The organism is Sphingomonas trueperi, assembly GCF_040545665.1.
In the GTDB taxonomy this organism is placed as follows: domain Bacteria; phylum Pseudomonadota; class Alphaproteobacteria; order Sphingomonadales; family Sphingomonadaceae; genus Sphingomonas; species Sphingomonas trueperi_B.
The window spans coordinates 1-110,216 of sequence record NZ_JBEPMH010000004.1; the positions used below are offsets into that span (position 1 = coordinate 1).

The following is a 110,216-nucleotide window of genomic DNA, read 5'->3' on the forward strand; positions in this document are numbered from 1 at the left end:
GTCGTGCGGGATCGGTAGTCCCAAGCAACTGTTCAGGGTTGTGACCAACGCGGAAGGGACCCTTGCTCCCTATCGGGCTCCAGACCCTCGGGGGGACGGGCTCCCTTCCGCAACCTCTTCATACCACCATCCCATCAGACAAGGGGGGGTAAAGGGAGGGCTTCCTAACCCCTCAATATTCGTCGCTGGGCCGCTGTCGATCCTGCGGCGCGGGCTGGCGCTGCGGTTGGCGGCCGGGCTGCTGCTGCGCCGGCGGGCGGCCGGTCATCCGGTTGATCCAGTCGCGGTCGAGCCGCTCGCCCTGCGGCTGGACGGGCGCCGGGCGCCCCCCCTGCTGCGCCGGCGCGGGTGCGGCGTCCATCTCCTCGCCATCCTGCGGCTCGGTCGGCACCTGCGGCGGCGGGGCGATGGGATTGCCGTCCGGATCGACCATCATGCCGTTGTCGGGGGCGCCATAGGCGTCCTGGTCGGGCTCGAGCATGTTGTCCGGCGGCGTCAGCTGCGTCTCGAACTGCTCGACCGGGCGGTTGGCCACCGCCTGGATCATGAAGTCGTGGAAGGCGCGCGCGGGCGCGCGCCCGCCCTGCAGGCCCGGGATCACCTTGGCGTCGTCGCGGCCCATCCACACGCCGGTGGTGAGGCCGCTGGAGAAGCCGATGAACCAGCCGTCCTTGTTCGACGTCGTCGTACCCGTCTTGCCCGCGACAGGACGGCCGATCTGCGCGGCGCGGCCGGTGCCGGTGGCCACCGCGGTCTGCATCAGGTCGATCATCTGCGCGGCGACATAGTTGGCGACCAGCACGTGACTCGTGTCCACCTCGTGCTGGTAGATCACCCGGTTGTTCGCGGTGACGCGGGTGATGCCATAGGGAGTCACCGCCACGCCGTTGTTGCCCACCGAGGCGAAGGCGCGCGTCATGTCGATCAGGCGGACGTTGGAGGTGCCGAGCACCATCGCCGGCTGGGTGTTGATCGGCGTGGTGATGCCAAAGCGCTTGGCCATGTCCGCCACGGTGGTGAAGCCGACTTCCTGGCCGAGCTTCGCCGCGATCGTGTTGACTGAATAGGCGAAGGCCGTGCGGATCGTGATCGGGCCGCTGTTGCGGCGCGAATCGTTGCGCGGGGTCCAGCCGTCGATCGTCACCGGCTCGTCGACCACCACGTCGTCGGGCTTGTGCCCGGCTTCGAGCGCGGCGAGATAGACGAACAGTTTGAACGACGAGCCCGGCTGGCGCTGCGCCTGGGTGGCGCGGTTGTAGATCGAGGACACATAGTCCTTGCCGCCCACCATCGCCCGCACCGCGCCGTCGCGGTCGATCGAGACGAGAGCGCCCTGCGCGCCGTCGGGCGCGTTGACGCGGATCGCTTGGTCGGCGCTGCGCTGCATGTTGAGGTCGAGCGTCGTCCACACGTCGAGCGGCGCGTCGGTTTCGTCGATCAGCGTTTCCAGCTGGGGCAGCGCCCAGTCGGTGAAGTAGCGGACGCTGTTCTGCTTGGGCTCGGGCGCCAGCTGCACGGCGTGCGGATCGGTGCTGTTGGCCTGGGCTTCGCTGATCTTGCCGGCATCGGCCATCAGCTTGAGCACCACCGTCGCGCGATCGACCGCCGCTTCGGCGTCGGCGGTCGGCGAATAATGCGAGGGTGCCTTCACCAGGCCGGCGATGATCGCGGACTCACCCAAGGAGAGATTTGTCGCGGGATGGCCGAAGAACTTCCGGCTCGCCGCGTCGATGCCGTACGCGCCGCCGCCGAAATAGACCTTGTTCAGGTAGAGCTCGAGAATCTCCTGCTTGCTGAACTTGCGCTCCAGCGCCAGCGCCAGCACCGCCTCGCGGACCTTGCGGCCGACGCTGTACTTGTTCGACAGGAAGATGGTGCGCGCCACCTGCTGGGTGATGGTCGAGCCGCCCTGCAGACGCCGGCCTTCGTCATGCAGCCGCTTGGCCACCCAGAAGATGCGGGCGACGCCGATCGGATCGACGCCCCAGTGCGATTCGAAGCGGCGATCCTCGGTCGCGATGATCGCGTCCTTCATCGCCTGCGGGATCTGGTCGTACTTGATCCACTCGCCATAGCTCGGCCCGAGCGAGACCAGCACGGTGCCGTCGACCGCGTGGACGCGGATCATCTGGCCATTGGGCGAGGACTTCATCTGGTCGAAGCTCGGCAGCGTCGAGCGCGCCGAATAGACCGCGATCGCCAGCGCGATGCAGGCGATCAGCGCCAGCGCCACGCCGCTGATCAGCGACCAGAGGAAGAACTTCTTCCAGAAGGAGCCCCGGCGCCACCAGGGCGCAGCTGCGGTTTTCGATTTCACGGCCATGTACGGCGTGGTCGATTACAGGCTCGCGGGGCTTCCTACAAGGATCAGGCGGCGGACGCCCCTGCGGCGCGGGGCCGAAACTCGAGGCTGACCGAGTTCATGCAGTAGCGAAGCCCCGTGGGCGGCGGGCCGTCGGGGAAGACATGGCCGAGATGGCCGTCGCAGCGTGCGCAGCGCGCCTCGATCCGGCGCATGCCGTGGCTGGTATCGGCATGCTCGCTCACATGGTCCGGCGCCACCGGCTGGGTGAAGCTGGGCCAGCCCGAGCCGGAATCATATTTGTCAATGCTGTCGAACAGTTCGAGCTGGCAGGCAGCGCAGCGATAGATGCCGTCGGCCTTGTTGTCGTTGTAGCGGCCGGAAAAGGCGCGCTCGGTGCCCGCTTCGCGCAGCACGTGGAACTGCTCGGGGGTGAGGCGCTTGCGCCATTCGGATTCGGGGAGATTCAGCTGTTCCATAGGCCCGAGATGTGGGTTCGGCGGGCCGTGCCGTCAATCCGCCGAACGGCTCAATCCGGGATGGTGATCCGCTGCACCACCGCCCCGCTCTCGCGCAACTGCGCCTTCAGCACCTCGGGCTTGGGGGCGTAGAGGAAGCCGAAGCTCACCGTGCCCTTGCGCGTGCGCACGGCGTGGTGGAGCCGGTGGGCCTGGACGATCCGCTTCATATAGCTGGAGCGCGGGATATAGCGGTGGCGGATGCGCTTGTGCACGATGAGGTCGTGGAAGCCGAAATAGATCGCACCATAGGCAGCGATCCCCGCGCCGATCCAGGTGAAGCCCGGCCACCAGCCGAGCTGCACGCCGCCAAGCAGCAGCACGAACGACGGCACCGCGAAGATCGCGGCATACAGGTCGTTGAGCTCCCAGTTGCCGGTGCGCGGGCGATGGTGGCTCTTGTGGAGGAACCAGCCCGGCCCGTGCATGATCCAGCGGTGCGCGGCATAGGCGAACAGCTCCATGCCGAGCACGGTGGCGAGGAAGATCAGGACGGCGTTGAGCGGCGACATGGCCCCCATGTAGGCGATCCCGCCGCGCCATTCCATTGACTTTGCCCAAAGAGGCAGGGTCAGTCCTGGGGCATGTCCAGCAGGTCCGCGCCCATCGCCGAGATCAGCCAGTCATGGAAGATCTGCACCGGCCGCAAGGTGAGGGCGCGAGGGCGGCAGACGAACCAGTAGCTGTAATGGCTCTCCACGGTCAGGTCGAACAGCTGGACCAGCCGCTCGTCGCGGGCGGACTGGTAGTGCGATTCGAGCATGAAGGCGACGCCGAGCCCCTGGGCGGCGGCCTCCAGCATCAGATTGCCCGAATCGAACAGGTCGATCGCCGCGGGCTCCAGATCGGGATAGCCCGCCGCCATCCGCCAGGCGGTGAAGGTCTCGGGCATTTCGCGGTGGACCAGCGCGGTGAGCCGGGCGAGGTCCATCGGATCGCGCACCGGATTGGGCCCCTCCACCAGGCTGCGGGCGCCGATCACGTGCACCCGGTTGCGGTCCAGACGGCGCGAATAATAGCCGGGGTCGATATCGCGGGCGATGACGATCGCCGCGTCGAGCCCGTCGCCCAGCCGCGCCATGCCGTGGCTGCCGGTGTCGACGTCGAGATGGAGTTCGGGATGCCGCTTCTTCAGCTCGGGCAGGCGCGGCAGCAACTGCTGCGTCGCATAGAGCGGCAGCACGCCGAGCCGGAGCCGCAGCAGCTCGCTGCCGCTGGTCATCGTCTCGATCGCGTCGGTCATCGTGTCGAGCGCCGGTGCGATCAGGCTCAGCAGCCGGTCGCCATCGTCGTTGAGCCGCAGCGACTGGTGCCGCCGCTCGAACAAGGGCTTGCCGATAAAGCGCTCGAGCGCCTGCACGCGCCGGCTGAGCGCGGGCGAGGACAGGGCCAGTTCCTCGGCGGCGGCCTTGATCGAACCCAGGCGGGCGACCTGGACGAAAGCTTCGATCGCGGTGAGCGGCGGAAGGCGTCGCATCGATCCGTCTCTCTTCTGTGGTGCGGTGCAGCAAGGGGTTCGCAAAGGCTGAGCGCCCCCACGCAATCCATTCCCGCTGGGGGGAATATCGCCCCGGACAATCGCGATTGCAAGCCATGCATCTACGCGGTGTAAATTTCGCACTTGCACAAAAACGTGCCGCACCGCACATAGGGGGTGCCTTTCAGGCATCCTCTCCTAAAACTTTCCAAGGCCGCCCTTTTTGAGGCGGCCCTTTTTTTTGCCTTCGCCGTTCTTAGCTTTCGGGCCTACCGCCACGAAGGAATCCAGAATGGCCGATGACGAATCCCGCACGAGGCGGCTGCAGGTCGCCAATGCGCGCCCCGAAGACAGCGGCCGCGGACTGGCCCATATCCCGCGCAGCCTGATGGCCGCGCTCGGCATCACCGAGGGTGATGTGATCGAGATCGTCGGCAAGCGCAGCACCCCTGCGCGCGCCGTCCTCCCCTATTCCGAAGACGAAGGGCTGGAGCTGCTCCGCATCGACGGGCTCCAGCGTGCCAATGCCGGGGTCGGCTCGGGCGACTTTGTCGAGGTGCGCCGCGCCGATTCGAAGCCCGCGACGCGCGTCGTGTTCGGCCCGGCCCAGGCAAATCTCCGCCTGCGCGGCACCGGCGAGGCGCTGAAGCGCACCTTCTTCACCCGCCCGCTCACCGCCGGCGACACGATCGCCACGGTCGGCCACCAGCGCGCCGATGTGCCGCCCAACGTCCAGCAGTTCGTGCGGGCGCCCGCCTATGCGTTGCAGGAGATCCGCCTGACGGTGCTCTCCACCGTGCCCCGCGGCGTGGTGCATATCGACGAGAATACCGAGGTCGAGCTCCGCACCGAGTATGAGGAGGCGAAGGAAAGCCGCCGCGCCGATGTGACCTATGACGATATCGGCGGCATGGCCGGCACGATCGACCAGCTGCGCGAAATGGTCGAGCTGCCGTTGCGCTATCCCGAGCTGTTCCAGCGGCTGGGCGTCGATCCGCCCAAGGGCGTGATCCTGCACGGCCCCCCCGGCACCGGCAAGACGCGGCTCGCCCGCGCGGTGGCCAACGAAAGCGACGCCAGCTTCCACCTGATCAACGGGCCGGAGATCATGGGCTCGGCCTATGGCGAATCCGAACAGCGCTTGCGCCAGGTGTTCGAGGAAGCTTCGAAAAACGCGCCGTCGATCGTGTTCATCGACGAGATCGATTCGATCGCGCCGAAGCGCGGCCAGGTGACCGGCGAGGCCGAGAAGCGCCTCGTCGCCCAGTTGCTGACGCTGATGGACGGGCTGGAAGCGCGCGCCAACATCGTCGTGATCGCCGCGACCAATCGTCCCGAGGCGATCGACGAGGCGCTGCGCCGTCCGGGCCGGTTCGATCGCGAGATCGTCGTCGGCGTGCCGGACGATCGCGGGCGGCGCGAGATCCTGGGCATCCACACCCGCGGCATGCCGCTGGCAGAGGATGTCGACCTGCCCGAGCTGGCACGCACCACCTATGGTTTCGTCGGTGCCGATCTCGCCGCGCTGACGCGGGAGGCGGCGATCGAGGCCGTGCGCCGGATCATGCCACGCCTCAACCTTGAGGAAGGCACGATTCCGCCCGAGGTGCTCGACACGCTGTCGGTCACCCGCGACGATTTCCTGGAGGCGCTCAAGCGCGTTCAGCCCTCGGCGATGCGCGAAGTAATGGTGCAGGCGCCGACGGTTCGCTGGGAAGATGTCGGCGGGCTCGACGATGCGCAAATGCGGCTGAAGGAAGGCGTCGAGCTGCCGCTCAAGGATCCGGACGCGTTCCGGCGCCTGGGCATCCGGCCGGCCAAGGGCTTCCTGCTCTACGGGCCGCCGGGCACTGGCAAGACGTTGCTCGCCAAGGCCGTGGCGCGCGAGGCGGAGGCGAACTTCATCGCCACCAAGTCGAGCGACCTGCTCTCCAAATGGTATGGCGAGAGCGAGCAGCAGATCGCGCGCCTGTTCGCGCGTGCCCGCCAAGTCGCGCCCTGCGTGATCTTCATCGACGAGCTCGACTCGCTGGTGCCGGCGCGCGGTGGTTCGATGGGCGAGCCGCAGGTGACCGAGCGCGTGGTCAACACCATCCTCGCCGAGATGGACGGGCTGGAGGAGCTCCAGTCGGTGGTGGTGATCGGCGCGACCAACCGGCCGAACCTGATCGACCCTGCCCTGCTCCGTCCGGGCCGGTTCGACGAGCTGGTCTATGTCGGCGTGCCCGACAAGGCCGGGCGTGAACGCATCCTGCGCATCCAGACCGACAAGATGCCGCTGGCGGCCGATGTCGACCTGGGTTCGATCGCCGAGCAGACCCAGCGCTACACCGGCGCCGACCTGGAAGACGTGGTCCGCCGCGCCGGCCTCGTCGCGCTCCGCCAGTCGCTGGAGACGCGCGAAGTGACAATGGCGCATTTTGAGGAGGCGCTGAAGGACTCGCGGGCGACGGTCACGCCGGAGATGGAGAGCGATTACGAGGCGATGCAGGGCAAGCTGAAGCAGCAGGCCTCGGCAATCCAACCGATCGGCTTCATCGCGCCCGGCATGCTGGAAGGTCGCGGCCCGAAGGGCTAAGCTGCCGCATCCAAGGCCGCCGACGACCATGGCGTTGTCGGCGGCCTTTCCTTTTTTCAGCGAGCAGCATGACCGATCCGAACCCGCTTCAGCAATCCAATCGTCAATGGCTCTGGCCCGCGCTCGCCCTGCTGAGTCTTTCGCTCGCCGGACTTGCCGCGTTCCTCTGCCTGCGCTTCGCCAGCGGGTTCGCGTTCGACCCTGCCCTGCTGCTGGCGTTTCGTACCCCCGGCGACCTCGCCACGCCGATCGGCCCGCCGTGGCTGCTCCAGTCGGCGATCGATATCAGCGCGCTGGGCGGGTACACGGTGCTGTGGCTGGCGGGCGCCGCGACTCTGATCTTCCTGTTCGCGTTCGGCAAGCGCGCCGAAGCGCTGCTGCTCGGCGGATCGCTGGTCGGCGCTTCGACGATCAACGCGCTGCTCAAGCTATTCCTCCATCGTCCACGTCCGGAGGTGGTGCCCCACCTTGCTCATGTCTCCAGCGCCAGCTTTCCTAGCGGCCATGCGATGATCTCGGCGGCTGTCTATCTCACCCTCGGCATCATGGTCGCCCAGACCCAGACCAGCCGCTGGGCGCGCGCGTATCTGCTCGGCTTTGCGGTGCTGCTGGTGCTGCTGATCGGCTGCAGCAGGGTGTTTCTCGGCGTCCACTGGCCGTCGGACGTGCTGGCCGGCTGGTGCTTCGGCGCGATTTGGGCGCTGTGCATGTTCGCGCTCAACGCGCGGCTGCACCGGCGCTAGCGGTCAGCCGTCCGAGGCCTGCGTCGTCCAGCCGAGCCTGGGAATCGTGATCGAACGCTTGCCCGACAGGTCGACGCGGGTGACGAACAGCCCCTTGCTCTCGATATACTGCATCAGCCGCCGCGCGCGTCCGAGCGAGCTGGTGCCGTAGCTGGTCGCGATATCGGTATCGCTCGGGCATGGCAGCCCATCGCGCGCGGCCTTGGCGACGAGCAGGAACGGGGCGAGCATGTCGTCGGGCAGCGCCCGCGCCGCTTCCAGTGCCTGCGCCCACTCGTCGTCGGGATCGCCATGGATGCCCGCGCGTGCCGCCGACAGGCGCCGTACGAATCCCGAAATATCGAGCGGCGGACGGGTCAGCCCCACCATCCGGCAGCGCACCTGGAAATCCTGGTAGAGCACCGCGGGCGAGCGCAGCGTCGACTGCTCGTCCTCGACGATCGCGCGCAGCACGTCGGCGACCAGCCCGGCGACTTCCGCGGGATCGTGATCGGGCTCGACTTCCATCGGCGAGGGCGCCGAACGGGCAAGCTGCTCGAGCACCGTTTCCGGCTGGGAATAGGCATGCGCGGGAGGCGGGGCCGGCGGCACCCATTCGGGCTCGGCCGGGGCGAGCAGCAAATCCTTGATGTCTTCGGTCGGCGCCTGGGGCAGCGGGGTCAGCTTCGGGGACGAGCTGCGCGCGCTGGTTTCCACCGCGCCGATGCGGATCGCCACCGGCCGCCGGGTGATCGCCGGGCCGAGCCCAAGGAAATGCCCGCGCTGCAGATCGCGGATCGCCTCGGCCTGGCGGCGCTCCATGCCGAGCAGGTCGGCCGCGCGCTGCATGTCGATGTCGAGAAAGGTGCGGCCCATCAGGAAGTTCGACGCTTCCGCCGCGACATTCTTGGCGAGCTTCGCCAGCCGCTGCGTCGCGATCACGCCTGCCAGCCCGCGCTTGCGGCCGCGGCACATCAGGTTGGTCATCGCCGACAACGAAGCGCGGCGAACTTCCTCCGCCACTTCGCCGCCACCGGCGGGCGCGAACAGCTGGGCTTCGTCGACCACGACGAGGGCGGGATACCAATGATCGCGCGGCGCATCGAACAGGCCGTTGAGGAAGGTGGCGGCGCAGCGCATCTGCCCTTCCGCCTCCAGCCCTTCGAGGCTCAGCACCACAGAGGCGCGATGTTCGCGGATGCGCGCGGCGAAGCGGGCGACGTCGCGCTCGCTATGGTCGACCGCCTCGATCGCGAGATGGCCGTAGCGATCGGAGAGGGTGACGAAATCGCCCTCGGGATCGATCACCACTTGCTGGACGTGCCCCGCGGACTGTTCGAGCAGGCGGCGGAGCAGGTGCGACTTGCCCGACCCCGAATTGCCCTGGACGAGCAATCGGGTTGCAAGCAACTCCTCCAGATCGACCGGCACGGGTCCGCCCGTGCCGTCGACGCCCATGTCCACGCTGACGGTCATCGCCGCCGCTTTGCCGGATCAGGGGGGGCAGCGGCAAGGGCTGCCGCCACGAAAACTGTGGGTGTTTGTTTCGCCTCAGGCCGCGTCGGCGGCATTGCGGCGCTGGCGACGGCGTTCGAGCGCCTGCATCGTCTTTTCGGCGAGCAGCGTGAGGCGGGCGGTATCCTGCTCGGTGAGCTGCGGGCGCGCGGTGCTGTCGATCACGCACAAGGTCCCGATCCGCTTGCCGCTGGCGGTACGCAAGGGTGCCCCGGCGTAGAAGCGGATGTTGGGATCGCCGGTGACCAGCGGGTTCTCCGCGAAGCGCGGATCGGCCTTGGCGTCGTTGACCACGAAGACGTCGGGCCCGCGGATCGCGTGGGTGCAGAAGGAGATCGAGCGCGGCGTCTCCTGCGGCTCCAGCCCGACGCGCGCCTTGAACCATTGCCGGTTCTCGTCGATCAGCGAAATCAGCGCGATCGGCACGCCCAGTGCCGCCGCAGCCTCGCGCACGATCGCATCGAATTCGGCTTCGTTGGGGGTGTCGAGCACGCCATAGCCCTTGAGCTCGGCGAGGCGGGCGGGTTCATCCGAGGGGTCCAGCGGCATCGTTCGTCGTCCTGCGTTTGCGCCCCCCAGCACATTCGGTCTAATACCGAGCCACAAGTTAACATTTGCTCGACAGCGCAAGCAGGTGCCGGGCAGTCTGATGGCAGCCATGCGTCCCGATCCCATTGAACATCTCCGCCGTGTTTTCGGCTATGACGCCTTTCGCGGCGTGCAGGGCTCGGTGGTCGACCGGGTCATGGCGGGGCAGCGCACGCTGGCGGTGATGCCCACCGGTGCGGGCAAGTCGCTGACCTACCAGCTGCCCTCGGTGATGCTGGAGGGGACCTGCGTCGTCGTCAGCCCGCTGATCGCGCTCATGCACGACCAGCTGCGTGCGGCCGAGGCCGTGGGCATCCGCGCCGCCACGCTGACCAGCGTCGACGACAATCGTGCCGAGACGATCGAGCGCTTCCGCGCCGGCCAGCTCGACCTGCTCTACATCGCGCCCGAACGCGCGTCGGGCGAAGGCTTCCGCAACCTGCTGACCCAGGCGCCGCTCAGCCTGTTCGCGATCGACGAGGCACATTGCGTGTCCGAATGGGGGCATGATTTCCGCCCCGATTACCGGCTGCTGCGCCCGCTGCTCGATCGCTTTCCGGAGGTCCCGCGCCTCGCGCTGACCGCGACCGCCGACGCGCATACCCGTGCCGACATCCTCGAGCAGCTGGGCATTCCGGAAGACGGGCTGATCGTCGCCGGCTTCGACCGGCCGAACATCCGCTACCATATCGCCCCACGCGAGAACACGACGCGGCAGATCATCGACATCGTCGCCGAAAACCCGGGCCCCGGCATCGTCTATGCCCAGACGCGCAAGGGCGTGGAGCAGCTCGCCGAGAAGCTGGCGGCCGAAACCGGACGGCCGGTGCTCCCCTATCATGCCGGGCTCGATCCCGACGTGCGCCGCCGCAACCAGGCGCAGTTCGTCGCGAGCGAGGATATGGTGGTGGTCGCCACCGTCGCGTTCGGCATGGGGATCGACAAGCCCGACGTGCGCTTCGTCGCCCATGCCGGGCTCCCCAAGTCGATCGAGGCCTATTACCAGGAAACCGGCCGCGCCGGCCGCGACGGCGATCCCTCGGTCGCGCATCTCTTCTGGGGTGCGGACGATTTCGCCCGGGCGCGCCAGCGGATCGGCGAGGTCGAGCCCTCGCGCCAGCTCGGCGAGCGCACCCGGCTGACCGCGCTCGGCGCGCTGGTAGAGACGGCGGGGTGTCGCCGCCGCATCCTGCTCAAGCATTTCGGCGAGGATGCGCCCGAGACCTGCGGCAATTGCGACAATTGCCTCAATCCCCCGGCGGCGATCGACGTCAGCGTGACCGCGCAGAAATTTCTCTCGGCGGTGTTTCGCACCGGCATGCTCTACGGCATCGGCTATATCGAGGGCATCCTGACCGGCGTCTCGACCGAGCGGAGCCTGATGAACGGGCACGAGAAGCTCTCCGTCTTCGGCATCGTCGACGGGGAGGAAGTGGCGATGCTGAAACCCGTATCGCGCGCGCTGCTGCTCCGCGATGCGCTGCGCACCAACGAGCATGGCGGGCTAGAGTTCGGCCCCGAGGCGCGCGCGATCCTCAAGGGCGAGGCGAAGCTGGAGCTGGTCCTGCCGCCCAAGCGCGAGCGGCGCCGCCGCGGGGCTAAGGGGTCGGTGCCGAACCCGGTCGGCAACCCGCTGTTCGAGGCGCTGCGCGCCAAGCGGCGCGAGATCGCGCAGGAGACCGGGCTGCCGCCGTACGTCATCTTTCATGACTCGGTGCTGCGCGACATGGCGATGGTACGCCCGTCGTCGCTGGCGGAGATGGGGCAGCTCTCGGGCGTCGGCGCGCGCAAGCTGGATGCCTATGGGCAGGACTTCCTGAACGTCCTCCGCCAGTTCTGATCGGCTTCCTTGGGGCGGGCCCTCGCGCTACAGCCTCGCGCTGGAATCAGAAGGAGGACCTGCCATGCCCAACAAGATCGACGACCGCATCTCGGTGGCGCCGCAGATCCGGCCCGAGGACGTGCCCGCGCTCGCCGCGGCGGGGTTCGTGCACATCATCAACAATCGCCCCGAGGGCGAGGAATATGGCCAGCCCACCGGCGCGCAGATCGCGGAGGCGGCCGAGGCGGCGGGGCTGGGCTACACCGAAATCCCGGTGACGCCGGGCGGCTTCTCGATGGCGCAGGTCGAGGCGATGGCCGAGGCGCTGGGCTCGGTGGACGGGCCGGTGCTGGCGTACTGCCGCTCGGGCACGCGTTCCTGCAACCTCTGGGCGCTGGCCACCGCATACAAGGGCGGCGCGCCCGACGAACTGGTCGAGAAGGGCGCGGGCGCTGGCTACGACCTGTCCGGGATCCGCCCGGCGCTCGAGCAGCTGGCGGGGAAGTAAGCGTTCTTTGATCCTCCCCTGCAAGGGGAGGTGGCGCGCGTAGCGCGACGGAGGGGTGTCGCCGCAAGAAACGGGAGCCCTGCTCCCCAGCGGGGATACCCCTCCACCACCGCCTTCGGCGGCGGTCCCCAGCATTGGGTCGATCATGCCCCCGGCATGATCTTGGATTGCCGGGAGCAATCCAACCCGATGCTCCTCCGGGTGAGGATTTCAAAGCCACCCCACGCACAAAAAATGGGCTGGTGGTTGCCCACCAGCCCAGTCGTCCGCAGGAGGAACCTCGGTGGGGCGCCGCGGCAGGAGAGGATCCCGCGGCGCCCGAACTTGTCAGTAATTGTAGGCGCGCTCGCCGTGCTCGTTGATGTCGAGCCCTTCGACTTCGACTTCCTTCGAGGGGCGGATGCCCATGGTGAGCTTCAGGCCGTAGAAGAGGATCGCCGAGACCGCGCCCGACCAGAGCAGGGTGATGCCCACCGCTTCGGCCTGGATGATCAGCTGCGCGGCCGTGTCGTAGCTCGGAGCCGCGACCGCCGGGAACTTGGTGTAATCGATGATGCCCTGGCCGCCGAGCGCCGGGTTGGCGACGATCGCGGTGCCGAGCGCACCGACGATGCCGCCGACGCAGTGGACGCCGAACACGTCGAGTGAGTCGTCATACTTCAGCTTGTTCTTCACCGTGGTGACGAAGAAGAAGCAGATCGGCGACACGACCAGACCGAGCACGATCGAGGTCATCGGCGCGGCATAGCCCGAGGCGGGGGTGATCGCGACCAGGCCGGCGACCGCACCGGTCACGCCACCCAGCAGCGACGGCTTCTTGTGCACGACCTGCTCGATCACGGCCCAGCTCACTGCCGCAGCAGCCGTGGCGACGAAGGTGTTGATGAAGGCAACCGCGGTCACGCCGTTCGATTCGAGGTTGGAACCGGCGTTGAAGCCGAACCAGCCCACCCACAGCAGCGAGGCGCCGATCATGGTCATGGTCAGCGAGTGCGGCGGCATCGGCTCGCTCTTGAAGCCCACGCGCTTGCCGATCACGAGGCAGCCGACCAGGCCGGCGATGCCCGCATTGATGTGGACGACGGTGCCACCGGCGAAATCGAGCGCGCCCTTGCCCCACAGGAAGCCGTAATCGGTCGGCGCATCGACGAGGAAGTCCGGGCCCGCCCAGTACCAGACCATGTGCGCGATCGGGAAATAGGCCAGCGTCATCCACAGCACGGTGAAGATGATCAGGGGCGTGAACTTCACGCGCTCCGCAAAGGCACCGACGATCAGCGCCGGCGTGATGCAGGCGAAGGTCATCTGGAAGCAGACGAACGCGAATTCGGGGATGTAGACGTTGTTCGAGAAGGTCGCGCCATAGGTGCTGGCGCTCACCCCGACCAGGAACGCCTTGGAAAGGCCGCCGAAGAAGTGGTTGTCGCCGCCGCTAGTGAAGGCGATCGAATAGCCCCAGCTGACCCACACCAGCGAGGCGACCGAGACGATCATGAACACCTGCATCAGCACCGAGAGCATGTTCTTGGTGCGGACCAGACCGCCATAGAACAGCGCCAGCGCCGGCACCGACATCATCAGCACCAGCGCCGAGGAGATCAGCATCCAGGCGGTGTCGCCCTTGTTCACCATCGTCGCCTGCTGGGCGACGGTGGGGGCCTTGATCAGTGCCGGGGTCTGTGCCCAGGCGGGCATCGCCGCGACGACCGCGGCTGCGCCGAGCGCTAGCCCGGCGGTCTTCCATCCTTGCTTCATTGCTACCCCCTTGCTCACAGCGCCGTCTCGTCGGTCTCGCCGGTGCGGATGCGCACGGCCTGGCCCATGTCGAGGACGAAGATCTTGCCGTCACCGATCGCGCCGGTGCTCGCCGCCGCCTGGATCGCCTCCACGGCACGGTCGGCAAGATCGCTGCCCACGGCGACCTCGATCTTGATCTTCGGCACCATGTTCGTGCTGTACTCGGCGCCGCGATAGATCTCGGTCTGGCCCTTCTGGCGGCCGAACCCCTTCACTTCGGTAACGGTCATGCCCGTCACCCCGACGGTGGTGAGCGCCTCGCGCACCTCGTCGAGCTTGAAGGGTTTGATGATGGCGATGATGAGCTTCATGTCGCCCCCTCTGGCGGTTGTCCCGGGGAGCAACGTCGCAAGGGGCGTGCCAAATGGAACGCACAGGGGAGATGTGCGTTTCGTGCCGCCAAATATTACGAACTGGTGAATTTTGTGACGCGTGTCTGCCCGAAAAACGGGCAGATCATTGCAGCGTCGCGCTGTCCTCGCCGTGCCGGCCGAAGAATTGCATTAGCTGGACGATGAGCTCGGCGCGGTCTTCCAACCGGGGCGCTTCGAGCAGCGCCTGTTTCGACGCGGCGTCGAACGGCGCGATCTGGGCAATGCCGTTGACCAGCGATTCGTCGTCGAGCCGGGTCACCGCCTCCCAGTCGACCATATAGCCTAGGCCATCGGCGAAGCGGCGCGATTCCATCTCGATCGACGCGCGGCCCGCCAGCGACAGCGATTCGGATTCGCCCGCTACCTCCAGTGCCGCCTCGACCTGGCGGAAGGGCGTGCTCACCTCCAGTTCGCGGACGATGGTGAAGCGGCTCAGGCCCTCCAGCACGATGTTGAAGCGCCCGTCGTCAAGCGCCTCGACATCCGCGATTCGGCCGACACAGCCGACATCGAACAGCGTCGGCGGATCGCGTTCGTCGCGCGGCTGGACCATGCCGATGCGCCGGTCGCGTGCGAGCGCCTCGGAGACCATCGCGCGGTAGCGCGGCTCGAAGATGTGGAGCGGCAGGTGCATGCGCGGGAACAGCAGCGCACCTGCCAGCGGAAACACCGAGAGCCGCGTCGTCTTCATCCGAACAGGATCTGCGACAGCTTGCGACGCTGGGCGGCAACCCAGGGATCTTCGAGCCCGACGACCTCGAACAGCTTGAGCAGCCGCTGGCGCGCGGCGCCCTCGTTCCAGGCGCGATCGTCGCGGACCATGGCGAGCAGCGTCTCGGCCGCCCCCTCGCGGTCGCCCGCCGCCATCTGGCCGCCTGCGAGCTCATAGCGCGCATCCATGTCCTCCGGGTTCGCAGCCGCACGTGCGGCGAGCCCGCTGAGGTCGTCGACCGGCTGTGCCTCGCGGGCGAGGCTCAGCGCGGCACGGGCGCGCTCGACTTCGGGCGCCTTGGCATCGCCCTGGATCGCGTCCAGCGCGGCCTGCGCCTCGTCATGGCGGCCCAGCGCGGTCAGCGCGCGGACGCGTCCGGCGGCAACCACCCCATGGTCCGGTGCCATTTCGGCGATCTGATCGAAGATCGCGAGCGCGCGCTCGGCATCGCCGTCGGCCAACACTTGCTCGCCCATCGCGATCAGCGGCTCGAGCTCGGCTTCGGCGTCCGCGGCTTCGCCCGAGATCGGCAGCTGGCGGAGGATCTGGTCGAGCATCGTGCGCAGCTGCGATTCGGTACGCGCGCTGGTCAGGTCGGCGACCAGCTGGCCCTGGAACATCGCATAGACGGTCGGGATCGAGCGGACCTGGAATTGGCTGGCGATGAAGTTGTTCGCATCGACGTCGATCTTGGCCAGCATCACGCCCTTCGGCGCATATTCGTCGGTGACCTTCTCGATCACCGGGCCCAGCGCCTTGCACGGCCCGCACCATTCCGCCCAGAAATCAATGATGACGAGCTTCGACATCGACGGCTCGACGACGTCCTTGCGAAAGGCGTCGACGGCCTGTTTGTCGGCGGGGCTCATACCAAGCGTGGCCAAAATGCGCTCCTTCAGCGGTCTGCGGGTGCCGGCGCCTCTGTGGGCACGCGGGCGGGTCGGCTTCTATTTGGGCGTTCGGGGGCAAACCGCCAAGCCTTTTCCAAAAAGTGCAAAAGGGGGGTTGCGCGGTTTGAAACCCGCTGTTAGTTGGCCCGCCTCACCCGCCGAGAGCGCTTCGAAACGCTCCCGGCCACGACGCCAGAGCGGGCGTAGCTCAGGGGTAGAGCACAACCTTGCCAAGGTTGGGGTCGAGGGTTCGAATCCCTTCGCCCGCTCCAGTCGCCTTTCGCGACTGTTCCGTCGATGTCACGGCATCAGCCGTTTCCTCCCTTCCGACAGATGCCAGCGCATCGCGAGCGCCGCGCCATCCGCATCCTGCGCGCGGATCGCCTCGACGATCGTCGCATGCTCGCGCACCATTGCGGCGATCGGCTCGGCTTCACGCAGCCGGGCGATGTCGACCCCGGCGCGCATGATTCGCATCGTTTCCTCGTGGAGATGCTCGAACGCCTTTTCGAAGGCGGGATTCGAGGTGGCGCGGAAGATCGCGCGGTGCAGCCGCCAATCCTCGTCATGGGCGGGGTCGCTGGAGAGCAACGCCTTGCGCAGATCGGCCATTGCCGACTCGATCTCTGCCAGCTGCTCGGGCGAGCGCCGACGCGCCGCCAGCCGCGCGGCTTCCGATTCGAGCGCGAATCGCACCTCATAGGTGCCGAGCGTCGCGGAAAGCTCGTCGAACGCCATGTGGGCGCCCAGGCGCAGCGAGGGGCGACGCATCACATAGGAGCCCGCCCCGCGCCGCGATTCGGTGATGCCGTCGGCCGCCAGCCGCACCAGCGCCTCGCGCACCACGGTGCGCGACATGCCGAAGCTTTCGGCCAGTCGCGATTCGGAGGGCAGGCGATCGCCGACGTTCAATCCGCCCAGGATGATCTCGACGATTCGCGAATAGGCCTGGTCGGCAAGGCGCTGGTCGGCGGGAGCGTGGTTTCGCAGCATGATGCGCCACGATACTAAGCCGTTTGAAAATGGCGAGTCGTGCCATGGTCTTAGGAGAAGCCGATGTCCGCCACCCCTGCCCCCATCCGCGTCGGCATCGGCGGCTGGACGTTCGAGCCGTGGCGCGGGACCTTCTATCCGGACAAGCTGCCGCAGAAGCGCGAGCTCGAATATGCCGCGGCCGCGCTCACCGCGATCGAGATCAACGGTACCTATTATTCCACCTTCAAGCCCGCGAGCTTCGCCGGCTGGGCAGCGGCGGCGCCCGAGGGCTTCGTCTATACGGTGAAGGGATCGCGCTTCGTCACCAACCGCAAGGTGCTGGCCGAGGCGGACGAATCGATCGCGCGCTTCTGCGGCCAGGGGCTGACCGAGCTGGGCGACAAGCTCGGCCCGATCTTCTGGCAGTTCATGGCGACCAAGAAGTTCGACGCGGAGGATTTCGGTGCTTTCCTCAAGCTTCTCCCCGCCGAACAGGACGGCGTGAAGCTGCGCCATGCCGTGCAGGTGCGGCACGACAGCTTCCACACGCCCGAATTCGTCGCGCTGTGCCGCGCGGCCGGCGTGGCAATCGTCTTTGCCGACTCGCCGCAATATCCGGCGATCGCTGATGTCAGCGGCGACTTCGTCTATGCTCGGCTCGAGGCGGGCGAGGACGACAATCCCTTCTGCTATCCCGAATCCGCTCTGCCGCGCTGGGTCGAGGCGGCCAGGACCTGGGCGGCGGGCGGCCAGCCCAAGGGACTGCCGACCTTCGCGCCGGAGCCCGCGCCGGTGCAGCCGCGCGAGACCTTCGTCTTCTTCATCCATGGCGGCAAGGTCCGCGCACCCGCGGCTGCCCAGGAGTTCATCCGCCGGCTCGACTGAGCGGCGAACCCTTTGGCGCGGCGCTTCGTTGATCGGGGACCACCCCGAGGAGATCCCGCATGATCCACGATCCCGAACAGCAGAAGCCGCAGGACGACGAAGCCGAAGCGATGGAAGAGGCGCAGAAGGACGCCGCCGAGGAGCGCGAGGAAGAAGGCGGCTATCAATGAGGTCCGGGGCGCGGCGGCGGGACACCGTGCGCCGCGCCCTGCCCCCGATGTCGGGCCTTTCCCGAGTTCGTTCAAGGCCTAGCCAAACGGCCGGGTAATTGATAATCACTCGCAGCATGAACGCCCCCGCTGCGATTCCCGTGCCCGTACGCCTCGCCCAGCTGCATCGCCATGCCCCCGGCACCGTGGCCGGAGTCGACTGGGACCGACTTGCCGAACCCGAGGCGCGCCGCCTGCGCGAACTGGGCCTGGATGAGGGCGTGGAAGTCGAACTGCTGCACCGCTCCGGCCTGTTCGGTGGCCCGCTCGCCTGCCGCATCGGCCGGATGACCGTGGCGCTCCGCCGCCATGTCGCCGCCGCGATTCATGTGACGCCGCTGGCCAAGCACGCATGAACACCACGCCATTGGTTGCGCTGGTCGGCAATCCCAATGCCGGCAAGAGCGCGCTGTTCAATGCGCTGACCGGCGCGCGGCAGAAGGTAGGCAATTATCCCGGCGTCACCGTCGAGCGCCATTCCGGCCGCATGGCGCTGCCCGACGGCCGCCCGATCGAACTGGTCGACCTGCCCGGCGCCTACAGCCTCGATCCCGGCAGCCCCGACGAGCAGGTGACGCGTGACGTGCTGCTCGGCCGCCAGCATGGCGAGCGGCTGCCAGACGCGATCCTCACCGTGGTCGACGCCTCCAATCTCGACAACCATCTCCGCTTCACGCTCCAGCTAATCGCGCTGGGGCTGCCGATCGTGGTGGCGCTCAACATGGTCGATCTCGCCGAGCGCGACGGGCTGAAGCTCGATGCGGAAGCGCTGGAGCGCGAGCTCGGCGTTCCTGTCGTCGCCACCGTCGCGGTGCGCCGCCGCGGGCTCGATGCGCTCAAGGAGCGGATGGGCGAGATGGTCAAGGGCGCGACCAGGATCCGCCCCTCGGCAGGCGTGCAGCACGACATCGTCCTGCTCCAGCGGCGCGCGCGCCAGATCGCCACTGCCGTCACCGTGTCGGAAACCGCCGCGCGTCGCTGGACGCACCGGCTCGACGCGTTGTTCCTCCATCCGGTCGCCGGGCCGATCATCCTGCTCGGCACGATGTTCCTGATGTTCCAGGCGGTGTTCGCCTGGTCGCAGGTGCCGATCGGCTGGATCGAGGATGGCATGAAGTGGCTCGGCGCCGAAGTCGGCAGCGCGCTGCCCGACGGCGTGTTCCGTTCGCTGATCGTCGATGGGGTGATCGCGGGCGTCGGCGCGGTGATTGTCTTCCTGCCGCAGATCCTGATCCTGTTCGCCTTCATCCTGGTGCTGGAGGCGACCGGCTATATGGTCCGCGCCGCCTTTCTGATGGACCGGGTGATGGCGAGCGTCGGGCTTTCGGGCCGCGCCTTCATCCCGCTGCTCTCCAGCTTCGCCTGCGCGGTGCCGGGGATCATGGCGACGCGGACGATCTCCGACGAGAAAGACCGGCTGACCACGATCCTGATCGCGCCGCTGATGACCTGTTCGGCGCGGCTGCCGGTCTACACCATCATCATCGGCGCGCTGATCCCCGATCGCGCGGTGCTCCCCGGCGTCGGCCTGCAGGGACTGGTGCTGTTCGCGCTCTACATTCTCGGCATCCTCGGCGCCTTCGTTGTCGCGCTGGTGCTCCGGCGGACGGTGACCAAGGGCGCGACCTCGGGCTTCATGATGGAGATGCCCAAATATCAGTGGCCGAGCGCGCGCGACGTGCTGCTCGGGCTGTGGCAGCGCGCGCTGATCTTCCTCAAGCGCGCGGGCACGATCATTCTCTACACCACGGTGATCCTGTGGGCACTCCTGAGCTTCCCCAAGCCGCCTGAAGGCAGCGGTATCTCCAAGGTCGATTATTCGATCGCCGGGCGGATCGGCAGCGGGCTGGAGAAGATCGTCGCCCCGATCGGCTTCAACCGCGACATGGCGCTGGCGGTGATCCCGGCGATGGCGGCGCGCGAAGTGGCGGTGGCGGCGATCGGCACCGTCTATGCCGTCGACAATCCCGACGACGAGGCCGGCGAGGCCTCGATCCGCGAACAGCTCCAGAAGCATTGGAGCCTGCCGAGCGCGCTCGCCTTCCTGATGTGGTTCGTGTTCGCGCCGCAGTGCATCTCGACCATCGCAGTGACGCGGCGGGAGACCAACGGGTGGAAATGGCCGGCTTTCATGATCGGCTATCTGTTCGCGCTCGCCTATGTCGCGGCGGGGATCACCTATTGGAGCGCGATCGGCCTCGGCCTGTAGCAATTGCATCCCCCGCCCGAAAGCGGCAGAGGCAGGGGACTATGAGCACCGTATCCCCCGAACTCCGCGCAGCCGCGCTCGTCTCCAAGGCCTGGCCCTATGAAGAGGCGCGCAAGCTGCTCAAACGCTATCCCCAGATTGCTGAGGGTGGCGCGCCGGAGAAAGGCCATGTGCTGTTCGAGACCGGCTATGGCCCCTCGGGGCTCCCGCATATCGGGACGTTCAACGAAGTGCTGCGCACCACCATGGTCCGCCGCGCCTTCGAGAGCCTGTGCGACGTACCGACCCGCCTGATCGCGTTCAGCGACGACATGGACGGCCTGCGCAAGGTGCCGGACAATGTGCCCAACCAGGACATGCTGCGCGAACATCTCGGCAAGCCGCTGACCCAGGTGCCCGATCCGTTCGAAAAGTACGAAAGCTTCGCGCATCACAACAATGCGCGGCTGCGCGAATTCCTCGACCAGTTCGGCTTCGACTATGAGTTCGCCTCTTCGACCGACTATTATACCGGCGGCCGCTTCGACGACGCGCTGCGGAAGGTGCTGCGCCACTATTCCGGCATCATGGACGTGATGCTGCCGACGCTCCGCGCCGAGCGTCAGGCGACCTATTCGCCGGTCCTGCCGATCAGCCCCAAGTCGGGCATCGTGCTGCAGGTGCCGGTCGAAGTCGTCGATGCCGAGGCGGGCCTGATCGCGTTTGAGGATGAGGGCAAGCGGATCGTCCAGTCGGTGCTCGGCGGCAAGGCCAAGCTCCAGTGGAAGGTCGACTGGGCAATGCGCTGGGTCGCGCTCGACGTCGATTACGAGATGGCCGGCAAGGACCTGATCGATTCGGTCACCCAGTCGGGCAAGATCGCCCGCGTGCTCGGCGGCCGCCCGCCCGAGGGGTTCAACTACGAGATGTTCCTCGACGAGAAGGGCGAGAAGATCTCCAAGTCCAAGGGCAACGGCCTCAGCCTCGAACAGTGGCTGACCTATGGCCCGGAGGAGAGCATCGCTTTCTACGCCTATCGCGAGCCCAAAAAGGCCAAGCAGCTGCACCTCGGCGTGATCCCGCGCGCGATCGACGAATATTGGCAGTTCCGCGGCAATTATGCGGGGCAAGCGGTGGAGCAGCGGCTGGGCAATCCGGTCCACCATATCCACAATGGCGAGCCGCCGGCGGAGACGCTGCCGGTCACCTTCGGGCTGCTGCTCAACCTGGTCGGCGTGATGGGCGAGGCGACCAAGGAGCAGGTCTGGGGCTATCTTACGAACTATGTCCCGGACGCGAATCCGGAAACCTATCCGGCGCTCGACCGTCTGATCGGCTATGCGCTTGCCTATGCCCGCGATTTCGTCGCCCCGACGCTCAAGAAGCGTGCGCCGGTGGGGGTCGAGATCGACGCCTTGAAGCGACTCGACGCCGAACTCGCTGCCCTGCCCGCCGACGCGACCGCGGAAGCGATCCAGGACCAGGTGTACGAGATCGGCAAGACCGGCGGCTTCGAGAACCTGCGCGACTGGTTCAAGGCGCTGTACGAGACGCTGCTCGGCTCCGAACAGGGCCCGCGCATGGGCAGCTTCATCGCGCTGTACGGCATCGCGAACAGCCGCAAGCTGATCGCGGAAGCACTGGCGAAGGTGGCGTAAGGGGCGGGCGGGGAAACCTCTCCCCCGTCATCCCGGCGAAAGCCGGGATCCATTCGCTTCTCCGTTCAAGCAAGAGCCGAGCCGTAGAGGGCAATGGATCCCGGCTTTCGCCGGGATGACGTAGATGGAGAACGTGGGTTCGCGTTCTAGATGCCAATGAGGGAGAAGACCGATGCGACGCCGAATCCGCCATATCCGATCGGCGACGCGTGCCTTCCTCCATGGTGAGGCTGCGGGGGGTATCGCCCTCATCGCCGCCGCGGCGCTGGCGATGCTGGCTGCGAATCTGTCCGGCGTCTCCGAGATCTATTTCCACACGCTGCACCTGCAGACCGGCCCGGTGATCGCGCCGCTTTACGGTCCGATGACAGTCCATCTGTGGATCAACGACGGCCTGATGGCGGTGTTCTTCCTGCTCGTCGGGCTGGAGATAAAGCGCGAGTTCGTCGACGGGCGGCTGGCAAGCTGGGACCGTCGCCGCCTGCCGGTGATTGCCGCCGCCGCGGGCATGGCGGTGCCGGCGCTGGTCTATCTGCTGATCGCCGGCCGCACGCCGGGCGTGACCAGCGGCTGGGCGATTCCGGCTGCGACCGACATCGCCTTCGCGATCGGCGTGCTGGCGATTCTCGGCAGCCGCGCACCCGCCGCGCTCAAGCTGTTCCTGACGACGGTGGCGATCGTCGACGACATGGGCGCCGTCGCGATCATCGCAGTGGCCTACACCGCGCATATTGACCTGCTCGCGCTCGCCGGCGCAGCCTTGGTCCTCGGCGTGATGATCGCCTGCAACCGCTTCGGCGTGCGCCACCTTGCCGTGTATCTGGCGCTGGCAGTGGTGCTGTGGGTGCTCGTGTTCCAGTCGGGCGTGCATGCGACCATCGCCGGCGTCGCCGCGGCGATGACCATCCCGCTCGTCAAGTCGCCCGCCGCGCCCGATGCGGTGGACTCGCCGCTCCACAAGCTGGAGCATGCCCTGCATCCCTGGTCGGCGTTCCTGATCGTGCCGCTGTTCGGCTTCGCCAATGCCGGCGTCTCGTTCGAGGGGCTCTCGCCGGCGATCCTGCTCGAGCCGCTGCCGCTGGGCATCGCCGCGGGGCTGTTCCTCGGCAAGCAGCTCGGCATCTTCGGCAGCATCTGGCTGGCGGTGAAGACGGGCATCGCCAAGCGCCCCGGCAATGCCGGCTGGCGGCAGATCTACGGCGTGTCGCTGCTCGCCGGCATCGGCTTCACGATGAGCCTGTTCATCGGCGGCCTCGCCTTTCCGGGCAACGAACTGCTCGTCGACGAGGTGAAGATCGGCGTGCTGCTCGGCTCGATCCTGTCGGCGGTGGCGGGTTACGCGGTCCTGCGGTCGACCAGCACCGCGACGCCGAGGATCGCCAACCCGCCCAGCGCCAGCAGCGCGCCGACCCAGCCGGTCGACGTCCAGCCGTAACCGGCGGCGATCGCGAGCCCGCCCAGCCAGGGGCCGAGCGCGTTGGCGGTGTTGAAAGCGGAGTGGTTGAGCGCGGCCGCCAGCGCCTGCGCCTCGCCGGCGACGTCCATCAGCCGGGTCTGGAGCACCGGGCCCAGCGCCCCGGCAAAGCCGATCGCGAACACGTCGATCGACATCCACAGCAGCGAATGCGCCGCTAGCGGATAGAGCGACAGCGCGACCGCGCTGGCGAGCAGCAGCGCCGCGCCGGTAGGCATCAGCGCGCGATCGGCGAAGCGCGGCACGACGATATTGCCGGCGATCATTCCCATGCCGAAGATCGCCAGCACCAGCGGCACGCCCCAGGCCGGGGTGCCGGTGACGTGCATCAGCGTCGAGGCGACATAGGTGTAGACGCAGAACAGCCCACCAAAGCCGATCGCGCTCACCCCCAGCGTCAGCCAGACCTGGCCGTTCGCCAGCGCGCTGAGCTCCCGCAGCGGGCTCGCGCCCTGCTCGGGGCGGTCCTGCGGCGCCAGCCACAGCACCAGCAGCACCGTGATCAGCGCGAGCACCGCGACGATCGCGAAGCCCCAGCGCCATCCCACCGCCTGGCCCAGCCAGTTCGCCGCCGGCACGCCGAGGACGGTCGCTACCGAGAGTCCGAGCATGATCCGCCCCACCGCCTGCGAGCGCTGGTCGTTGGGCACCAGCGATGCGGCGACCAGCGAGGCGATCCCGAAATAGGCGCCGTGGGGCAGCCCGCTGAGGAAGCGGAACAGCAGCATCCAGTGATAGGTCGGCGCCAGCGCGCTCAGCGCATTGAACAGCGCGAAGCTGGCCATCAGCGCGATCAGCAACGTCCGCCGCGACCATTTCGCGGCCGCGACCGCCAGCAATGGGGCGCCGACCACCACGCCCAGCGCATAGGCGCTGATCACATGGCCCGCGGTGGGCTCGTCGATGCCAAGACCCTTGGAGAAATAGGGCACGAGGCTCATCGTCGCGAATTCGGTGGTGCCGATCGCGAACCCGCCCATGGCGAGCGCGAAATGGACCAGGCCCGGCGAGCGGGCGGCGGAGCGTTGAACGGGGGCGTGCACGACGCCCACATGGGTTTGCTGCGGTGCAGCGTCAAATAAGAATTCGTATGTGGCCAAATGCTTTGCGCGCAATCAAGGCGCCGGCTGCACCTGCGCCGTCCAGCCCCGCCGCCGCAGCACCAGGGCATAATAGAGCGCCGACAGCAGCAACTGCGCAAGGGTCGCAAACAATGCCGGGCGGCCCTCCTCAGGATCGAGCGCATTGAGCCAGGCAACGGTCCCCAGCACCAGCAGCGTCGCAGTGGCGGGGATCGGATGCAGCGGCATGCGATAGGGCGCATGGCGGGTGCGGTGGGTTCTCCGCCCAGCGATGGTCGCCAGCGCGAGCCCCGCATAGATCGCGATCAGACCGGTGCCGCTCAGCAGCAGGAGCAGCCGGAGCGGCAGGAAGCAGGCGGCGATGCCGATCGCTCCCGATGCCAGCGTCGCGCGTGCCGGCGAGCCGAAGCGCGGGTGGATCGCCGCAAGCCAGGCATCCAGCGGTCTGCCCCAGCTGCGATCGCGGGCGGTGGCATAGAAGAATCGCCCATTGGCGAGGATGCAGGCGATCACCGCGTTGACGATCGCGACGACAATGCCGATCGCAACCCACAGGTTGAGCGAAGCCCCGCCGCGCAGTCGGACGAAGGTGCCGAAGGGATCCTCGGCGGACAGGAAGGCGTCGAGGTCGGGCGCGGAGGCCAGCGCGGCGACGATCGGCACCGCTTCCAGCAGCAGGGCGCCGACGAGCGCCAGCAGGATCGCGCGGGCGATGCGCTGCGGCGCGCCGAGCATCTCCTCCCCGAAATAGACGGCCGCGCCATAGCCGTTGAGCGCGAAGATCGCGACCGAGGTGGCGAGCCCGATATTCGCCGCGCTCGCGGGTATCAGGCCTCCGCTCGCTGGTGCTACCGGATGCAACACCAGCGGCAGGACGTCGCGGACCGGTGCTGCCATGCCCAGCGCCAGGATCACCAGCACCGCTGCCACCTCGGCGGCGAGGAAGGCGCCGGTCACCAGCGCGTTGAATCGGATATTGAGAATGCCGACGAGCATCGAGGCGAGAAGCACCGCCACGGCCACCGGCACCGGCGGCAGCCCCGGCAGCACCGTCGAGGCGACGGATGCAATGCCCAGCGCCGCCACCGGCGGAAAGAGCAGGTTGTTGCAGGCGTTGACGCCCAGCATCATGAATCCCGCCGCCGGCCCCAGCGTCTGCCCCACCATCACATATTCGCCGCCCGCCACTGGGAAGGCGGAGGAGAGTTCCGCATAGATCAGCGCAGTGGCGAGGCAGACGACACCGGCGATCGCCAGCGCGAGCAGGGCGCCGGTGCCCGCGATCTGCAGGCTGCCCGGCACGATTACGAACAGCGAGGATGCCGGGGTGGTGATAGACAAGGTGAGGAACAGCACGCCCGCGGTGCCCAGGCTCCGGTCCAGCTGTTTGTTCGCGTGCGGCATCGTTCCCCCGAAGTGGGATGCAGCGTGGGGGAGGGCCGCCTGCGCGTCAATCGGAGCGGCTTGCCCTGCCTGCGCGATTCGCTAGGTTGCGCGCGTGGCTTCTCCCACCCCTTCGGCCGGCGACGGCGCGCGAGCCCGGCTCGCTCACGCGCTTGGCGAGGTCGCGGGCGGTGACCGCAAGGCGCTAAAAACCGTCTATGATCTGACAGCGGCGAAGCTGATGGGCGTCTGTCTCCGTATCTGCCAGGACCGCGAGGCCGCAGAGGATGTGATGCAGGAGGTGTATCTGAAGGTTTGGGACAGGGCAGGGCGCTTCGATGCGTCGCGCGCCAGCCCGATCACCTGGCTGTGCACGATTGCCCGCAACACCGCGATCGACTGGCGCCGGTCGCGCGGGCTGCGCGATACCGCCCCGGTCGAGGCGGCGCTGGAGCTGCCCGATGGTCGCCCTTCCGCCGACGCGCTGCTCGAGGCGGGGGAGACGCAAGCGCGCATCTTCGACTGCCTCGAAGCGCTGGAGGAAAAGCCGCGCGCAGCGATCCGCGCCGCCTTCTTCCACGGCCGCAGCTATCCCGACCTCGCCGCCGCCGCCGCGGTGCCGCTCGGCACGATGAAGAGCTGGATCCGGCGCGGACTGCTGCAATTGCGGGGGTGCCTCGGCGATGGCTGAGCCGCTGCGCCCCGAAGAGGAAGAGATCGCGCTCGCTGCGGAGCTTGCTCTAGGTCTGCTGGAGGGCGAGGACCTCGCAGCTGCGCGCCGCCGGCAGTTGGCGGATCCCGCCTTTGCCGTAGCGGTGGAGCGCTGGGTGCTCGATTTCGCGCCGCTGGCGCTCGGTGGGGCCGACGTGGCCGCCCCGGCCGGGCTGTGGGAGCGGATCGAGGCGCGACTGCCCGGCGAGGCGCACGGCGCCGTCGTCGCGCTGCGGCGCTGGCGGGCGACGGCGATCGCCACGAGCGCGGCCGCGGCGGTGCTGCTTGCGATCCTGCTGCTCCGCCCGGTGCCGCAGCCGGTGGTGCTGCCGCCGCCGCCGGTCGTCGTCGCACAGATCACCGGCACGGCGGGCGCGGCCTTTGCGGCGCGCTATGATGCCGAGCAGGGCACGCTCCACGTCCGTACCGAGGCGATGCCGTCCAGCCGCCGCGCGCCCGAGCTGTGGGTTATCCCGGCGGGGGGCAAACCGGTGTCGCTGGGCCTGGTCGCCTCGCAGGGCAATCGTGACATGACGGTGGCGCCGGCGCATCGCCAGCTGCTTGCCGAAGGTGCGACGCTGGCGGTGACGATGGAAGATGCCGCCACCGCGCCGCATGCCGGTCCCAGCGGCCCGCCGGTCGCGGCAGGAAAAATCACGATTCTTTAAGATTCGCTGCATCCGGGGCGTGCCGCCCCCCGTAGCTCCCACGCATCTCCGCAAAGAGGGGTGCGTAGCAAGAGGAAGCTAGAAGATGCGCAAGACCCGTCTCGCCTCGGTCACCGGAATCGTCGGTGCCGCGCTGCTCGCCACCGGCGCGGTTGCCGCCGTGCAGAAATTCCCGATGGTCGGGGGTGCCGCGATGTATCCGACCAAGAACATCGTCCAGAATGCGGTGAACTCGAAGGACCACACCACGCTGGTCGCCGCCGTGAAGGCCGCCGGGCTGGTCGATACGCTGTCGGGCCCGGGCCCCTTCACCGTCTTCGCGCCGACCAACGCGGCGTTCGGCAAGCTGCCCGCCGGCACCGTCGACACGCTGGTGAAGCCCGAGAACAAGGCGACGCTCACCAAGATCCTCACCTACCATGTCGTCGCGGGCAAACTGAACGCCGCCGACATCGCGGCCAACGCCAAGGCGCATGGCGGAAAGGCGACGCTCACCACGGTCGAGGGTGAGCCGATCACGATCATGAAGGGCCCGAGCGGCGGCTGGTGGATCCAGGATGCCAAGGGCGGCAAGGCCAAGATCACCATTGCCGACGTCAACCAGTCGAACGGCGTGATCCACGTGATCGACAGCGTCCTCATGCCCTGAGGCTGTCGAGGGCCTCGCGCGCTCCCCCCTTTGGGCGAGGCCCGGCCCGCCGGCGACCCTCCTTGCCGGCGGGCCATTTCATTTGGACTGTGAGCCTTCGCAGTATCGAATAAATCGTGTAAGCATAGACGCACAAAAACCCCTCCCCTCGGATGTCGCAACTGAGAAGGAGAGGCAATATGAGCATGATTTCATTCGATGCCGGTCTGGTAGAATCGGGCGACGTCTCGGTTGCCGAGCAGCGCTTTCGCAACTTTGTTGCAGTTCAGGACGTGCCTCCGCAGAAAACCTTGTTCATCGAGGTTCTTGGCGAGGTCTTGGTCGGCAATCCCGGCATTGATGTCGAGCTGTCCTATGCGATCCCCCAAGGGATCAACCCGCAAATTTTGGTGCTGCGCGCAAACCTCATCCAGAAGGCCGGGCTGTGGCCTCAGCTCATGACCTGGAAGCCGGCGCGGTACTTCTCGCTTCTGCAAAAGTACGATCAGTATTCCGAAGTGCAGGTCGAAGCCATTTTTGGGTCGGAAACGATCAAGGTGACGGATCGCATTCGGCTTCTGGAACCGGCTGATCGGTGAACGGCAGGGGACCGGCCGATCCATGGGGTCCGACGGGAACGTTTCGGACCTTTGAGGTCGGTTGAGGTGGGGGGGCGGCTGCACATGCGAGGTGCGCCGCCCTCCATTTTTTCGACCGCTCAGAGCTTTTCGGTCAGCTCCGGCACCAGCGTGAACAGGTCGCCGACCAGGCCGATATCCGCCACCTGGAAGATGGGGGCGTCCTCGTCCTTGTTGATTGCGACGATCGTCTTCGAATCCTTCATGCCGGCGAGGTGCTGGATCGCCCCCGAGATGCCGACCGCGACATAGACCTGCGGCGCCACGATCTTGCCGGTCTGGCCGACCTGATAGTCGTTGGGCGCGTAGCCTGCGTCGACCGCCGCACGGCTGGCGCCGACCGCGGCACCGAGCTTGTCGGCCAGCGGATCGATCAGCGCGTGGAACTGCTCCGACGAGCCGAGTGCGCGACCGCCCGAGACGATGATCTTGGCGCTGGTCAGCTCCGGACGCTCCGACGCGGCGATCTCGGCGCCGACGAAGGTCGAGAGACCCTTGTCGCCCGCCGCGGCCACCGCTTCCACCGTGCCGCTGCCGCCGGTCGTCGCCGCCTTGTCGAACGCGGTGCCGCGCACGGTGATCACCAGCTTCTTGTCGCTGGTCTGCACGGTAGCGATCGCGTTGCCGGCATAGATCGGCCGGGTGAAGGTATCCGCACCCTCGACCGAGAGGATGTCCGAGATCTGCATCACGTCCAGCGCGGCGGCGACGCGGGGCGCCACATTCTTGCCCGTGGTGGTCGCCGGGAACAGCACCGCGTCATGGCTGTCCATCAGCTGGACGATCAGCGGTGCGACATTCTCGGCGAGGAAATGCTCATAGGCCGCATCGTCGGCGACATGGACCTTGCCCACGCCGGCGATCTGCGCGGCCGCCTCTGCCACGCCCGAAACGCCCTTGCCGGCGACGAGCAGATGGACTTCCCCCAGCTTGGCAGCCGCGGTGACGGTGGAGAGCGTCGCGTCCTTGACGCTCTGATTGTCGTGCTCGACCCAAACCAGTGTCTTCATCACGCGACTCCCATGCCCTTGAGCTTCTCGACCAGCTCGTCGACCGAGCCCACCTTGATGCCCGCCTGGCGCTTGGCCGGCTCGACGACCTTCAGCGTCGTGAGGCGCGGCGTAATGTCGACGCCGTAGTCGGCGACGGTCTTCTTCGCGACCGGCTTGGTCTTCGCCTTCATGATGTTCGGCAGCGTCGCATAGCGCGGCTCGTTGAGGCGAAGGTCGGTGGTGACGATCGCCGGCAGCTTCAGGTCCACGGTTTCCAGGCCGCCATCGATCTCGCGGGTCACGTGCACGCGATCCCCGGCGATCTCGACCTTGGAGGCGAAGGTGCCCTGCGCCCAGCCGAGCAGCGCGGCGAGCATCTGGCCGGTCTGGTTCGAATCGTCGTCGATCGCCTGCTTGCCGAGGATGATCAGCCCGGGCTGCTCCTCTTCCGCGACCTTGGCGAGCAGCTTGGCCACCGCCAGCGGCTCCACCGTCTCGTCGGTCTGGACCAGGATGCCACGATCGGCACCCATCGCGCGCGCGGTGAGCAGCACATCGGTTTCCGCCTTGGCGACGCCGATCGTGACGACGACGATCTCGGTCGCCGCGCCCTTCTCCTTCAGCCGCACCGCTTCCTCGATCGCGATCTCGTCGAAGGGGTTCATGCTCATCTTGACGTTCGCCAGATCGACGCCCGTCCCGTCCGCTTTCACGCGGGGCTTCACGTTATAGTCAAGCACACGCTTGACCGGCACCAAGACCTTCATCGCATCCTTCCTGTCTGCCGGGGCTCTCCCCCTGACAATTGGGTTACGTTTACGCGAACGTCAACCGCTCGCAAGCGATTCGGCGTACGCCTGCATCAGCGTGCCGAAGGATTCCGGGGGTGGAAATTTTTGGAAGCTGTACGAAGCGCCAGTCGCGGCCCAGGGCAGCGCTTCCTCGGTATAGGTCTCGAGGAAGGGCGGGGCGAACATCGGCACGTCGAGCATCGTCGTGCGGATGTTCACAAAGGCATCGAGACCCTCGGGCCGGGTGAACAGCCAGCTCTTGCAATGGTCGCAGTGGAAATGCCGGGTGGGGCCGTGCAGGCCGCCGATCACCGGTTCGCCTTGCGTCACCGCGAACGCTTCCGCCGGGTAGAGGCCGCTCAGCGAATAGGCGCTGGCGGTCATGCGCTGGCAGCCGGTACAGTGGCAGGCCATGGTGACGAGCGCATCGCCCGTCACCCGGAACCGCACGCGGCCGCAGCGGCAGCCGCCCTCGACCGACTTGCCAGTCGGGGCGGCCGTGTCGCTCACGCGACCTTCTTCACCTCCGCCACGATCTTCTGGGCAGCGTCGCCCAGGTCGTTGGCGGGAACGATGGCGAGGCCCGAATTGGCCAGGATGTCCTTGCCCTGCTGCACGTTGGTGCCTTCGAGGCGGACGACCAGCGGCACCGCGAGGTTCACTTCCTTGGCGGCCGCGACGATGCCCTCTGCGATGATGTCGCAGCGCATGATGCCGCCGAAGATGTTGACCAGGATGCCCTTCACCGCGGGATCGCTCAGGATGATCTTGAACGCCGCGGTGACCTTCTCCTTGTTGGCGCCGCCGCCGACGTCGAGGAAGTTGGCCGGGAACATGCCGTTCAGCTTGATGATGTCCATCGTGGCCATCGCCAGGCCGGCGCCGTTGACCATGCAGCCGATGTCGCCGTCGAGCTTGATGTAGGCGAGGTCGTACTTCGACGCCTCGAGCTCCATCGGATCCTCTTCGGTCTCGTCGCGCAGTTCCATCAGGTCCTTGTGACGGAACATCGAATTCGAATCGAAGCCGACCTTGGCGTCGAGCACCATCAGCTTGCCGTCGTCGGTGACGGCGAGCGGGTTGATCTCGATCTGCGAGGCGTCGGTGCCGAGGAAGGCGTTGTACACCTTGCCGGCCAGGCTCTGCGCCTGCTTGGCGAGATCGCCTTCGAGGCCGAGCGCCTTGGCGACGGCGCGGCCGTGGTGCGGCATGAAGCCGGTCGCGGGATCGACGTCGAAGGTGTGGATCTTCTCCGGCGTGTCATGCGCGACGGTTTCGATGTCCATGCCGCCTTCGGTCGAGACGACGAAGGCGACGCGGCCGGTGGCGCGATCGACCAGCAGCGCGAGGTAGAATTCCTTGGCGATGTCGACACCGTCGGTGACGTACAGGCGGTTGACCTGCTTGCCGGCAGCGCCCGTCTGGATCGTCACCAGGGTGTTGCCGAGCATCTCGGTCGCGGCGTGACGGACTTCGTCCTCGGTCTTGGCGAGGCGGACGCCGCCCTTGGCTTCGGCCGGCAGTTCCTTGAACTTGCCCTTGCCGCGGCCGCCGGCATGGATCTGCGCCTTCACGACATAGAGCGGCCCAGGCAGCTTCTTCGAGGCTTCGACGGCCTCTTCGACGCTCATCGCGGCAAAGCCGGCCGGCACGGGCACGCCGTACTTCGCGAGCAGTTCCTTGGCCTGATATTCGTGGATGTTCATGGGAGCAGTCCGCCTTTTCAAGGGAACGGGGAAAGGATCGCGCCCGCCTAAGCACAGCGCGCGCGCGAAATCCACCCTTTTAGGGATTAATGCGATTGCGAATGGTTTGCAACATGGCGCGTCATCCGGATGGAGCGCGAAGCCATAGGCGCGGCGGGCTTACCATCTCGTGAAGGGGGGAGGGGGCATTCGCCCTCCTCACACCAACGTCATTCCCGCGAAGGCGGGAATCCATTCGCCAGGACGCCGGGGGCTGGAGCCGCTGATTCAGCGCCAATGGGTCCCCGCCTTCGCGGGGATGACGTTGGATGGTGGGGGCGGCCATGCAATCCCCACCCGGGCATCTTGCGCCTCGTACCCAAACAGCCCCTCCCGCCTCGTCGAAGCGGGAGGGGGCACATGCCTCAAGCCTCGGTGCGGGCCTTGACGATCTTGCCCGGGTTCGCGGGCGGCTCGCCCTTGGGGAGCGCGTCGACATGGTCCATGCCCTCGATGACTTCGCCCCAGACGGTGTACTGGCCGTCGAGGAAGGTCGCGTCGTCGAGGCAGATGAAGAACTGCGAGTTGGCGCTGTTCGGGTTGTTGGTGCGCGCCATCGAGCAGACGCCGCGGACATGCGGCTCCTTCGAGAATTCCTGCGCCAGATCCGGCTTGTCCGAACCGCCCATGCCGGTGCCCGAGGGATCGCCGCCCTGCGCCATGAAGCCGTTGATCACCCGGTGGAAGATCACGCCGTCGTAAAAGCCTTCGTCGGCCAGGCCGGCGATGCGTTCGACATGGTTCGGCGCAAGATCGGGACGCAGGCGGATGCGGACGTCGCCGGTGTCGAGCGTGAGTACGAGCGTAGTGGGTTCGGCCATGGGGCACCTCTTCTCTAAAACTGGAACGAAGCCCTAAGCGGTGCGCTGCCGACTTGCAAATCCCCGCCGGGGATGGCAGCGCCCCTCGCACGGGGCCGCAGCACGGGAGGTCGGACGGTGAGCGAGACCGAACTGCACGAAGAGGCCGCCGCGCCCGAGAGCCAGCTCGACGAGGACGATCGGCTCAAGCCCGAATTCGTCAGCGCGGTGCTCGACGCGGTGGACGAGGGCGATGACGAGACCGCGCACATGCTGGTCGCGCCGCTCCACCCCGCCGACATCGCCGACCTGATCGAGCTCGTGCCGTCCGAGCGGCGCGCCGACGTGGTCACCGCCATTTCCGACCTGATCGACGGCGACGTGCTCGCCGAGATGAACGACTGGGTGCGCGAGGCGCTGGTCGACGCGCTCGAGCCGCACCAGGTGGCGGACCTCGCCGCCGAACTCGATACCGACGACGCCGTCGCGATCATCGAGGACATGGACGTCGAGGACCAGCGCGAGGTGCTCCGCGCGCTCGACCCCGACGACCGCGCCGCGATCGAGGAGGCGCTGTCCTACCCCGAGGAGTCCGCCGGCCGCCTGATGCAGCGCGAGCTGATCGCGGTGCCCGAGCATTGGACCGTCGGCGACGTGCTCGACTATCTGCGCGGCAATGACGAACTGACCACCGATTTCTGGGAAATCTTCGTCGTCGATCCCTCGCACAAGCCGATCGGCACCTGCGAGCTCTCCTGGATCCTGCGCACCCCGCGCGGGATCACGATCAGCGATGTGATGAAACGCGAGCAGACCCTGATCCCGATCGACATGGATCAGGAAGAGGTGGCGCTGCGCTTCCAGAAATACGCGCTGATCTCGGCCGCGGTGGTCGATCTCAGCGGGCGGCTGGTCGGCATGATCACGGTGGACGACATCGTCCACATCATCTCGCAGGAAGCGGGCGAGGACATCCTCCGCCTGTCGGGCGCGGGCGAAGGCGACATCAACGAGCCGGTACTGCTCACGGTGCGGACCCGCCTGACCTGGCTGTTCGTCAACCTGGGCACCGCGATGCTCGCGGCCTCGGTGGTTGGGCTGTTCCAGGGCGAGATCGCCAAGTTCGCGCTGCTCGCGGTGCTGATGCCGATCGTCTCGGGCATGGGCGGCAATGCCGGCACGCAGACACTGGCGGTGGTGGTCCGCGCGATCGCGACCAACCAGCTGACCGAATCGAACACCTTGCGGATGATCTGGCGCGAGCTGCGCATCGCCGCCGCCAATGGCGCAACGCTGGGGCTGGCGATCGGGGCGGGGACGATGCTGGTCTATGGCATTCCCTGGCTGGCGGCGGTGATCGCGGCGGCGATGGTGATCAACAACGTGATCGCGGGGCTCTCGGGGGTGCTGATCCCGGTGACGCTGGATCGGCTGCGCGTCGATCCCGCCGTGTCATCGGCGGTGTTCGTCACGATGATGACCGACGTGATGGGCTTCTTCTCGTTCCTCGGCCTGGCGACGCTGGTGGGGCTGGGCAGCTGACTTGATCGCGGCGCGGGGACTGCCCAAATCGGCGGCGTGCCACTCCATCTCACCAAGGTCGCCTTTGCCTGCGACAGCGTCGATTTCCTGCGGTCCCGGCTCGAGGCGCGCGCTGCCGCGGGTGGCGTCGCGCTGACCACGCGCTATCTGCCCAAGCGGCACGCGGAGATCGACGGCGGCTCGCTGTTCTGGATCCTCAAGCACCAGCTGGTCGGCCGCTCGCCGATCCTCGGCTTCGGCGAGGCCGAGGGCGGGCGCACCGCGATCCTGCTCGCGCCCGAGCTGGTGCTCGTCCAGGCGCGGCCCAAGCGGGCGCACCAGGGGTGGCGGTATCTGGAAGATGCCGATGCGCCGCGGGACCTGGGCGATCTGGAGGGCGGCGCGGACGAACTGCCGCCGTCGCTGATGGGCGAGCTGGCGGGGCTGGGGTTGCTTTGATCTCTAAGCCCCTCCCCTTCAGGGGAGGGGTTGGGGTGGGGCGGTGTCTCACCGAGGCCCGCAGACGTTCTGGAATCCCTCCATCCCCAACCCCTCCTCCGAGGAGGAGGGGCTAGAATGGTGTCAAACCGCCTCCGCCCGCAGCGGGCGGCTGAGCAGCGCGTCGATCACCTCGGCCACCGGCGCGCCTTCGAGCAGCGCGTTGACCGCCAGCGTCACCGGCATCTCCACGCCAGCTTCCGCCGCCGCCTCGCGCAGCACCGGTGCGGTGAAGGCACCCTCGGCCACCGTCTTGCGGTCCGACAGCAGTTCGGCAGCGCCGCGCCCTTGGCCGAGGCCCACGCCCAGCGAGAAGTTGCGCGAATTGGTCGACGAGCAGGTGAGGACAAGGTCGCCCAGCCCAGAAAGTCCGGTCAGCGTCTCCGCCTGCGCGCCGCGGGCAAGGCCGAAGCGCGTCATCTCGGCAAAGCCGCGCGCGATCAGCGCCGCGCGCGCGTTGAGTCCGAGCCCGGCGCCCTCCACCACGCCGCAGGCGATGGCGAGCACATTCTTCACCGCCCCGCCGATCTCCGCGCCGATCACATCGGCCGAGGCATAGGGCCGGAAGGCAGGCGCGCCGAGCCGGTCGCTCAGTCGCGTGCGCAACTCCGCATTCTCGCACGCCAGCGTCACCGCCGTCGGCTTCCCCGCCGCGACTTCATGCGCGAAGGTGGGGCCGGACAGCACCGCGATCGGCGCATCGGGCGCAACGCTGCGCGCGACTTCGCCGACGAGCAGCCGGGTGCCCGCCTCGATCCCCTTGGCGCACAGCACCAGCGGCGTCGTGCCCACCGCCGTCTCGGCCAGGACCGCGCGGACATGCTGCGCCGGCGCCACCACCAGCAGCGCGTCGCAGCCGGCGAGATCGCCCAGGCTACCGGTCGCCCTGATGCTCGGCGAGAGCGGCACGCCGGCGAGGAAGGCGCGGTTCTCGTGCCCGGCGTTGATGCTCTCCACCACCTCGGGCTCGCGCGCCCAGAGCAGCACCGGCGCGTCGCCACGCGCCGCCACCTGCGCGAGCGCAGTGCCCCAGGCGCCGCCGCCGATCACCCCGATCTTCATAGACTGTCCTTCCCCCGGCAAAGCTTATTCTCAGGGATGAAGCGCCGCAAATGGGGGCCGCGGTCCGTCCATTCGTACAACGTCGCGCCGGCCAGCTTCGGATTCTCGTTCCGCGTGCCGAGCGCGACCAGCAAGCGGCTGTCGCTACGATAGACTAGCCGGGTGTCGGCGATGCCGATTGCTTTTTCGACTTCATAGGCCCGCGCATAATCCACTTCGATGCTAGCGAGAGACGACACCTGCTGCACGCGCCCGGTTTGCAGGTCGACGAACATCGGGCAGGCCAAGCCGGCGCCGCAGCCATGGGTGACCACCTTGTAGTGGCCGGCAAAGTCCGGCGGGCCCTTTGCCTCCGCGTGCAGCACGGTGCGGAACCGGTGCGCCTCGCCAAAACGGGTGTCCGGTGCTTTGGGCGTGCCGTTCCATACCGGACCGGCGGGGTAGGCGCGGAACGACTCGGGTGAAAACAGGCTGGTCGCGACGATGCAGCGTACCGGCACAGGGCCAGACAGTGCGGCGCCGGAAAGTACAGGCGCGAGGGCTAAGACAAGCAAGTGCCTCATGCCTTCACGCCCGCACCGCGCACCTTCTCCGCATCCGGGTCGAGCGGCCAGCGGGGCCGCGCCGGGAAATCGAGCGGATCGGTAAGCCCCTGGGCGAAGCGCTCGGCGCCGGCCCAGGCGATCATCGCGGCATTGTCGGTGCACAGCCACAAGGGCGGCGCGACGAAGGGGAGGTCGTGCGCACTTGCCAGTGCCTCCAGCGCGGTCCGAACCGCGGTGTTCGCCGCGACGCCGCCCGCCACGACCAGCGCCGTCGGCCGGGTGACCGCGAGCGCCAGCCGGGTGCGATCGACCAGGCAATCGACCACCGCCTGCTGGAACGACGCTGCGAGGTCTTCGGCGCTATAGTCGTTTACGGCGCGGGCGACCGCGCTCTTCAGGCCCGCGAAGGAGAAATGCGGCTCGCCCGACCCGACCAGCGGGCGCGGCAGCGGCACCGCCTTGGGGTTGCCGCGCGCGGCAGCCTTCTCCACCGCCGGGCCGCCGGGGAAGCCGAGGCCGAGCAGCTTGGCAGTCTTGTCGAACGCCTCGCCCGCGGCATCGTCGATCGTGGTGGCGAGCCGGCGGTATCGGTTGACGCCCTCGACCAGCAGCAGCTGGCAATGCCCGCCCGAGACGAGCAGCAGCAGGTACGGAAACTCCAGGCTCCGGTCGCCGAGCCGCGGCGAGAGCGCATGGCCCTCCAGATGGTTCACCGCTACCAGCGGCTTGCCGGCGGCGAGCGCCAGCGCCTTGCCGGTGACGAGGCCCACCATCACCCCGCCGATAAGCCCGGGCCCCGCCGTGGCCGCGATCGCGTCGACATCGGCCAGCGTCACGCCCGCCTCCGCCAGCGCCGCCTCGACCAGCGGCCCCAGCATCTCGACATGGGCGCGCGCGGCGATCTCGGGCACCACCCCGCCATAGGGCCGGTGCGCCTCTTCCTGGCGCGCGAGCTTGTGCGCGAGGATCGTGCCGTCGCTTGTCACCAGGGCCGCCGCAGTTTCGTCGCAGCTCGATTCAAGTCCGAGGATGAGTGCCATGCTCCCCATCTAAGCCGCTTGGCGTCAGGGTCCAGAGGCCGAGGGCGTTTGGATCCGCGAAGACCCCCATTGCTCTCGCTTTCGCGCGACCCTAGCACCTGCCCCATGACTGCACTTCGCATCGGCACGCGCGGCTCGCCGCTCGCCCTTACCCAGGCCCACATGGTGCGCGACGCGCTCAAGGCCGCGCACGGCATTGAGGGCGAGATCGTTATCGTCCGCACCACCGGCGACAAGGTGCAGGACCGCCCGCTCGCCGAGATCGGCGGCAAGGCGCTGTGGACCAAGGAGCTCGATCGCGCGCTCCTCGAAGGCGAGATCGACTGCGCTGTGCATTCGATGAAGGACGTGGAGACCGTCCGCCCCGAAGCGATCGCGATCGCCGCGATGCTGCCCCGCGCCGACGTGCGCGATCGGCTGGTCGGCGCCGAATCGCTCGCCGCGCTCAAGCCGGGCGCGGTGATCGGCACAGCCTCGCCGCGCCGGGCCGCGCAGGTGAAGCGGCATCGTCCGGACGTGACCACCGTGCTGTTCCGCGGCAATGTCGATACGCGGCTCGCCAAGCTGGCGGCGGGCGAGGCGGATGCGACCTTGCTCGCCTCGGCGGGGCTGGAGCGGCTGGGGCGGGTAGATGTCGGCCATGTGCTGCCCACCAATGTGATGCTGCCCGCCCCGGCGCAGGGGGCGGTGGGGATCGAGGCGCGCGCCGACGATTCGCGGATGCTCGGCTTGCTCGCCGCGATCGATCACCCGAAGACGCGCGCCTGCGTGCTCGCCGAGCGCGCGCTGCTCGCCGCGCTGATGGCGGACTGCCATTCGCCCGTCGCCGCGCTGGCGACGATCGAAGGCGCGATCCTCACCATCGAGGCCGAGCTCTACGCCGCCGACGGCAGCGCGCATGTCCATGGCATGATCGAAGGCGCGCCGGAGGACGCGATGCTGCCCGCGACGCTCGCCCGCGACCTGCTCGACCGCGCGCCCGAGGCGGTGCGCGCGCTGTTCGCCGGATGAGCCGGCCGATCGCGGTGCTGCGGCCCGAGCCCGGCAACCGCATCACCGCCGCCGCCATCGAGGGGCGCGGACGCACTGCGATCCGCCTGCCGCTGTTCGAGACGCGGCCGCTGGCATGGGACGTGCCCGATCCCGCCGCCTATGACGCGCTGATCCTCACCAGCGCCAATGCGGTGCGCTGGGCAGGCGAGGGGCTGGGGTCGCTGCGGGGCCTGCCCGTCTGGGCCGTGGGCGAGGCCACCGCCTCGGCCGCCCGGCGCGCCCATCTCGATGTCGTCGCCGTCGGCGATGCCGGCGCCGCGGCGCTGGTCATGCAGGCCGAGGCGGCGGGCGTTCGGCATGCCCTGCATCTGGCGGGGCGCGAGCGGACGCTCGAGGCGGGCGGCATCGTCGCCGCGGTGCTGCCGGTCTATGCCAGCGAGGTGCTGCCGGTCGCCGTCGAGCAGGTTGCGGCACTCGATGGCTGTGTCGCGCTGATCCAGTCGGCCCGCGCGGGCGCACGGCTGGCGGAGATCGTTTCCGATCGCGGCGCCGTCGTCCTCGCGGCGATCAGCGAGGCCGCCGCCGCCGGGGCTGGACGCGGCTGGCGGGCGACCGCGATCGCCCCGCGACCCGAGACCGAGGCGCTGATCGACCTCGCCATCGCGCTCGCCGATTGACCCGCGGGGCCCACGCGGCGAAAAGGGCGCCCATGAGCGACGAGCCCCTGGCGCCCGAGCCGGTCCGAACCCTGAGTCCGCGCCGTAATCGAATGATCCCCGTTGGGCTGGGTTTCCTTGCCGGCGTCGCGCTCACCGCGGGCGCGATTGAGCTGGCGGGTCCCCATCTGAAGACCACGACGCAAGACGAGACCAAGCCGGCTTCCACCGCGTCGCCTACCGTCCAGCCGCTGAAGGTGCCGCCGCCGGTGCTGGCCCCGGCGACCGACGTGGCGACGCTCGACGCGCGCGAAAGCCAGCTCGCCGCCCGGCTCGATGCACTTGAGCTGGAACTGCGCCAGGCCGACGAGAGCGCGCGCAATGCTGCGCAATATTCGACCCAGGCCGAACGGCTGATGGTCGCCGCCGCGGTACGCCGCGCGATCGAACGCGGCCAGCCGCTGGGTAGCCTGGAGCAGCAGCTCCGCGCCCGTTTCGGCGAACGGCATCCACAGGCGGTGGCGGCGATCGTCACGGCGGCGGGCGATCCGCTGACCATCGAAGACCTGCGCATCGCGCTGGATACCATCGCACCACGGCTCGGCACCGGGCCAGACGACAGTATCTGGGTACGAATCCGCAGCTTCGTGGGCGACCTGTTCGTGCTCCACCAGGCCGGCATGCCGAGCCCCCGCCCGGCCGAGCGCCTGCGCCGCGCCCGCAGCGCGCTGGCCGCCGGCAATGTCGAGACCGCCATCGCCGAAGTGGCGCACATGCCGGGCGCCTCCGTGGCGGAGGGCTGGACCGGCGCGGCCTCGCGCTATGTGAATGCCCGCAAGGCACTGGACGAAATAGAGAAGGCGGCAGCTGCAACGCCGCCCAAACCCCCGGTCGTGGCGCAGGCAGCCGCCCCCGCCCCGGCACCGGAGACACCGAGGAACGACTGAAATGGCAGAAATGGGCCGGTTCGACTGGCAGGATCCGTTCGGGCTCGACGGCGAGCTTACCGACGAAGAGCGGATGGTGCGCGATGCCGCACGCGATTATGCGCAGGGCGAGCTGCTCCCGCGCGTCACCTCCGCGTACCTTGAGGAACGCTTCGACCGCGAGATCATGGCCGAGATGGGCACGCTGGGCCTGCTCGGGCCGACGATTCCTGAAACCTATGGCGGCGCCGGGCTCGGCTATGTCGCCTATGGCTTGGTCGCGCGCGAAGTGGAGCGGGTGGATTCGGGCTATCGCTCGGCGATGAGCGTGCAGAGCTCGCTCGTCATGCACCCGATCCATGCCTATGGCAGCGAGGAGCAGCGGCGGAAGTACCTGCCCAAACTGGCGAGCGGCGAGTGGGTCGGCTGCTTCGGCCTCACCGAGCCGGACGCGGGCTCCGATCCCGCCGGCATGCGCACCCGCGCCGAAAAGATCGATGGCGGCTACCGGATCACCGGCGCCAAGATGTGGATCACGAACTCCCCTATCGCGGATGTGTTCGTCGTCTGGGCGAAGAGCGATGCGCATGACGGTGCGATCCGCGGCTTCGTGCTCGAGCGCGGCATGAAGGGGCTCACCAGCCCGAAGATCGAGGGCAAGCTGTCGCTCCGTGCCTCGGTCACCGGCGAGATCGTGATGGACGGGGTGGAGGTAAGCGAGGATGCGCTGCTCCCCAACGTCCAGGGGCTCAAGGGCCCGTTCGGCTGCCTCAACCGCGCGCGCTACGGCATCGCCTGGGGCACGATGGGCGCGGCGGAGGCCTGCTTCCATGCCGCGCGGCAATATACGCTCGACCGCCACCAGTTCGGCCGGCCGCTCGCCGCGACCCAGCTGGTGCAGCTCAAGCTCGCCAACATGGAGACCGAGATCGCGCTCGGGCTGCAGGCGGCGCTGCGCTGCGGGCGGATGTTCGATGCGGGCACGCTCAGCCCGGAGGCGATCAGCATCATCAAGCGCAACAATTGCGGCAAGGCACTGGAGATCGCCCGCGTCGCGCGCGACATGCACGGCGGCAACGGCATCTCGGCCGAATTCCACGTGCTCCGCCACGCGATCAATCTCGAGACGGTGAACACCTATGAGGGCACGCACGACGTGCACGGGCTGATCCTTGGCCGGGCGATCACCGGCATCGCGGCGTTCTGATGGCGCCCGATCGGCAGCCGGTGCTGGAGGGCGACCTTGTCCGCATCCGGCCGCTGGTCGCAGAGGATTGGGAGGCGCTCTATGCGGTCGCCGCCGATCCGCTGATCTGGGAGGTGCATCCGCGGCCGGATCGCTGGCAGGAGCCGGTGTTCCGCCAGTTCTTCGCCGAGGCGCTTGCCTGCGGCGGCGGGCTGGCGATCGAGGACAAGGCAACCGGCGCGATCATCGGCTCCAGCCGGTACGACTATCATGTGCCCGACGAGGACGAGATCGAGATCGGCTGGACCTTCCTTGCCCGCGCCTATTGGGGCGGCACCTACAACCGCGAGGTCAAGCGGCTGATGCTCGACCATATCCACCGATACGTGGGTACCGTCGTGTTTCTGGTCGGCGAGCACAATCTCCGGTCGCGGGGCGCGATGGCGAAGATCGGCGGACAGCTGATCCCCGGGCGCCACCATCGCGGCGGCGGCCAGGTCTTCGCGGATCACGTCGTCTACGCGATCCGACGCCCGTGAAGCCGCTCGCCGGCATCAAGGTCGTCGAGCTTGCCCGGATCCTCGCCGGGCCCTGGTGCGGGCAGCTGCTCGCGGATCTAGGGGCCGAGGTGGTGAAGGTCGAGCGGCCCGGTGCCGGCGACGACACCCGCCACTGGGGCCCGCCCTTCCTCCACGACGGCGAGGGCATGCACCGCGATGCCGCCTATTTCCACGCCTGCAACCGGGGCAAGACCAGCGTGGGCATCGACATCGCGACGCCCGAGGGCCAGGCGGCGGCGAAGGCGCTGATCGGCGATGCCGATGTGGTGATCGAGAACTACAAGGTCGGCGGGCTGGTGAAATACGGGCTCGACGCCACCAGCCTGCGTGCGGCCAACCCGAGGCTGATCGTCTGCTCGATCACTGGCTTCGGCCAGACCGGGCCCTATGCGGGCCGCGCCGGCTATGACTTCATCATCCAGGGCATGGGCGGCGCGATGAGCCTCACCGGCGAGCCCGACGGCGCGCCGCAAAAGGCGGGGGTCGCCTATGCCGACATCTTCACCGGCGTCTATTCGGCCGTGGCGATCCTCGCCGCCCTGCGCCGTCGCGACAAGGAGGGGGTGGGGGCGCATATCGACATGGCCCTGCTCGACACCCAGGTCGCGGTGCTCGCCAACCAGGCGCTCAACTGGATGGCGAGCGGCACGGTGCCGCACCGCATGGGCAACGGCCATGCGAATCTGGTGCCCTACCAGGCCTTTGCCTGCCGCGACGGCGAGCTGATCGTGGCAGTGGGGAACGACTCGCAGTTCGCCAGGCTCTGCGCGATCCTCGGGCTCAATCTGGCGGGCGATCCGCGGTTTGCGACCAACCCTGCGCGCGTGACGCATCGCGATGCGCTGATTCCGCAGCTTGCCCGGGCGATGCTCGATTGGCCCAAGGCCGATCTCTACGAAGCGCTGGAGGCGCACGGCGTGCCGGCCGGGCCGATAAACCGGATCGACGAGGTGTTCGCCGATCCGCAGGTGATCGCCCGTGGCATGGCGATCGTGCGCGAGGGGTTGCCGGGGCTCGCCAGCCCGATCACGATCGACGGCGAACGCATGGTGGCGGAGCGTGCGAGCCCGGCGCGGCCCTGAGCAATCGCTTCCCACAATCGGTCATCCCGGCGGAAGCCGGGATCCATTTGCCACGCGGTGGAAGCAAGAACCGGCACGGAGACCCCAATGGACCCCGGCCTTCGCCGGGGTGACGATGGAAGAAGGGCCCGGCCCGCCCTCAGATCGCGGGGTAGCGCAGCCGGCCGATGAAGCGCGAGAGGCTCGGGCGGTTGGTCGTGCGGTTCACGAACCCCGCCTTGGCCTTCTCGAAGCGCATAATCCCCTCGATCCGGCGCGCGAGGAAGGCGCGGGTATCGGCCCACTCCTCGCTCTCGTCCTGCACGAATACCGCGATGGTCGCGGCATAGACGCTGCCGAGCGTCATCCGCTTGGTATAATGGTTGTAGTCAGTCGCGGTGTCGCCCGCCGCGCGCCACATCGCATCCGCTGCGCGCCAGCCGAGCTTGCTCGCCCGCGCGAGATTCTGCGGCATGGCGAGGATCGCCAGCGCCCGGCGCAGGGCGTCCCGATACGGCGCGAGCAGCGCCAGCCGCGCCTCGACCAGCGCGGTGATGCGCGCACGGATCTTCATCCCAGCCAGCGTCTCGGGCGAAAGCTCGTCCAGCATCGCGCGGTCGATATGTGCGAACCAGGCGTCGATCATTGCCAGCGGACCACCCGAGAAGGCGAGCCGCGCCACGTCGCGGTCGACGCCCATGCCGTCGGCGGTGGCGTCGAGCGCGCGTTGGTTCCAGCCGTCGAAGGCGGCGTTGGCGGCAAGCGACGGCGCGAGCGCCGCGCGCAGTTCGTCGAGGGTGGCGTCGGCGAGATCCATGGGACTGATCTAGGCGCGAAGCCGCGCCCCGGCAACCGCCTACCCCTTGGGCCGTACCGCGCCCTGCCGCACCAGCACCAGCGCCGCCGCGACCAGCGCCGCGCCGAACAGATCGGCGGTGCCGAGGCGCTCGCCGAAAATCACCCAGCCCAGCGCCGCGCCTACTGCCGGCTGCACCAGCAAGGCGATGCCGATCACCAGCGGCGAGAGATGGCCGAGCGCATAGATCATGCACCCCTGTCCGATCAGCTGGCTGACGATGGCGAGCGCGAGCAGCGGCCACCAGAGATGCGGCACGATCTGCTCGCCCATTGCCAGCGCGATCACGAGCAGCGGCGGGATCGTGGCGAGCGAAGACAGCGCCAGCGCCGGCACCGGGCCCAGCGACACCCGCACCCGCGCCATCAGCGCAAAGTATACCGCGTAGAACACGCCCGCCGCCAGGCAGAACAGGTCGCCCGCCAGATGCCGCGAGGAGAGCTCGGCCGAGCGCCCGAGCAGCAGCGCGCCGCCGATCGCCGCCAGCAGCAACGCCGCGCCCTGCATCTTGCTCGGCCAGGCGCGGGCGACGACGAAGCCGTAGATCGGGAAGATCAATGACGCCGAATTGCCGAACAGGGTGGAGTTGGCGAGCGTGGTGCGGACGATGCCGATGTGCCAACTGGCCAGATCGAGCGCGAAGACCACCCCGGCGATGCTGAGGAGCCACCAGCGCCCGCGCGCCAGCGCGAGCGGCTTTTCGCCCATCGCGGTGGCGGCGGCGAACAGAATGGGCGTGGCAATGATCAGCCGCCAGAACGCGGCCGACACCGGCCCCACGTCCGCCATCCGCACGAACAACGGCCCCGTCGCGAGCGCGGCGTTCGCGATCAGTGCCGCGATGAGCGCGGTCGCAACATGGCTTCGTGCCGGGGAAGTTTTTGTTGTCGGTGCGTTGCGCTGCATGGCGCCCTGTAGCGCCCTATCTGTGCGAAGTCACAAGCTGCAAAAGGAATTTCGATGCCCAGCCTGTTCGATCCGATTCAGCTCGGCGCGATCCACGCCGCCAATCGCGTGTGGATGTCGCCGCTCACCCGTGGCCGGTCGACGCGCGGCCATGTGCCGGCCCCGGTCATGGTCGATTACTACCGCCAGCGCGCCAGCGCCGGCCTGATCATCACCGAGGCGACCGGCATCAGCCAGCAGGGGCTGGGCTGGGCCTATGCCCCCGGCATCTGGAGCGACGAGCAGGTCGAGGCGTGGAAGCCGATCACCGCGGCCGTCCACGAGGCCGGCGGCAAGATCGTCTCGCAGCTCTGGCACATGGGCCGGCTGGTGCATTCGGACTTCCTCGGCGGCGAACCGCCGGTCTCGGCCTCGGCGACCACCGCGCCCGGCGAAGTGCGTACCTATCCGGCCGAGGATGCCGGGGAGACCAAGCGGCCCTACAGTCAGGCCCGTCCGCTGCGCACCGACGAGATCCCCGGCATCCTCGCCGACTATGAACGTGCCGCCGAGAACGCGATCCGCGCCGGGTTCGACGGGGTACAGATCCACGCTGCCAATGGCTATCTGATCGACCAGTTCCTGCGCGACAATGCCAATTTCCGCGAGGACGAATATGGCGGCTCGATCGAAAACCGTATCCGCCTGCTCCGAGATGTGAGCCAGCGCGTGGTCGACACGATCGGTGCCGATCGCACCGGCGTTCGCCTCTCGCCCAATGGCGAGGTGCAGGGCGTCAACGACAGCAACCCGGCGCCGCTGTTCGAAGCCGCCGCAGCCGCGCTGGACGACATTGGCGTCGCGTTCCTCGAAATGCGCGAACCGCGTCCGGGCGGCAGCCGGGGCCTGCCCGACCAGCCGCCGATCCATCCGCTGATGCGCAAGGTGTATCGCGGGGTGCTGGCGCTCAACTCGGACTATGACGCGGAAAGCGCCCAGGCGGCGCTCGATGCGGGCGAGGCCGACGCGATCGCGTTCGGCCGGACCTTCCTGGCGAACCCCGACCTGCCGCGCCGACTGCGCGAGGGGCTGCCGCTCAATCCGCAGCGCGAGCAGTTCTTCTATATCGGCGGGGCGGAGGGCTATACCGACTATCCGACCGCCGACGAGGCCGCGCTTCAACCGGCCTGATCGAAGCCGTCGATCCAGCGGGTGCTGGCCGCGCGGAGACGCTCGCGCGTCTTCGCGGGCCCCAGCACAGCGGCTAGCGTGACGGGAAACCACGGCCAGAACAGGAAGCTACCCGTCACCAGCAGCGCGATCAGGATCGCGCCCCCGAAGCGCAGCGTCGCGAGCCGTGAATGGGCGGTGTAGTTGAGCTTGATCGTGCGCGGCGCCTTGGCGTCGAACCAGCTGCGGGTGACGAAGCTTTCCGGCGTTGCGCGCGCTTGCTTGAGGCCGAACTTCCAGCCCCGCGCACCCCTCCCGCTTGCGGGAGGGGCGGGTTCCCGTCGCTTCTGGCCTTCCCCACTCCCGCCCCCTCCCGCAAGCGGAAGGGGAGATTTGGTGTGGGAGACTTCACGTCCGGTCTTGCGATCAATCACGACCAGCCGCCGGCCCCGCTCTTCGACACGATAGCGAGAGGGGGGCATGTCCATGGCGTCAGCCCAGCGCCGCGCGGCGGGCGCGCCATTGGTCCGCGGTCTGCGCCCAGCGATCGACCCGCAGATGCGCGAGCGGCGCGGGTAGCTGGGTCGGCCCGCCATTCTCCGCGCCAAGCGCCTGCGCCAGCCGGATCGATGCGGTGTTCTCGGGATCGATGGTGTGGATCACCTCGTCCCAGCCGAGCATTTCGACCGCATAGTCGATCGCGGCGATGGCGGCTTCGCGGGCATAGCCCTTGCCTGCGGCTTCGCTGGCCAGGCCCCAGCCGACCTCCAGCCCAGGCCAGCCTTCCGGCGCATGCGGGCCGATGCGGCCGATCCAGCGCCCGCTCGCCCGCTCGACCACCGCGAACATCGAGAAGCCGCGGATCGTCCAGGCGCCCGCCATGCTGCACAGGCTGCGCCAGGCGGTGCCGCGCGGCTGTACGCCGCCCAGGAACCGCATCACCTCCGGGTCGGCATGGAACGCCGCCCATGCCTCGAAATCGCCAGCCGCGTGCTGGCGCAGGATCAGGCGCTCGGTTTCGAGCACCGGCGCCTGCATCAGCCGAACTTGGCCTTGAGCGCGAGCATCGCCAGCGCCGCCTTGGCGGCCTCGCCGCCCTTGTCCTTCTGCTTCGGATCGGCGCGGACCAGTGCCTGCGCCTCGTTCTCGACCGTCAAGATGCCGTTGCCGATCGCGACGCCGTCCATCGACAGCGCCATCAGCCCGCGCGCGCTCTCGCCCGCGACGATCTCGAAATGATAGGTCTCGCCGCGGATCACCACGCCGATCGCCACGAACGCATCATAGCGGCCGCTGTCCGCTGCCAGCGCGACGGCGCCGGGGATTTCCAGCGCGCCGGGCACGGTGATCACCTCGGCCTTGTGGCCCGCCGCCTCGATCGCGGCCTTGGCGCCCGCGATCAGCATGTCGTTGAGATGCTCGTAGAAGCGCGCTTCGACGATGAGGACGTTGGCCATTATTGCTCCGGATCGATGGGGCGCGTGCCGGCGATCGACAGGCCGTAACCGTCGAGTCCGATCAGCGTGTGATGGGTGTTGGAGAGCAGGATCATGTCCTGCACGCCGAGTTCGGTGAGAATGGTCGCGCCGACGCCGTAATCGCGCAGCTCGTCCATGTCCTTGGGCGGGATCGCGCCGCTGCGGGTCTGCAGCGCGACGGTATAGCCGTCGGGGCGGGGGCGGTTGATCACCACGATCACGCCGGCACCTTCCTTGCCGATGATCTCCATCGACTTGCGCAGCAGCCCGCCGCGCGGGCCGCCTTCGCCGAACACGTCGGCAAAGGGCGACAGCGCGTGCATGCGGACCAGGGTGGGCTTGTCGGGATCAATCTTGCCCTTGACCAGCGCGACCTGCTCGCTGCCGGTCGCCTTGTTCCAGAAGGTGAGCGCGCGCCACTCGCCGCCCCATTCGCTGGTGAAGGTCGCCTCGGCGCGCTGCTCGACGAGATGGTCGTGGCGGCGGCGATAGGCGATCAGGTCGCGGATCGTGCCGATCTTGAGGTTGTGGAGCTGGGCGAAGCCGACGAGATCGTCGAGCCGCGCCATCGTCCCGTCGTCCTTCATGATCTCGCAGATCACGCCGGCGGGGTTCAACCCGGCAAGGCGGGCGACGTCGACGGCGGCTTCGGTGTGGCCAGCGCGGACCAGCACGCCGCCGTCGCGCGCGACCAGCGGGAAGACATGGCCCGGGGTGACGATGTCGGCGCGGTCCTTGGTGCTGTCGATCGCGACCGAGATGGTGCGGGCACGGTCGGCGGCGGAGATGCCGGTGGTCACGCCTTCCCTGGCCTCGATCGAGACGGTGAAGGCGGTTTCGTGCCGCGTGCCGTTGGCGCGGCTCATCAGCTCGAGGCCGAGCTGGTCGACGCGCGCCTTGGTCATCGCCAGGCAGATCAGCCCGCGGCCGTACTTGGCCATGAAATTGATCGCATCGGGCGTCGCCATCTGGGCGGGGATGACCAGATCGCCTTCATTCTCGCGATCCTCGTCGTCGACCAGGATGAACATCCGGCCGTTGCGGGCCTCGTCGATCAGTTCCTCGGGCGAGGAGAGGAAGCCGTGCTTGAGCGCGGCGAGTTCAGCCTTTGGCACGCAATGCCTCCATGCGCTGGAGATAGCGCGCCAGCACGTCGATCTCCAGATTGACCGCCTGGCCTTCCGCCAGCGTGGCGAAGGTGGTGACCGCGGCGGTGTGCGGAATGATGTTGAGGTGGAATTCGACGCCCTCCGGCGTGTCGTCCACCGCGTTGACCGTCAACGACACGCCGTCGACGGTGATCGAGCCCTTGGGCGCGACGTACGGCGCGATCTCCGGCCCCGCCGCGATCACGACATGGTGCGAGCCGTCGATCGCCTCGACCAGCTTCACCCGTCCGATGCCGTCGACATGGCCGGTGACGATGTGCCCGCCCAGCTCGTCGCCCAAGCGTAGCGCGCGCTCGAGGTTGAGCTTGCGGCCGGCGGTCCACTGGTCGTCGGCGGTGCGCGAGACGGTTTCTCCCGACACGTCGAAGTCGAGCCAGTCGGGGCCCTTGTCGACCACCGTCAGGCACACGCCCGAACAGGCGACCGAGGCGCCGAGATCGATCTCATTGGTGGGATAGGCCGTCGCCACGCGCACGCGCAGGTCGCCCTGGCGCTCTACCGCGTCGATCGTGCCGACATCGCTTACGATTCCGGTGAACATCAGTTGCGCTCGTAGACCTCGAACCGATCGCTGCCAAGCATACGAGAGTCCAGCAGGCGCCAGCGATCATGCGCCTCGGACAATGCGGCGAGGCCGAACGCCTCGACCGCGGGTTTGCCGCCGCCGAGCAGGATCGGCGCGCGGTAGAGCAGGAGCCGGTCGACCAGATCGGCGCGCAGGAACGCGGACGCCGCCTTGGCGCCGCCTTCCACCATCAGCGTGTCGATGCCCGCCAGGTGGCGAATATCGGCGATGTCGGCGATCCGCTCCCAGCCCGGCGGGGTGGGGCCGGTGGAGGAGAGCAGGATGCGGCGCGGCGCGCGATCGGTGAGGCCGGGCAGCCGCACGTCCAGCTTCGGGACATCAGCGAGGAAGGTGCCGCGGCCGACCAGGATGCCGTCGTGCCGGGCGCGTTCGAGATGGACATGCGCGCGCGCCTGGGGGCCGGTGATCCATTTGCTCTCGCCGGTCGACAGCGCGATGCGCCCGTCGAGCGAGGTGGCGAGCTTGAGGGTGACGTGCGGGCGGCGCCTGGCAAGGCGGGTAAGGAAGCCCGCCATGCTGCGCCGGGCTTCGGCCGCCATCAGGCCGGATTCGACTCGGATGCCCGCTTTCTCCAGGCGCGCGAAGCCGGTGCCGTCAGTGCGCGGATCCGGGTCGCGCAGCGCGGCAACGACGCGGGCGACACCGGCGGCGACCAGCAGATCGGCACAGGCCGGGCCGCGCGGCGAGACATGCGCGCAGGGCTCCAGCGTGACATAGGCGGTGGCGCCGCGCGCGGCTTCGCCGGCCTCTGCCAGCGCCATCGCCTCGGCATGGGGACGGCCGCCAGGCTGGGTCCAGCCGCGTCCGACGATTCGGCCGTCGCGCACCAGCACGCAGCCGACATTGGGGTTGGGTGCCGTCCGCCCCTGCCCGCGCTCGGCCAGCCCGAGCGCCACCGCCATCCAGCGTGCGTCGTTCAAATCCCGTGCTTCTTCAGCCAGTCGTCATATTTCTTGAATTCGGCCTGGCGCTTTTTCTGGCGCGCCTGGAAGGCCGCTTCCTCTTCCTGGCGCTTGGCTTCGTCGACCTTCTGCTTCTCGCGGATCTCCGCCTCGGTGCGGGTGATCGGCCAGCTGTCCACGTAGATGATGTTCTTCTTGTACGGCACCGGCACGTGCGAATCCTTCACGAACACCACGATGACGCCGAAGGTGATCGCCAGCGCGAGCATCATGAACCAGAGTTCGTGCTTCTTGCGCGTCGCCAGATAGCCGCGAAGGTCCCGCAGTGCCTTGAGCGGCGAGATGTACTTGAGGAAGGTCATCGGGGGTCGAAGATAGGGACGCGGGGGCTCCAGGGCCAGCCCCCGCGTCCACGCAGCACCGATCGGAGGGCGATCAGCGGGCGTCTTCGATCCGGAACCGGACGGTCATCGTCTTCCAGCTTTCCTCGGCCACGCCGCCGCGGGTGGCGGGGCGGAAGCGCCATTTGCCGAGCGCCTGGCGCTTGGTGACGGCGAAGAAGGCGTCGCTGGTGGCGCTCACCGGTTCCACCGCCTTCACCCGCCCGTCGGCGCCGATCAGCACGCGCAGGGTGACCAGGCCGTCGCGCTGCGCGCGCATCTCCTGCGCCGGATATTCGGGCTGGAAGTCCCGCGCGTAGCGCGGATCGGTGGTCGGGCCGATCAGCGCGGGGACGGGCGCAGGCGGATCGATCGTGCGGATCGGGCCGGAATCTGCGGGCTTTTCGATCGGCGGCAGCGTATCGGTGATTTTCGTTGTCGTCGCGATGTTCGCCGTGCTGTTCGTGTCCACCAGCGGTTTGGGCGCGACCGGCGGCACGGAGGTGCGCGGCTGGATTTTCTCCACCGGTTTCGCCTCGTCCTCCGGCGGGGGCGGCGGACGGTCGCGCACGTCGATCGGCTTCATCACCACCGGCGGGTCCTTGAGCACCACGATGTTCGGCGCTGCGAAGATCATCCCCGCGAGGATCGCCCCGTTGATCGCGAGCGCGGCCCCGAAGCTGACCGAACGCGGTGCACTGGCATGGTAGCGGGTATCGGCATGCATCACCTTGCACTCCTTCTCCAACACCGGTCTATGAACGCCGGATGAAGGTGATGGTACAACGTCACATTTGCCGCGTAAAGTCCCGCAGGTGTACCGCTGGCACAGGGGAAGGCGGCGATGCCCTCTTTGCGTCACGGAAACGTCGCACTAAAGGGCGCGAGCATCGGGACATCGCGACGCGGCACGGGAGGCCACGCACCTATGAAACTCATGGCCGGCAATTCGAACCTGCCGCTGGCGAGCGCCATCGCCGACTATCTGGAAATTCCCCTCACCCAGGCGAACGTCCGGCGCTTCGCCGACGAGGAGATCTTCGTCGAGATCCTCGAGAATGTGCGCGGCGAGGACGTGTTCGTTCTCCAGTCGACCAGCTATCCGGCGAACGACAACCTCATGGAGCTGCTGATCATGATCGACGCGCTCCGTCGCGCGTCGGCCAAGCGGATCACCGCGGTGCTCCCCTATTTCGGCTATGCCCGCCAGGACCGGAAGCCCGGTCCGCGCACCCCGATCTCGGCCAAGCTGGTCGCCAACCTGATCACCACCGCGGGCGCCAACCGCGTGCTTTCGGTCGACCTGCACGCCGGGCAGATCCAGGGCTTCTTCGACATCCCCACGGACAATCTGTTCGCCGCACCGGTGATGTCGGCGGACATCCAGACGCGCTTCATCGACAAGCAGTGGATGGTCGTCTCGCCCGACGTCGGGGGCGTGGTGCGTGCGCGCCAGCTCGCCAAGCGACTCGACAACGCGCCCCTCGCCATCGTCGACAAGCGGCGCGAGCGGCCGGGCGAGTCCGAAGTGATGAACATCATCGGCGAGGTGAAGGGGCGCTTCTGCATCCTGATCGACGATATCGTCGACTCGGCGGGCACGCTGTGTAACGCCGCCGCCGCGCTCAAGGCGGCAGGCGCCGAGGACGTGGTCGCCTATTGCACCCACGGCGTGCTCTCGGGCGCGGCGATGGCGCGCGTCGCCAAGTCCGAGCTGCGCGAGCTGGTGATCACCGATTCGATCGGCAACCACGAGATCGTCGCGGCGGGCGAGAAGGTCCGCCACCTCACCATCGCGCCGCTGATCGCCGAGGCGATCCGCCGGATTGCCGACGAAAGCTCGGTGTCGAGCCTGTTCGATTGATTCCAGATCCTCCCCGGCACGGGGAGGGGGACCATTCGCGAAGCGAATGGTGGAGGGGGATCTCCACGAGCGAATCCGGATTTGAGGCCCCCCTCCACCACCGCCTCCGGCGGCGGTCCCCCTCCCCGTGCCGGGGAGGATCTTACAGTTTCCCCACCGCTTCCCACACCAGCGCCCCGCCCACCGCGATCATCAGCACGTAGATCGCGGTGTAGAATCGCTCGGGCGATACCCTTCGCACCAGCCATACCCCCGCCAGCGTCGACACCAGCGCCAGCGGAAACAGCGCCGCCGAGGTCAGCAGGTTCGCATTCGTGAACTGCCCCAGCGCCCAATAGGCCGGCACCTTGATCCAGTTGGTCGCCGCGAAGAAGATCGCCGTCGTCCCCACCAGCCGGTCGCGCGGCAGACCGCGCGGCAGCACCCAGAGCTGGAAGGGCGGCTGCCCGGCATGCGCGATCTGGCTGGTGAAGCCCGAGGCGACGCCGAACAGGCTACCCACCCATTCGGGCCAGCGCGCGGCAACCGCCGGCGTCGACCGGCCGCTCGCCCAGAGCCGGTAGCACCCGAACAGGATCGAGATCGCGCCCACCGCCGCCAGCACCAGCACCGGCGACACGCTCGCGGCAAAGCCATAGCCGAGTGCGATCCCCGCCATCGATCCAGGCAGCATCCAGGCGAGCAGCCGCCAGTCGACGGTACGGCGGAACGCCCACACGCTCACCACGTCCTGCAGGATCAGGATCGGCAGCGTGATCGCGGCGGCGCGTACCGGATCGATGGCGAGCGCCAGCAGCGGCAGCGACAGCGCGCCCATGCCGGCGAACCCGCCCTTGGACAGGCCGAGCAGCAGCACGGCGGGCACGGCGAGCGCATAGAAATGCCAGTCGGTGATCATCCGGGCATGCTCTCGCAGGGCTCGTACGGATTGCAAAGCGCTGAGTCCCTTCTACGATTCGCTCATGGGAGAGGATCGTACCGGCCAGATCGCGGTGCTGTTCGTATCGAAGCGCACCGCCGACGACGACGACGCAGGCTATGCCGAAGCGGCGACGGCGATGGACGTGCTGGCGGCGCAGCAGCCCGGCTATCGCGGCATCGAATCGCAGCGCGGCGACGCGGGCGTCGGCATCACCATCAGCTATTGGGCCGACGATGCCAGCGCGATCGCCTGGCGCGAGCATCCCGAGCATGCGGCGATTCGCGCCAGGGGGCGCGAGCGCTGGTACGCATGGTATGAGGTGATCGTCACCCGGGTGGAGCGCGGCTATCGGTGGCGTCGGGCATGAGCCGCGCGATCGATCGCGATTTCGCGCTGCTGTTCGGCGTGATGCTGATGATCGCCGCGGGCAACACCGCGCTGCAATCGATCCTCCCCGCGCTCGGTCGCGAGCTGCACGCGGCGGACAGCGCGGTGGCGGCCGTCTTCTCGGTCTCCGCGCTGCTCTGGATGCTCACCGCGCCCTTCTGGGCGAATCGATCGGAGCGGGCCGGACGGCGCAAGATGGTGCTGCTCGGCATCGCCGGCTTCACCGCCTCGCTGGGGCTGTGCGGGCTGTGCCTCGCGCTCGGCATCAACGGCGTGCTGAGCCCCTTCGCCACCTTCGCCGCCTTCGTCGTGGGCCGCATGCTCTATGGCGGGTTCGGATCGGCGGCGCCGCCGGCGGTGCAAGCGATCGTCGCCGCGCGCACCAGCCGGGAAGAGCGCACGAAGGCGTTGACCCTGCTCGCCTCCGCCTTCGGGCTGGGGACGATCCTGGGGCCGGCGGTCGCACCCTATCTCGTCATGGGCCATCTCTGGCCCGGCGGGCCGCTGATCGGCCTGTCCGGCCCTGCCTTCGCCGCCAGCCTCGTCGGCCTGGTGCTGATGGTCGCAGTGCTGCGGCTGCTCCCGGCCACCTCCGGCGCGATCGAGCATGGCGCCGCGCCCAGCTATCCCTCGATCGGCGGGCAGGGCACCGGTGCCAACGTGACCGCCGCGATGGGCGAGCATGTCGAGCACATCCGCACCTTCGATCCGCGCGTGCGCCCCTGGATGATCGCCGGGCTGGTCACGGGTCATGCCCAGGCGATGACCGGCCAGGCGATCGGCTTCCTGATCATCGACCGGCTGGCGCTCGCCCCCGCCGCCGCGCTGGAGCCGACCGGGCTGGTGCTGATGATCGGCGCCGGCGCCTCGCTGCTGGTGCAATGGGGGCTGATCCCGCTGCTCGAATTGAAGCCGCGCGCGCTGATTCTCGCGGGCGCGGCGCTGGGCGCTGTCGGCTGCGGCATGACGGCGATGGCGGGATCGCTGTACGGCATCGCGCTCGGCTATGCGACGATCGCGCTGGGCATGGGCTTCGCGCGCCCCGGATTCACCGCCGGCGCCTCGCTCGCGGTGGGGCCGCATGCGCAGGGATCGGTGGCGGGCCGCGTCACCTCGATCAACGGTGCGGCGTTCGTGCTGGGCCCGTCGATCGGCGTGGCGATGTACGAATTCTGGGGCGCCTTGCCCTATCTGGTCGCCGCGAGCGCGTTGGTCCTGCTGTTCGGCTATGGCTGGGTGGCGACGCGACGGCCTGTCCTGGCCTGATTCGAATCGCCTACCTGCTGCAGGAACGGATCGCTGATCGCGCCGCTCGAATGCCAGGTATCACGATGTCGGAAGGCTGTTTGGATGCCCCGTGAGGATTCGAACCTCAATTGACGGAGTCAGAGTCCGTAGTCTTACCTTTAGACGACGGGGCACCAGACAGGTCGCGCCAGATAGGGGGATGCAGCGGCCCTGTCAACGCGCAATCGCGCGCTCGCCTTGCGCTGCCATCGTTGCTCGTCTAGCCTCGCATCCAAGCACCGGCCGGGCCGTTTTGGTTCGGTGACGGAAGAAGATAAGTGAGTTGATGTGATGGGGGATGGCTCCGCCAGAATGCCCCGCGGGAGGCGCGTTTCCGCCGCCCGCAACGCCCCGCCGCCGCCGGCCGCGAAAGGCTCGGCACCGCGCTGGCCCGAAGCGCGCCATTATGCCGCGCTGGATCTGGGTACCAATAATTGCCGGTTGCTGATCGCGCGTCCGCAGGGCTCGGGCTTCGCGGTGATAGATGCGTTTTCGCGAATCGTCCGCCTGGGCGAGGGGCTGGCGACGACCGGGCGCCTGTCCGATGCGGCAATCGAGCGCACGCTCGCGGCGCTACGGATCTGCGCGGACAAGCTCAAGCGGCGCAACGTGGCGCTCGCCCGCTCGGTGGCGACCCAGGCCTGCCGCCAGGCCGAAAACGGCGCCGAGTTCATCGAGCGCGCCTATCGCGAGACGGGCATCGCGCTCGACATCATCACCGCCGAGGAAGAGGCGCGGTTGGCGGTGCTCGGCTGCCATGCGCTGCTCGAGCCGGGTGACGGGCCGGCTTTGGTGTTCGACATCGGCGGCGGCTCGACCGAGCTGGTGCTGGTCGATTCGCACGCGCCGATCCCGCGCATCCTCGACTGGCACAGCGCGCCTTGGGGCGTGGTGTCGCTCAGCGAGGCGACCGGCCAGAGCCAGGCGCTGGGTGCCGATGCCCGCGCCGCGGCCTATGCCGACATGCGCGCGCGGGTGCGCGAGAGCTTCGCACCCTTTGTCGCGCGGCTGCGCCAGCCCAAGGGCACGCGCCGGCTTCTCGGCACCAGCGGCACGGTGACGACGCTGGCGAGCGTGCATCTCGGGCTCGCCTCCTACGATCGCTCGGCGGTGGACGGACTGATCGTGCCGAGCGCGGCGATGCGCGAGGTGAGCGCGCGAATCGCCGCGATGAGCGTCAAGGAGCGCGCGCAGGTGCCGTGCATCGGCAGTGAGCGCGCCGATCTGGTGTCGGCCGGCTGCGCGATCCTGGAGACGATCCTCGACATCTGGCCTGCCGAGCGGCTAGGCATCGCCGATCGCGGCATTCGCGAAGGCATCTTGCGGCGGCTGATCGGCGGCGCGCCCTTATAAGGTTGTGAGGAACAAGCGATGAGCAGGGGCGGTGGCCGCGGCCATGTCCGCGTGCGCACGGCGCGCGGCCGTACGGCGCAATCGACGCGCTGGCTGGAGCGCCAGCTGAACGACCCCTATGTCCGGCGCGCCAAGGCCGAGGGCTATCGCAGCCGCGCGGCCTACAAGCTGACCGAGCTGGACGAGAAGTTCGGGTTCCTGAAGGGCGCCAAGCGCGTGGTCGACCTCGGCGTGGCGCCGGGCGGCTGGACGCAGGTGGTGCGGCGCGTGCTGCCCAAGGCGGCGGTGGTCGGCATCGACCTGCTGCCGGTCGACCCGATCGAAGGCGCGACCTTGCTCCAGATGGACTTCATGGACGATGCCGCGCCCGATCGGCTGATCGAGGAACTCGGCGGCGCGCCCGACCTGATCCTGTCGGACATGGCCGCGAACACGGTCGGCCATCCGCAGACCGATGCGCTGCGCACCATGGCGCTGGTCGAGACCGCGTTCGATTTCGCGCTCAAGACGCTGGCGCCGGGCGGCGATTTCGTCGCCAAGGTTTTCGCGGGTGGGGCCGATTCGGCGCTGATCGCCGAGATGAAGCGCGCCTTCGCGACGGTGAAGCACGCCAAGCCGCCGGCCAGCCGCAAGGGCTCGGTGGAGTGGTATGTGGTGGCGCAGGGCTTCAAGGGCCGCAGCGAGCCCACTTCCGAGCCCGCGCAGGAATAAGTAGCGTATCCTCCCCCAGGCAGGGGAGGAAATGGTCTGGGGCACGCCATGACGAGGCCAGCGTACATCGAAGCGCTCGCGCAGAGCGGCGTGCTCCCGCGGCTCGCCGCCTTCGACCCGCAGGTCGCGGGCACGCCGCCGCTGGACCTCGACCTGCCCGACAGCGACATCGACATCCTCTGCCACGCGCCCGACCCGCACGCCTTCGCCGCAACGGTGTGGGAAGCGTTTCGCGACCAGCCGGGCTTCGCGATGTGGCAGTGGCAGGGGAGCGACCGGCCCGTGGTCGCGCGTTTCCACTGCGCGGGCTGGCTGTTCGAGCTGTTCGGCCAGGCCCGCCCCGTCGCCGGGCAGCTCGGCTGGCGGCATTTCGCGATCGAGCGGCGGCTGCTCGCGCTGGGCGGCGCACCGCTTCGTGCCGCCGTGATGGCGCGTCGGCACGCGGGCGCCAAGACCGAGCCTGCCTTCGCGCAGGTGCTGGGCCTTGCAGGCGACCCCTATGCCGCGCTGCTCACGCTGGAGCAGCTCGACGACGCCACCCTACGCGCGCAGATCGGGGTATAAACAAAAAGGGCCGGCGTTTCCACCAGCCCCTTTGTCGTTGGTTCGCTTCGAAGGCGATCAGCCCTCGTAGTCGCCGCCCAGATTCTGGTTGCGCGGCGGGGCTGCGGCGGTGAGGCGGAGCGCCTCGGCCTGCGCCTGGATCGAACCGACTTCGTCGGGCGCATCCTCGTCGTCGACGCGGACGCGCTGCAGGCTCGACACCACGGCTTCCTGCAGGTGATCGGGACGCACGGTCTCTTCGGCGATTTCGCGCAGGGCGACGACCGGGTTCTTGTCACGATCGCGATCGATCGTCAGATCGGCACCACCGGAGATCTGCCGCGCGCGCTGCGCAGCGAACAGCACCAGGTCGAACCGGTTCGGAATCTTGTCGACGCAATCTTCGACAGTGACGCGCGCCATCCTGTTCTTCCTTAGATGTCAGGGCCGGGAAAGACCGGCCAGTTAGGGGCCGAGCCCGCAAATGTCAAGAAAAGCCGCCGCGACGGCGCGGGGGAGCGCGACGCGACTTCGATCGTTACGGTAGCTAACGCACCGGAGGCTCCCTGCTCGATGGCACCCTATGCCGATTCCGAACCGCTTGCCGAGGGCCTGGCTACCGGCCATGCCCGCGCCATGCCACCGCTCGCCCAGCCCAGCTTCACCGTCGACGGCAACCGGCTGACGCTGCTGCCCGAGGGGCCGGAGCGGATGCGCGCGCTGCTGGCGCTGATCGCCGGCGCCGAGCGGACGCTGCGGGTGCTCTACTACATCTATCTCGACGACGAAGCCGGTGCCGCGGTGCGCCAGGCGCTGATCGATGCGGCGGGGCGCGGCGTGCGCGTCTATCTGATCGTCGACGGGCTCGGCAGCGAGCATGCCGAGAGCAATGATTTCTTCGATCCGCTCCACGCCGCCGGCGTCGAGGTGTGCCGATTCGTGCCGCGCTGGGGGCGGCGCTATCTCCTGCGCAACCACCAGAAGCTGGCGCTGGCCGACGAGGCGCGGGTGATCGTCGGCGGCTTCAACATCGAATCGAGCTATTTCGGCACCGTCGCCGACCAGGCCTGGCGCGACATGGGGCTGCTCGTCGAAGGGCCCGCGGCCGAGCGGCTGACCGGCTATTTCGATTCGCTCGCCGCCTGGGCCAAGCGTCCGCGTGCAACGTTGCGATCCTTGGGGCGCACGCTGAGGGCGTGGAGCGAGCCCGAGGGCAAGACGCGCTGGCTGCTCGGCGGGCCGATGCGGCGGCTCTCACCCTGGGCGCGGGTGGTCAAGCACGACATGGAACAGGCGAATCGGCTCGACCTGATCGCCGCCTATTTCGCGCCGAGCCCGGGCATGCTGCGCCGGCTCGACCGTGCGGGGCAGCGCGGGCAGGTGCGGCTGGTGCTGCCGTCCAAGCTGGATCACACCGCGGCGATCTGGGCGGCGCGCTTCACCTATGCGGGGCTGCTGCGCAAGCGGGTGCAGATCTACGAATATCAGCCGACCAAGCTGCACACCAAGCTCTATGTGATCGACGATGTCGTCCATATCGGCTCGGCCAATTTCGATATCCGCAGCATGTTCCTCAATCTCGAGTTGATGCTGCGCGTGCAGGATCCGGCCTTCGCCGCGCATGTTCGCGGCTATGTCGACGGGGAGATCGCCGAGTCGGAGCAGATCACGCCGGCGCTCTACAAGGCGCGCACCGGCTGGTGGACGCGGGTGAAGCAATTCGCGGCATATTTCGTGATGGCGGTGCTGGACTACAACGTCACCCGCCGGCTGAACTTCGGCGACAAGGGCCCGGTGGAGTCTTAGGCGGTTACAACCAGCGGTTCGACGTCCACCGACACGTGCATCGCCTGCGCGCCCGAGCCGAGCACGATGCCGTCGATCGGCGCGATATCGGCATAGTCGCGGCCGATCGCCATGACGATGTGGTCCTCGGCCATCCAGATGCCGTTGGTGGGATCGACGCCGACCCAGCCGAGATCGGGCCCGCACCACAGCAGCACCCAGGCATGGGTGGCATCCGCCCCCACCAGCCGCGGCTGGCCGGGCGGGGGCAGGGTGCGCAGATAGCCCGAGACATAGGCGGCGGGCAGCCCGGCGGCGCGCAGGCCGGAGAGCATGATCTGCGCAAAATCCTGGCAGACGCCGCCGCGCTTGGCGAAGGCTTCGTGCGGCGGCGTGTCGACCAGCGTCGCGGTGGGATCGAAGGTGAAGTCGCGCTGGATCCGCCGGGCGAGCGCGATGCCTGCTTCGAGGATACCGCGATCCTGGCGCAGCTCCTCGGCGCACCAGGCGGCGATGTCTCGATAGAGCGGGATCAGTGGCGAGGGGAAGAGATAGGCGGCGGGGCCTGCCGGCGAGGGATCGCGGCTGTCACGCGCCCAGGCGGCGATCTGGGCGATGGTCGGGTCGCCGGCAGACGGAATCGGGATCTGGCGATCGACGCGCACCCGCGCGCGGCTTTCGATCGTCAGGCTGCTTGCCGCATGCTCCACCACCAGCCGCACCACATTGGCGAGCCCGGCTTCGGCGCGCGCCGGATAGGTGCGCCCGCCCGGCTGCACGCTCAGCGCATATTCCTCGATCATTTGGCCGGACCAGAGGATCGGCTTCAGCCGGAGGTTGCACCGCGCGAAGGCGACCGGCTGGGCATAGTCGAACCGCGTCACATGGCGGATGCCGTAGAGCATCATGCGAGGACGAGCCCGGCGGCGCGCAGCGGCTCGGCGCCGTGGAGGAAATAGCGCCGGGCGATCGCCTCGGACAGGCTCCACAGCCGCGACTGGAGATCGGCGAGCCAGGCGTCGTCGATGCCCGTGGCGCGGGCGGTCACCAGGGTCGCGGCGATGCTGCGCGCCTGTTCTTGCTGGGCTTCGGCCAGGCCGTCGTCGGACAGCACCGGCAGCGCATTGAGGTGTGCCGAGAGCGCCGCTGCCTGGAAGGCCAGCCCGCGCGGATTGCCGGGATCGAGCGCGAGCAGGTCAAGCACCGGCACGCGGGCGATCCCGGTGAGGTAGCGCTGGCGATAGCTGATCTGGCTGTCGGCGAGGTCGAGCAAGGTCGAGAGATCGTCGGCGGTCGCCTCCGGCCCGCCGAGCGCGCGGAGGAAGCCGATGATCGCCAGCGCGCGCTCGATGCGGCGACCGAGATCGTGGAAGCGCCACGCATCGGTGCGCCCCATATGCTCGCCGGCCTGCCCCGCCAGCGCCGAATAGCGCCGCTGCAGCGAGCCCGCGCGGTCGAGCAGCACCCCGCGTTCGGGGAAGGGCGCATCGAGCAGGCGGATCATGTCGGCCGAAAGCCGGTCGCGCGAGACCGCGCCGATCGAGCGGGCCTGGCGGTTGATCGCGCGGACGCTGGTGAAGCCGTCGGTCGATTCGAGCGCGGTGCGGGCGAGCGCGGTGAGGTCCTGCCGCTTGAGGCCGCGGGGCGCGGGGGCGGCACCCGCGCCCACCACCAGCTGGGCGAGCCGGTCGACCGTGTCTGCCGCCAGCGCCGCGCCGGTATCCGCGCTGATCGAATGGCCGAGCAGCACCCGCAGCACCGAGAGCAGCGCCTCGCCCCGCTCCAGATAGCGCCCGAGCCAGAACATGTTGTCCGCCACCCGGCTGGGCAGCGTGCCGGGGTTGCGGCGCAGCTGGGTCGAATCGCCCGAGGGGAGCAGCGACACCGGGGCGACCGGATCGGGCCCATGGATGCAGACGTCCGCCGACCAGCTGCCTTCGCCCATCACCGCGGCGCGGGCATCGGCATGCTCGCCGATCCGCGCGAAGCCGCCGGGGAGCACCGTCCAATTGCCCGCCGCATCGCGCGCGGCGAAGACGCGCAGCGTGAAGGGGCGGGGCGCCAGCCGGTCCTCGGTGACGAAGGGCATGGTCGAGAGGCAGGCGACTTCCTGCCCGACATAATCCTGCGGCCGTCGGGTTAGATCATCGCGCAGCGCCGCGCGTGCGGGCTCGTCGAGATGCGCGCCGAGCACCGCCTTGCCGTCGGGCAGGCCCAGCGGCGGGGTGCCGAAGGCGGGGGCGACGACCATGTGGTCGAGATTGGCGGCGACATGCGCGGCTTCCGCCGGTTGTCCGCACCACCAGGTCGCGATGTTGGGCAGGCGCAGCGGTTCGCCGAGCAGCACCTCGCTGAGCCGCGGCAGGAAGGCGGCGAAGGCGGGGGCCTCGAGCAGCCCGGCGCCCGGCGCGTTGGCGATCACGACATTGCCCGCCACGGTCGCGTCGATCAGCCCGGCGACGCCGATCGTCGAATGCGAATCGAGCGCGAGCGGATCGAGATAGCGCGGGTCGAAGCGGTGCCACAGCGCATCCACCCGCTTCAGCCCGGCGATGGTGCGGACATAGACGCGGTCGTCGAGCACTGCGAGATCGGCACCCTCGACCAGCAGGAAGCCCAGATACCGGGCGAGATGCGCCTGCTCGGCATAGCTGGCGGTGAAGCGGCCGGGGGTGAGCAGCGCCATGCGCGGCTCTGCGCGGCGGCAGGCCGCGGCGATGCCGTCGCGAAAGGCGGCGAAGAAGGGGGCGTGGCGCTCGATGTTGAGCCGGCCCTGCAGCCCGCCCAGCGTCCGCGCCATCGCCAGCCGGTTTTCCAGCGCATAGCCGGCGCCGGCGGGCGCCCGGAGATGATCGGCGAGCACCCGCCAATGCCCGTCCGGGCTGCGGCACAGGTCGAAGGCGACGAAGTGGAGGTGATGCTCGCCCGGCGGGACCAGATGGGTCAGCGGGCGCAGGAAGAAGGGGCTGCCGGTGAGCAGCGCGGCGGGGAGATGGCCGTCGGCCACCAGCTTTGTCGGGCCGTAGAGATCGCGGAGCAGCCGCTCCATCAGCTCGGCACGCTGGGCGACGCCGGCCTCGATCCCGCGCCATTCCTGCTGATCGATCAGCAGCGGAACGGGGGAGAGCGGCCAGGGGCGCTCGTCGCCCTCGTCGCCGATGCGGTACCCGGTGCCGATATCCTCGGCATGGCGATGCGCGCGCTCGCGGGCGATGGTCAGTCCGTCGCCGGAAAGGCCTGCGAGCTCCTCGAACAGGGCGTTCCAGGGTGGCCCGGATTCCGCGCACAGCACGTCGCCTGCGGGTGCATGGCCGCAATAGTCGGCGATCCAACGATCGGCGATCGTGCCCGCATCGAACAATCCCGCCTCGGCAAGGCTGGCCACAGCTGCTTCCCTTTCTCGGCCGCGGTGATGGGCGAAACGATGGTGCCATGCAACACGGGAGATATGCGGGACTGTCTCAGCCGAGCTTGGCGAGCGCCTCGTCCAGGGTACACAACCCGGCAACGCCGCGTGCGTTGCACCCGGGGACGGGAAGAATCCGATCGTGCGGACCTTGGAGGCCGAGCGGTGCTGCGGTGCGGAGCTGCTCCAGCGTCTGCGCGCGGTAGCGGAGGCGGACATAACGCTTGCCCGCGCGATCGTGCAGCCGCTCCAGCACCAGCGCGCCGCCGGGGGCGGGATCATCGGCGGCAAAGCCGGGGACCTGCCAGTGCACGTCGAACAGCCCGCCGAGATTGGCGATATTGGTGTCGTGGCCCGAGATCATCGTGATGCGCGGGCCGTTGTCGGCCAGCCCGGCGCGGACGACCTCGGCAAGGCCGGCGAAATTCGCTGCTGCGACAGCGCGCGGTCGCGCGAGGATGCGGAATTCGAGCGCGTGGAATTCGCCCAGTGCGGTCACGTCCGCCATCCTCGCGCGACCCCAGCCGATCCGCGCCAGCGGCATGCCCTCGGCCGCTTCGAGCAGTAGGATCTGCGCGGCGGTGGAGGCGCGGTCGATCGCGCCGGTCAGCTTGGGGCGCTTGTCGGCGCGGGCCGGCGCGAGGCCGGTGGGCGTGCCCGACACGCCGCAACCGGGGCGGGGCGTGCCACAGAGGATCGTGTCGATCCGTGCCAGCAGCGGGGCATAGCGCTTGTCGAGTGCGGCGAACCCGCCGGGGCCGACTTCCGCCGCCACCGCCGCATCGGCCTTGGCGGGATCGAGCGGCGCCTTGCCCGATTCGATCGCGTTGAAGCGCGGGTCGGGCACGTCCTGCGGGCGATGGTCGATGGCGAGGGCGCAGCCCGGCACGAGCGTCGCCGCCCAGGCCTTGGCGGTCTCGATCGTGCGCTGGTCGCTGTCGGCGACGACGCGGACTGCGCCCGGCACCGGGCAGCCCTTGGCCGGGAGCAGGCGGTAGAAGCGCCATGCGGTGCCGTCGGCCGCGCCCAGCCGAGCCACCGCCGCCGCGCCGTGCGGGGTCAGCCAGCCCGGCTGCACTGGCCAGTCGGGCCAGCGCTCGGGCGTCACCTCGGGCGGCATCGCCGGGGCCTTGGTGGGCGGACGCACCCCGTGCCGCATCAGCAGCACGACGCGGTCCACCACCAGCGGATCGGCAGGGCGGGTGCCGGCGACCGCCGGGGAACCGAGGGTGAGGGCGAGCCCCAATCCGATCCACAGTTTCATCGTCCTGTCCTCGCTCAGAAGTGGATCTGCACGCCGCCGCGCAGCTGGGTGCCGTAGCGCTCGCGCTCGACCAGCTGGTTGCGGGTGCCAATATAGCGCCGCCATGGCGCGTCGGTGAGGTTGATCGCATCGCCGAACAGCGTGAACTGCGGCGTCACCTGGTAGCTTAGGTGCAGGTCGAGCTGGCCGTTGCCGTCGGTATACTGGTCGGCAGCCGCCGTCGTCGCGATCGTGTCGAGATAGGACGAGCGATAGTTGAACGCCACGCGCGCGCTCAGCCCGTATTTCTCGAAGAAGATCTGCGCGTTGCCGACATTCTTCGACTGATAGGCAAGCGGCACGTCACCCGCGCGGATCGCGCCGGCATTGGCATGGCCCCAGACATGGGTGAAGTTGGCCGAAACGCCGAAGCCGCTCAGCGCGCCCGGCAGGAAGGTGAACTGCACCTGCACATTGCCCTCGACGCCGGTGACCTGCTCCGAGTCCGCATTGAGCAGGCTGGTGACGTTGGCCGTCGCATAGGTGACGTTGGCGGCGGTGACGTTGGTCCGGCGGCTGGTGTTGCTGTAGATCGGATTGTCGATCTGCTTGTGGAAGAAGCCGGCCGAGAGGATCGAGCCGGGCGCCGGGTAGAATTCCAGCGCCGCGTCATAGTTCACTGCGCGATAGGGCTTGAGGCCGGGATTGCCGAGCGAGATCGCCGCCACCGCCGGATCGCTGGTATCCACCACCACATAGGGCGCGAGATTGGCGTAGTTGGGCCGCCCGATCGAAGTGGTGACCGCGCCGCGCAGCAGCAGGTTGCGGGCAAGCGCGAACTTGGCGTTCACGCCCGGGAACACGTCGGTGTAGCTGGTATGGCCGAAGCTGTTGTAGCCGTCGGTCAGCGTCGAGGCGGCGTTGACCAGCTTGGCCTGCACGTCGTCCTCGGTATGCTCGACGCGCACCCCCGGCACCACGGTGAGCCCGCCGAACTGCAGCGTCGCCATCACATAGCCCGCAGCGATCTTTTCCTTCACCGCGAAGTCGTTGGCGAGCGTGTCGCTGATCGTGCCGCTCTTGTCGATCGCCACGGCATTCGGATTGGCGTCGAAATAGGCCTTGGCCGCGTCATAGTTGATCCGCGTGCCGAAGCCGAACATGCCGTCGTAGAAATCGCTGTCGCCCGGATACCCGACTGGGTTCGCCAGCGTCCATTTCGCGCTGCCGGTCTTGTAATTCGTCTTGTTCTGATCGTTGACCTTCTCGCGGCTGAGATATTTGCCGCCGAGCTTGAGGGTCGAGCCGTCGCCGATGGCGAGATCGTGGCTATAGTCGAACCGGCCCTGCCACAGTTCTTCGTACGTGCTGCGCTGGTCGAAATTGACCTTGCTGTAGGTGAACAGCGACGGATTAGCGAAGGCCGCCGTGGTCGGTGCCAGCGTGTAGGGATAGGTCGAGGGATCATAGTTGAGCGTCAGCGCGCCCTTGGCGGTGGTGAAGGTGAACTCGCTGCGCAGCGGATCCTTCTTCTCGGCGCGGGTCCAGTTGCCCGAGGCTTCCAGCGTGCCGCCGGCGACCGCACCGAACTCGCCGCCCAGCGTCACCGATTTGGTGTTGTCATTCTCGTTGCGGCGGCGGACCAGGATCGTGCCGGTGCCCTTCAGCGTCGTGCCGAAGCTGGTGATCGCGGTCCGGTTCTGGTCGCGCGTTTCGTGGTCCTCGAACTTCGAATAGCTGGAGCGCAGGTACAGCTTCACCGTCTCGCTGGCGTGCCAGTCGAAATTGCCGACCACGCCCAGGCGCTTGCGGGTGAGGTTGTACTCGCGCAGGCCGTTGCCGTCGGGCACGCCGGCGGCGTTGAAGGCGGTCGAGCCCTGGTAATTCTCGCTCTGGATCGGCCGCTCGGAATAGTTGACCGAGACCACCGCGCCGAACTGTTCCCGCGCGCCGAAGCGGCCGCCCAGCGTGGCGTCGAGCTCGTAGGGCACCTTGTGGTTGAGCGAATACCAGCCCTGCGCGGCGCGCGCGTCGAGGAAGAAGGGCTTCACGCTGTCGAAACCGGTGCGGGTTCGGATCGCGACTTCGCCGGCGATCGCGTTGGCATCCTGGCTGGCGAGCAGCGACTTGGTGACCGCCACTGACTGGATCATCGCCGAGGGCAGATCGTCCAGCTTCACCTGGCGGCCGGCGGGCTCGGGCGCGGGCAGCGTCTGGCCGTTGAGCGTCACGTTGAGCAGGCTGGGATCGATGCCGCGGACGATCGCATAGCGGCCCTCGCCCTGGTCGTTGGCGACCGACAGGCCGGGCAGGCGCTTGATCGCTTCGGCGACATTCTGGTCCGGCAGCTTGCCGACGTCGTTGGCGTGGAGCGTCTCGATCACATTGTCCGCCGCGCGCTTCTCCGCCACCGCTTCGCGCTGCGAGGCGCGGAAGCCGGTGACGACGATGTCGGCGGGTACCTCGACCGTGTCCGGCTCGGCCTGGCTGGTCTGCGCCGGGCGCTCCTCGGAGACGATTACATATCGGCCGGGACCAGTGCTGCGCGCGGCGAGGCCGGTATGTGCGAGCATCCGCTGCAGTGCCTCGTCGACCGGCATCTTGCCCGACACCGCGTTGATCCGCCGGCCCCCACCGACGCTGCCCGCAATGAGGATCTGCACGCCGCCCTGGCGCGCGAACAGCCGCACCGCGCCGGTGACGTCCTGCGCGGGAATGTTGAAGCTCTGCACCTGCGCCAGCGCCGGCTGGGCGAGCGTGCTCATCGCCACGACTGCCGTCGCGCCGAGCCAGCGATTCTTCGAGATCATGTCTTCCACCCCAAGGCGCCGGAATGGCGCGGTTCTCGATTGCCCGACGGCGGGCGCGGCGATTTCCTTACCCGCGCGCTAGTTTTTTTCGGTGGTGCCGAGCACGATCGCGTCCGGGCCGACACGCGCCCGGGTGCCGAGGCCGATCGCGGCGCTCTGGGCGAAGCCGGCGGGATCGTCGATGCGGAAGGCGCCGTACAGCTTCTCGCGGGCGAGCGCGGGGTTGGCGAACGTGATCTGCAGCTGGTTGTGGCGGTTGAGTTCGGCCACCGCCTCGCCCAGCGTCTCGCCGTCGAGATCGAGCCGGCCGCTGGTCCAGCCGAGCGCGCGTTCGATGCCGGGGGCATCGACATGCTCGACCTTCGCAGGCGTGCCCCCGTCGATCGCAAAGCGCGCGCGCTGGCCCGCGGCGAGGCGGAGCGTGCGCCCGGCGGCGGCGACCTCGACCACGCCTTCGCTCACCAGCACGTCCACCGTGCCGCCGTCCCTATCGGCGTCGACCTGGAAGACGGTGCCGATATCGGTGATCGTCACGTCGCCCACCGTGACGCGGAACGGCGCGGCGGCATCGTGGCGGACGCGGAACAGCGCCTTGCCGTCGTTGAGCGCGACGGTGCGCGCGGTGCTGCCGATGCGGGTGACCAGGTCGCTGCGCGCATCGACCGCGAGCGAGGAGCCGTCGTGCAGCGCCACCGATCGCACCTCGCCGATGCCGGTACGGATCGCCTCGCTGCGCGACGGCAGCAGCAGCGCGGCGGCCGCGAGCCCGGCGGCGAGCGTGGCACTCGCCCCGCCCAGCCACCAGAATCGGCGCGAGCGGCCTGGATCCTCCGCGACCAGCGTCTTCGGCACCGCGCCCCCCAGCAGTACCAGCGTGGCCTGGGCGCGGAGCAGGGCACCGGGATGCACGGGGTCCGCGGCCAGCCAGCGATCGAGGCCGGGCGGGGCGGTATCGGGCGATGCGTCGATGCGGACCGCCCAGCGGGCAGCCTCGTCTTCAAGCCGGGATGCGGGTCTGCCGCGGTTCGCCAACGCCCAATGCTTCCTTCTCGAACCGCTCGGTCCGTACCGCGTGCTGGATGCGCCGCAGCGCCTTCTGCACGTCGTTCTCGACGATGCTTTCACTTACCCCGAGCCGCCGCGCAATCTCTCTTTGCGGCAGCCCTTCGATCCGCTTGAGCGTGAAGATGGTGCGGCATCGCTCGGGCAGATCGGCGAGCAGCCGCTCCACCATCCGCACCTGCTCGCGCGCCGCCACCGCCGCTTCCACGCCCAGTTCCTCTGCTTCGACGAGCCACTGGGCGATTTCCGTAACTTCCTCGAATCGCACGACGCGCGCACGGCGCAGCTGGTCGCGCCAGAGGTTCTTCACCACCTGCATGAAATAGGCGCCGGGCCGATCGACATGCACGATGCTGTCCATCGCGGCGAAGCGGCAATAGGCTTCCTGGATGAGGTCGTCGATGTCCGCCTCGGCGACGCCGGCACGGCGCAGCGCGCCGCGCACCTGCGGTTCCTGCGGCACCACGTGCAGCGCCACCCAGCGAATGATCTCGGACGAAGCTGTGCGCACGGACCTGCCTTCCCGTGCGGCGCGCTACGCTGCCCATGCGAAAGCCTCGTGACAGCGGTGTTACAGATCGGGGAGCGTCTGGTCGGCGGTGCCCCAGCCGCGCAGCGCCCGGCCGGCGGCGCGTTCGAGCAGCGTGGCGGCGTCCTTGATCGTGAAGGCATGGGCGCTGTCGATCCCGCGCAGCTCGGTCCAGGTGACCGGCGCCGCGACGGGCGCGTTGGCGCGTGCCCGCGCGACATAGGGGAGCACCGCGGTCGATCCGCGCTGGTTGCGCAGATAGTCGATGAAGATGCGCCCCGTCCGGCTCGCCTTCTTCAGATTGGCGGTGAAGCGCTCGGGCTCGGCCTGGGCGAGCGCGCGGGCGAAGCGTTCGCAGAAGCTCTTCGCCGCCGGCCATTCCGCCTGCGGCACCAGCGGCACCACCACGTGCACCCCCTTGCCGCCGGAGAGCATCGGCCAGCTGGTCAGCCCGATCTCGGCGAGCTGCTCCTTCAGATGCTCGGCGGCCTTCTTGACCACCTCAAAATCGAGGCCTTCGTCGGGATCGAGGTCGAACACCAGCCGATCGGGCTTCTCGACATCGGCGACGAGCGACCCCCAGCCGTGAAATTCGATCGTCCCCATCTGCACGCAGGCGAGCATGCCGTCGGCGTCCGAGACATAGAGATAGGGCTCGGTCGATCCGTCCTTCTCGCGGATGTCGACATGGTGGACCTGCTCGCCGAAGCTGCCGGCATCGTGCTTCTGGAAGAAGCATTGCTTGGCGCGGCCTTGCGGGCAGCGGACCAGGCTGATCGGGCGCTCGGCCAGCCAGGGCAGCGCGATGGGGGCGACGGCGGCGTAATAGTCGGCGAGGTCGCCCTTGGTCAGCTTCGATTCGGGGAAGATCACCCGATCACGGCTGCTGATCTTGATGGCGGACGGAGCCGCTTCGGGCAGCGCAATCGGCTCCTCGGCGACGACCGCGTCGGCGGGCTTGTCCTCGCGCAGGCCGAGGAAGCTGGCGTGGCGGACGACCTTCTCGGCGGTGAACTCGGCAAAGGCGATTTCGGCGACCAGCTCGGGCTTCACCCAATTCGCGCCGCGGGCGTCCGGGCGGGGGACCGTGGCGGCGGGCGTGTCGGTGGCGAGGCTGTCGAGGCGTTCGCGCATCGAGACCAGCGTTTCCGAATTGAATCCGGTGCCGACCTTGCCGGCATAGACGAGCCCCTTGGGCCCGTTGAGCCCGAGTAGCAGCGACTTGAACCCGCGCCCCCGCGCGCTGGAGGCGATCCAGCCGAGGATCACGAACTCCTGCCGATGCGTGCACTTGATCTTGAGCCACGCCTTGCTGCGCGTGCCGCGATAGGGCGCATCGGCGCGCTTCGAGACGACGCCCTCGAAGCCCTCGCGGCACATGCTCTCGAACAGCTTCTCGCCCTGCCCGACGATATGTTCGGAGAAGCGGATGCGATCGTCGACACCGTCGAGCAGTGCCCGCAGCCGTTCCTTCCGGTCGATCTGGGGGAGGGCGGTCAGGTCCTCGCGGGCTTCGGCGAGCAGGTCGAAGGCGAAGAACAGCAGTCCCTCGCCGCCGGCGGAGATCGCCTCCTGCAAGGTGGAGAAATCGGGCTTGTCGCCTTTCATCGCGACGATCTCGCCGTCGATCAGTGCGCCCGGCGGCAGGGTGGCGGCGGCCTCGGCGATGCCGGGGAATTTGTCGGTCCAGTCGAGACCGGAGCGGGTGTAGATCTTAGGCCCGCCGCTGCCGGTGGCGATCAGCGAGCGATAGCCGTCATATTTGATCTCGTGGAGCCACTGGTTGCCGGTAGGTACCGCGTCGACCAGCGTGGCGAGCTGAGGAGATTGGAAGGGGGGTACCTTCGATCCTTCCCGGGACGGGGAGGGGGACCGCCGCGAAGCGGTGGTGGAGGGGGGCTTCGGCTGGGCAGCGCCCTTTCTGGAACGGCTTCCCTTGCCGCGCTCCCCCTCCACCAAGCCGCGTTGCGGCTTGGTCCCCCTCCCCGTTCCGGGGAGGATCTTGGGTTTGGCGCCCTCGGCAATCTCCTGCATCGTCCGGCCGGTGGTGACGCTGGTGAGGCCCGTCTCCACCAGTTCGTCTGTCGCCCCTGCATACGCATCGTCGATCTTGCGGAGCAGCCAGTTCTCGGCCTTTTCCTTGCCGCGCGGCTTGAGGCGGATCAGCAGCCATTCGCCCTGCATCCGCTCCCCGTGGAGCACGAAATGGAGATGGCCCTTCGCCAGATCCTTGGCGCTCTTGCCCGCAATCGGTTCCCAGGTGCCGCTGTCCCACAGCATCACGGTGCCGCCGCCATATTCGCCCTTGGGGATGGTCCCCTCGAAATCGGCATAGGAGAGCGGATGGTCCTCGGTGCGCACCGCCAGCCTTTTCTCGTCGGGATCGAGGCTGGGGCCGCGCGTGACCGCCCAGCTCTTCAGCACGCCGTCCATTTCCAGCCGGAAGTCCCAGTGCAGCCGCGTCGCGTCATGCTTCTGGACGAGGAAGCGGTTGCCGCTGCCCTCCGCGATCTTGCCCGCGGGCTCCGCCGTCTTGGCGAAGTCGCGCTTGGCGTTGTAGCGGGCGAGGCTGTCGGCGTCAGGCACGCTTCTTCGCCGCCGGTTTCTTGGGCGCTGCCTTCTTCGCCGGCGCCTTGGCCTTGGACGCGGGCTTGGCGTCGCCGGTGTTCAGCGACTTCTTCAGCGCCGCCATCAGGTCGACCACGTTCGATCCGCGGCTCTCCGGCTTGTCCGGATCCTCCAGGATCTTCGCACCCTTGGACTTTCTCTTCTTCTCGATCAGGTCGCGCAGCGCATCGACATAGCGGTCGTGGAAACCCTTGGGATCGAAGCTGCCCGACTTCTTCTCGATCAGCGTCTGCGCCAAGTCGAGCAGCTCGGGATCGGGCTCGCTGTCGGGGATCTCGCGGAAATAGCCCTGCGCCTTCTGCACCTCGTCGGCATAGCGCAGCGTCTCCAGGATCATGCCGCGCCCGCAGGGCTTGAGGCTCACCACATATTCGCGGCCGCGCATCGCCAGCTGGCCCAGCCCCACCTTGCGCGCCCGCCGCAGCGCCTCGCGCAGCACGATGAACGCTTCCTCGGCGAGGTCATCTGCCGGCACGACGAAATAGGGGCGCTCGTAATAGAGCACGTCGATCTCGTCGGCGTCGACGAACTGGGTGAGCTCCAGCGTCTTGCGCGATTCGAGCTTCACCGCGTCGATTTCGTCCTGTTCGAGCAGGACGTACTCGCCCTTCTCGACCTCATAGCCCTTGACGATCTCGTCGGGCTCGACCGCGCCGACGCCGGGGGCGACCTTCTCGTACTTGATCCGCTGGCCGCTCGGCTCGTGAATCTGGTGGAACGCGATCTGCGCGCCGGATTTTGTGGCGGTGTAGATCTCGACGGGAATCGAAACGAGGGCCAGCCGTATCTGTCCCTGCCAATAGGCACGTGCCGCCATGGGGAAGTCTCCTCGTTGCAGGCCCGATTCAATTCCCCAAAGGGCACCATGTTCCGCCCATCGCAACGGCGGCGTTTAGGCTGTAGAGGCACATCCCATGAGCACCGATCCTTTTGCGCTGTTCCACACCTGGTACACCGAGGCGCGCACCACCGAATTGAACGATTCCAACGCGGTGGCGCTGGCCACGGCGGACGCGCAGGGGCACCCATCGGTGCGGATGGTGCTGCTCAAGGGCTATGACGAACGCGGCTTCGTCTTCTACACCAACCGCGAGAGCCGCAAGGCCGGCGACCTCGCCGCCAACCCACATGTCGCGCTCCTCTTCCACTGGAAGTCGCTCCGCCGCCAGATCCGCATCGAAGGGCCGATCGCCTTCGCCAGCGACGCGGAGTCGGACGCCTATTTCGCCAGCCGCAGCCGCGATTCGCAGCTCGGCGCCTGGGCCTCGGACCAGTCGCGCCCGCTAGATTCCCGCGCGACCTTCGAGGACCGCTTCGCCGAGGTCCAGGCGCGGTTCGAGGGCCAGCCGGTGCCGCGCCCGCCGCATTGGGGCGGCTACCGTGTGACGCCCGAGCGGATCGAGTTCTGGCTCGACCGCGAGCATCGCCTGCACGAGCGCCGCGTGTTCACCCGCGCCGGCGAGGGTTGGGCCGAAGGCATGCTCTACCCATGAGCAACCTCGCCCGTCGTGCGGCGATTGCCAGCGTGTGCAGCGCGCTCTTTCTGGGCGCGCTGAAATCCTATGCGGCGGTGAAGACGGGATCCGTCGCGGTGCTCGCGAGCCTTGCCGATTCGGGGCTCGACCTCGTCGCCTCGCTGGTGACGCTGGGCGGGGTCCACTGGGCCTCACAGCCGGCGGACGACGAGCATCGCTTCGGCCATGGCAAGGCGGAAGCGCTGGCGGCGCTGTTCCAGGTGGTGATCATCGCCATCTCGGGCTTCGCCATCCTGCTCCGCGCGGTGCAGCGGCTGGTGCAGAGCGAGACCAGCGCGCATCCGGCGGACGGCATCGCCGTCTCCGTCGTCGCGATCCTGGTGACGCTGGCGCTCACCCAGTATCAGCGCTCGGTGATCCGCCAGACCGGCTCGATCGCGATCACGACGGACAGCATCCATTACAGCTCGGACCTGTACCTCAACGCCGCCGTGATCGGCGCATTGGTGTGCGAGAGCTATCTGGGCCTCACCGGCGCCGACCCCGTGTTCGGCATCGCCATCGCCTTCTGGCTGCTCTGGGGCGCCTGGCGCGCCTCGGTGGCCGCCATCGACCAGTTGATGGACCGCGAATGGCCCGAGGAGAAGCGCCGCCGCTTCGTCGAGATCGCAGCCACATATCCCGAGCTCAAGAGCCTGCACGACCTGCGCACCCGCACCAGCGGCAATCGCGATTTCGTCCAGTTCCACGTCGCCATGCGCGCCTGCATGACGATCGCCGAGGCGCATGACGTGGTCGAGCGGCTGGAGGGCGCGCTGGGCGAGGCGTTTCCGGATACCGAAATCCTGATCCATGTCGATCCGGACGGCCATGTCGACGAGCCGGACAATGCGATGGCCGAGACCAATCTGCTCGACGACAGCGGGCCACAAACCATCGGACAGTAAACGCCGGGTGGTGCGTTCCCCATCTGGGCGACCATACGCCCGAGGAGTCGACATTTTGCATGCCCCCCAACCAACCGCCCGGCTCGGCCGCGGCCTGACCTTCGCTATGGCGGCGGCGGCGGGCATCGCTGTCGCCAATATCTATTACAACCAGCCGATGCTGGGCATCATCGAGCGCGACCTGCCCGGCCAGCCCGCGGGGCTGGTGCCGACGGCGACGCAGCTCGGCTATGCCGCGGGCCTGTTCCTGCTGGTGCCGCTGGGCGACCTCCACGAGCGCAAGCGGCTGATCGTGCTCCAGTTCCTGGTACTGGCGGCGGCGCTGGTCGCGGCGGCGCTCGCGCCCAATGCCTGGATGCTGATCGGGGCCTCGTTGCTGGTCGGCGCGGCGGCGAGCGTCGCGCAGCAGATCGTGCCCTTCGCCGCCCACCTCGCCGATCCGGCGAAGCGCGGGCAAACGGTGGGCACGGTGATGGCCGGGCTGCTCTGCGGCATCCTGCTCAGCCGGACGCTCTCCGGGTTCGTCGGCACGCATTTCGGGTGGCGCGAGATGTTCTGGTTGGGCGTGCCGCTGGCGCTCGGCACCGCGGCCGTGATGGCCTGGCGCTTGCCGCGGAGCGAGCACGAGGCGACGCTGGGCTATGGCGCGCTGCTCGGCTCGCTGGGCAGCCTGTGGCGGGAGTTTCCGGCGCTGCGGTTGGCAGCGATCACCCAGGCGCTACTGTTCGCGGGCTTCACGGCCTTCTGGACGATCCTGGCGCTGTACCTCGAGACACCGCGCTTCCATCTGGGCGCGGACGTGGCGGGCTTGTTCGGCATCGTCGGCGCCGCCGGTATCCTCGGCGCGCCGCTGGCGGGCCGTATCGCCGACAAGCGTGGCCCGCACCTCGTGGTGCTGATCGGCGCGCTGCTCGCGGTGGCGAGCTGGCTGCTGTTCGGCCTGTGGGTGAGCATCGCCGCGCTGGTGATCGGCGTCGTCGTGCTCGATTTCGCGGTGCAGAGCGCGCTCGTCTCCAACCAGCACATCATCTTCGCGCTGCGCCCCGAGGCGCGGGCGCGGCTCAACACGGTGCTGATGGGGTCGATGTTCCTCGGCGCCTCGGCCGGCTCGGCAACCGCAACCTTCGCCTGGGAAGCCGGCGGCTGGACCGGCGTCGCGCTGCTTGGCGGTGGCCTTTCACTATTCGCTGCACTGCTCCAGCTGGTGAATCGTCGAAAGCATTAACCTAGGCGATTTCGCGGGAACGGCGGCGCGCACGCGTCGTTGGCGGGGCAGGAGGAGCGCTGTCCCATGGAAGAACCCGAAACGGGCGCCACTGCACCTGCGCGCGACCAGGGCGGCGCCACTGCCGCGCTGCTGATCATCGACATGATCAACAGCTTCGATTTTGAGGGTGGCGAGGAACTGCGCGCGCGCGCCGAGGCGATCGCCGGGCCGATCCTCCAGCTGCGCGACGCGTTCGACGCTGCCGACCTGCCGACGGTCTACGTCAACGACAATTTCGGCGAATGGCATTCGGAGAAGTCGCGGCTGATCGAACAGGCGTTCGACGGCGCGCCGGACGGGCTGGCGAAGCTCAAGCCGCGCGACTGCGACTATTTCGTCCTCAAACCCCAATTCTCCGGCTTCTACGCGACCAACCTGCCGGTGCTGCTGCCCAAGCTCGGCGCGCGGCGGCTGGTGCTGACCGGGGTCGCGACCGACATCTGCGTGCTGTTCACCGCGGGCGACGCCCACATGCGCGACTATGCGCTGTGGGTGCCCGAAGACGCGGTGGCGACGCAGGACGAGGATCGCGGTCGCTGGGCGCTGGAGATCATCGCGCAGAGCATGGGCGCCGATACCGCGGCGATCAGCGCGCGATCGCCCGACGAGTGGCTCGCCGAGGCCGAACATGCCTGAGCGCGGCGCGCGTCTACTCCCGCTGTTGCTGCTGCTCGGCGGCTGCAGCGGCGCGAGCATCCTGCGCCCTGGTGGGCCGATCGGGGCGAACAATCGCACCATCCTGCTCGATTCGCTGGTGATCATGCTGGCGATCATCATCCCCACGATGATCGCGATCCTGGCCTTCGCCTGGTGGTTCCGCGCCGGCAACGGCAAGGCCAAGTATCGGCCCGAGTTCGTCTATTCCGGCCGGATCGAGCTGATCGTCTGGTCGATCCCGCTGCTGACCATCCTGTTCCTCAGTGGGCTGATCTGGATCGGCAGCCACGAACTCGATCCGGCCAAGCCGCTCGCGGAGAAGACTGCGCCGCTCGAGGTGCAGGTGGTGTCGCTCGATTGGAAATGGCTGTTCGTCTACCCCGAGCAGGGGATCGCCACGCTCAACCGGCTGGTGGTGCCCGCCGGCGTGCCGATCCGCTTCCGCCTCACTTCCGCGAGCGTGATGAACAGCTTCTTCGTGCCGCGGCTGGGCAGCCAGATCTACACCATGAACGGCATGGCGACGACGCTGCACCTGCAGGCGGGCAAGCCCGGCAGCTATTACGGCCAGAGCGCGCATTACAGCGGCGACGGCTTTTCGGACATGAACTTCCGCCTCCAGGCGGTGCCGGTGGCGGAGTTCACCCGCTGGGTGGCGAGCGTGAAGGCGGCGGGCGGCCTGCTCGACGGCCGCGCCTATCGCGTGCTGGCGCGGCAGAGCCAGCACGAGCCCGTGAAACATTGGGGCGCGGTGCAGCCGGGGCTGTTCGACATGGTGGTGGCGCAGCATTTGCCGCCTGCGCCCGGCCCCGAGCAGGGCCGCGACGGCCAACCCCAGATTTCCCCCGGAACGGCGGAGTGACGATGCTCGGTAAGCTCACCTGGTCCGCGATTCCGTTCAGCCAGCCGATCCCGCTGATCGCGGCGGGCGGCGTCGCGCTGGCGCTCTTCGCCGTGCTCGGCTGGATCACGGTGAAGGGGCATTGGCCGTACCTCTGGAAGGAATGGATCACCTCGGTCGATCACAAGCGGATCGGGGTGATGTACGTGCTGCTCGGCCTCGTCATGCTGCTGCGCGGCTTTGTCGACGCGATCATGATGCGCACCCAGCAGGCGAGCGCGATCGGCCACGCTCAGGGCTATCTGCCGCCCGAGCATTACGACCAGATCTTCTCGGCGCACGGCACGATCATGATCTTCTTCGGCGCGATGCCGGTGATCATCGGGCTGATGAACTTCGTCGTGCCACTGCAGCTCGGCGTTCGCGACGTCGCCTTCCCGACGCTCAACTCGACCAGCTTTTGGCTGACGGCTTCAGGCGCGCTGCTGGTCAATATGAGCCTGGTGATCGGCGAGTTCGCTCGCACCGGCTGGCTGCCCTATGCGCCGCTCAGCGAGACGACCTACTCGCCCGGCGTCGGCGTCGATTACTATGTCTGGGCGATCCAGATCTCGGGCGTGGGCACGCTGATGTCCGGCATCAACCTGGTGACCACGATCCTCAAGCTGCGCGCGCCGGGCATGGGTTATCTCCGCATGCCGATGTTCTGCTGGACCGCGCTCGGCGCTAACATGCTGATCGTCGCGGCCTTCCCGATCCTCACCGCCACGCTCACGATGCTGGCGCTGGACCGCTACCTCGGCTTCCACTTCTTCACCAACGAAGCCGGCGGCAACATGATGATGTTCGTGAACCTCATCTGGGCCTGGGGGCATCCGGAGGTCTACATCCTCATCCTGCCGGCGTTCGGCATCTTCTCCGAGATCTTCTCCACCTTCTCGTCCAAGCCGCTGTTCGGCTATCGCTCGATGGTTGCGGCGACGCTGTTCATCGTCGTCGTGTCGTTCACGGTGTGGCTGCACCATTTCTTCACGATGGGGGCGGGGGCGGACGTCAACGCCGCCTTCGGCATCGCCACCAGCATCATCGCGGTGGGCACCGGCGTGAAGATCTACAACTGGCTGTTCACCATGTATGGCGGCCGCCTGCGCTTCCCCACCCCGATGCTGTGGTCGCTCGCCTTCATGATGACCTTCATCATCGGCGGGATGACCGGGGTGCTGCTGGCGGTGCCGCCCGCCGACTTCATGCTGCACAATTCGATGTTCCTGGTGGCGCACTTTCACAATGTGATCAACTCGGGGGTGATCTTCGGCGCGTTTGCGGGGATCACCTACTGGTTCCCCAAGGCGTTCGGCTTCCGGCTCGACGAATTCTGGGGGAAGATGGCCTTCTGGCTGACGCTTGCCGGCTTCCTGATCGTGTTCGGCGCGATGTACGTGCTGGGGCTGGAGGGCATGACCCGGCGGCTGCAGCATATCGATTTCACCGAATGGGCGCCGTGGCTCTACGTCTCGGTCGGCGGCATCGGGGTGATGATGCTGGGCGTCGCCTCGCAGATGATCCAGATCGTCGTCAGCATCCGCAACCGCGAGGCGCTGCGCGACGAGACCGGCGATCCCTGGGACGGCCGCTCGCTCGAATGGGCGACCTCGTCCCCGCCGCCGGCGTTCAACTTCGCGGTGCTGCCGCGCGTGCATGGCGAAGAGCCCTATTGGACGATCAAGCGCAAGGCGCTCGAGAGCCAGGCGCTGGGCGACGAACCCGAATACGAAGCGATCGAGATGCCCCGGAACTCGGCGACCGGCGTCGTCACTGCCTTCTTCGCGACGGCGATCGGTTTCGCGATGATCTGGAGCATCTGGTGGCTGGCGGCGCTGGGCTTTGTCGGTGCCTATGCCACCTTCGTGGTCTTCGCCTGGCGCGACGAGGACGAGACCGCGATCCCCGCCGAAGAGGTCGCGCGGATCGACCGCGCCCGCCGCGCCTCCCGCCAGAAATGGCTCGAGGAAAACCGGGAGCAGCCGGCATGACCGTCCAGGCGCAGGATCCCTATCGCATCGGTCGCGGTGGCGGCGGAGACAGCAATACCGGCCGCGGCGAGGGCGGTCCGGCGAGCAAGCGCACCACGGTGGGCTATGGCTTCTGGATTTATTTGCTCAGCGACATCATCCTGTTCTCGGGCTTCTTCGCCGCCTATGCGGTGCTCGCCAAGCAGACGGCGGGCGGCCCGACCCCGCATGAATTGTTCGGGCAGGGCCGCGTGGCGATGGAGACGGCCGCGCTGCTCCTCTCCAGCTTCACCTGCGGGCTGGCCGGCGTCGCGGCGGAAAAGCGGAAGCTGATACCGGCGCAGGTCTGGCTGTTGGCCACCGGGCTGCTCGGCGCGGTGTTCCTCGGGCTGGAGCTGAGCGAGTTCGCCGAGATGATCGGCAAGGGCGCCGGCCCGCAGCGCAGCGCTTTCCTCTCGGCCTTTTACGGGCTGGTGGGCTTGCACGGACTGCACATCGCGGTGGGGCTGCTCTGGCTCGGCACGATGATGGCGCAGCTCTGGGTGAAGGGCTTCCGGCCGCAGATCCAGCGCCGGCTGATGTGCTTCAACCTGTTCTGGCACGCGCTCGACATCGTCTGGGTCGGCATCTTCACCATGGTCTATCTGATGGGAGTGGCGCCATGAGCGAGCGCGAAACCGACAGCGGCGATACCGCCCCCGGCGACGAAGCGGCCGAGGGTGAGGAATTCGCCGGCGGCACCAGCGGCTATGTCGTGGGACTGGGCCTGGCCGCGCTGCTGACCGCCGCGGCGTTCGCGATGGTCAACCTGCCTTTGGTCTGGCGGCCGGCGATCCCGATGGCGCTGGTGGTGCTCGCCATCGCGCAGATGGGCATCCACCTCGTCTTCTTCCTGCATGTGAATACCGGGCCGGACAACACCAACAACGTGCTGGCGCTCGCTTTCGGCACGTTGGTGGTATTGCTGCTGATCGGCGGGTCGGTGTGGACCCTCGGCCACCTCGACCACAACATGATGCCGATGGGCCGGCAGATGCACGGTTTCCCGTGAGCCCCCGGATCACCCCATGATGCCGAGCAGCGCGAGGATCAGCAGGAACAGCGAGGCGATGATGGTGATGAACCACAGCAGCACGCCGGTGCGCAGGATCGCCGACCACCAGCGGATCCGATAGGCCTGTTTGAGCTGCCGGCACATGTGTACCGGCGGCACCACCATCGCCATCGTGCCCAGCACGTTGCCGGGAACATGCACCGCGTGCAGCAGCGTGATCACGATGAAGAGCAGCGACATCGCCCCGATCGAATAGGTCACGAAGACGGCGTGATCGTAGAGTTTGTACTGCCGCTTCCAAAAGAACAGCAGCCACACGAAGGGCAGTGACAGCGGGATCAGCAGCCACGAGAATTTGTAGATGCTCGACTGCAACTTGTAGAGCATGAGCGACGGGTTATTGCGCCACTTCTCGATTCCGTGATCGAGGGTGTGCCAGCCGGTATGCACTTCGTTGATCTCGTCATCGTCGCGCATCACCTTTGGCATCTGCGACAGGGCGGACCGGTATCCGGCGATCTCGCGGTCGGCCTTGGCGATGTCTGCAATCAAGTCAGCGCGGTCCGGATCGTTCGCGCCCAGCTTGGAGAGCTTGGCCGCCTTGCCGTTCCGGTTCGCCTCTGCCTTGGTGATCGAGTGCTGGAGCGCGACCGTCGGCTTCATGCTGTTGCTGTCCAGATCGGTCGGCATCGAAATGCCGAGGATCTGGAAGATCGCGAACATCGTGAAGATCGAGAACAGGAACATCGCCATCGGCGAGACGAAGCGCGCGCGCTCGCCGGCGATGTAGCGGCGGGTCAGGTCGCCCGGCCGCCAGGCGAGCAGCGGCAGCGTGCGCCACATCTTGCCTTCGAAATGCGCGACCCCGTGGAGCAGCTCGTGCCCGATCGCGCCGAGCGAGCGGTGGACGTGCCCCGATTGCCCGCATTCGTGGCAATGCGGGCCGATCAGCGCGGTCCCGCAATTCAGGCAGATCGTGCCATGCCCGTGCCCATGGCCTTCTCCCGCATGCGGCTCCACCGCACGGCCGAGCATGCCCCCCATCACCAGTTCGCCGGCTGCGTCGAATTCCCCCATGGGCCCTGAGGCTATCAGCTTCGCGAAGCGCATGCTAGCATCCGCAGCATGGCCGATATCGACACGCCCGACACTCAGATGCTGATCGCCGACATGGGCCGCCGCGCCCGCGCCGCCGCCACGGTGCTGGCGGCGTTGCCAAGCCCGGCCAAGGCCGCTGCGTTGCGGTTCGCCGCCGCTGCGATCCGCGAATCGCAGGACGCGATCCTCGCCGCCAATGCCGAGGACATGACCTCCGGAAAGGCGAACGGCCTTTCCGATGCGATGCTCGACCGGCTGCTGCTTGATGCCAAGCGCGTGGAGGGTATGGCCGCCGGCATCGAGGCGGTCGCGGGTCTGGAAGATCCTGTCGGCAGCGTGCTCGACGAGCGGACCCGGCCCAACGGGCTGGTGCTCAAGCGTGTGCGCGTGCCGATCGGGGTGATCGGCATCATCTACGAGAGCCGGCCGAACGTCACCGCCGATGCGGGCGCGCTGTGCCTGATGTCGGGCAACGCGGCGATCCTGCGCGGCGGTTCGGAAGCGATCCGCAGCAACCGCGCGGTCCACGCGGCGCTGGTGCAGGGGCTCGTCTCGGCCGGGGCACCCGCCGATGCGATCCAGCTGGTGCCGGTGATCGACCGTGCCGCGGTGGGGGCGATGCTTACCGCCGAGGGGCTGATCGACATGGTCGTGCCGCGCGGCGGCAAGGGGCTCGTCGCGCGCGTCCAGGCCGAGGCGCGGGTGCCGGTGCTCGCCCATCTCGACGGGATCAACCACACCTATGTCGATCGCGCCGCCGATCCGGAGATGGCGCGGCACCTCGCGGTCAACGCCAAGATGCGCCGCACCGGCATCTGCGGATCGACCGAGACGCTGCTGATCGACCGCGGCTTCGCCGATCCCAAGCCGATCCTGGCGGCGCTGGCCGATGCCGGCTGCGAACTGCGCGGCGATGCGGAGATCCAGGCGCTCGACTCGCGCGTCCGGGCCGTCACCGACGCGGACTGGGACACCGAATATCTCGATGCGATTCTCTCGGTGAAACGGGTCGATGGCGTGGACGCCGCGATCGCGCACATCGCCGCGCACGGCTCGCACCATACCGATGCGATCCTGACAGAGGATGCAGAGACCGCCGCGCGCTTCCTCAACACCGTCGACAGCGCGATCGTGATGTGGAACGCCTCCACCCAGTTCGCCGATGGCGGCGAGTTCGGGCTGGGCGCCGAGATCGGCATCTCCACCGGCCGCCTCCATGCGCGCGGGCCCGTGGCGCTGGAGGGGCTCACCACCTACAAGTGGTTGGTGCTCGGTACCGGCCAGGCGCGGCCTTGAACGGCTTGTATCGCTTGTATACATTAACTGCATGAGCAAAACCGCCGTCATTACTGGCCGCGTACCGGAAGAGATTTCGGATCAGCTGGATCGCCTGGCGGAGCGGATGGATCGTTCGCGGTCCTGGGTGGTCTCTCAGGCCATCGAGGCGTTCGTCGCCGCGGAGACGCAGTTGCTCGATTCGCTCGACGAAGCCGAGCGGCAGATCGATCGCGGCGAATGCCGGACGCAGGCGCAGATGGAGGAATGGGTCGCCGAGCTGCGGCGCGGTACGGCGGCCTGAGTGGCGGACCTTCGATGGGCGAACCTCGCCCTGGCGGACCTTGAAGCGATCGTGCGCCATCACCAATCCACCGATCCGGCATTGGGAGTCGAACTGGTCGATCGCATCGTCGCGGCGGGCGCGTTCCTTGCGCGGCTGCCCGAAGCGGGGCCGCTGACGATCCGCGGGCGTCGCAAATGGCGTGTGCCTAAAACCCCGTATCTGCTCTTTTATCGGGTCGCGCCCGATCACATCCGCGTGCTCCGCGTCCTGCATGGCGCGCGCGATCTGGCGGGGCGGCAATGAAACGCATCGGACTTCTCGGGGGCTCGTTCAATCCGGCGCATCGCGGGCATCGGCGGTTGTCGCTGCATGCCCTGCGCGCGCTCGATCTCGACGAAGTGTGGTGGATGGTCTCGCCCGGCAATCCGCTCAAGGACAAGTCGGGCATGGCGCCGTTCCAGGCGCGCATGGCCTCGGCGCGGGCGATGGCGCGGCATGCCCCGATCCGGCCGACCGCGATCGAGAAGCGGATGAAGACCCGCTACACCGCCGACACGCTCACCAAGCTGCCGCGGCTCTACCCGAATCATCGCTTCATCTGGCTGATGGGCGCGGACAATCTGGCGCAGTTCCACCGCTGGGAACGGTGGCGGCACATCGCCCGTCAGGTTCCGATTGCGGTTATCGCGCGTCCGGGGTATGACAGGGGCGCCCATGCAAGTCCTGCAATGGGTTGGCTGCGGCGCGCTGTGCGGCCCGCAGGCCAGGCGAAACATTGGACGCGATGGAGATTGCCGGCACTTGTGCTGTTGCGCTTCCGCCCCGATCCGACGTCGGCAACACGCCTTCGGGCTGCCGATCCTGCCTGGCACCGGCGATTTCTCGGCACTTCTCCGAACATGGAAAAGGAAGCGCCGGCGCCGTCTCCACTCACATTGCACAGACAGTCGCTAGACTAGGAGCAACCTTGGCCACTTCCCCCAATATGCAGCGTTCGAACGACGCCGACAGCGTCGAAGCGCTGCATAGGCTCGTGCTCACCTCGCTGGAGGACGATCAGGCGGTGGAAACCGTCTCGATCCCGCTCGCCGGCAAGAGCAGCATCGCCGATTACATGGTGATCGCATCGGGCCGCTCGACCCGGCAGGTCGCCTCGATGGCGATGAAACTGGCCGACAAGATCAAGGCCGAGCAGGGCCGCACGCCCCGCGTCGAAGGCCTGCCGGCCGCCGACTGGGTGCTGATCGACGCGGGCGACGTGATCGTCCACCTGTTCCGCCCGGAAGTGCGCAGCTTCTACAATCTCGAGCGGATGTGGTCGTTCGAGGGCCAGGCCTGATCTGATCCCGAAGGTCCGCGCGCCATGCTGCTGCACATCGTCGCGCGCGGCCGGATCGGGCGCAGCCCCGAGGCCGAGCTGGTCGACCGCTATCTGAAGCGGGTGACCTGGGGCACGCGCGTCACCGAACTGCCCGATACCGGCGGCAAGATGCCGGTGCTCGCCCCCGGCACCCGCGTGGTGATGCTCGACGAACTGGGCGAGAACCTGCCCTCCAAGACGCTGGCGAACCGGCTCGGCGCCTGGCGCGACGACGGGGTGCGCGAGACACGCTTCCTGATCGGCGCCGCCGACGGCTTCGACGATGCCGATCGCCGGGCGGCGGATATGCTGCTCAGCTTCGGCAAGGCGACCTGGCCGCACATGATGGCGCGCGCGATGCTGGCCGAGCAGCTGTGGCGCGCGGTCTCGATCCTCGCCAACCACCCCTATCACCGCGAAGGCTGATGGGCCCGGCGCGCGGCCTCGGCATCGCGGCGGCGCTGCTCGCGATCGGCGTGACCGGCGTGCTCACCCAGCCGCGGCCCGATGCAACCCAGCAGACCGCACGCGTGGTGACGGAAGCTTCCCAGGCCGCGCAGGCGGCGGAACGGCGGGCTGCCGAACTCGACCGAGCGGCCGCTAGCGAACGCGACGGCGAAGCCCGCGCTCGCGCCGAGCAGGCGGCGGCGGCGCAGCGGATCAAGGCGGCCGAAGCCGAGCAGGCCGCGGCCGAGGCGCGCGTGGCGCTGCTTGACCGGCTGCTCGCCCGCCAGCGCACCGCCTTTGCCGAACGCCAGCGACCGGCGATTGAGCTCGTCGCAGCGCTGCAGGCGATGGCCCGGCGCCCAGCGGTGCTGGCGCTCGCCCAGCCGGGTTCGGCGCAGGATCTCGTCCACGTTCGCGCGACGCTCGCCAGCCTGCTGCCCGCGATCGAGGCGCGAAGTGCGGGGGTAAAGACGGACCTGGCCCGCTCCCGCGCGCTGCGCGTCGCTGCCGGCGAGGCGGTCGCCGAGCTGCGCACCCGGCGCGCCACGCTCGAATCTCGCCGACTAGCCGCGCTCCAGCTCGAATCCGAACATCGCCTGCGCGCGATGGCGCTCGGCCGCGACGCGCTGGTGGAATCGGACCGCGCGCTGGCGCTGGGCGAGAAGGCGCGCGACCTCGCCGCCGAGCAGGACCGGAGCCTGAGCGCCGCACAGGTCCGCTCGGACCTGCTCGTCCTGAACGGTCCGCTGCCCCGACCCGGCACCTCGGCCGAACGCGCTGCCGGACCCGCGCCCTATTGCCTGCCCGTCACCGGCCAGCTCGTCACCGGCTTTGGCGAGATCTCGCCCGCCGGTGTGCGCGCTCGCGGCCCCAGCTTCGCGGTCCAGCCCGGGTCGGCCGTGTTCGCCCCCGCTGCCGGCACCATCGCCTATGCGGCGCCTTTTGCCGGCTATGGTCAGGTCGTGATCGTCGATCATGGCAAGGGCTGGACCAGCCTCATCTCGGGCTTTTCGACGCTAACCGTGCGCCCCGGCGCCAAGGTTGCACAAGGCGCAACCCTCGGCACCGCCGGCCCCCGCATAACCGTCGAGCTGCGCCGCCGCGGGCAGCCGCTGGACCTGACCCAATTGCTCGACTGACACCGCGTGCAAATCCCGTTATCCTCGCCTACATTAGCAAGGTCGCCCTTCCGGAAAGTCTCTTGATGCTGCGTTCGTTTCTACAGGTTTCCGCCGCCGTCGGCGCACTTGCGATCATTCCCATCACATCCGGGGCCATGGCGGGGGTCGATACCAGCAGCTATCGCGAGCTCGACACCTTCATGGAAGTCTACAACACCGTGAAGGCGAATTACGTCGAGAAGGTCGACGACAAGACGCTGGTGAAGGGTGCGATCGAAGGCATGCTGGCCGCGCTCGATCCCCACAGCAGCTATGCCGACGGGCTCGATTTCGACAATCTCAAGATTCAGACCGAAGGCAATTATGGCGGCCTCGGCCTCACCGTCACCCAGCAGGACGGCGCGGTGAAGGTGATCGCGCCCAACGATGACGGCCCCGCCGCGCGCGCCGGCATCAAGGCGGGCGACTATATCACCCATCTCGACGGCAAGTTCATCGTCGGCGGCAGCCTGGACGAGGCGATCACCCAGATGCGCGGCAAGCCGGGCACCAAGATCGCGCTCACCATCGTGCGCCCCGGCGCCGACAAGCCGCTGCAATTCACCCTGACGCGCGAGATCATCACCCAGAAGTCGGTGAAGACGGACGTCAAGGACGGCATCGGCATCATCCGGATCAGCACCTTCACCGCGCATACCGGCGGCGACACGGCGCTGGCGATCCAGGAGATCGACAAGAAGCTGGGCCACAAGCCGCTCGGCTACATCCTCGATCTGCGCAACAATGGCGGCGGCCTGCTGACCGAGGCGATCGGCGTTTCGGACGTGTTCCTCAACCATGGCGAGATCGTCTCGCAGCGTGGCCGCGAGAAGACCGATATCGAGCGCTATTATGCCGAAAGCGTGTTCCCGGGCGATCTCGCCAAGGGGCTGCCGGTGATCGTGCTGACCGACGCCGGCACCGCCTCGGCCTCGGAGATCGTCGCCGGCGCGCTGCAGGACCATCACCGCGCGCTGGTGCTGGGCGTGCGCAGCTTCGGCAAGGGATCGGTGCAGACCATCCTGCCGATGGGCCCGCACGCCGCGCTGCGCCTCACCACCGCGCGCTATTTCACCCCCTCCGGCCATTCGGTGCAGGAAGGCGGCATCAAGCCCGACATCGCCGTGCCGCAGCTGAGCGATCCCGACTACAAGTCGCGGCCCGAGCTGCGCGAGGCGGATCTGCGCCGCCACCTGATCAACATGGAGAAGGTGGACGACAGCGTGCTGGAATCGGACGACACCCCCGATCCGCGCTTCACCGCCACCGCCGACGAGCTGAAGAAGAAGGGCATCACCGACTTCCAGCTGAACTACGCCGTGCAGACGCTCGCCCGGCTGGGCAAGGCGCCGGCTGCGAGCGCCGCCAAGTGAGCCGCAACCTGAGCCGCATGCCGCGCAACGTGCCGGTGCTGGCGCGCTGGCTGGCGCTGCTGCTGCCGCTGGCGCTGCTCGGCGGCGCGCTGGGATCGCAGTTCCTCGGCGGCCTGGTGCCGTGCGAGATGTGCGTGTGGCAGCGCTGGCCGCATCTGGCGGCGATCGTCGTGGCCGTGCTTGCCTTCTTCGTGCGCGGGCGGCGGCAGGTGGCGGCGCTGGTGCTGCTCGCCGCGCTGCTGATCGCAGTGAGCGGGGCGATCGGGGTCTATCACGCCGGCACCGAATATCATTGGTGGCAGGGCATCACCGAATGTACCGCCGCGCCGCGGCAGGGCTCGCCGATGGAGATGCTCACCCAGGCACTCCGTGCCCCGATCGTCCGCTGCGACGTGCCCCAATGGACGATGTTCGGGATCAGCCTGGCAGGCTATAACGCCATCCTGTCGCTGGGCGGCGCGGTGCTGATCGCGCTGCTCGCAACGCGAAAGGCAGCGCGATGAGCTGGAAGCCGGGCGATCGTCGGGAGAGTCATGACGCGATGGTCCGCGTGGACCAAGCCGGCGAATATGGCGCGACGCGAATCTATGCGGGGCAGCTCGCGGTGATGGGCGATCGCACGCCCACTGCGCGCACCATTGCCGGCATGGCGAACCAGGAAGAGCATCACCGCGCCTTTTTCGACGCGCTGATCGCCCGGCGCGGCGTGCGCCCTACGGTGCTGCAGCCCTTCTGGGATGTGGCGGGCTTCGGGCTCGGCGTCGTCACTGCGGCGCTCGGCCCGCAGGCGGCGATGGCCTGCACCGCGGCGATCGAGACCGAGATCGACCTCCATTACCAGCAGCAGCTCGCACAATTGGGCGACGAGGATCCGGAACTCCGCGACGCCGTCGCGCGATTCCGTGACGAGGAGATCGAGCATCGCGACACCGCGATCGCCTCGGGCGCGGAAAGCACGCCCGGCTATCCGGTGCTCTCGGCGCTGATCCGTGCAGGCTGCCGGTTCGCGATCGGCGTGTCGAAGCGGATCTGACAGCGGCTATTCAGGCGCGCCACTCCAGGATGGCGCGCACAACAGGAGGAACGCAGGTGCTCAAGAGGATCGCCATCATCACCGCGGTGGCTGCGGCGCCGCTGCTCGCCGCCGCGCCGGCGCATGCCCAGAATTCCGTCCAGAACGGCGTGCTGATCATCTATGGCAACGACAAGTGCCCGACCAACAAGAACGGCGAGGAAATCGTCGTCTGCCAGCGTCTGGACGAGGGTGAGCGCTTCCGCATCCCCAAGAACATCCGCGACAACACGCCGACCGATCCGCAGAAGGGCCAGTCCTGGGCGGTGCGCCAGCAAGACGCGCTGACGACGGGCAATTTCGGCACCGGCAGCTGCTCGACGGTGGGCGCGAGCGGCGGCACGGGCTGCTTCGTCCAGCGTGCGACCGCCGCGCGGGCCGAGCGCCGGGCGCAGAAGAAGGCCGAGACCGACCTGCCGCTGCCTTGATCGGGGTCAGGCCGGCGCGCGGGTGATCCACGCGGGCGCCGGCAGCCGCACCGCATCGGCGATCAGCCACAGCATCGCGACTGCGCGCACGCTCGCGGCGATCATGATGTCCTGCTGGGTGGCATAGGGCCAGGCATTGGCGAGGCCGGCCAGCCACCAGAACTCCGTTACATAGGCCGCGATGTCGCCGATCACGAACAGCGCGATCGGCGCGAGGCGCGGGCTCGTCATCACCAGCAGCGGGTACAGCCACAGGTCGAACTGCGGCGACCAGACCTTGTTGGTGAGCAGGAACCAGGCGAGCACCGGCGTGAACAGCACCCAGGGCCGTTCGCGATGCTTGCGCCAGCCGATCGCGACGATCACCGCCGCGCCGAGCAGGAAGGCGAGCGAGGCGGCGAGGTTGCGCTGCGCGGTGTCGCTCACCCAGACACCTTGATCGGATAGTACCGACCAGGTGGAGGCGACGGTGCCGGGCCGCGCTTCGGAGAAGCGATAGAATTCGGACCAGTTCTCCGGCGCCGCGAGCGCAACGGGCAGGTTCACCGCCGCCCAGGCGCCGACCGCGGCCAGTACGCAGCGCGCGGACGTCGTCAACCGGGTGCGCCAGGCCTGCCCGGGCGCGGTCAGCGCCGCCAGCCCGATCAGCGGCAGCAGCAGCACCGGGAACAGCTTTGCCGCCGCTCCCAGCGCGGCGAGGGCGGCGGCCAGCACCAGCCGCTGCCGTCGCGCGGCCAGCATCGCCGCCACCGCGAGCGTCACCGCGCCCAGATCCCAGTTGTGGCCGAGATAGAGGATCAGCGGCGGCGCGCAGGCCCAGAGCCACAGTCGCACGCGATTCATCCCTTCGCGGACGAACATCGCCAGGATCAGCCCGGCGAGCAGTGCATTGCCCAGCGACACCATGGCGAGGAAGGTCGCGCCGTCTGCGCCTGCACCGAACAGCCCGCGGGCGAGCGCACCTTCGATCCATATCTGCAGCCCGGTGAGCACCGGATATTCCATCGACGTCTGGAAATAGGGGATCCGCCCTTCGCCGACATGGCGTTCGACCCAGAAGGGGGGCGCGTCGCTGTAGCAGCCGCTGATATACTGGATCGCGCCGTTCCAGCCCTGCGGTATGCAATGCGCCTTGAACAGCCAGCCGAGCAGGCAGGTGAGCGCCATGCCGAGTGCCAGCGCTAGCACACGCCCGTCGATCCGCTGAATCATGCCCGAAACCCTCCGGTCGGCGCTGGTACAGGGCCGATGGCCGAGCGTCCATCTGGACAGCAGGTGCTTGAGAACATAGAAGGAACAGTATGGCGCAACTCGATACCCGTGCAAAGCTGGCGATCCTCGCCGATGCCGCGAAATACGATGCGTCCTGCGCGTCGTCGGGCACGGCCAAGCGCACCTCGAAGGATGGCAAGGGGCTGGGCTCCACCACCGGGATGGGGATCTGCCACGCCTATGCGCCGGACGGGCGCTGCATCAGCCTGCTCAAGATCCTGCTGACCAACAGCTGCATCTTCGACTGCCATTACTGCATCAACCGCAAGAGCTCGAACGTGCGCCGGGCGCGGTTCACGCCGGCCGAGGTGGTCGAGCTCACGCTCAACTTCTACCGGCGCAACTATATCGAGGGGCTGTTCCTCTCCTCGGGCATCATCCGCTCGTCCGACTATACGATGGAGCAGATGGTCGAGGTGGCGCGGTCCTTACGCGAAGACCATCATTTCCGCGGCTATATCCACCTCAAGACGATCCCCGACGCCGATCCGGCGCTGATCCACCAGGCCGGGCTCCATGCCGATCGCCTGTCGATCAATGTCGAGCTGCCGACCGTGGCGGGGCTCAAGCGGCTCGCACCCGAGAAGTCCGCGCCGCAGATCGAAGGCGCAATGCTGGGGATGCGCAGCGCGATTCTGGACGGGGCGGATGCGCGGAAGCGCTATCGCTCGGCGCCCAAGTTCGCGCCTGCGGGCCAGTCGACCCAGATGATCGTCGGTGCCGATGCCGCGACCGATGGCGACATCATCGATCGCGCCGCCGGGCTGTACGGTCGCTTCGGCCTGCGCCGCGTCTATTATTCGGCGTTCAGCCCGATCCCCGATGCCAGCACGGTACTGCCGCTCCAGCGCCCGCCGCTGATGCGCGAGCACCGGCTGTATCAGTCGGACTGGCTGATGCGCTTCTATGAATATCGGCCCGACGAGGTCGCGCAGGCGGTGGACCCGGCGACGGGCATGCTGCCGCTCGACATCGATCCCAAGCTCGCCTGGGCGCTGCGCTTCCGCGACCGCTTTCCCGTCGACCTCAACCGCGCCCCGCGCGAGGCGCTGCTGCGCGTGCCCGGGCTGGGGACCAAGGCGGTCGCCTCGATCCTCGCCGCGCGCAAATGGCGGCGGCTGCGGCTGGAGGATGTCGCGCGGCTCACCGTATCGCTCGCCAAGGTCCGCCCGTTCATCATTACCGCCGACTGGCGCCCGGTCGCGCTGACCGACAAGGCCGACCTCCGCGCCTGGATCGCGCCGAAGAAGGAGCAGCTGGAGCTGTTCGCGGCGTGATGCTGGGCTTGCGAACGACTCGCGGGAGCAACCTAGGGCAGTGCCGCCGGTTGGGACTGGGAAACCAGGGAGACTCCCACATGGCTAAGCAGCCCCGCATCTTCGCCGACCTCATCGCCGATCACGACCGCCAGCGCGACCTGATCGCCAAGATCGACGCCACGTCCGGCGATAGCCAGGATCGCCGCGACCTGTTCGAGCAGCTTCGCCTCGAACTGCAGTCGCACGCCGCGGCGGAAGAGGAATCGCTTTATGCGACGATGCTCGCCAATCCGGAGCTGCGCGAGGATGCGCGGCACTCGGTTTCCGAGCACAAGGAAGTCGACGACCTGCTCGGCGAGCTGATGGACATCGAAATGTCCTCCTCCGCCTGGCTGTCCAAGTTCCGCGCGATGAAGGATCGCTACCTCCATCATATCGACGAGGAGGAGGAAGAGATGTTCCCCACCGCCGAGAAGGCGCTGTCCTCGGAAGAGGAGGAGCGGCTCGGCAAGATCTTCGAGGCGCGCAAGCCCAAGGAACTGGAGCGCGCCGAAGCTCACCCGCCGGGCGACGAGCGCGAGTAAGCGTTGCGCGCCGTAACGCTTGCCGCCGAGGATGATTTCGAAGGCTGGCGCGATGCGGCGCGGGCGTTGGCCCAGGCCCATGTCGCGCCGCCGGAGGTGGTGTGGCGGGTAGGCGAGGGTGGTGGCGACCTGTTTGCCGCCGAGGCCGCCCCGCCACCGCCGCCGCCCGTGGGCGGCACACAGCTGCGCGTACCCAAGGGATTCATGGAGGTGGCGCAGACGGTTATCCTACATTCGGATCCGCAGCGTTTCTCGCTGCTCTACACGCTGCTCGCCACCGATCCGCACCGGATCGAGGACCGTGCCGATCCGCTCGTCCGCCGGCTGGAGCTGATGGCCAAGGCGGTACGCCGCGACATCCACAAGATGCGCGCCTTCGTTCGCTTCCGCGAATTGGTCGACGAGAGCGGCCCGCGCTTCATCGCCTGGTTCGAGCCCGAGCATCACATCGTCCGCGCCAATGCCCGCTTCTTCGTCGAGCGGTTCGCCAGCATGCGCTGGTCGATCCTCACGCCCGAACTCTCGATCCACTGGGACGGCCAGACGCTCAGCGAAGGTCCCGCCGCGACCCGCGGCGACGCCCCCGCCGACGATCCGGTCGAGGCGGTGTGGAAGACCTATTACGCCTCCATCTTCAATCCTGCCCGGCTCAAGACCGGCGCGATGCTGAATGAGATGCCGCGCAAATACTGGAAAAACATGCCCGAAACCGCGTTGGTCAAGGAGCTCGTGGCCGGCGCCCGGGCGCGGGAGACGGCGATGGTGGAGACGGCGCGCAGCGCAGTAGGCGGAAATGTCGAAGGCGCGTGGCAGGCGCTCCGCGACGAGGCGGCGGCGTGCACCCGCTGTCCGCTCTACAAGCCCGCAACGCAGACCGTGTTCGGCGAAGGCCCGCTCGATGCCGACATGATGCTGGTCGGCGAGCAGCCGGGCGACCAGGAGGACCTGGCCGGCCGCGCCTTTGTCGGCCCCGCCGGGCAGATGCTCAATCGCGCGCTGGACGAGGCGGGGATCGACCGCGCCCGCGTCTACGTCACCAATGCGGTCAAGCACTTCAAGTTCGAGCCGCGCGGGAAGCGCCGCATCCACGCTAAGCCCGATGCCGGCGAGATCACCGCCTGCCGCTGGTGGTACGAGCAGGAGCTGGCGCTGGTTCGCCCCAAGCTGGTCGTGGCGCTGGGCGCCACAGCCGCGCGCCAGATCACCGGCAAGGCCGCGACCATCTCCAGGCTGCGCGGCCAGAAGCTCGCGCTGCCCGAGGGTGGCACCGGCTGGGTGACGGTGCACCCCAGCTACCTGCTCCGCCTGCCCGATGCCGATGCAGCCGCGCAGGCCTATCAGGACTTCGTCGCCGACCTGCGTGCCGCCCGGGCCTTGCTCTAGCGCAGGAAGCCGCGTCAAAAGGGGCGCATGATGAAGACGCTATTCGGCGCCGCGCTCGCGCTCGCGCTGCTGCTGCCGCTTTCCGCCTCGGCGCAGGATTTTTCGAAGATCCCGCTGACGATGTTCGCGCTGAGCGGCTGCTGGCAGGGCGAAGGCGAGGTGCGGGGCAAGCCGGTGACGCTAACGCTTGCCGCCTATCCCACCCTGGAGCGGACGATGTTCGCGATCGACGCCACCAGCGTCGCGGTCGCCGATTCCAAGGATCGCTATGCCGCGCACCTGCTGTTCGGCGCAGTCGGCGAGGACGGTGGCATTGCCGGCCTCTGGGCGGACAGCTTCGGTGCCGCCTATACCGCCAAGGGCAAGGGCGCGCTGACCGGCGACGGCTTCACGATCACCTATGCCTATCCCGACTCCGAGTTCGTCAATCGGTGGCGCAAGCGCGACCGCACACTCGAATGGCACATCACCGCGAAGGACAAGGCGGGCAAGGAGACGGTGTTCGCGCACTACAGCCTGCGCGACACCAAGTGCCGCTAGGCGGCAGATAGCGCCGCGCCCCTTGCGCGAAACGATCCGCACGCCGATGTTTGGGCTTTAACACCTGTCCTGTAAGGGGCGGGCGATTGGCATTGGACGCATTGGGGATTTTGGTGGCAGATCCATACGTAACGCTCGGGGTGGCGCGCAGCGCGAGCGAGGACGAGATCAAGAAGGCCTATCGCAAGCTCGCCAAGGAGCTGCACCCCGATCGCAACAAGGACAATCCCAAGGCATCGGAGAAGTTCAGCCAAGTCACGCAGGCCTATGACCTGCTGACCGACAAGGACAAGCGCGCCCGCTTCGATCGCGGCGAGATCGACGGCGACGGCAATCCGATCGCGCCGTTCGGCTTCGGTGCGGGGGCAGGTGCAGGCGGCGGCGGGGGCGGCTTCCGTCCCGGCGGCGGCCAGTTCGATTTCGGCGGCGGCGAGGCCGATATCGGCGACATTTTCGAGGGCCTGTTCGGCGGCGGCAAGCGCGGCGGCGGGGGCGGCTTCAGCGGCGGGTTCGGCGGCTTCGGCCGGCGGCCCCAGCCTAAGGGCGCCAACATCGCCTATCGTCTGGCGGTGTCGTTCGAGGATGCCGCCAAGCTCGCGCCGCAGCGGATCACGCTCAAGGACGGCAAGACGATCGACCTGAAGCTCCCCGCCGGGGTCGAGGAAGGCACCCAGATGCGCCTCGCCGGCAAGGGCGAGGAAGGGCCGGGCGGCGCCGGCGACGCGATCGTCACGATCGAGATCCAGCCGCACCGTTTCTATGTGCGCGACGGCGACGACATCAAGCTCGACCTGCCGGTGACGCTGGCCGAGGCGGTGCTCGGCGCGCAGGTGCGCGTGCCCACGCCGGACGGCCCGGTGATGCTGACGGTGCCCAAGGGCTCGAGCTCGGGCAAGGTCCTCCGTCTCAAGGGTCGCGGCTTCCACAAGCGGGGCGGGGCGCGCGGCGACCTGTTCGTCACGCTGATGGTCGAGCTGCCCGTGGACGACGACGCGCTCATCGAATTTGCGCAAGGGTGGAAGAACCAGGGGAACCCACGGGGACGCATGGGCGTCTGACCCCGCGTGGACGAACCGACGCGCGCCTCGATCTCGCCCCAGTCGCCCGAAGGACGGCGGCTCGGGGTCGGCGGAAAGGTCCCGCGGCGGCTCGCCGAGCTCGGCGTGACCGAGCGGATGCTCGAGATCGTCAAGCGCGTCGCGATCGGCACGTTCAACGACGGCTTCACCTATGCGGGCAACCTCGCCTATCTGTCGCTGGTAACGCTGTTCCCCTTCTTCATCGTCGCGACCGCGCTGGCCAGCCTGGTCGGGCGCACCGGCACCGGGGTGCACGCGCTGGAGGCGTTCCTCCAGACCGTGCCGCCCGACGTCGCCAAGCTGCTGCGCGATCCGGTGATCGAGGTGCTGCACAACCGCAGCACCGGCGGCCTGCTTTGGTTCGGCGCGCTGGTCGGGCTGTGGACCACCGCGGGGTTCATCGAGACGATCCGCGGCATCGTCCGCCAGGCCTATGGCGTGTCGTCGGACAAGCCCTTCTGGCGCTACCGGCTCGGTGCGATCGGGATGATCGTCGCGGCGGTGCTGATGGTGATGCTCGCCTTCGCCTTCCAGGTGATCCTCACCGGCATCGAGCAGTTCCTCTACCGCATCCTCCCCTGGGCGACGGAGGCGCAGCGCTTCGCCTCGGCGGGCAAGGCGGTGCCGGCCTTCGCCCTGTTCGGCGCGCTCTACGTGCTGTTCTTCGCGCTCACCCCCTCGCGCTACCGATCGCGCGCCTATCCCAAATGGCCGGGGGCGCTGTGCACGACGCTGTGGTGGTTGAGCGTCACCGGCGGGCTTCCCTTGGTGCTGTCCACGCTGGGCGGCTATGGCGCGACCTATGGCAGCCTCGCGGGGGTGATGGTCGCGCTGATCTTCTTTTTCCTGGTGGGACTCGGCCTCGTCGTAGGGGCGGAGCTAAACGCCGCTCTGGCGGAAGTGCCCGAAGCCGGTCTAGAGGGGGACCAAGCACAGGAGATTCAGAAGACGTGACCGGATTGATGCAAGGGAAGCGCGGGCTCATCATGGGCCTCGCCAACGACAAATCGCTGGCATGGGGAATCGCCAAGGCACTGCACGCCCAGGGTGCGGAGCTGGCCTTTTCCTACCAGGGCGACGCACTGCTCAAGCGGGTGAAGCCGCTGGCCGAGCAGGTCGGCTCCGATTTCCTGATCGATTGCGACGTGGCGGACATGGCGGCGCTCGACACCACGTTCGAGACGCTGGCGGCGCGCTGGCCGACCATCGACTTCGTCGTCCACGCGATCGGTTTCTCGGACAAGAACCAGCTGCGCGGCCATTATTACGACACCACGCTCGACAACTTCCTGATGACGATGAACATCTCGGTGTACAGCTTCACCGCGGTGGCCCAGCGCGCGCAGCGGATGATGCCGAACGGCGGCAGCTTGCTGACGCTCAGCTACTACGGCGCCGAGAAGGTGGTGCCGCACTACAACGTGATGGGTGTCGCCAAGTCGGCGCTGGAGACCTCGGTCAAGTATCTGGCGATGGACCTGGGGCCGGAGAATATCCGCGTCAATGCCATCTCGGCGGGCCCGATCCAGACGCTGGCGGCGCGCGGCATCGGCGACTTCAACTATATCCTGAAGTGGAACCAGCTGAACTCGCCACTCCGCCGCAACGTGACGATCGAGGATGTCGGCGGCGCCGGGCTCTATCTGTTGTCGGATCTGTCGTCGGGGGTGACCGGCGAGACACACCATGTCGACGCCGGCTACAACGTGATCGGCATGAAAGCCGAGGACGCGCCGGACATCGCGTTGGCCTGACGCGAACGGGCGGCCGCGCGCCGCCCCGTTCAATCGCGGCCCAGCAGCCAGGCGCGGGCAGCCTCGACATCGTCGAACAGCATAGCGCCGGGCCGTACCTCGACGATCCTTCGGATCTGCAGCCGCGTCAGCATCGTCGAGGCGACGAAGGCGAGCCGGTGCGCCCAGTGCGTCAGCTCGGTGTCGGCGAAGTTCTTCAGCACGAAATCGGCGGTCGCCTGGGGCAGCACGTGCACGCCGCGCGCGTCGTAGAGCGTGCGGTGCTGGCCCGCCTCGGCGCCGAGCGTGAGGATCGTCGCGCGCACCTCCTCCGCGATCCAGCCGACATCCTCCGGCGAGGGCACGCCGGTGACGCGGATGACGATCAGGCGGTCCTCACGCTCGACATCGATCGTGAAGTCGACCGCGTACGGCGAGGTTGGATCCATCCTCATGGATCTCGGCCAATCGCCGTCCTGGGTCAACTGTCCGGCGGGGCAGCCCTTCGGCCGCTCTCGATCAGGCGCGGACGACGCCCAGTTCGTGGAACGGCTTCGGCTCTTCCGGCGGGCGCGCGGGCTCGTTCAGCTCGCACTGCCAGATGCCGACGTCGATCCACTGGCCGTGCTTGTACCCCGCCTCGCGAAACACGCCCGTGCGGCGAAAGCCCACCGCCTCGTGCAGCGCGATCGAATTGTCGTTGGGCAGGGTGATCATGCCGAAGGCGTGGACGAAGCCCTGCGCGCGCAGCGTGTCGACCAGCGCCTCGTATAGCAGCCGTCCGGCCCCGCGGCGCTGGGCGGTGTCTGCCATGTAGATCGAGCTTTCGACGACATAGCGATAGGCCGGCCGATCGCGGAACTTGCTGGCATAGGCATAGCCGATCACCCCGCCATCGGCGCCGTCGCCATTGGTAGCGACGATCCACGGATAATAGCCGTCGCTCGATGCCATCCGCGCCGCCATCGCGGCGGCGTCGGGCGGCTCGATCTCGAATGAGGCGGTGCCCGTCAGCACGTTCGGCGCGTAGATGGCGGAGATCGCCGCTGCGTCGTCCGGCGTGGCGGCGCGAATTCCGATCACTTCATTACTCCCATGGCGAATTGGAGAAGCGCAAGGTCGCTGGGCTGCGCGCTCGGCACGCCCAGCGCCATGCATTCGAGGCAGCGGGCCTGTACCGACCCGGCGGCGGTCAGCCGCTTGGCGTCGCCCAGCGCCTGGGCGAGCAGCAGGCGGCGCTCCTCGCCGACTCGGGCATAGGCATCGCTGCCGGCGGGGGCGTCGGCCCAGTTGCCGTCATCGTCATCGTCATTCCCCAGCGAGCCCGCGAAGCCGGCGATCGCCGCGGCGAGCGCGCTCGGTTTCTTGGCGAGATAGACCGGGCGCACCTTGGCGGGATCGAGCTTGGCGCGCTTGGCGGCCTCGGCGATGGCGTCGTTCAGTCCGCCGAAGCGATCGACCAGGCCGATCTGCCGGGCGATGCCGCCGATCCACACTCGGCCCTGGCCGATCTCGTCGACCCGCTGCGGGGTGAGCTTGCGCGACGCGGCGACCAGCCCGACGAAGCGGCCATAGCCCGCCTCGATCGCCGATTGCAGGATCGTGTCGACCGTCGCGTTGGTGCCGCCATAGACGCTGGGCTGGCCGGTGAGCGGCGTGCTCTCCACGCCGTCGGTGGTCACGCCGATCTTGGCGAGGCTGTTCTCGAAGGTGGGGATGATGCCGAAGATGCCGATCGAGCCGGTAATGGTGTTCGGCTCGGCGAAGATCACGTCGCCCGCGGTCGACACCCAATAGCCGCCGCTGGCCGCGAGGCCGCCCATCGAGACGACGATCGGCAGCTTCTGCGCCTTGGCCTGGAGGATCGCCTGGCGCATCTGCTCCGACGCCATCGCCGAGCCGCCCGGTGAATCGACGCGGACGACCAGCGCCTTGAGCTTGCCGTCCTTCAGCCCGTCGAGCACCAGCTTGCTGACGGTGTCGCCGCCCGCGGTCCCTGCGCCGCCCTTGCCGTCGACGATCTCGCCGGCGATGGTGATCACGCCGATCGCGTCGCCGCTGGTCGGCAGCGGATTGGCCTGCAGCCAGTCGGCGAGCTTGATGCCGTTGAAATTGCCCGCGCGGGCGCCGCTCGGCGCACCCACCAGCTGGGCTACGTGCTTGCCGAAGGCGATCCGGTCGCCGAGCTGGTCGACCAGGCCATAGGCCTTGTTGGCGCTGGCGATGTCGCCCTTGGCGGCGGTGATCGCCACGTCGGGCTTCATCAGGAAGTCGGCGATGCGGGCCTTGGGCCGTGCCTTCAGGATGCCCTCGCGCCACTGGTCGAGCAGGCTGCCATAGAGCGCGGTGTTGGCCTCGCGCGCCTCGGGCGACATGTCGGCGCGGATATAGGGCTCCACCGCCGACTTGAACTTGCCGACCTTGTAGACGTGGACGTTGATACCGAGCTTCTCGGTCAGCCCCTTATAATAGAGCTGGCGGCCGCCCGAGCCCATGAACAGCGATCCGCCCATCGGATGGACCCAGATCTCGCTGGCATTGGCCGCGATCTGGTAGCCGCTGTCGGTATAGGCGGTGGCATAGGCGAGCACCGGCTTGCCCGCTGCACGGACGCGGCCGACCGCGGCGGCAACGTCGCTCACCGTGGCGGGATAGCCGCCGAGGAAGCTGTCGAGATCGAGCACCACCGCCTTGACGCGGGAGTCGGTTCGGGCCGCGTCGAGCGCGCGGATCACGTCGCGGGCGCCCACCTGGCCGGCGGCGCGGGCGCCGCTGACGCTGGACAGCGGATCGGCCTCGCTCGGCTGCTCCACCAGTGCGCCGTTGAACGCGACGATCAGCGCGCCGTCGCGAATCGTCGCTGGGGTCGGACGGTGCGAGAGCGCCGCGAACAAGGCGGAAAAGAAGAGGAGGAGCAGAACCAGGACGAGCAGGTCCTTGATTCCGACGAGTATCTTCCAGGCGGTACGAACCAGCTTCACCGGCGGCTCCTCAAAGGGTATTCCGCATCGGTGCTACCGGATGCGCGCAGGCGAGGCAACGACCCGTCTTATCGATCCAACACGCTGAAAAAAGTTCCCGTCGCACCCGTTGACGAAGCAAATTCCGGTTCACATATCCCTGATGTTAGCACTCCGGGGGACCGAGTGCTAAACAGCGATTTCCACCTGAAAGAGGATCAGGCAATGAACTTCCGTCCGTTGCACGACCGCGTGCTCGTCCGCCGCGTCGAAGCCGAGGAAAAGACCGCCGGCGGGATCATCATCCCCGACACCGCCAAGGAAAAGCCGCAGGAAGGCGAAGTCGTCGCCGTCGGCACCGGCACCAAGGCCGAAGATGGCAAGGTGACCCCGCTCGACGTCAAGGCCGGCGACCGCATCCTGTTCGGCAAGTGGTCGGGCACCGAGGTCAAGGTCGACGGTGAAGACCTGCTGATCATGAAGGAAAGCGACATCCTCGGCATCGTCGGCTGAGCGACTTCGCGAACCTCAACTACCTGAAACTTAGCGAAATTTGAAAGGGCAGTCCCATGGCAGCCAAGGACGTAAAGTTTTCGCGCGACGCTCGTGAGCGCATCCTGCGCGGCGTCGACATTCTCGCCGACGCGGTGAAGGTCACGCTGGGCCCGAAGGGCCGCAACGTCGTGATCGAAAAGAGCTTCGGCGCGCCCCGCATCACCAAGGACGGTGTGTCGGTCGCGAAGGAAATCGAACTCAAGGACAAGTTCGAGAACATGGGCGCGCAGATGGTGCGCGAAGTGGCCTCGAAGACCAACGACATCGCCGGCGACGGCACGACCACCGCGACCGTTCTGGCGCAGGCGATCGTCCGCGAGGGCATGAAGTCGGTGGCCGCCGGCATGAACCCGATGGACCTGAAGCGTGGTATCGACCTCGCCGTCACCAAGGTCGTCGAGGACGTGAAGGCGCGTTCGAAGCCGGTTTCCGGTTCGCAGGAAGTCGCCCAGGTCGGCATCATCTCGGCGAACGGCGACCGTGAAGTCGGCGAGAAGATCGCCGAGGCGATGGAGAAGGTCGGCAAGGAAGGCGTGATCACCGTCGAAGAGGCGAAGGGTCTCGAATTCGAGCTCGACGTCGTCGAAGGCATGCAGTTCGACCGCGGCTATCTCTCGCCCTACTTCATCACCAACCCGGAGAAGATGTCGGTCGAGCTCGCGGATCCGTACATCCTGATCCACGAGAAGAAGCTGTCGAACCTCCAGTCGATGCTGCCGATCCTCGAAGCGGTCGTGCAGTCGGGTCGTCCGCTGCTGATCATCGCCGAGGACATCGAAGGCGAAGCGCTGGCGACCCTGGTCGTCAACAAGCTGCGCGGCGGCCTGAAGGTCGCAGCGGTCAAGGCACCGGGCTTCGGCGATCGTCGCAAGGCGATGCTGGAAGACATCGCCGTCCTCACCAAGGGTGAAGTGATCAGCGAAGACCTCGGCATCAAGCTCGAGACCGTCACGCTCGGCATGCTCGGCACCGCCAAGCGCGTCACCATCGACAAGGACAACACCACCATCGTCGATGGCGCCGGTGAAGCCGAGTCGATCAAGGCCCGCACCGAGCAGATCCGCCAGCAGATCGAAGTCACCACCAGCGATTACGACCGTGAGAAGCTCCAGGAGCGTCTCGCCAAGCTCGCCGGCGGCGTGGCCGTGATCAAGGTCGGCGGTGCGACCGAAGTCGAGGTGAAGGAGCGCAAGGACCGCGTCGACGACGCGCTGCACGCAACCCGCGCAGCCGTTGAAGAAGGCATCGTCCCCGGCGGCGGCACGGCCCTGCTGTACGCGACCAAGGCGCTCGAAGGCCTGGCCGGTGCGAACGAGGACCAGACCCGCGGCATCGACATCGTCCGCAAGTCGCTGACCGCGCTGGTGCGTCAGATCGCGCAGAACGCTGGCCAGGACGGCGCCGTCGTCTCGGGCAAGCTGCTCGACCAGAGCGACACCTCGTTCGGCTTCAACGCCGCGACCGACACCTACGAGAACCTCGTGGCTGCCGGCGTGATCGATCCGACCAAGGTGGTGCGCACCGCGCTGCAGAACGCGGCTTCGGTCGCCGGCCTGCTGATCACCACCGAGGCAACCATTGCCGAGCTGCCGGAAGACAAGTCCGCAGCCCCGGCGATGCCGGGCGGCATGGGCGGCATGGGCGGCATGGACTTCTAAGTCCGCGCTCGACGCAAAAAGAGGGGCCGGCGGAGCGATCCGCCGGCCCTTTTTGCGTTTTCGCAGCGTGGGCCGTCGGTTGCGGCGCCTGCGCGCCCCTCCCGCAAGCGGGAGGGGGATTTTGGGCGATCAATCCTTCTTGTCGTCCTTGTCGTCCTTATCGACCGGCAGTGACGGCACCGCGGCGCGCGCGGTTGCAGTCGGTGCCGCAGGCGGCTTGCAGCCCTTCGAGACGCCGAGGCCCTTGAGATAGGCGCGACGGATGGTGCCGCCATAGAGCGCCGCGGTCACCCGCTTCTCCTGCTTGTCGGCGCCGGTGACCATCCGCACCAGCCCGAAGCCCGGGATCAGCGTGCCGATGATCGCGCGGCTGCCCGCCGCGGCGATGGCGCCGCCATTGCCGCCCTTGGCGCTAGGCGCATCGGCATCGGTTCCGAGCACGGCATTGAGATCGGCGATGCCCGCGCGGATCTGCGTGCAGCTCTTGGTCCCCTGCGACGAATAGGGGGCAGAAGCCGCCAGCAGCAGCACGTCGGGAATCTTCTTCTCGTTGATCCGCAGATCACGCAGCGGCGCCTGGGCGCCGTCGCCGACGCTCTGCTTCTGCTGCTGCGCCATGGCCGGTGTCGTCAGGAGCATCGCGGCCAGCCCGGCCGCCAGTATCGTCCGCATGTCGTATCTCCCTGTTGTCCTGCAAAGCTGCGCAGCAAAGGCTCGGACCCGCAACATTGTTCCATCGCAACGATGTGCCGAATTGACTTTTGTTCGCCTGCCGCTAGGGCCGTCGACGGGCCACGCGGTCCCAACGCCGCGCGTGCTCTCTGTGAGGAGAGTCTACATGACTGATTTGACTGCCGCCGACGCCACCCTTGCGCCTGCGAAGCCCGCCACCAAACCGGCGCGCCCCTATTTTTCTTCCGGCCCCTGCGCCAAGCCCCCGGGCTGGTCGCCCGAGAAACTCGCCACCGAGTCGCTCGGCCGCTCGCACCGCTCGAAGCTGGGCAAGACCCGTCTCCAATATTGCATCGACCTGATGCGCGAGCTTCTGAAGCTCCCCGACACCCATCGCATCGGCATCGTTCCGGGCTCGGACACCGGCGCCTTCGAAATGGCGATGTGGACGATGCTCGGCGCGAAGCCGGTCACCACGCTCGCCTGGGAAAGCTTCGGTGAGGGTTGGGTCACCGATGCGGTCAAGCAGCTCAAGCTCGAGCCTACCGTGCTGCGTGCCGATTACGGCCAGCTGCCGGATCTGAACGCGGTCGACTGGTCGAACGACGTGCTGTTCACCTGGAACGGCACCACCTCGGGCGTGCGCGTGCCGAACGGCGACTGGATCGCCGAGGACCGCGAAGGCCTGAGCTTCGCCGACGCCACTTCGGCGGTGTTCGCCTATGACCTGCCCTGGGACAAGATCGACGTCGCCACCTTCTCCTGGCAGAAGGTGCTGGGCGGCGAGGGCGCGCACGGCGTGCTGATCCTCGGCCCCCGCGCGGTCGAGCGTCTCGAAACCTACACCCCTGCCTGGCCGCTGCCGAAGGTGTTCCGCCTCGTCTCCAAGGGCAAGCTTGCCGAGGGCGTGTTCAAGGGCGAGACGATCAACACGCCGTCGATGCTCGCAGTGGAAGACGCGATCTTCGCGCTCGAATGGGGCAAGGGCCTGGGCGGCGCCGATGGGCTGATCGCCCGCTCGGACGCCAATGCCGCCGCGCTCGACAAGATCGTGGAAGAGCGCGACTGGCTGGGCCAACTCGCCGAGGATGCCGCGATCCGCTCGCGCACCAGCGTATGCCTCACCGTCGAGGGCGCCGATGCCGACTTCATCAAGAAGTTCGCCGGCCTGCTCGAAAAGGAAGGCGCGGCCTATGACGTGGCCGGCTATCGCGACGCGCCTGCGGGTCTCCGCATCTGGTGCGGCGCCACCGTCGACACCGCCGATATCGAGGCGCTCGGCCCCTGGCTCGATTGGGCCTACGCCACCGCCAAGGCGGGCTGATGCCCTAAAGCCCTCTCCCCATCGGGGAGAGGGATGGGAGAGGGGCAGGACTTCGCCGTCTCTCCCGACGTGCCAGTTTCAAGACACATTCCCCTCTCCCCGACCCTCTCCCCGGAGGGGAGAGGGAGCGAAGATGGAGCATCCAAATGCCCAAGGTACTGATTTCCGACAAGATGGACCCCAAGGCCGCGCAGATCTTCCGCGAGCGCGGCGTCGAAGTGGATGAGATCACCGGCAAGACGCCGGACGAGCTCAAGGCGATCATCGGCAACTATGACGGCCTCGCCATCCGCAGCTCGACCAAGGTCACCAAGGACATTCTCGCGCACGCCACCAACCTGAAGGTGATCGGCCGCGCCGGCATCGGCGTCGACAATGTCGACATCCCCGCCGCCTCGGCGAAGGGCGTGGTGGTGATGAACACCCCGTTCGGCAACTCGATCACCACCGCCGAGCACGCGATCGCGCTGATGTTCGCGCTCGCCCGCCAGCTGCCCGAGGCCGATGTCTCGACCCAGGCCGGTAAGTGGGAAAAGAACCGCTTCATGGGTGTCGAGCTGACCGGCAAGACGCTGGGCCTGATCGGCGCGGGCAATATCGGCTCGATCGTCGCGGACCGCGCCATCGGCCTGCGCATGCGAGTGATCGCCTATGATCCGTTTCTCACGCCCGAGCGCGCGCTCGAAATGGGTGTCGAGAAGATGACGCTCGACGACCTGCTGCTGCGCGCCGACTTCATCACGCTGCACACGCCGCTGACCGACCAGACCCGCAACATCCTCAGCCGCGAGAATCTCGCCAAGACCAAGAAGGGCGTGCGGATCATCAACTGCGCGCGCGGCGGACTGATCGACGAGGCGGCGCTCAAGGACGGGCTCGATTCGGGCCATATCGGCGGCGCGGCGCTCGACGTGTTCGTGCAGGAGCCGGCCAAGGAACACCCGCTGTTCGGCACGCCCAACTTCGTCGCGACGCCGCACCTCGGCGCGTCGACCACCGAGGCGCAGGTCAATGTCGCGATCCAGGTCGCCGAGCAGCTCGCCGACTATCTGGTCACCGGCGGTGTCACCAATGCGCTCAACGTGCCGAGCCTCTCGGCCGAGGAAGCGCCGCGGCTCAAGCCCTATATGGCGCTGGCAGAGAAGCTGGGCGGCCTGGTCGGCCAGCTCGCGCATGGCGAACTGACCAGCATCGCGATCGAAGTCGAGGGTGCGGCGGCCGAGCTCAACCAGAAGCCGATCACCAGCGCGGTGCTCGCCGGGCTGATGCGCGTCCATTCGGACACGGTGAACATGGTCAACGCGCCGTTCCTCGCCAAGGAGCGCGGTCTCGACGTGCGCGAAGTGCGCCATGACCGCGAGGGCGATTATCACACGCTGGTGCGCGTGACCGTCGGCACCCAGGCGGGCGACCGTTCGGTGGCCGGCACGCTGTTCGGCAACGCCGCGCCGCGGCTGGTCGAGCTGTTCGGCATCAAGGTCGAGGCCGATCTCGCCGGGCACATGCTCTACATCGTCAACGAGGACGCGCCGGGCTTCATCGGCCGCCTCGGCACCACGCTGGGCGAGGCCGGCGTCAACATCGGCACCTTCCACCTCGGCCGCCGCTCGGCCGGTGGCGAGGCGATCCTGTTGCTCTCGGTCGACGAAGCGGTGGACGACGCGCTGCTCGGCAAGGTCCGCGCGCTCCCGGGCGTGAAGACCGCCATGGCGCTCGGCTTCTGAAGCCATTAGGGGAGGCGCCCATGACTGGTCTCCTCCCCGAAGGGTTTCACGATCGATTGCCGCCTGCCGCCGATGCGGCGGCGCGGCTCGAGACGCGCGTGCTGGGGCTCGCGCGGCTCTATGGCTATGAGCAGGTGGATCCGCCGCTCGCCGAATTCGCCGACGAGCTGGCGACGCGGCTCAAGACGGGCGCGGTGCATAATGCGGTGCGCTTCGTCGATCCCGTGTCGCAGCGCAGCCTCGCCATCCGTCCGGACCTGACCGCGCAGGTGGGCCGCATCGCCGCCACCCGGATGGGGCACCATCCGCGGCCGGTACGGCTCTGCTATGCGGGGCAGGTGCTCAAGCTCAAGGCGCCGGCGCTCGATCCGCGCAGGGCGATGCGCCAGATCGGCTGCGAGCTGATCGGGCGCGACAGCGTGGGCGCCGCGATGGAGGTCGTGCGGGTTGCGATCGAGGCGCTGCAGTCGGCGGGCGTAGAGGGGCTGGCGATCGATTTCACGCTGCCCGATCTGGTCGACACGCTCGCCGGTGGTACCTTGCCGCCGGAAAAGCTGACCGCGCTGCGCGAGCGTCTCGATGCCAAGGATGCCGGCGGCGTTGCCGCGATCGATCCCAAGTATCTGCCGCTGATCGAGGCGGCCGGTCCGTTCGACGGCGCAATGGTCAAGCTGCGCGCGACCGATGCCGGTACCGCGCTGGCGAGCCGCATCGACGGACTTGCAACGATTGCGGCGAGCATTCCGGCGGGCGTTGCGCTGACGCTCGATCCTACAGAGCGGCATGGTTTCGAATACCAGACCTGGCTCGGCTTCTCGATTTTCGCGCGCGGCGTTCGCGGCGAGATCGGCCGGGGCGGAACCTACACGGTGGTGCATGACGGCGGCCGCGAGGAGCCTGCGGTCGGCTTCTCGCTCTACGCCGACTCGATCCTCGACGCGGGGATCGGCGGCGACGCGCGTCGCCGGCTGTTCCTGCCGTTCGGCACCGATGCGGCGATCGGTGCGGCGTTGCGGGCCGAGGGCTGGGTGACGGTCACCGCGCTGGAGGCGGAGGATACGCCCGAGGCGCAGTTGTGCAGCCACGAGCTGCGCGACGGGGTGCCGACCGCGCTCTGAGCCATCGCCGTCGCCCCCGAAAAGGGGCGACGGCATGGGCCTCACTCCATCTGGTCGATCAGCGCCTGGATCGGCGCGAAGGCGAACGCCACCGAGCTGTCCGCCACCCCGTACGGGATGAACAGGCTGTCGCCGTGGCGGATCGCGCCGCAGGTGTAGACGACATTGGGCACATACCCCTCGCGATCCTGGTCGGCGGCGGCGAGCAGCGGCGCGCGCGAGCGGGCGAGCACCTTGGACGGATCGTCCTTGTCGAGCAGCGCGGCGCCGATCGAGTACTTCCGCATCGCGCCGACGCCATGGGTGAGCACCAGCCAGCCCTGATCGGTTTCGATCGGCGGGCCGCAATTGCCCATCTGCACCAGCTCCCAGGGGAATTGCGGCTTGATGATCAGTTCGCCGCCTTCCCAATGGGTGATGTCGTCCGAGCTGTGCAGGAAGATATTCTCGCCGTCCTGCCGGCCGAGCATCATGTACTTGCCGCCCACCTTGCGCGGGAACAGCGCCATGCCCTTGTTGCGCGCGGCGCTGCCGGTCATCGGCACGAGGTCCAGCCCGCGCCAGTCATGGGTGCGCAGCAGCTCGGACTGGATGCCCGAACCGTTATAGGCGGTATAGGTGCCGATCCATTCGACCGTGCCGTCGTCATGGGTGAAATGGCAGATCCGCAGATCCTCCAGCCCGTTCGACTGGGCGCGGGTGATCGGGAAGATCACCGTGCCCGACAGCGTCGAATCGCGGTGGCGATAGATGCGCACCGGGCCTTCCATGCGGCGCTCGTCGGGCTCGCGCGCGTCGGCGGCGGTGGCGAAGGGCGGCTCGGGGGCCAGCACCAGCTCGTTGCCGTCGGTGATGATGCCCTCGCGGAAGGCGACCGAGGAGATATGGCCTTCGCCGACCGCGCGCAGCGACATCAGGATGCGCATGCTGCCCGGCGGCATGCCGGTCTGGTCGTAATGCGGCACCGCGCTGGGGTTCATCAGCGCGGCGGCGGCATAGCTGTATTCGTGGCAGAAATAGGCACCGAGCAGCTGGCGCTTCTCGTCGCCGATCGCCGCACCGTCGAGGCCGAGCATCGCCTCGATCTCGTCATAGCGCGTCATGAACACGCGCCGCGTCTGCCAGTGCCGCGCCTCGAAGTCCTTGAGGACCAGTTCGAGCTCGGCGCGCGCCTGGCCCGGCGACAGCGCCAGCACTTCGCTGACGATCCGCTCGGTCCGGCTGGGCGCGCCGCCATTGGTCGACGCCCAGGCGATGTGGAAAGGACGCACGACGACGCGCGACGGATCGGCACGAAGCCGCAAGGGATGGTGAAACAGTTCCGGCATTGGCAACCCCCGGGGAACGCGCTCGTTACGGCGCCGTCCCCCGGTATCGCTTCAGGCGACGGCGAGTTCCGGTCCTGCCACGCTTTTATTGCCCTTTGAAAGAGCCGAGATCGCGCAATTCGCCAGTTGGAGTGCGAGAATCGACTCGGCACCTTGATTTCGATTAAGCCCGGTCGGCATCAGCCCGTCGAAGCAACCGCCATCGGCGACACTGGCGAGCGGCGTGTCGAGATCATTGGCACCCAGATACCAGCGATAAGCCCGCATCGCCTCTTCGGCCCAGCGCGCTTCGCCGGTCGCTTCGTGCGCGGCCAGGCACGCGTCGATCGTCGCCTGCGCTTCGAGCGGCTGCTGGTCGAACGGCAGCGGCTCGGCATATTCGCGGCCGAAGCTCTCGGTGCCGACGGCGCGGAAGCGGCCCTCGGGCGAGGTCTGGCGCTCGGCGATCCAGGCGAGCGTCTCCAGCCCGGTATCGAGGAAATCCCGGCGCCCGAGCACCTTGCCGGCACGCAGCAGCGCCTCGGGCAGGCGGGCATTGTCGTACGCCAGCACGATCTCGAACCAGCTCCACGCCGGACGGCGGGTGCGTTCGAGCAGCGCGACCAACTCGTCGCCGAAGCGGGTGAGGATCTCGCGCGACAGGGCGTGGCCCGGATGCGCCTCCGCCATCGCCGCGGCGCCGAGCATCGCAAAGGCGTGCGCGCGCGGGCTGCCGAGATCGAAGGCGATCGACGCGGTCTCGTCGAACAGCACCGAGGCCCAGTCGCGATGCTTCTGCGCACGCGCGTCGCGGGCGGTGACGCCCAGCGCCCAGATCGCGCGGCCGTTCGAATCTTCCGAGCCTTCGTCCTCGCACCAAGTGCGGTCGAAGTTCATGAAGTTGCGGAACTTGCGCTTGTCCGAATTCCAGGCGTGCTGGACGAAGCCGCCATAGATGGCGGTCCAGCGATCGCGGACCGCCTCCTCGACGTCGTCGATCTTGCTCATCAGGATCAGCGCGCGGGCATTGTCGTCGATGCAATAGCCGTGGCGGCGATCGGGCACCGAATAGATCGAGTGCTGGAGCATGCCGGTGGCATCGCTCATCCGCTCGACCGCGGTCAGCACCGGGGAGAGCGTCGGCAATTCGTTCGTGGCGGTGCGGATGCGGTGTGGCCTTTCATCGAGGATCGCGTCGAACGCGCCGATCGCGCGCTCGGCAAGCCGGGTCCACAACATGGTGCGGCCGCGGTCATAGGCGCGTCGGGCAAGCGCGAGACGCGCTTCCTTGTCGCCGAGCAGGCGGTTGATCTCGCGCGAGAAGGCCGCGCTGTCGCCGAAATCGACCAGCACGCCGTGATCCTGGTCCAGGATCTCGGTCGCATGGACATAGGGGGTGGAGACCACCGGCTTGCCCATGCTCACCGCATAGGAAAGCGTGCCCGAGGTGATCTGTGCCGGGTTCGGATAGGGCGTCGCATAGATGTCGGCCGCCTGGAGATAATCCAGCAGATCGCTCTGCTCGACGAAGCGATTGACGAAGGCGACGTTGTCTTGGAGACCCAGCGCCGCGATCTGCGCCTTCAGCCGGTCGCGATAGGCCTCGCCTTCATGCGCGACGAGATGGGGGTGGGTGGCACCCAGGATCACGTACAATGCGTTCGGATGCGCGGCGGCGACCGCCGGCATTGCCTCGATCATCGTCTCGATGCCCTTGCTCGGGGCGAGCAGGCCGAAGGTAAGGATGACGTCGCGGCCTTCCCAGCCATATTGCGGCTTGAAATCGGCCGTGTCGGCAAAGGCGCGATCGGGGACGCCGTGGGGAATGACCTCGATCTTGCTGTCGTCGACGCCGTGGACGCGCTTGAGGATCTCTCGGCCTTTCTCGGCCATGACAATCAGCGTCGAGGCGCGGCGGATCAGCTTTTCCATCACTCTGCGCTCGTCGGCGCTCGGGCGCTCGAGCACGGTGTGGAGCGTGACGATCACCGGGATGGAGATGCGGTCGGTCAGCGCGAGCAGCAGTTCGCCCGCCGCGCCGCCGAAGATGCCGTATTCATGCTGGATCCACAGCGCCTCGGCGCCGCTCGCCTCGATCTTGCGGGCGGTTTCCAGATAGGCGCTGCGATCGTTCTGTGCGATCGAACCCGTCACCTGCGGCGGATAGGCATAATGGCCAGGCAGGTCGTCCATCGCGTAGACGTCGACCTGGATATCCGGATAGCGCTCGGCGAGCGCCGTATAGGTGTCGGTAGTAAAGGTGGCGATGCCGCACTTGCGCGGCAGGAAGTTGCCGATCAGGGCAAGATGCCGGATCCGAGGACCCATAGGAGACCGTGCCATGGCGGACCTTTCGCTACTGCATGATGGACTCGGCCCAAATCTGGGCCTTATGTCCTGTTAAACTCCCGTTTTTCGAATAAGTTGCACTTTCGCTGCAACGCACAACTCTATACCTGACGAAGCGTGCTGTAAATCTGCCGTTCAGCCGCGGCCGCGATATCCGGGAACCCCCTGATCGGGGATCCAGACGTCTTCGGGCGGCTTGCCCGACTGCCAGAACACGTCGATCGGAATACCACCGCGCGGGTACCAATAGCCACCGATTCGCAGCCAGAGCGGCTGCATCTCGCGGAACAACCGCTCGCCGATGCCGACGGTGCAATCCTCATGGAAGGCGCCGTGGTTGCGAAAGCTGCCGAGGAACAGCTTGAGCGACTTGGATTCGACGATCTTCTCGCCCGGCACGTAATCGATCACCAGATGCGCGAAATCCGGCGCGCCGGTGATCGGGCAGAGCGAGGTGAATTCGGGCGCGGCGAAGCGCACCAGATAGCGCGTGCCCGCACGCGGATTGGGAACATAGTCGAGTTCCGCTTCTTCCGGGCTGGCGGGCAGGGCGGATTGCTTACCGAGATGCTTGGCGTCCATGGCCGCCATGTAGGCGTTTGCCGTGCGGTTTCCATAGGGCTAGGACCTACCCGCATGGACGGATTGATCACCACCGAAGCACTGGCCGGCCTGCTCGGCGCCCCCGACCTGCTGGTCCTCGACGCAACCTACACCTCCACCATCCCCGGCGCGGCCAGGCAGGATCCGCGCGCGGAGTTCGAGGCGGGGCACATTCCGGGCGCGCGGCTGCTCGATCTCGACACGCTGGTCGATGCCGAGAACCCGCTGCCCTCGATGCTGCCCAAGCGGAGCGTGTTCGAGGAACGGATGGCGCAGCTGGGGGTGATGGGCACCACTCGTATCGTCCTCTACGACAACAGCCCGCACCACACCGCCTGCCGCGCCTGGTGGGTGCTGCGGATGTTCGGCGTCCGCGCGGCGATCCTCGACGGGAACATGGGCCATTGGCGCGCCGAGGGGCGGCCGGTGCAGGCCGGACCGCATCTGGCCGCCACCACCAGCTTCACCGCCGGCGAGCCGGTGGCGCAGCTGCGGACGCTCGACGACATGCGCACCACCACCGCGCAGATCGTCGACGCGCGTTCGGCGGCCCGCTTCACCGGCGAGGAGCCCGATCCGCGCCCCGAATGCGCCGCCGGGCATATGCCGGGGGCCAAGAACATCCCCTATGGCCGATTCTTCGAAAGCGACGGGCACTGGAAGTCGGCGGAGGGCATCCGGGCGGAATTCGATGCCGCCGGGCTCGACCT

At 68.1% G+C, this 110,216-nt stretch carries 111 protein-coding genes and 2 tRNA genes (1 of these 113 running past the window's edge); 62 read left to right on the forward strand and 51 right to left on the reverse strand.

All coding sequences use genetic code 11. The features are described from left to right. Positions 1–172 precede the first annotated feature (172 nt). Genes ABIC65_RS13460 through ABIC65_RS13475 form a run of 4 tightly spaced genes read right to left on the reverse strand, consistent with a single transcriptional unit; the run spans position 173 to position 4,297 of the window. A complete protein-coding gene (locus ABIC65_RS13460; RefSeq protein ID WP_354309408.1) occupies positions 173–2,323 on the reverse strand; it encodes a transglycosylase domain-containing protein in 2,151 nt (716 codons plus the stop codon). Positions 2,324–2,367: 44 nt separating this feature from the next. Further along, complete coding sequence (gene msrB / locus ABIC65_RS13465; protein WP_121072738.1) at positions 2,368–2,781, reverse strand: peptide-methionine (R)-S-oxide reductase MsrB; 414 nt, start codon at positions 2,779–2,781, stop codon at positions 2,368–2,370. A 50-nt stretch (positions 2,782–2,831) separates the two neighbouring features. Beyond that, on the reverse strand, positions 2,832–3,332 hold the full coding sequence (locus ABIC65_RS13470) for a sterol desaturase family protein (protein ID WP_354309410.1): 501 nt from the start codon (positions 3,330–3,332) through the stop codon (positions 2,832–2,834). 59 nt (positions 3,333–3,391) lie between these two features. Then, complete coding sequence (locus tag ABIC65_RS13475) at positions 3,392–4,297, reverse strand: LysR substrate-binding domain-containing protein (protein ID WP_354309411.1); 906 nt, start codon at positions 4,295–4,297, stop codon at positions 3,392–3,394. Between the two features lie 292 nt (positions 4,298–4,589). Here ABIC65_RS13475 and ABIC65_RS13480 point away from each other — a divergent pair, with 292 nt between their 5' ends. Next, positions 4,590–6,875 (forward strand): CDC48 family AAA ATPase, encoded by a 2,286-nt coding sequence (locus ABIC65_RS13480; RefSeq protein ID WP_354309412.1) that lies wholly within the window; start codon positions 4,590–4,592, stop codon positions 6,873–6,875. Positions 6,876–6,943: 68 nt separating this feature from the next. After that, on the forward strand, positions 6,944–7,618 hold the full coding sequence (locus ABIC65_RS13485) for a phosphatase PAP2 family protein (protein ID WP_354309414.1): 675 nt from the start codon (positions 6,944–6,946) through the stop codon (positions 7,616–7,618). A 3-nt stretch (positions 7,619–7,621) separates the two neighbouring features. Here the strand turns inward: ABIC65_RS13485 and ABIC65_RS13490 are convergent, their stop codons facing one another. Next, positions 7,622–9,073: an ATP-binding protein gene (locus ABIC65_RS13490; protein WP_354309416.1), complete on the reverse strand. Its 1,452-nt coding sequence runs from the start codon at positions 9,071–9,073 to the stop codon at positions 7,622–7,624. 75 nt (positions 9,074–9,148) lie between these two features. After that, positions 9,149–9,661: a GAF domain-containing protein gene (locus ABIC65_RS13495; RefSeq protein ID WP_354309417.1), complete on the reverse strand. Its 513-nt coding sequence runs from the start codon at positions 9,659–9,661 to the stop codon at positions 9,149–9,151. Positions 9,662–9,770: 109 nt separating this feature from the next. Here ABIC65_RS13495 and recQ point away from each other — a divergent pair, with 109 nt between their 5' ends. After that, entirely contained in the window at positions 9,771–11,540 is a 1,770-nt protein-coding gene (gene recQ / locus ABIC65_RS13500) for a DNA helicase RecQ (RefSeq protein WP_354310008.1), read from the forward strand. Between the two features lie 64 nt (positions 11,541–11,604). Then, positions 11,605–12,030 (forward strand): TIGR01244 family sulfur transferase, encoded by a 426-nt coding sequence (locus ABIC65_RS13505; RefSeq protein WP_354309419.1) that lies wholly within the window; start codon positions 11,605–11,607, stop codon positions 12,028–12,030. A 327-nt stretch (positions 12,031–12,357) separates the two neighbouring features. On the opposite strand, the gene ABIC65_RS13510 is transcribed toward ABIC65_RS13505, so the two are convergent. From ABIC65_RS13510 to ABIC65_RS13525, 4 genes are all read right to left on the reverse strand, one after another. Beyond that, a complete protein-coding gene (locus ABIC65_RS13510) occupies positions 12,358–13,785 on the reverse strand; it encodes an ammonium transporter (RefSeq protein ID WP_354309421.1) in 1,428 nt (475 codons plus the stop codon). Positions 13,786–13,799: 14 nt separating this feature from the next. Continuing rightward, positions 13,800–14,138, reverse strand: a complete 339-nt coding sequence (locus tag ABIC65_RS13515; RefSeq protein ID WP_010542740.1) for a P-II family nitrogen regulator — start codon at positions 14,136–14,138, stop codon at positions 13,800–13,802. 145 nt (positions 14,139–14,283) lie between these two features. Next, complete coding sequence (locus ABIC65_RS13520) at positions 14,284–14,892, reverse strand: LON peptidase substrate-binding domain-containing protein (protein WP_354309423.1); 609 nt, start codon at positions 14,890–14,892, stop codon at positions 14,284–14,286. Beyond that, positions 14,889–15,782, reverse strand: coding sequence for a tetratricopeptide repeat protein (locus ABIC65_RS13525; protein WP_354310009.1), 894 nt, complete (start codon positions 15,780–15,782; stop codon positions 14,889–14,891). Before ABIC65_RS13525 ends, ABIC65_RS13520 begins: the two co-directional genes overlap by 4 nt. Before the next feature lie 218 nt (positions 15,783–16,000). Here ABIC65_RS13525 and ABIC65_RS13530 point away from each other — a divergent pair. Further along, positions 16,001–16,075: transfer RNA gene (locus tag ABIC65_RS13530), tRNA-Gly, on the forward strand. 28 nt (positions 16,076–16,103) lie between these two features. Here ABIC65_RS13530 and ABIC65_RS13535 read toward each other — a convergent pair. Then, positions 16,104–16,796 carry a FadR/GntR family transcriptional regulator gene (locus ABIC65_RS13535; RefSeq protein ID WP_354309425.1) on the reverse strand — a complete coding sequence of 231 codons (693 nt, stop codon included), beginning with the start codon at positions 16,794–16,796 and terminating at the stop codon, positions 16,104–16,106. Between the two features lie 63 nt (positions 16,797–16,859). Between ABIC65_RS13535 and ABIC65_RS13540 the strand changes: the two genes are divergently transcribed. The 5 genes from ABIC65_RS13540 (at position 16,860) to nhaA (ending at position 23,153) form a co-directional block, all read left to right on the forward strand. Next, entirely contained in the window at positions 16,860–17,663 is an 804-nt protein-coding gene (locus ABIC65_RS13540) for a DUF72 domain-containing protein (RefSeq protein ID WP_354309427.1), read from the forward strand. Between the two features lie 286 nt (positions 17,664–17,949). After that, a complete protein-coding gene (locus tag ABIC65_RS13545; RefSeq protein ID WP_084445919.1) occupies positions 17,950–18,228 on the forward strand; it encodes a FeoA family protein in 279 nt (92 codons plus the stop codon). Continuing rightward, the gene (gene feoB / locus ABIC65_RS13550; protein WP_354309429.1) at positions 18,225–20,081 is read left to right on the forward strand and encodes a ferrous iron transporter B; all 1,857 of its coding nucleotides are present in this window, start codon (positions 18,225–18,227) and stop codon (positions 20,079–20,081) included. Before ABIC65_RS13545 ends, feoB begins: the two co-directional genes overlap by 4 nt. Before the next feature lie 41 nt (positions 20,082–20,122). Next, positions 20,123–21,718, forward strand: coding sequence for a lysine--tRNA ligase (locus tag ABIC65_RS13555; protein WP_354309431.1), 1,596 nt, complete (start codon positions 20,123–20,125; stop codon positions 21,716–21,718). A gap of 172 nt (positions 21,719–21,890) precedes the next feature. Next, entirely contained in the window at positions 21,891–23,153 is a 1,263-nt protein-coding gene (gene nhaA / locus ABIC65_RS13560; protein ID WP_354309432.1) for a Na+/H+ antiporter NhaA, read from the forward strand. Here the strand turns inward: nhaA and ABIC65_RS13565 are convergent. Both ABIC65_RS13565 and ABIC65_RS13570 read right to left on the reverse strand, forming a co-directional pair. Further along, entirely contained in the window at positions 23,054–24,172 is a 1,119-nt protein-coding gene (locus ABIC65_RS13565; protein ID WP_354310011.1) for an MFS transporter, read from the reverse strand. The genes nhaA and ABIC65_RS13565 overlap by 100 nt on opposite strands. Before the next feature lie 135 nt (positions 24,173–24,307). Further along, positions 24,308–25,678 (reverse strand): APC family permease, encoded by a 1,371-nt coding sequence (locus ABIC65_RS13570; RefSeq protein WP_354309434.1) that lies wholly within the window; start codon positions 25,676–25,678, stop codon positions 24,308–24,310. A 94-nt stretch (positions 25,679–25,772) separates the two neighbouring features. Between ABIC65_RS13570 and ABIC65_RS13575 the strand changes: the two genes are divergently transcribed. The 4 genes from ABIC65_RS13575 (at position 25,773) to ABIC65_RS13590 (ending at position 28,263) form a co-directional block, all read left to right on the forward strand. Beyond that, the gene (locus ABIC65_RS13575; RefSeq protein WP_354309435.1) at positions 25,773–26,348 is read left to right on the forward strand and encodes a sigma-70 family RNA polymerase sigma factor; all 576 of its coding nucleotides are present in this window, start codon (positions 25,773–25,775) and stop codon (positions 26,346–26,348) included. Continuing rightward, complete coding sequence (locus ABIC65_RS13580; protein ID WP_354309437.1) at positions 26,341–27,036, forward strand: anti-sigma factor; 696 nt, start codon at positions 26,341–26,343, stop codon at positions 27,034–27,036. The genes ABIC65_RS13575 and ABIC65_RS13580 overlap by 8 nt, the downstream gene beginning before the upstream one ends. Positions 27,037–27,121: 85 nt before the next feature. Then, positions 27,122–27,685: a fasciclin domain-containing protein gene (locus ABIC65_RS13585; RefSeq protein WP_354309439.1), complete on the forward strand. Its 564-nt coding sequence runs from the start codon at positions 27,122–27,124 to the stop codon at positions 27,683–27,685. 179 nt (positions 27,686–27,864) lie between these two features. Next, complete coding sequence (locus ABIC65_RS13590) at positions 27,865–28,263, forward strand: hypothetical protein (protein WP_354309441.1); 399 nt, start codon at positions 27,865–27,867, stop codon at positions 28,261–28,263. 119 nt (positions 28,264–28,382) lie between these two features. Here the strand turns inward: ABIC65_RS13590 and ABIC65_RS13595 are convergent, their stop codons facing one another. From ABIC65_RS13595 to ABIC65_RS13615, 5 genes are all read right to left on the reverse strand, one after another. Beyond that, on the reverse strand, positions 28,383–29,312 hold the full coding sequence (locus ABIC65_RS13595) for an electron transfer flavoprotein subunit alpha/FixB family protein (protein ID WP_354309443.1): 930 nt from the start codon (positions 29,310–29,312) through the stop codon (positions 28,383–28,385). Next, a complete protein-coding gene (locus ABIC65_RS13600; protein WP_354309444.1) occupies positions 29,312–30,061 on the reverse strand; it encodes an electron transfer flavoprotein subunit beta/FixA family protein in 750 nt (249 codons plus the stop codon). The genes ABIC65_RS13595 and ABIC65_RS13600 overlap by 1 nt, the downstream gene beginning before the upstream one ends. Before the next feature lie 60 nt (positions 30,062–30,121). Then, positions 30,122–30,595 (reverse strand): GFA family protein, encoded by a 474-nt coding sequence (locus ABIC65_RS13605; RefSeq protein ID WP_354309446.1) that lies wholly within the window; start codon positions 30,593–30,595, stop codon positions 30,122–30,124. Further along, positions 30,592–31,791 (reverse strand): ADP-forming succinate--CoA ligase subunit beta, encoded by a 1,200-nt coding sequence (gene sucC / locus ABIC65_RS13610; protein ID WP_354309447.1) that lies wholly within the window; start codon positions 31,789–31,791, stop codon positions 30,592–30,594. Before sucC ends, ABIC65_RS13605 begins: the two co-directional genes overlap by 4 nt. 404 nt (positions 31,792–32,195) lie before the next feature. After that, entirely contained in the window at positions 32,196–32,651 is a 456-nt protein-coding gene (locus tag ABIC65_RS13615; RefSeq protein ID WP_354309448.1) for a peptidylprolyl isomerase, read from the reverse strand. 117 nt (positions 32,652–32,768) lie between these two features. Between ABIC65_RS13615 and mgtE the strand changes: the two genes are divergently transcribed. Together mgtE and ABIC65_RS13625 are read left to right on the forward strand one after the other, a co-directional pair. Next, on the forward strand, positions 32,769–34,172 hold the full coding sequence (gene mgtE, locus ABIC65_RS13620; protein ID WP_354309449.1) for a magnesium transporter: 1,404 nt from the start codon (positions 32,769–32,771) through the stop codon (positions 34,170–34,172). A 36-nt stretch (positions 34,173–34,208) separates the two neighbouring features. Beyond that, the gene (locus ABIC65_RS13625; protein ID WP_354309451.1) at positions 34,209–34,610 is read left to right on the forward strand and encodes a DUF1489 family protein; all 402 of its coding nucleotides are present in this window, start codon (positions 34,209–34,211) and stop codon (positions 34,608–34,610) included. 123 nt (positions 34,611–34,733) lie between these two features. Here ABIC65_RS13625 and ABIC65_RS13630 read toward each other — a convergent pair whose 3' ends face one another. The 3 genes from ABIC65_RS13630 to tsaD are packed head-to-tail and all read right to left on the reverse strand — an operon-like array spanning position 34,734 to position 37,296. Then, on the reverse strand, positions 34,734–35,711 hold the full coding sequence (locus tag ABIC65_RS13630) for an NAD(P)H-dependent glycerol-3-phosphate dehydrogenase (protein WP_354309452.1): 978 nt from the start codon (positions 35,709–35,711) through the stop codon (positions 34,734–34,736). After that, positions 35,708–36,265: a hypothetical protein gene (locus ABIC65_RS13635; RefSeq protein ID WP_354309453.1), complete on the reverse strand. Its 558-nt coding sequence runs from the start codon at positions 36,263–36,265 to the stop codon at positions 35,708–35,710. The genes ABIC65_RS13630 and ABIC65_RS13635 overlap by 4 nt, the downstream gene beginning before the upstream one ends. 5 nt (positions 36,266–36,270) lie before the next feature. Then, positions 36,271–37,296, reverse strand: coding sequence for a tRNA (adenosine(37)-N6)-threonylcarbamoyltransferase complex transferase subunit TsaD (gene tsaD / locus ABIC65_RS13640; RefSeq protein ID WP_354309454.1), 1,026 nt, complete (start codon positions 37,294–37,296; stop codon positions 36,271–36,273). 105 nt (positions 37,297–37,401) lie between these two features. Between tsaD and hemC the strand changes: the two genes are divergently transcribed. The 6 genes from hemC to ABIC65_RS13670 are packed head-to-tail and all read left to right on the forward strand — an operon-like array spanning position 37,402 to position 42,699. Further along, positions 37,402–38,307, forward strand: coding sequence for a hydroxymethylbilane synthase (gene hemC / locus ABIC65_RS13645; protein ID WP_354309455.1), 906 nt, complete (start codon positions 37,402–37,404; stop codon positions 38,305–38,307). Beyond that, a complete protein-coding gene (locus ABIC65_RS13650) occupies positions 38,304–38,966 on the forward strand; it encodes a uroporphyrinogen-III synthase (protein WP_354309456.1) in 663 nt (220 codons plus the stop codon). The genes hemC and ABIC65_RS13650 overlap by 4 nt, the downstream gene beginning before the upstream one ends. Positions 38,967–38,998: 32 nt before the next feature. Next, complete coding sequence (locus tag ABIC65_RS13655; protein WP_354309457.1) at positions 38,999–39,892, forward strand: hypothetical protein; 894 nt, start codon at positions 38,999–39,001, stop codon at positions 39,890–39,892. Between the two features lies 1 nt (position 39,893). Next, a complete protein-coding gene (locus ABIC65_RS13660) occupies positions 39,894–41,078 on the forward strand; it encodes an acyl-CoA dehydrogenase (protein ID WP_354309459.1) in 1,185 nt (394 codons plus the stop codon). Next, the gene (locus ABIC65_RS13665; protein ID WP_354309460.1) at positions 41,078–41,596 is read left to right on the forward strand and encodes a GNAT family N-acetyltransferase; all 519 of its coding nucleotides are present in this window, start codon (positions 41,078–41,080) and stop codon (positions 41,594–41,596) included. The genes ABIC65_RS13660 and ABIC65_RS13665 overlap by 1 nt, the downstream gene beginning before the upstream one ends. Further along, entirely contained in the window at positions 41,593–42,699 is a 1,107-nt protein-coding gene (locus ABIC65_RS13670; protein WP_354309462.1) for a CaiB/BaiF CoA transferase family protein, read from the forward strand. The genes ABIC65_RS13665 and ABIC65_RS13670 overlap by 4 nt, the downstream gene beginning before the upstream one ends. A gap of 139 nt (positions 42,700–42,838) precedes the next feature. On the opposite strand, the gene ABIC65_RS13675 is transcribed toward ABIC65_RS13670, so the two are convergent. Then, the gene (locus tag ABIC65_RS13675; RefSeq protein ID WP_354309464.1) at positions 42,839–43,495 is read right to left on the reverse strand and encodes a COQ9 family protein; all 657 of its coding nucleotides are present in this window, start codon (positions 43,493–43,495) and stop codon (positions 42,839–42,841) included. A gap of 39 nt (positions 43,496–43,534) precedes the next feature. Then, a complete protein-coding gene (locus ABIC65_RS13680; protein WP_354309466.1) occupies positions 43,535–44,440 on the reverse strand; it encodes a DMT family transporter in 906 nt (301 codons plus the stop codon). Between the two features lie 54 nt (positions 44,441–44,494). Between ABIC65_RS13680 and ABIC65_RS13685 the strand changes: the two genes are divergently transcribed. Continuing rightward, the gene (locus ABIC65_RS13685) at positions 44,495–45,610 is read left to right on the forward strand and encodes an alkene reductase (protein WP_354309468.1); all 1,116 of its coding nucleotides are present in this window, start codon (positions 44,495–44,497) and stop codon (positions 45,608–45,610) included. Here ABIC65_RS13685 and ABIC65_RS13690 read toward each other — a convergent pair. The 8 genes from ABIC65_RS13690 to ABIC65_RS13725 form a co-directional block, all read right to left on the reverse strand. Further along, entirely contained in the window at positions 45,598–46,077 is a 480-nt protein-coding gene (locus tag ABIC65_RS13690) for a hypothetical protein (RefSeq protein ID WP_354309470.1), read from the reverse strand. The genes ABIC65_RS13685 and ABIC65_RS13690 overlap by 13 nt on opposite strands. Before the next feature lie 4 nt (positions 46,078–46,081). Further along, on the reverse strand, positions 46,082–46,627 hold the full coding sequence (locus tag ABIC65_RS13695; RefSeq protein ID WP_354309472.1) for a GNAT family N-acetyltransferase: 546 nt from the start codon (positions 46,625–46,627) through the stop codon (positions 46,082–46,084). After that, positions 46,627–47,046: a 6,7-dimethyl-8-ribityllumazine synthase gene (gene ribH, locus ABIC65_RS13700; protein WP_294257011.1), complete on the reverse strand. Its 420-nt coding sequence runs from the start codon at positions 47,044–47,046 to the stop codon at positions 46,627–46,629. Before ribH ends, ABIC65_RS13695 begins: the two co-directional genes overlap by 1 nt. Then, on the reverse strand, positions 47,046–48,182 hold the full coding sequence (gene ribB, locus ABIC65_RS13705; RefSeq protein WP_354309474.1) for a 3,4-dihydroxy-2-butanone-4-phosphate synthase: 1,137 nt from the start codon (positions 48,180–48,182) through the stop codon (positions 47,046–47,048). The genes ribH and ribB overlap by 1 nt, the downstream gene beginning before the upstream one ends. Beyond that, positions 48,169–48,777: a riboflavin synthase gene (locus ABIC65_RS13710; RefSeq protein WP_354309476.1), complete on the reverse strand. Its 609-nt coding sequence runs from the start codon at positions 48,775–48,777 to the stop codon at positions 48,169–48,171. Before ABIC65_RS13710 ends, ribB begins: the two co-directional genes overlap by 14 nt. Then, positions 48,777–49,742 (reverse strand): bifunctional diaminohydroxyphosphoribosylaminopyrimidine deaminase/5-amino-6-(5-phosphoribosylamino)uracil reductase RibD, encoded by a 966-nt coding sequence (gene ribD, locus ABIC65_RS13715; protein ID WP_354309478.1) that lies wholly within the window; start codon positions 49,740–49,742, stop codon positions 48,777–48,779. The genes ABIC65_RS13710 and ribD overlap by 1 nt, the downstream gene beginning before the upstream one ends. Next, positions 49,739–50,086 carry a hypothetical protein gene (locus ABIC65_RS13720; RefSeq protein ID WP_354309479.1) on the reverse strand — a complete coding sequence of 116 codons (348 nt, stop codon included), beginning with the start codon at positions 50,084–50,086 and terminating at the stop codon, positions 49,739–49,741. Before ABIC65_RS13720 ends, ribD begins: the two co-directional genes overlap by 4 nt. Before the next feature lie 73 nt (positions 50,087–50,159). After that, complete coding sequence (locus ABIC65_RS13725) at positions 50,160–50,831, reverse strand: energy transducer TonB (RefSeq protein WP_354309481.1); 672 nt, start codon at positions 50,829–50,831, stop codon at positions 50,160–50,162. 201 nt (positions 50,832–51,032) lie between these two features. On the opposite strand from ABIC65_RS13725, the gene ABIC65_RS13730 reads away from it, so the two are divergent. Continuing rightward, positions 51,033–51,968: a ribose-phosphate pyrophosphokinase gene (locus tag ABIC65_RS13730; protein ID WP_125972996.1), complete on the forward strand. Its 936-nt coding sequence runs from the start codon at positions 51,033–51,035 to the stop codon at positions 51,966–51,968. Positions 51,969–52,110: 142 nt separating this feature from the next. Here the strand turns inward: ABIC65_RS13730 and ABIC65_RS13735 are convergent, their stop codons facing one another. Continuing rightward, the gene (locus tag ABIC65_RS13735) at positions 52,111–52,866 is read right to left on the reverse strand and encodes a sulfite exporter TauE/SafE family protein (RefSeq protein ID WP_354309483.1); all 756 of its coding nucleotides are present in this window, start codon (positions 52,864–52,866) and stop codon (positions 52,111–52,113) included. Between the two features lie 64 nt (positions 52,867–52,930). Between ABIC65_RS13735 and ABIC65_RS13740 the strand changes: the two genes are divergently transcribed. Together ABIC65_RS13740 and ABIC65_RS13745 are read left to right on the forward strand one after the other, a co-directional pair. After that, on the forward strand, positions 52,931–53,257 hold the full coding sequence (locus ABIC65_RS13740) for an antibiotic biosynthesis monooxygenase family protein (protein WP_354309484.1): 327 nt from the start codon (positions 52,931–52,933) through the stop codon (positions 53,255–53,257). Further along, entirely contained in the window at positions 53,254–54,543 is a 1,290-nt protein-coding gene (locus tag ABIC65_RS13745) for an MFS transporter (RefSeq protein WP_354309486.1), read from the forward strand. The genes ABIC65_RS13740 and ABIC65_RS13745 overlap by 4 nt, the downstream gene beginning before the upstream one ends. Before the next feature lie 81 nt (positions 54,544–54,624). On the opposite strand, the gene ABIC65_RS13750 is transcribed toward ABIC65_RS13745, so the two are convergent. Further along, positions 54,625–54,698: transfer RNA gene (locus ABIC65_RS13750), tRNA-Gln, on the reverse strand. 178 nt (positions 54,699–54,876) lie between these two features. On the opposite strand from ABIC65_RS13750, the gene ABIC65_RS13755 reads away from it, so the two are divergent. From ABIC65_RS13755 to ABIC65_RS13765, 3 genes are read left to right on the forward strand one after another with little or no spacing between them, the layout of a single operon-like run. Further along, complete coding sequence (locus tag ABIC65_RS13755) at positions 54,877–55,917, forward strand: Ppx/GppA phosphatase family protein (protein WP_354309488.1); 1,041 nt, start codon at positions 54,877–54,879, stop codon at positions 55,915–55,917. An 18-nt stretch (positions 55,918–55,935) separates the two neighbouring features. Further along, a complete protein-coding gene (locus tag ABIC65_RS13760; protein ID WP_354309489.1) occupies positions 55,936–56,628 on the forward strand; it encodes an RlmE family RNA methyltransferase in 693 nt (230 codons plus the stop codon). Positions 56,629–56,676: 48 nt separating this feature from the next. Next, a complete protein-coding gene (locus tag ABIC65_RS13765; protein ID WP_354309491.1) occupies positions 56,677–57,192 on the forward strand; it encodes a DUF4269 domain-containing protein in 516 nt (171 codons plus the stop codon). A 57-nt stretch (positions 57,193–57,249) separates the two neighbouring features. On the opposite strand, the gene rpoZ is transcribed toward ABIC65_RS13765, so the two are convergent. Beyond that, positions 57,250–57,594: a DNA-directed RNA polymerase subunit omega gene (rpoZ, locus tag ABIC65_RS13770; RefSeq protein WP_093296175.1), complete on the reverse strand. Its 345-nt coding sequence runs from the start codon at positions 57,592–57,594 to the stop codon at positions 57,250–57,252. Between the two features lie 150 nt (positions 57,595–57,744). Between rpoZ and ABIC65_RS13775 the strand changes: the two genes are divergently transcribed. After that, positions 57,745–58,977, forward strand: coding sequence for a phospholipase D-like domain-containing protein (locus ABIC65_RS13775; RefSeq protein WP_354309492.1), 1,233 nt, complete (start codon positions 57,745–57,747; stop codon positions 58,975–58,977). Here ABIC65_RS13775 and ABIC65_RS13780 read toward each other — a convergent pair. From ABIC65_RS13780 to ABIC65_RS13815, 8 genes are all read right to left on the reverse strand, one after another. Then, complete coding sequence (locus ABIC65_RS13780) at positions 58,974–59,861, reverse strand: transglutaminase family protein (protein ID WP_354310013.1); 888 nt, start codon at positions 59,859–59,861, stop codon at positions 58,974–58,976. The genes ABIC65_RS13775 and ABIC65_RS13780 overlap by 4 nt on opposite strands. Beyond that, positions 59,861–62,341 carry a circularly permuted type 2 ATP-grasp protein gene (locus tag ABIC65_RS13785; protein WP_354309494.1) on the reverse strand — a complete coding sequence of 827 codons (2,481 nt, stop codon included), beginning with the start codon at positions 62,339–62,341 and terminating at the stop codon, positions 59,861–59,863. The genes ABIC65_RS13780 and ABIC65_RS13785 overlap by 1 nt, the downstream gene beginning before the upstream one ends. 76 nt (positions 62,342–62,417) lie before the next feature. Then, complete coding sequence (locus ABIC65_RS13790; protein ID WP_354309495.1) at positions 62,418–63,626, reverse strand: histidine-type phosphatase; 1,209 nt, start codon at positions 63,624–63,626, stop codon at positions 62,418–62,420. Between the two features lie 14 nt (positions 63,627–63,640). Then, positions 63,641–66,415 (reverse strand): TonB-dependent receptor, encoded by a 2,775-nt coding sequence (locus ABIC65_RS13795; protein WP_354309497.1) that lies wholly within the window; start codon positions 66,413–66,415, stop codon positions 63,641–63,643. A gap of 78 nt (positions 66,416–66,493) precedes the next feature. Next, complete coding sequence (locus tag ABIC65_RS13800; RefSeq protein WP_354309499.1) at positions 66,494–67,447, reverse strand: FecR family protein; 954 nt, start codon at positions 67,445–67,447, stop codon at positions 66,494–66,496. Beyond that, the gene (locus tag ABIC65_RS13805) at positions 67,413–67,988 is read right to left on the reverse strand and encodes an RNA polymerase sigma factor (protein WP_354309500.1); all 576 of its coding nucleotides are present in this window, start codon (positions 67,986–67,988) and stop codon (positions 67,413–67,415) included. The genes ABIC65_RS13800 and ABIC65_RS13805 overlap by 35 nt, the downstream gene beginning before the upstream one ends. Before the next feature lie 60 nt (positions 67,989–68,048). After that, a complete protein-coding gene (ligD, locus tag ABIC65_RS13810) occupies positions 68,049–70,592 on the reverse strand; it encodes a DNA ligase D (protein ID WP_354309501.1) in 2,544 nt (847 codons plus the stop codon). Further along, entirely contained in the window at positions 70,585–71,451 is an 867-nt protein-coding gene (locus ABIC65_RS13815) for a Ku protein (RefSeq protein WP_354309502.1), read from the reverse strand. The genes ligD and ABIC65_RS13815 overlap by 8 nt, the downstream gene beginning before the upstream one ends. Positions 71,452–71,548: 97 nt before the next feature. On the opposite strand from ABIC65_RS13815, the gene pdxH reads away from it, so the two are divergent. The 8 genes from pdxH (at position 71,549) to cyoD (ending at position 78,884) form a co-directional block, all read left to right on the forward strand. Continuing rightward, positions 71,549–72,127 (forward strand): pyridoxamine 5'-phosphate oxidase, encoded by a 579-nt coding sequence (gene pdxH / locus ABIC65_RS13820; RefSeq protein ID WP_354309504.1) that lies wholly within the window; start codon positions 71,549–71,551, stop codon positions 72,125–72,127. Beyond that, a complete protein-coding gene (locus tag ABIC65_RS13825) occupies positions 72,124–73,056 on the forward strand; it encodes a cation diffusion facilitator family transporter (protein WP_354309505.1) in 933 nt (310 codons plus the stop codon). Before pdxH ends, ABIC65_RS13825 begins: the two co-directional genes overlap by 4 nt. Positions 73,057–73,111: 55 nt before the next feature. After that, a complete protein-coding gene (locus tag ABIC65_RS13830) occupies positions 73,112–74,281 on the forward strand; it encodes an MFS transporter (protein WP_354309507.1) in 1,170 nt (389 codons plus the stop codon). Between the two features lie 66 nt (positions 74,282–74,347). Next, the gene (locus ABIC65_RS13835; RefSeq protein ID WP_354309508.1) at positions 74,348–74,959 is read left to right on the forward strand and encodes a cysteine hydrolase family protein; all 612 of its coding nucleotides are present in this window, start codon (positions 74,348–74,350) and stop codon (positions 74,957–74,959) included. Continuing rightward, on the forward strand, positions 74,952–75,842 hold the full coding sequence (cyoA, locus tag ABIC65_RS13840; RefSeq protein ID WP_354309510.1) for a ubiquinol oxidase subunit II: 891 nt from the start codon (positions 74,952–74,954) through the stop codon (positions 75,840–75,842). Before ABIC65_RS13835 ends, cyoA begins: the two co-directional genes overlap by 8 nt. A gap of 2 nt (positions 75,843–75,844) precedes the next feature. Then, the gene (locus ABIC65_RS13845; RefSeq protein WP_354310015.1) at positions 75,845–77,854 is read left to right on the forward strand and encodes a cbb3-type cytochrome c oxidase subunit I; all 2,010 of its coding nucleotides are present in this window, start codon (positions 75,845–75,847) and stop codon (positions 77,852–77,854) included. Next, entirely contained in the window at positions 77,851–78,498 is a 648-nt protein-coding gene (gene cyoC / locus ABIC65_RS13850) for a cytochrome o ubiquinol oxidase subunit III (RefSeq protein WP_354309512.1), read from the forward strand. Before ABIC65_RS13845 ends, cyoC begins: the two co-directional genes overlap by 4 nt. Next, positions 78,495–78,884, forward strand: coding sequence for a cytochrome o ubiquinol oxidase subunit IV (cyoD, locus tag ABIC65_RS13855; RefSeq protein WP_354309513.1), 390 nt, complete (start codon positions 78,495–78,497; stop codon positions 78,882–78,884). Before cyoC ends, cyoD begins: the two co-directional genes overlap by 4 nt. 9 nt (positions 78,885–78,893) lie before the next feature. On the opposite strand, the gene ABIC65_RS13860 is transcribed toward cyoD, so the two are convergent. Further along, positions 78,894–79,964 carry a DUF3667 domain-containing protein gene (locus tag ABIC65_RS13860; protein ID WP_354309515.1) on the reverse strand — a complete coding sequence of 357 codons (1,071 nt, stop codon included), beginning with the start codon at positions 79,962–79,964 and terminating at the stop codon, positions 78,894–78,896. A gap of 48 nt (positions 79,965–80,012) precedes the next feature. Between ABIC65_RS13860 and ABIC65_RS13865 the strand changes: the two genes are divergently transcribed. The 11 genes from ABIC65_RS13865 to ABIC65_RS13915 all read left to right on the forward strand — a co-directional run bounded on the left by ABIC65_RS13865 (position 80,013) and on the right by ABIC65_RS13915 (position 87,386). After that, positions 80,013–81,281 carry a glutamate-5-semialdehyde dehydrogenase gene (locus tag ABIC65_RS13865; protein ID WP_354309516.1) on the forward strand — a complete coding sequence of 423 codons (1,269 nt, stop codon included), beginning with the start codon at positions 80,013–80,015 and terminating at the stop codon, positions 81,279–81,281. A gap of 31 nt (positions 81,282–81,312) precedes the next feature. Next, positions 81,313–81,564 (forward strand): CopG family ribbon-helix-helix protein, encoded by a 252-nt coding sequence (locus ABIC65_RS13870; RefSeq protein ID WP_354309518.1) that lies wholly within the window; start codon positions 81,313–81,315, stop codon positions 81,562–81,564. Beyond that, positions 81,565–81,849 carry a type II toxin-antitoxin system RelE/ParE family toxin gene (locus tag ABIC65_RS13875; RefSeq protein WP_354309520.1) on the forward strand — a complete coding sequence of 95 codons (285 nt, stop codon included), beginning with the start codon at positions 81,565–81,567 and terminating at the stop codon, positions 81,847–81,849. Continuing rightward, entirely contained in the window at positions 81,846–82,505 is a 660-nt protein-coding gene (locus tag ABIC65_RS13880; RefSeq protein ID WP_354309522.1) for a nicotinate-nucleotide adenylyltransferase, read from the forward strand. The genes ABIC65_RS13875 and ABIC65_RS13880 overlap by 4 nt, the downstream gene beginning before the upstream one ends. Positions 82,506–82,531: 26 nt before the next feature. Then, positions 82,532–82,885 (forward strand): ribosome silencing factor, encoded by a 354-nt coding sequence (rsfS, locus tag ABIC65_RS13885; RefSeq protein ID WP_093296138.1) that lies wholly within the window; start codon positions 82,532–82,534, stop codon positions 82,883–82,885. A gap of 24 nt (positions 82,886–82,909) precedes the next feature. Further along, entirely contained in the window at positions 82,910–83,332 is a 423-nt protein-coding gene (locus ABIC65_RS13890; RefSeq protein ID WP_354309524.1) for a 23S rRNA (pseudouridine(1915)-N(3))-methyltransferase RlmH, read from the forward strand. After that, positions 83,332–84,492 carry a murein hydrolase activator EnvC family protein gene (locus tag ABIC65_RS13895; RefSeq protein WP_354309525.1) on the forward strand — a complete coding sequence of 387 codons (1,161 nt, stop codon included), beginning with the start codon at positions 83,332–83,334 and terminating at the stop codon, positions 84,490–84,492. Before ABIC65_RS13890 ends, ABIC65_RS13895 begins: the two co-directional genes overlap by 1 nt. Positions 84,493–84,557: 65 nt before the next feature. Next, complete coding sequence (locus ABIC65_RS13900; protein ID WP_354309527.1) at positions 84,558–85,886, forward strand: S41 family peptidase; 1,329 nt, start codon at positions 84,558–84,560, stop codon at positions 85,884–85,886. 17 nt (positions 85,887–85,903) lie between these two features. Further along, positions 85,904–86,389 (forward strand): disulfide bond formation protein B, encoded by a 486-nt coding sequence (locus tag ABIC65_RS13905; RefSeq protein WP_354310017.1) that lies wholly within the window; start codon positions 85,904–85,906, stop codon positions 86,387–86,389. Then, positions 86,386–86,919, forward strand: coding sequence for a demethoxyubiquinone hydroxylase family protein (locus ABIC65_RS13910; protein WP_354309528.1), 534 nt, complete (start codon positions 86,386–86,388; stop codon positions 86,917–86,919). The genes ABIC65_RS13905 and ABIC65_RS13910 overlap by 4 nt, the downstream gene beginning before the upstream one ends. A gap of 56 nt (positions 86,920–86,975) precedes the next feature. Then, positions 86,976–87,386, forward strand: a complete 411-nt coding sequence (locus ABIC65_RS13915; protein ID WP_354309529.1) for a hypothetical protein — start codon at positions 86,976–86,978, stop codon at positions 87,384–87,386. A 6-nt stretch (positions 87,387–87,392) separates the two neighbouring features. On the opposite strand, the gene ABIC65_RS13920 is transcribed toward ABIC65_RS13915, so the two are convergent. After that, positions 87,393–88,598 carry a hypothetical protein gene (locus tag ABIC65_RS13920; protein ID WP_354309530.1) on the reverse strand — a complete coding sequence of 402 codons (1,206 nt, stop codon included), beginning with the start codon at positions 88,596–88,598 and terminating at the stop codon, positions 87,393–87,395. 89 nt (positions 88,599–88,687) lie between these two features. Here ABIC65_RS13920 and ABIC65_RS13925 point away from each other — a divergent pair, with 89 nt between their 5' ends. From ABIC65_RS13925 to fabI, 7 genes are all read left to right on the forward strand, one after another. Beyond that, on the forward strand, positions 88,688–89,935 hold the full coding sequence (locus ABIC65_RS13925) for a putative DNA modification/repair radical SAM protein (RefSeq protein ID WP_354309532.1): 1,248 nt from the start codon (positions 88,688–88,690) through the stop codon (positions 89,933–89,935). A gap of 80 nt (positions 89,936–90,015) precedes the next feature. Beyond that, positions 90,016–90,501 carry a hemerythrin domain-containing protein gene (locus tag ABIC65_RS13930; RefSeq protein WP_354309534.1) on the forward strand — a complete coding sequence of 162 codons (486 nt, stop codon included), beginning with the start codon at positions 90,016–90,018 and terminating at the stop codon, positions 90,499–90,501. A gap of 3 nt (positions 90,502–90,504) precedes the next feature. Then, positions 90,505–91,884, forward strand: coding sequence for a UdgX family uracil-DNA binding protein (locus ABIC65_RS13935; protein WP_354309535.1), 1,380 nt, complete (start codon positions 90,505–90,507; stop codon positions 91,882–91,884). Positions 91,885–91,911: 27 nt separating this feature from the next. Then, entirely contained in the window at positions 91,912–92,424 is a 513-nt protein-coding gene (locus ABIC65_RS13940) for a hypothetical protein (protein WP_354309537.1), read from the forward strand. 113 nt (positions 92,425–92,537) lie between these two features. After that, entirely contained in the window at positions 92,538–93,482 is a 945-nt protein-coding gene (locus ABIC65_RS13945; RefSeq protein WP_354309538.1) for a J domain-containing protein, read from the forward strand. A 6-nt stretch (positions 93,483–93,488) separates the two neighbouring features. Further along, positions 93,489–94,457, forward strand: coding sequence for a YihY/virulence factor BrkB family protein (locus ABIC65_RS13950; RefSeq protein WP_354309539.1), 969 nt, complete (start codon positions 93,489–93,491; stop codon positions 94,455–94,457). Further along, positions 94,454–95,257, forward strand: a complete 804-nt coding sequence (gene fabI / locus ABIC65_RS13955) for an enoyl-ACP reductase FabI (RefSeq protein ID WP_168846719.1) — start codon at positions 94,454–94,456, stop codon at positions 95,255–95,257. Before ABIC65_RS13950 ends, fabI begins: the two co-directional genes overlap by 4 nt. Positions 95,258–95,286: 29 nt before the next feature. On the opposite strand, the gene ABIC65_RS13960 is transcribed toward fabI, so the two are convergent. The 3 genes from ABIC65_RS13960 to sppA all read right to left on the reverse strand — a co-directional run bounded on the left by ABIC65_RS13960 (position 95,287) and on the right by sppA (position 98,217). Continuing rightward, entirely contained in the window at positions 95,287–95,691 is a 405-nt protein-coding gene (locus ABIC65_RS13960; RefSeq protein ID WP_354309541.1) for a hypothetical protein, read from the reverse strand. Between the two features lie 64 nt (positions 95,692–95,755). Beyond that, complete coding sequence (locus ABIC65_RS13965) at positions 95,756–96,319, reverse strand: GNAT family N-acetyltransferase (protein ID WP_354309542.1); 564 nt, start codon at positions 96,317–96,319, stop codon at positions 95,756–95,758. Then, positions 96,316–98,217 carry a signal peptide peptidase SppA gene (sppA, locus tag ABIC65_RS13970; protein WP_354309544.1) on the reverse strand — a complete coding sequence of 634 codons (1,902 nt, stop codon included), beginning with the start codon at positions 98,215–98,217 and terminating at the stop codon, positions 96,316–96,318. The genes ABIC65_RS13965 and sppA overlap by 4 nt, the downstream gene beginning before the upstream one ends. Before the next feature lie 204 nt (positions 98,218–98,421). On the opposite strand from sppA, the gene groES reads away from it, so the two are divergent. Together groES and groL are read left to right on the forward strand one after the other, a co-directional pair. Beyond that, a complete protein-coding gene (gene groES, locus ABIC65_RS13975) occupies positions 98,422–98,709 on the forward strand; it encodes a co-chaperone GroES (RefSeq protein WP_064310559.1) in 288 nt (95 codons plus the stop codon). A 56-nt stretch (positions 98,710–98,765) separates the two neighbouring features. Then, on the forward strand, positions 98,766–100,409 hold the full coding sequence (gene groL / locus ABIC65_RS13980; RefSeq protein WP_354309546.1) for a chaperonin GroEL: 1,644 nt from the start codon (positions 98,766–98,768) through the stop codon (positions 100,407–100,409). 129 nt (positions 100,410–100,538) lie between these two features. Here the strand turns inward: groL and ABIC65_RS13985 are convergent, their stop codons facing one another. After that, positions 100,539–101,081 (reverse strand): hypothetical protein, encoded by a 543-nt coding sequence (locus tag ABIC65_RS13985; RefSeq protein WP_354309547.1) that lies wholly within the window; start codon positions 101,079–101,081, stop codon positions 100,539–100,541. Between the two features lie 166 nt (positions 101,082–101,247). On the opposite strand from ABIC65_RS13985, the gene ABIC65_RS13990 reads away from it, so the two are divergent. The 3 genes from ABIC65_RS13990 (at position 101,248) to ABIC65_RS14000 (ending at position 105,247) form a co-directional block, all read left to right on the forward strand. Next, on the forward strand, positions 101,248–102,405 hold the full coding sequence (locus ABIC65_RS13990) for a phosphoserine transaminase (RefSeq protein WP_354309549.1): 1,158 nt from the start codon (positions 101,248–101,250) through the stop codon (positions 102,403–102,405). 146 nt (positions 102,406–102,551) lie between these two features. Then, on the forward strand, positions 102,552–104,129 hold the full coding sequence (serA, locus tag ABIC65_RS13995) for a phosphoglycerate dehydrogenase (RefSeq protein WP_354309551.1): 1,578 nt from the start codon (positions 102,552–102,554) through the stop codon (positions 104,127–104,129). Positions 104,130–104,149: 20 nt separating this feature from the next. Next, complete coding sequence (locus ABIC65_RS14000) at positions 104,150–105,247, forward strand: ATP phosphoribosyltransferase regulatory subunit (RefSeq protein ID WP_354309553.1); 1,098 nt, start codon at positions 104,150–104,152, stop codon at positions 105,245–105,247. Between the two features lie 41 nt (positions 105,248–105,288). Here ABIC65_RS14000 and ABIC65_RS14005 read toward each other — a convergent pair whose 3' ends face one another. From ABIC65_RS14005 to queF, 3 genes are all read right to left on the reverse strand, one after another. Next, complete coding sequence (locus tag ABIC65_RS14005; RefSeq protein WP_354309555.1) at positions 105,289–106,575, reverse strand: glycoside hydrolase family 130 protein; 1,287 nt, start codon at positions 106,573–106,575, stop codon at positions 105,289–105,291. 51 nt (positions 106,576–106,626) lie between these two features. After that, positions 106,627–108,897 carry a glycosyltransferase family 4 protein gene (locus tag ABIC65_RS14010; protein WP_354309556.1) on the reverse strand — a complete coding sequence of 757 codons (2,271 nt, stop codon included), beginning with the start codon at positions 108,895–108,897 and terminating at the stop codon, positions 106,627–106,629. Positions 108,898–109,038: 141 nt separating this feature from the next. Beyond that, positions 109,039–109,485 (reverse strand): preQ(1) synthase, encoded by a 447-nt coding sequence (gene queF / locus ABIC65_RS14015; protein WP_121072553.1) that lies wholly within the window; start codon positions 109,483–109,485, stop codon positions 109,039–109,041. Between the two features lie 54 nt (positions 109,486–109,539). Here queF and ABIC65_RS14020 point away from each other — a divergent pair, with 54 nt between their 5' ends. After that, positions 109,540–110,216, forward strand: partial view of a sulfurtransferase gene (locus ABIC65_RS14020; protein WP_354309557.1) — the 5' portion only. The gene runs 154 nt beyond the window's last position; the window shows 677 of its 831 coding nt (coding positions 1–677); the start codon lies at positions 109,540–109,542; its stop codon lies beyond the right edge, outside the window.

Coding starts and splice junctions, on each gene's coding strand:
- ABIC65_RS13460 (WP_354309408.1), bottom strand. CDS start 2,323: ATGGCCGTGAAATCGAAAACCGCAGCTGCGCCCTGGTGGCGCCGGGGC.
- msrB (WP_121072738.1), bottom strand. CDS start 2,781: ATGGAACAGCTGAATCTCCCCGAATCCGAATGGCGCAAGCGCCTCACC.
- ABIC65_RS13470 (WP_354309410.1), bottom strand. CDS start 3,332: ATGTCGCCGCTCAACGCCGTCCTGATCTTCCTCGCCACCGTGCTCGGC.
- ABIC65_RS13475 (WP_354309411.1), bottom strand. CDS start 4,297: ATGCGACGCCTTCCGCCGCTCACCGCGATCGAAGCTTTCGTCCAGGTC.
- ABIC65_RS13480 (WP_354309412.1), top strand. CDS start 4,590: ATGGCCGATGACGAATCCCGCACGAGGCGGCTGCAGGTCGCCAATGCG.
- ABIC65_RS13485 (WP_354309414.1), top strand. CDS start 6,944: ATGACCGATCCGAACCCGCTTCAGCAATCCAATCGTCAATGGCTCTGG.
- ABIC65_RS13490 (WP_354309416.1), bottom strand. CDS start 9,073: ATGACCGTCAGCGTGGACATGGGCGTCGACGGCACGGGCGGACCCGTG.
- ABIC65_RS13495 (WP_354309417.1), bottom strand. CDS start 9,661: ATGCCGCTGGACCCCTCGGATGAACCCGCCCGCCTCGCCGAGCTCAAG.
- recQ (WP_354310008.1), top strand. CDS start 9,771: ATGCGTCCCGATCCCATTGAACATCTCCGCCGTGTTTTCGGCTATGAC.
- ABIC65_RS13505 (WP_354309419.1), top strand. CDS start 11,605: ATGCCCAACAAGATCGACGACCGCATCTCGGTGGCGCCGCAGATCCGG.
- ABIC65_RS13510 (WP_354309421.1), bottom strand. CDS start 13,785: ATGAAGCAAGGATGGAAGACCGCCGGGCTAGCGCTCGGCGCAGCCGCG.
- ABIC65_RS13515 (WP_010542740.1), bottom strand. CDS start 14,138: ATGAAGCTCATCATCGCCATCATCAAACCCTTCAAGCTCGACGAGGTG.
- ABIC65_RS13520 (WP_354309423.1), bottom strand. CDS start 14,892: ATGAAGACGACGCGGCTCTCGGTGTTTCCGCTGGCAGGTGCGCTGCTG.
- ABIC65_RS13525 (WP_354310009.1), bottom strand. CDS start 15,782: ATGAGCCCCGCCGACAAACAGGCCGTCGACGCCTTTCGCAAGGACGTC.
- ABIC65_RS13535 (WP_354309425.1), bottom strand. CDS start 16,796: ATGCTGCGAAACCACGCTCCCGCCGACCAGCGCCTTGCCGACCAGGCC.
- ABIC65_RS13540 (WP_354309427.1), top strand. CDS start 16,860: ATGTCCGCCACCCCTGCCCCCATCCGCGTCGGCATCGGCGGCTGGACG.
- ABIC65_RS13545 (WP_084445919.1), top strand. CDS start 17,950: ATGAACGCCCCCGCTGCGATTCCCGTGCCCGTACGCCTCGCCCAGCTG.
- feoB (WP_354309429.1), top strand. CDS start 18,225: ATGAACACCACGCCATTGGTTGCGCTGGTCGGCAATCCCAATGCCGGC.
- ABIC65_RS13555 (WP_354309431.1), top strand. CDS start 20,123: ATGAGCACCGTATCCCCCGAACTCCGCGCAGCCGCGCTCGTCTCCAAG.
- nhaA (WP_354309432.1), top strand. CDS start 21,891: ATGCGACGCCGAATCCGCCATATCCGATCGGCGACGCGTGCCTTCCTC.
- ABIC65_RS13565 (WP_354310011.1), bottom strand. CDS start 24,172: ATGGGCGGGTTCGCGATCGGCACCACCGAATTCGCGACGATGAGCCTC.
- ABIC65_RS13570 (WP_354309434.1), bottom strand. CDS start 25,678: ATGCCGCACGCGAACAAACAGCTGGACCGGAGCCTGGGCACCGCGGGC.
- ABIC65_RS13580 (WP_354309437.1), top strand. CDS start 26,341: ATGGCTGAGCCGCTGCGCCCCGAAGAGGAAGAGATCGCGCTCGCTGCG.
- ABIC65_RS13585 (WP_354309439.1), top strand. CDS start 27,122: ATGCGCAAGACCCGTCTCGCCTCGGTCACCGGAATCGTCGGTGCCGCG.
- ABIC65_RS13590 (WP_354309441.1), top strand. CDS start 27,865: ATGAGCATGATTTCATTCGATGCCGGTCTGGTAGAATCGGGCGACGTC.
- ABIC65_RS13595 (WP_354309443.1), bottom strand. CDS start 29,312: ATGAAGACACTGGTTTGGGTCGAGCACGACAATCAGAGCGTCAAGGAC.
- ABIC65_RS13600 (WP_354309444.1), bottom strand. CDS start 30,061: ATGAAGGTCTTGGTGCCGGTCAAGCGTGTGCTTGACTATAACGTGAAG.
- sucC (WP_354309447.1), bottom strand. CDS start 31,791: ATGAACATCCACGAATATCAGGCCAAGGAACTGCTCGCGAAGTACGGC.
- ABIC65_RS13615 (WP_354309448.1), bottom strand. CDS start 32,651: ATGGCCGAACCCACTACGCTCGTACTCACGCTCGACACCGGCGACGTC.
- ABIC65_RS13630 (WP_354309452.1), bottom strand. CDS start 35,711: ATGAAGATCGGGGTGATCGGCGGCGGCGCCTGGGGCACTGCGCTCGCG.
- tsaD (WP_354309454.1), bottom strand. CDS start 37,296: ATGGCACTCATCCTCGGACTTGAATCGAGCTGCGACGAAACTGCGGCG.
- hemC (WP_354309455.1), top strand. CDS start 37,402: ATGACTGCACTTCGCATCGGCACGCGCGGCTCGCCGCTCGCCCTTACC.
- ABIC65_RS13650 (WP_354309456.1), top strand. CDS start 38,304: ATGAGCCGGCCGATCGCGGTGCTGCGGCCCGAGCCCGGCAACCGCATC.
- ABIC65_RS13655 (WP_354309457.1), top strand. CDS start 38,999: ATGAGCGACGAGCCCCTGGCGCCCGAGCCGGTCCGAACCCTGAGTCCG.
- ABIC65_RS13660 (WP_354309459.1), top strand. CDS start 39,894: ATGGCAGAAATGGGCCGGTTCGACTGGCAGGATCCGTTCGGGCTCGAC.
- ABIC65_RS13665 (WP_354309460.1), top strand. CDS start 41,078: ATGGCGCCCGATCGGCAGCCGGTGCTGGAGGGCGACCTTGTCCGCATC.
- ABIC65_RS13675 (WP_354309464.1), bottom strand. CDS start 43,495: ATGGATCTCGCCGACGCCACCCTCGACGAACTGCGCGCGGCGCTCGCG.
- ABIC65_RS13680 (WP_354309466.1), bottom strand. CDS start 44,440: ATGCAGCGCAACGCACCGACAACAAAAACTTCCCCGGCACGAAGCCAT.
- ABIC65_RS13685 (WP_354309468.1), top strand. CDS start 44,495: ATGCCCAGCCTGTTCGATCCGATTCAGCTCGGCGCGATCCACGCCGCC.
- ABIC65_RS13690 (WP_354309470.1), bottom strand. CDS start 46,077: ATGGACATGCCCCCCTCTCGCTATCGTGTCGAAGAGCGGGGCCGGCGG.
- ABIC65_RS13695 (WP_354309472.1), bottom strand. CDS start 46,627: ATGCAGGCGCCGGTGCTCGAAACCGAGCGCCTGATCCTGCGCCAGCAC.
- ribH (WP_294257011.1), bottom strand. CDS start 47,046: ATGGCCAACGTCCTCATCGTCGAAGCGCGCTTCTACGAGCATCTCAAC.
- ABIC65_RS13710 (WP_354309476.1), bottom strand. CDS start 48,777: ATGTTCACCGGAATCGTAAGCGATGTCGGCACGATCGACGCGGTAGAG.
- ABIC65_RS13720 (WP_354309479.1), bottom strand. CDS start 50,086: ATGACCTTCCTCAAGTACATCTCGCCGCTCAAGGCACTGCGGGACCTT.
- ABIC65_RS13725 (WP_354309481.1), bottom strand. CDS start 50,831: ATGCATGCCGATACCCGCTACCATGCCAGTGCACCGCGTTCGGTCAGC.
- ABIC65_RS13730 (WP_125972996.1), top strand. CDS start 51,033: ATGAAACTCATGGCCGGCAATTCGAACCTGCCGCTGGCGAGCGCCATC.
- ABIC65_RS13735 (WP_354309483.1), bottom strand. CDS start 52,866: ATGATCACCGACTGGCATTTCTATGCGCTCGCCGTGCCCGCCGTGCTG.
- ABIC65_RS13740 (WP_354309484.1), top strand. CDS start 52,931: ATGGGAGAGGATCGTACCGGCCAGATCGCGGTGCTGTTCGTATCGAAG.
- ABIC65_RS13745 (WP_354309486.1), top strand. CDS start 53,254: ATGAGCCGCGCGATCGATCGCGATTTCGCGCTGCTGTTCGGCGTGATG.
- ABIC65_RS13755 (WP_354309488.1), top strand. CDS start 54,877: ATGCCCCGCGGGAGGCGCGTTTCCGCCGCCCGCAACGCCCCGCCGCCG.
- ABIC65_RS13760 (WP_354309489.1), top strand. CDS start 55,936: ATGAGCAGGGGCGGTGGCCGCGGCCATGTCCGCGTGCGCACGGCGCGC.
- ABIC65_RS13765 (WP_354309491.1), top strand. CDS start 56,677: ATGACGAGGCCAGCGTACATCGAAGCGCTCGCGCAGAGCGGCGTGCTC.
- rpoZ (WP_093296175.1), bottom strand. CDS start 57,594: ATGGCGCGCGTCACTGTCGAAGATTGCGTCGACAAGATTCCGAACCGG.
- ABIC65_RS13775 (WP_354309492.1), top strand. CDS start 57,745: ATGGCACCCTATGCCGATTCCGAACCGCTTGCCGAGGGCCTGGCTACC.
- ABIC65_RS13780 (WP_354310013.1), bottom strand. CDS start 59,861: ATGCTCTACGGCATCCGCCATGTGACGCGGTTCGACTATGCCCAGCCG.
- ABIC65_RS13790 (WP_354309495.1), bottom strand. CDS start 63,626: ATGAAACTGTGGATCGGATTGGGGCTCGCCCTCACCCTCGGTTCCCCG.
- ABIC65_RS13795 (WP_354309497.1), bottom strand. CDS start 66,415: ATGATCTCGAAGAATCGCTGGCTCGGCGCGACGGCAGTCGTGGCGATG.
- ABIC65_RS13815 (WP_354309502.1), bottom strand. CDS start 71,451: ATGGCGGCACGTGCCTATTGGCAGGGACAGATACGGCTGGCCCTCGTT.
- pdxH (WP_354309504.1), top strand. CDS start 71,549: ATGAGCACCGATCCTTTTGCGCTGTTCCACACCTGGTACACCGAGGCG.
- ABIC65_RS13825 (WP_354309505.1), top strand. CDS start 72,124: ATGAGCAACCTCGCCCGTCGTGCGGCGATTGCCAGCGTGTGCAGCGCG.
- ABIC65_RS13835 (WP_354309508.1), top strand. CDS start 74,348: ATGGAAGAACCCGAAACGGGCGCCACTGCACCTGCGCGCGACCAGGGC.
- cyoA (WP_354309510.1), top strand. CDS start 74,952: ATGCCTGAGCGCGGCGCGCGTCTACTCCCGCTGTTGCTGCTGCTCGGC.
- ABIC65_RS13845 (WP_354310015.1), top strand. CDS start 75,845: ATGCTCGGTAAGCTCACCTGGTCCGCGATTCCGTTCAGCCAGCCGATC.
- cyoC (WP_354309512.1), top strand. CDS start 77,851: ATGACCGTCCAGGCGCAGGATCCCTATCGCATCGGTCGCGGTGGCGGC.
- cyoD (WP_354309513.1), top strand. CDS start 78,495: ATGAGCGAGCGCGAAACCGACAGCGGCGATACCGCCCCCGGCGACGAA.
- ABIC65_RS13860 (WP_354309515.1), bottom strand. CDS start 79,964: ATGGGGGAATTCGACGCAGCCGGCGAACTGGTGATGGGGGGCATGCTC.
- ABIC65_RS13865 (WP_354309516.1), top strand. CDS start 80,013: ATGGCCGATATCGACACGCCCGACACTCAGATGCTGATCGCCGACATG.
- ABIC65_RS13870 (WP_354309518.1), top strand. CDS start 81,313: ATGAGCAAAACCGCCGTCATTACTGGCCGCGTACCGGAAGAGATTTCG.
- ABIC65_RS13880 (WP_354309522.1), top strand. CDS start 81,846: ATGAAACGCATCGGACTTCTCGGGGGCTCGTTCAATCCGGCGCATCGC.
- rsfS (WP_093296138.1), top strand. CDS start 82,532: ATGCAGCGTTCGAACGACGCCGACAGCGTCGAAGCGCTGCATAGGCTC.
- ABIC65_RS13890 (WP_354309524.1), top strand. CDS start 82,910: ATGCTGCTGCACATCGTCGCGCGCGGCCGGATCGGGCGCAGCCCCGAG.
- ABIC65_RS13895 (WP_354309525.1), top strand. CDS start 83,332: ATGGGCCCGGCGCGCGGCCTCGGCATCGCGGCGGCGCTGCTCGCGATC.
- ABIC65_RS13900 (WP_354309527.1), top strand. CDS start 84,558: ATGCTGCGTTCGTTTCTACAGGTTTCCGCCGCCGTCGGCGCACTTGCG.
- ABIC65_RS13905 (WP_354310017.1), top strand. CDS start 85,904: ATGCCGCGCAACGTGCCGGTGCTGGCGCGCTGGCTGGCGCTGCTGCTG.
- ABIC65_RS13910 (WP_354309528.1), top strand. CDS start 86,386: ATGAGCTGGAAGCCGGGCGATCGTCGGGAGAGTCATGACGCGATGGTC.
- ABIC65_RS13920 (WP_354309530.1), bottom strand. CDS start 88,598: ATGATTCAGCGGATCGACGGGCGTGTGCTAGCGCTGGCACTCGGCATG.
- ABIC65_RS13925 (WP_354309532.1), top strand. CDS start 88,688: ATGGCGCAACTCGATACCCGTGCAAAGCTGGCGATCCTCGCCGATGCC.
- ABIC65_RS13930 (WP_354309534.1), top strand. CDS start 90,016: ATGGCTAAGCAGCCCCGCATCTTCGCCGACCTCATCGCCGATCACGAC.
- ABIC65_RS13940 (WP_354309537.1), top strand. CDS start 91,912: ATGATGAAGACGCTATTCGGCGCCGCGCTCGCGCTCGCGCTGCTGCTG.
- ABIC65_RS13960 (WP_354309541.1), bottom strand. CDS start 95,691: ATGAGGATGGATCCAACCTCGCCGTACGCGGTCGACTTCACGATCGAT.
- groES (WP_064310559.1), top strand. CDS start 98,422: ATGAACTTCCGTCCGTTGCACGACCGCGTGCTCGTCCGCCGCGTCGAA.
- groL (WP_354309546.1), top strand. CDS start 98,766: ATGGCAGCCAAGGACGTAAAGTTTTCGCGCGACGCTCGTGAGCGCATC.
- ABIC65_RS13985 (WP_354309547.1), bottom strand. CDS start 101,081: ATGCGGACGATACTGGCGGCCGGGCTGGCCGCGATGCTCCTGACGACA.
- ABIC65_RS13990 (WP_354309549.1), top strand. CDS start 101,248: ATGACTGATTTGACTGCCGCCGACGCCACCCTTGCGCCTGCGAAGCCC.
- serA (WP_354309551.1), top strand. CDS start 102,552: ATGCCCAAGGTACTGATTTCCGACAAGATGGACCCCAAGGCCGCGCAG.
- ABIC65_RS14000 (WP_354309553.1), top strand. CDS start 104,150: ATGACTGGTCTCCTCCCCGAAGGGTTTCACGATCGATTGCCGCCTGCC.
- ABIC65_RS14005 (WP_354309555.1), bottom strand. CDS start 106,575: ATGCCGGAACTGTTTCACCATCCCTTGCGGCTTCGTGCCGATCCGTCG.
- ABIC65_RS14010 (WP_354309556.1), bottom strand. CDS start 108,897: ATGGCACGGTCTCCTATGGGTCCTCGGATCCGGCATCTTGCCCTGATC.
- queF (WP_121072553.1), bottom strand. CDS start 109,485: ATGGACGCCAAGCATCTCGGTAAGCAATCCGCCCTGCCCGCCAGCCCG.